Origin of the sequence: Aeromonas sp. 19NY04SH05-1 (assembly GCF_040581895.1) — a bacterium.
GTDB lineage: Bacteria > Pseudomonadota > Gammaproteobacteria > Enterobacterales > Aeromonadaceae > Aeromonas > Aeromonas enteropelogenes.
In genome coordinates, this window is record NZ_CP095328.1 from 404,225 (window position 1) to 492,500 (window position 88,276).

At 60.0% G+C, this 88,276-nt stretch carries 80 protein-coding genes and 4 tRNA genes (2 of these 84 cut by a window edge); 50 read left to right on the forward strand and 34 right to left on the reverse strand.

Annotated features, from left to right (window positions below; all coding sequences use genetic code 11):
- The 20 genes from MRK42_RS01910 to tldD form a co-directional block, all read left to right on the forward strand.
- Positions 1-117, forward strand: the 3' portion of a protein-coding gene (locus MRK42_RS01910; protein WP_354688832.1) for an AAA family ATPase. Its footprint begins 774 nt before the window's first position; the window shows 117 of its 891 coding nt (coding positions 775-891); its start codon lies off the left edge, out of view; its stop codon occupies positions 115-117.
- A complete protein-coding gene (locus MRK42_RS01915) occupies positions 114-1,214 on the forward strand; it encodes a tetratricopeptide repeat protein (RefSeq protein ID WP_354688833.1) in 1,101 nt (366 codons plus the stop codon). Before MRK42_RS01910 ends, MRK42_RS01915 begins: the two co-directional genes overlap by 4 nt.
- 33 nt (positions 1,215-1,247) lie before the next feature.
- On the forward strand, positions 1,248-2,957 hold the full coding sequence (mshE, locus tag MRK42_RS01920) for an MSHA fimbrial ATPase MshE (RefSeq protein ID WP_354688834.1): 1,710 nt from the start codon (positions 1,248-1,250) through the stop codon (positions 2,955-2,957).
- A gap of 3 nt (positions 2,958-2,960) precedes the next feature.
- Positions 2,961-4,181, forward strand: coding sequence for a type II secretion system F family protein (locus tag MRK42_RS01925; protein ID WP_354688835.1), 1,221 nt, complete (start codon positions 2,961-2,963; stop codon positions 4,179-4,181).
- A 102-nt stretch (positions 4,182-4,283) separates the two neighbouring features.
- Entirely contained in the window at positions 4,284-4,748 is a 465-nt protein-coding gene (locus MRK42_RS01930; protein WP_354688836.1) for a hypothetical protein, read from the forward strand.
- A gap of 79 nt (positions 4,749-4,827) precedes the next feature.
- Positions 4,828-5,493 (forward strand): MSHA fimbrial major subunit MshB, encoded by a 666-nt coding sequence (gene mshB / locus MRK42_RS01935; protein ID WP_354688837.1) that lies wholly within the window; start codon positions 4,828-4,830, stop codon positions 5,491-5,493.
- 14 nt (positions 5,494-5,507) lie between these two features.
- Entirely contained in the window at positions 5,508-5,945 is a 438-nt protein-coding gene (locus MRK42_RS01940) for a prepilin-type N-terminal cleavage/methylation domain-containing protein (RefSeq protein WP_026455900.1), read from the forward strand.
- A 56-nt stretch (positions 5,946-6,001) separates the two neighbouring features.
- Entirely contained in the window at positions 6,002-6,499 is a 498-nt protein-coding gene (locus MRK42_RS01945) for a type II secretion system protein (protein WP_354688838.1), read from the forward strand.
- A complete protein-coding gene (locus MRK42_RS01950; protein ID WP_026455902.1) occupies positions 6,486-7,046 on the forward strand; it encodes a prepilin-type N-terminal cleavage/methylation domain-containing protein in 561 nt (186 codons plus the stop codon). Before MRK42_RS01945 ends, MRK42_RS01950 begins: the two co-directional genes overlap by 14 nt.
- Positions 7,047-7,114: 68 nt before the next feature.
- Positions 7,115-7,930 (forward strand): type II secretion system protein, encoded by an 816-nt coding sequence (locus MRK42_RS01955; RefSeq protein ID WP_354688839.1) that lies wholly within the window; start codon positions 7,115-7,117, stop codon positions 7,928-7,930.
- Entirely contained in the window at positions 7,920-8,393 is a 474-nt protein-coding gene (locus MRK42_RS01960) for an MSHA biogenesis protein MshP (protein WP_042070295.1), read from the forward strand. Before MRK42_RS01955 ends, MRK42_RS01960 begins: the two co-directional genes overlap by 11 nt.
- A complete protein-coding gene (locus MRK42_RS01965) occupies positions 8,390-12,043 on the forward strand; it encodes a DUF6701 domain-containing protein (RefSeq protein WP_342017997.1) in 3,654 nt (1,217 codons plus the stop codon). The genes MRK42_RS01960 and MRK42_RS01965 overlap by 4 nt, the downstream gene beginning before the upstream one ends.
- 204 nt (positions 12,044-12,247) lie before the next feature.
- Positions 12,248-13,288, forward strand: a complete 1,041-nt coding sequence (locus MRK42_RS01970) for a rod shape-determining protein (RefSeq protein ID WP_005340051.1) — start codon at positions 12,248-12,250, stop codon at positions 13,286-13,288.
- Positions 13,289-13,330: 42 nt separating this feature from the next.
- Positions 13,331-14,224 carry a rod shape-determining protein MreC gene (gene mreC / locus MRK42_RS01975; RefSeq protein WP_061476914.1) on the forward strand — a complete coding sequence of 298 codons (894 nt, stop codon included), beginning with the start codon at positions 13,331-13,333 and terminating at the stop codon, positions 14,222-14,224.
- Entirely contained in the window at positions 14,224-14,709 is a 486-nt protein-coding gene (gene mreD, locus MRK42_RS01980) for a rod shape-determining protein MreD (protein ID WP_026458460.1), read from the forward strand. Before mreC ends, mreD begins: the two co-directional genes overlap by 1 nt.
- Before the next feature lie 2 nt (positions 14,710-14,711).
- The gene (locus MRK42_RS01985; protein ID WP_042029032.1) at positions 14,712-15,299 is read left to right on the forward strand and encodes a Maf family protein; all 588 of its coding nucleotides are present in this window, start codon (positions 14,712-14,714) and stop codon (positions 15,297-15,299) included.
- 93 nt (positions 15,300-15,392) lie between these two features.
- Entirely contained in the window at positions 15,393-16,862 is a 1,470-nt protein-coding gene (gene rng, locus MRK42_RS01990; protein WP_042029033.1) for a ribonuclease G, read from the forward strand.
- A complete protein-coding gene (locus tag MRK42_RS01995; RefSeq protein WP_354688840.1) occupies positions 16,863-20,759 on the forward strand; it encodes a YhdP family protein in 3,897 nt (1,298 codons plus the stop codon). It abuts the gene before it with no gap.
- A 28-nt stretch (positions 20,760-20,787) separates the two neighbouring features.
- Positions 20,788-21,609, forward strand: coding sequence for a carbon-nitrogen hydrolase family protein (locus MRK42_RS02000; protein WP_354688841.1), 822 nt, complete (start codon positions 20,788-20,790; stop codon positions 21,607-21,609).
- Positions 21,610-21,955: 346 nt separating this feature from the next.
- Positions 21,956-23,404 (forward strand): metalloprotease TldD, encoded by a 1,449-nt coding sequence (tldD, locus tag MRK42_RS02005; protein WP_354688842.1) that lies wholly within the window; start codon positions 21,956-21,958, stop codon positions 23,402-23,404.
- Between the two features lie 144 nt (positions 23,405-23,548).
- Here tldD and MRK42_RS02010 read toward each other — a convergent pair whose 3' ends face one another.
- The 3 genes from MRK42_RS02010 to MRK42_RS02020 form a co-directional block, all read right to left on the reverse strand.
- Positions 23,549-23,752, reverse strand: a complete 204-nt coding sequence (locus MRK42_RS02010; protein WP_026457710.1) for a hypothetical protein — start codon at positions 23,750-23,752, stop codon at positions 23,549-23,551.
- A gap of 162 nt (positions 23,753-23,914) precedes the next feature.
- Positions 23,915-24,631 (reverse strand): MarC family NAAT transporter, encoded by a 717-nt coding sequence (locus MRK42_RS02015; RefSeq protein ID WP_354688843.1) that lies wholly within the window; start codon positions 24,629-24,631, stop codon positions 23,915-23,917.
- Between the two features lie 143 nt (positions 24,632-24,774).
- Complete coding sequence (locus tag MRK42_RS02020; RefSeq protein ID WP_354688844.1) at positions 24,775-26,091, reverse strand: MFS transporter; 1,317 nt, start codon at positions 26,089-26,091, stop codon at positions 24,775-24,777.
- A 166-nt stretch (positions 26,092-26,257) separates the two neighbouring features.
- Here MRK42_RS02020 and MRK42_RS02025 point away from each other — a divergent pair, with 166 nt between their 5' ends.
- Together MRK42_RS02025 and aphA are read left to right on the forward strand one after the other, a co-directional pair.
- Positions 26,258-26,932 (forward strand): ATP-binding protein, encoded by a 675-nt coding sequence (locus MRK42_RS02025; RefSeq protein WP_354688845.1) that lies wholly within the window; start codon positions 26,258-26,260, stop codon positions 26,930-26,932.
- Positions 26,933-27,035: 103 nt separating this feature from the next.
- Positions 27,036-27,755 (forward strand): acid phosphatase AphA, encoded by a 720-nt coding sequence (gene aphA, locus MRK42_RS02030; protein WP_354688846.1) that lies wholly within the window; start codon positions 27,036-27,038, stop codon positions 27,753-27,755.
- Positions 27,756-27,836: 81 nt separating this feature from the next.
- Here the strand turns inward: aphA and MRK42_RS02035 are convergent, their stop codons facing one another.
- On the reverse strand, positions 27,837-28,103 hold the full coding sequence (locus MRK42_RS02035) for a hypothetical protein (protein WP_061476904.1): 267 nt from the start codon (positions 28,101-28,103) through the stop codon (positions 27,837-27,839).
- A gap of 169 nt (positions 28,104-28,272) precedes the next feature.
- On the opposite strand from MRK42_RS02035, the gene MRK42_RS02040 reads away from it, so the two are divergent.
- The gene (locus MRK42_RS02040) at positions 28,273-29,094 is read left to right on the forward strand and encodes an HDOD domain-containing protein (protein WP_354688847.1); all 822 of its coding nucleotides are present in this window, start codon (positions 28,273-28,275) and stop codon (positions 29,092-29,094) included.
- A 126-nt stretch (positions 29,095-29,220) separates the two neighbouring features.
- On the forward strand, positions 29,221-29,742 hold the full coding sequence (locus tag MRK42_RS02045) for a GNAT family N-acetyltransferase (protein WP_354688848.1): 522 nt from the start codon (positions 29,221-29,223) through the stop codon (positions 29,740-29,742).
- A 117-nt stretch (positions 29,743-29,859) separates the two neighbouring features.
- On the opposite strand, the gene MRK42_RS02050 is transcribed toward MRK42_RS02045, so the two are convergent.
- Positions 29,860-30,036, reverse strand: a complete 177-nt coding sequence (locus tag MRK42_RS02050; protein ID WP_354688849.1) for a hypothetical protein — start codon at positions 30,034-30,036, stop codon at positions 29,860-29,862.
- Between the two features lie 556 nt (positions 30,037-30,592).
- Here MRK42_RS02050 and MRK42_RS02055 point away from each other — a divergent pair.
- The 3 genes from MRK42_RS02055 (at position 30,593) to mdtD (ending at position 34,614) form a co-directional block, all read left to right on the forward strand.
- Entirely contained in the window at positions 30,593-31,987 is a 1,395-nt protein-coding gene (locus MRK42_RS02055) for a D-arabinono-1,4-lactone oxidase (RefSeq protein ID WP_223379778.1), read from the forward strand.
- 43 nt (positions 31,988-32,030) lie between these two features.
- Entirely contained in the window at positions 32,031-33,158 is a 1,128-nt protein-coding gene (locus tag MRK42_RS02060; RefSeq protein WP_354688850.1) for a GTP-binding protein, read from the forward strand.
- Between the two features lie 61 nt (positions 33,159-33,219).
- Complete coding sequence (mdtD, locus tag MRK42_RS02065) at positions 33,220-34,614, forward strand: multidrug transporter subunit MdtD (protein WP_354688851.1); 1,395 nt, start codon at positions 33,220-33,222, stop codon at positions 34,612-34,614.
- Here mdtD and MRK42_RS02070 read toward each other — a convergent pair.
- The 4 genes from MRK42_RS02070 to folB form a co-directional block, all read right to left on the reverse strand.
- Positions 34,599-36,434 carry a methyl-accepting chemotaxis protein gene (locus tag MRK42_RS02070; protein WP_354688852.1) on the reverse strand — a complete coding sequence of 612 codons (1,836 nt, stop codon included), beginning with the start codon at positions 36,432-36,434 and terminating at the stop codon, positions 34,599-34,601. The two genes, mdtD and MRK42_RS02070, sit on opposite strands and share 16 nt — an antisense overlap.
- A gap of 305 nt (positions 36,435-36,739) precedes the next feature.
- Positions 36,740-37,228 (reverse strand): YbaK/EbsC family protein, encoded by a 489-nt coding sequence (locus MRK42_RS02075; RefSeq protein WP_224210888.1) that lies wholly within the window; start codon positions 37,226-37,228, stop codon positions 36,740-36,742.
- Between the two features lie 108 nt (positions 37,229-37,336).
- Positions 37,337-37,843 carry a 2-amino-4-hydroxy-6-hydroxymethyldihydropteridine diphosphokinase gene (gene folK, locus MRK42_RS02080; protein WP_354688853.1) on the reverse strand — a complete coding sequence of 169 codons (507 nt, stop codon included), beginning with the start codon at positions 37,841-37,843 and terminating at the stop codon, positions 37,337-37,339.
- On the reverse strand, positions 37,843-38,214 hold the full coding sequence (gene folB / locus MRK42_RS02085; protein WP_042029053.1) for a dihydroneopterin aldolase: 372 nt from the start codon (positions 38,212-38,214) through the stop codon (positions 37,843-37,845). The genes folK and folB overlap by 1 nt, the downstream gene beginning before the upstream one ends.
- A gap of 158 nt (positions 38,215-38,372) precedes the next feature.
- On the opposite strand from folB, the gene plsY reads away from it, so the two are divergent.
- The 7 genes from plsY (at position 38,373) to MRK42_RS02120 (ending at position 41,622) form a co-directional block, all read left to right on the forward strand.
- Complete coding sequence (gene plsY, locus MRK42_RS02090) at positions 38,373-39,035, forward strand: glycerol-3-phosphate 1-O-acyltransferase PlsY (protein ID WP_026455833.1); 663 nt, start codon at positions 38,373-38,375, stop codon at positions 39,033-39,035.
- Between the two features lie 47 nt (positions 39,036-39,082).
- Positions 39,083-39,158, forward strand: a tRNA-Phe gene (locus tag MRK42_RS02095).
- 52 nt (positions 39,159-39,210) lie between these two features.
- Positions 39,211-39,286, forward strand: a tRNA-Thr gene (locus tag MRK42_RS02100).
- Positions 39,287-39,289: 3 nt separating this feature from the next.
- Positions 39,290-39,365 (forward strand) — tRNA-Phe (locus MRK42_RS02105).
- An 8-nt stretch (positions 39,366-39,373) separates the two neighbouring features.
- Positions 39,374-39,449, forward strand: a tRNA-Asn gene (locus tag MRK42_RS02110).
- Between the two features lie 396 nt (positions 39,450-39,845).
- Entirely contained in the window at positions 39,846-40,883 is a 1,038-nt protein-coding gene (locus tag MRK42_RS02115; RefSeq protein WP_026455834.1) for a sensor domain-containing diguanylate cyclase, read from the forward strand.
- 160 nt (positions 40,884-41,043) lie between these two features.
- Positions 41,044-41,622: a hypothetical protein gene (locus MRK42_RS02120; protein ID WP_042029055.1), complete on the forward strand. Its 579-nt coding sequence runs from the start codon at positions 41,044-41,046 to the stop codon at positions 41,620-41,622.
- 224 nt (positions 41,623-41,846) lie between these two features.
- On the opposite strand, the gene MRK42_RS02125 is transcribed toward MRK42_RS02120, so the two are convergent.
- Positions 41,847-42,164: a hypothetical protein gene (locus tag MRK42_RS02125; protein ID WP_354689039.1), complete on the reverse strand. Its 318-nt coding sequence runs from the start codon at positions 42,162-42,164 to the stop codon at positions 41,847-41,849.
- Positions 42,165-42,261: 97 nt separating this feature from the next.
- Between MRK42_RS02125 and MRK42_RS02130 the strand changes: the two genes are divergently transcribed.
- The 3 genes from MRK42_RS02130 (at position 42,262) to MRK42_RS02140 (ending at position 46,173) form a co-directional block, all read left to right on the forward strand.
- The gene (locus tag MRK42_RS02130; protein WP_354688854.1) at positions 42,262-43,179 is read left to right on the forward strand and encodes an IS5 family transposase; all 918 of its coding nucleotides are present in this window, start codon (positions 42,262-42,264) and stop codon (positions 43,177-43,179) included.
- Between the two features lie 381 nt (positions 43,180-43,560).
- The gene (locus tag MRK42_RS02135) at positions 43,561-44,448 is read left to right on the forward strand and encodes a sensor domain-containing diguanylate cyclase (RefSeq protein ID WP_026455836.1); all 888 of its coding nucleotides are present in this window, start codon (positions 43,561-43,563) and stop codon (positions 44,446-44,448) included.
- 669 nt (positions 44,449-45,117) lie between these two features.
- On the forward strand, positions 45,118-46,173 hold the full coding sequence (locus MRK42_RS02140; protein ID WP_354688855.1) for an HAAAP family serine/threonine permease: 1,056 nt from the start codon (positions 45,118-45,120) through the stop codon (positions 46,171-46,173).
- Positions 46,174-46,237: 64 nt separating this feature from the next.
- Here MRK42_RS02140 and MRK42_RS02145 read toward each other — a convergent pair whose 3' ends face one another.
- Positions 46,238-46,876 carry an exopolysaccharide biosynthesis protein gene (locus MRK42_RS02145; protein ID WP_026455838.1) on the reverse strand — a complete coding sequence of 213 codons (639 nt, stop codon included), beginning with the start codon at positions 46,874-46,876 and terminating at the stop codon, positions 46,238-46,240.
- 138 nt (positions 46,877-47,014) lie between these two features.
- Entirely contained in the window at positions 47,015-47,320 is a 306-nt protein-coding gene (locus tag MRK42_RS02150) for a monooxygenase (RefSeq protein WP_026455839.1), read from the reverse strand.
- A gap of 119 nt (positions 47,321-47,439) precedes the next feature.
- On the opposite strand from MRK42_RS02150, the gene MRK42_RS02155 reads away from it, so the two are divergent.
- On the forward strand, positions 47,440-47,772 hold the full coding sequence (locus MRK42_RS02155; RefSeq protein ID WP_354688856.1) for a helix-turn-helix domain-containing protein: 333 nt from the start codon (positions 47,440-47,442) through the stop codon (positions 47,770-47,772).
- Positions 47,773-48,402: 630 nt separating this feature from the next.
- Positions 48,403-49,818, forward strand: coding sequence for an ammonium transporter (gene amt, locus MRK42_RS02160; protein WP_124239484.1), 1,416 nt, complete (start codon positions 48,403-48,405; stop codon positions 49,816-49,818).
- Between the two features lie 77 nt (positions 49,819-49,895).
- Here the strand turns inward: amt and MRK42_RS02165 are convergent, their stop codons facing one another.
- The 9 genes from MRK42_RS02165 to MRK42_RS02205 all read right to left on the reverse strand — a co-directional run bounded on the left by MRK42_RS02165 (position 49,896) and on the right by MRK42_RS02205 (position 58,010).
- A complete protein-coding gene (locus tag MRK42_RS02165) occupies positions 49,896-50,363 on the reverse strand; it encodes a glycine zipper 2TM domain-containing protein (protein WP_026455841.1) in 468 nt (155 codons plus the stop codon).
- Positions 50,364-50,461: 98 nt separating this feature from the next.
- Entirely contained in the window at positions 50,462-50,959 is a 498-nt protein-coding gene (locus MRK42_RS02170) for an N-acetyltransferase (RefSeq protein ID WP_042029059.1), read from the reverse strand.
- A gap of 101 nt (positions 50,960-51,060) precedes the next feature.
- Entirely contained in the window at positions 51,061-51,465 is a 405-nt protein-coding gene (locus MRK42_RS02175; protein ID WP_201982851.1) for a nitrous oxide-stimulated promoter family protein, read from the reverse strand.
- A gap of 88 nt (positions 51,466-51,553) precedes the next feature.
- Positions 51,554-53,356, reverse strand: coding sequence for an aminopeptidase P family protein (locus tag MRK42_RS02180; protein ID WP_354688857.1), 1,803 nt, complete (start codon positions 53,354-53,356; stop codon positions 51,554-51,556).
- Between the two features lie 32 nt (positions 53,357-53,388).
- Positions 53,389-54,054 carry a GntR family transcriptional regulator gene (locus MRK42_RS02185; RefSeq protein ID WP_354688858.1) on the reverse strand — a complete coding sequence of 222 codons (666 nt, stop codon included), beginning with the start codon at positions 54,052-54,054 and terminating at the stop codon, positions 53,389-53,391.
- Positions 54,055-54,244: 190 nt separating this feature from the next.
- A complete protein-coding gene (pckA, locus tag MRK42_RS02190; protein WP_354688859.1) occupies positions 54,245-55,870 on the reverse strand; it encodes a phosphoenolpyruvate carboxykinase (ATP) in 1,626 nt (541 codons plus the stop codon).
- Between the two features lie 148 nt (positions 55,871-56,018).
- Positions 56,019-56,903: an Hsp33 family molecular chaperone HslO gene (hslO, locus tag MRK42_RS02195; protein WP_042029062.1), complete on the reverse strand. Its 885-nt coding sequence runs from the start codon at positions 56,901-56,903 to the stop codon at positions 56,019-56,021.
- Between the two features lie 86 nt (positions 56,904-56,989).
- On the reverse strand, positions 56,990-57,388 hold the full coding sequence (gene hslR, locus MRK42_RS02200; RefSeq protein WP_026455848.1) for a ribosome-associated heat shock protein Hsp15: 399 nt from the start codon (positions 57,386-57,388) through the stop codon (positions 56,990-56,992).
- A 244-nt stretch (positions 57,389-57,632) separates the two neighbouring features.
- Positions 57,633-58,010 carry a hypothetical protein gene (locus MRK42_RS02205; protein ID WP_042029063.1) on the reverse strand — a complete coding sequence of 126 codons (378 nt, stop codon included), beginning with the start codon at positions 58,008-58,010 and terminating at the stop codon, positions 57,633-57,635.
- Positions 58,011-58,203: 193 nt separating this feature from the next.
- On the opposite strand from MRK42_RS02205, the gene MRK42_RS02210 reads away from it, so the two are divergent.
- Both MRK42_RS02210 and ydiK read left to right on the forward strand, forming a co-directional pair.
- Positions 58,204-59,601, forward strand: coding sequence for a phosphatase PAP2 family protein (locus MRK42_RS02210; protein WP_354688860.1), 1,398 nt, complete (start codon positions 58,204-58,206; stop codon positions 59,599-59,601).
- Positions 59,598-60,689, forward strand: coding sequence for an AI-2E family transporter YdiK (gene ydiK, locus MRK42_RS02215; RefSeq protein ID WP_268856277.1), 1,092 nt, complete (start codon positions 59,598-59,600; stop codon positions 60,687-60,689). The genes MRK42_RS02210 and ydiK overlap by 4 nt, the downstream gene beginning before the upstream one ends.
- Before the next feature lie 382 nt (positions 60,690-61,071).
- On the opposite strand, the gene MRK42_RS02220 is transcribed toward ydiK, so the two are convergent.
- On the reverse strand, positions 61,072-61,815 hold the full coding sequence (locus MRK42_RS02220; RefSeq protein WP_354688861.1) for a hypothetical protein: 744 nt from the start codon (positions 61,813-61,815) through the stop codon (positions 61,072-61,074).
- Positions 61,816-62,422: 607 nt separating this feature from the next.
- Here MRK42_RS02220 and dhaR point away from each other — a divergent pair.
- Complete coding sequence (gene dhaR / locus MRK42_RS02225; protein WP_354688862.1) at positions 62,423-64,318, forward strand: dihydroxyacetone kinase operon transcriptional regulator DhaR; 1,896 nt, start codon at positions 62,423-62,425, stop codon at positions 64,316-64,318.
- Positions 64,319-64,405: 87 nt separating this feature from the next.
- Here dhaR and MRK42_RS02230 read toward each other — a convergent pair whose 3' ends face one another.
- From MRK42_RS02230 to MRK42_RS02260, 7 genes are all read right to left on the reverse strand, one after another.
- Positions 64,406-65,488: a glycerol dehydrogenase gene (locus tag MRK42_RS02230; protein WP_354688863.1), complete on the reverse strand. Its 1,083-nt coding sequence runs from the start codon at positions 65,486-65,488 to the stop codon at positions 64,406-64,408.
- Positions 65,489-65,624: 136 nt separating this feature from the next.
- Positions 65,625-66,341 (reverse strand): dihydroxyacetone kinase phosphoryl donor subunit DhaM, encoded by a 717-nt coding sequence (gene dhaM, locus MRK42_RS02235; protein WP_354688864.1) that lies wholly within the window; start codon positions 66,339-66,341, stop codon positions 65,625-65,627.
- 2 nt (positions 66,342-66,343) lie between these two features.
- Positions 66,344-66,979 (reverse strand): dihydroxyacetone kinase subunit DhaL, encoded by a 636-nt coding sequence (dhaL, locus tag MRK42_RS02240; RefSeq protein WP_354688865.1) that lies wholly within the window; start codon positions 66,977-66,979, stop codon positions 66,344-66,346.
- 9 nt (positions 66,980-66,988) lie between these two features.
- Positions 66,989-68,059: a dihydroxyacetone kinase subunit DhaK gene (gene dhaK / locus MRK42_RS02245; RefSeq protein ID WP_224210910.1), complete on the reverse strand. Its 1,071-nt coding sequence runs from the start codon at positions 68,057-68,059 to the stop codon at positions 66,989-66,991.
- 230 nt (positions 68,060-68,289) lie between these two features.
- Positions 68,290-69,648: an NCS2 family permease gene (locus MRK42_RS02250; protein WP_026458174.1), complete on the reverse strand. Its 1,359-nt coding sequence runs from the start codon at positions 69,646-69,648 to the stop codon at positions 68,290-68,292.
- A 301-nt stretch (positions 69,649-69,949) separates the two neighbouring features.
- Positions 69,950-70,162 carry a cold-shock protein gene (locus tag MRK42_RS02255; protein ID WP_026458175.1) on the reverse strand — a complete coding sequence of 71 codons (213 nt, stop codon included), beginning with the start codon at positions 70,160-70,162 and terminating at the stop codon, positions 69,950-69,952.
- A gap of 459 nt (positions 70,163-70,621) precedes the next feature.
- Positions 70,622-71,524 (reverse strand): cation diffusion facilitator family transporter, encoded by a 903-nt coding sequence (locus tag MRK42_RS02260; RefSeq protein WP_354688866.1) that lies wholly within the window; start codon positions 71,522-71,524, stop codon positions 70,622-70,624.
- Positions 71,525-71,948: 424 nt separating this feature from the next.
- Here MRK42_RS02260 and MRK42_RS02265 point away from each other — a divergent pair, with 424 nt between their 5' ends.
- Positions 71,949-72,071 (forward strand): hypothetical protein, encoded by a 123-nt coding sequence (locus tag MRK42_RS02265; protein ID WP_005306071.1) that lies wholly within the window; start codon positions 71,949-71,951, stop codon positions 72,069-72,071.
- A gap of 74 nt (positions 72,072-72,145) precedes the next feature.
- Here the strand turns inward: MRK42_RS02265 and MRK42_RS02270 are convergent, their stop codons facing one another.
- Positions 72,146-72,889: a transporter substrate-binding domain-containing protein gene (locus MRK42_RS02270; RefSeq protein WP_042029081.1), complete on the reverse strand. Its 744-nt coding sequence runs from the start codon at positions 72,887-72,889 to the stop codon at positions 72,146-72,148.
- 125 nt (positions 72,890-73,014) lie between these two features.
- Positions 73,015-73,578 (reverse strand): single-stranded DNA-binding protein, encoded by a 564-nt coding sequence (locus MRK42_RS02275; protein WP_354688867.1) that lies wholly within the window; start codon positions 73,576-73,578, stop codon positions 73,015-73,017.
- Positions 73,579-73,959: 381 nt separating this feature from the next.
- On the opposite strand from MRK42_RS02275, the gene uvrA reads away from it, so the two are divergent.
- From uvrA to MRK42_RS02300, 5 genes are all read left to right on the forward strand, one after another.
- Positions 73,960-76,785 (forward strand): excinuclease ABC subunit UvrA, encoded by a 2,826-nt coding sequence (uvrA, locus tag MRK42_RS02280; protein ID WP_354688868.1) that lies wholly within the window; start codon positions 73,960-73,962, stop codon positions 76,783-76,785.
- A gap of 117 nt (positions 76,786-76,902) precedes the next feature.
- Complete coding sequence (locus MRK42_RS02285; protein WP_354688869.1) at positions 76,903-78,609, forward strand: diguanylate cyclase; 1,707 nt, start codon at positions 76,903-76,905, stop codon at positions 78,607-78,609.
- A gap of 434 nt (positions 78,610-79,043) precedes the next feature.
- A complete protein-coding gene (ompW, locus tag MRK42_RS02290; protein WP_354688870.1) occupies positions 79,044-79,658 on the forward strand; it encodes an outer membrane protein OmpW in 615 nt (204 codons plus the stop codon).
- 220 nt (positions 79,659-79,878) lie between these two features.
- Complete coding sequence (locus MRK42_RS02295; RefSeq protein ID WP_216993153.1) at positions 79,879-81,858, forward strand: methyl-accepting chemotaxis protein; 1,980 nt, start codon at positions 79,879-79,881, stop codon at positions 81,856-81,858.
- 8 nt (positions 81,859-81,866) lie between these two features.
- Positions 81,867-83,246 (forward strand): ABC transporter substrate-binding protein, encoded by a 1,380-nt coding sequence (locus MRK42_RS02300; protein WP_354688871.1) that lies wholly within the window; start codon positions 81,867-81,869, stop codon positions 83,244-83,246.
- A gap of 76 nt (positions 83,247-83,322) precedes the next feature.
- Here the strand turns inward: MRK42_RS02300 and MRK42_RS02305 are convergent, their stop codons facing one another.
- Positions 83,323-84,120, reverse strand: a complete 798-nt coding sequence (locus MRK42_RS02305) for a GNAT family N-acetyltransferase (protein WP_225633462.1) — start codon at positions 84,118-84,120, stop codon at positions 83,323-83,325.
- A 324-nt stretch (positions 84,121-84,444) separates the two neighbouring features.
- On the opposite strand from MRK42_RS02305, the gene metF reads away from it, so the two are divergent.
- Positions 84,445-85,341, forward strand: a complete 897-nt coding sequence (gene metF, locus MRK42_RS02310; protein WP_026456938.1) for a methylenetetrahydrofolate reductase — start codon at positions 84,445-84,447, stop codon at positions 85,339-85,341.
- Between the two features lie 162 nt (positions 85,342-85,503).
- Here metF and MRK42_RS02315 read toward each other — a convergent pair whose 3' ends face one another.
- On the reverse strand, positions 85,504-86,670 hold the full coding sequence (locus MRK42_RS02315; RefSeq protein ID WP_354688872.1) for a benzoate/H(+) symporter BenE family transporter: 1,167 nt from the start codon (positions 86,668-86,670) through the stop codon (positions 85,504-85,506).
- Positions 86,671-86,778: 108 nt separating this feature from the next.
- Here MRK42_RS02315 and MRK42_RS02320 point away from each other — a divergent pair, with 108 nt between their 5' ends.
- Positions 86,779-87,348 carry an XRE family transcriptional regulator gene (locus MRK42_RS02320; protein ID WP_354688873.1) on the forward strand — a complete coding sequence of 190 codons (570 nt, stop codon included), beginning with the start codon at positions 86,779-86,781 and terminating at the stop codon, positions 87,346-87,348.
- Between the two features lie 16 nt (positions 87,349-87,364).
- On the opposite strand, the gene MRK42_RS02325 is transcribed toward MRK42_RS02320, so the two are convergent.
- Positions 87,365-88,276: the 3' portion of an NnrS family protein gene (locus MRK42_RS02325; protein ID WP_354688874.1), read on the reverse strand. It continues 285 nt past the right edge of the window; only the last 912 of its 1,197 coding nucleotides appear in the window; the start codon falls outside the window, past its right edge; its stop codon occupies positions 87,365-87,367.

Sequence of the window (88,276 nt, forward strand, 5' to 3'; positions counted from 1 at the left end):
CGTCTGGTTCGCCTCGCTATCCGCGATACCGATGATGCGCGCAAGGGCGCCCCGGGTCGCTGGTGGCCCCTGTTACTGCTGCTGGGGTGCGCCCTGGCTTATGGAGTCTGGCAATGAGCGTGATCAACCAGATGCTCAAGGATCTGGAACAGCGCCAGCAAGGATCCGCAGGAGCCGCCGTCTATGTCGCACCGGCCCGCAAACAGGGCTGGTGGATGCTGCTGTTGACCCTGCTGTGTGGCCTGGCCCTCGGGATCCTCGGTTGGCGCACCTGGATCTACTGGCAGCAGACCCGGGCTATGAGTGTGGTCAGTGAACCCGTGGCGGCCGATGTGGTGGCCCGGGTGGCACTGCCGCAAATGCCCGCCGGGCCAGCGTTCGTCGAGCCGCAACCTGCCGAGGTGGCGGCGACGCTGCCGTTGCCGCGTTCGGCCGCCGATGAGAATAGGGATGAAGAGCCGTATACCTTGTCTGGGCCCGCGTTTGATGAGGCTGATGAGGCCGGGGAAGGCGATGAGCCCATGCCCAGCGATGAGGAGTTGCAGCCGGATCTGCATGCCGAGCTGGCCGCGGAGCAGCAGGCGCTCGTCGAGCCACCGCGCAAACCGGGCGTGCTGAAGATCGAAACCGTCGAGCTCTCCCCGCAGGAGCTGGCGGTGCTGGCCGAGCGCAAGGCGACCGTCGCCATGGCCAAGGGCAACTTGAGGGATGCACAGGACAATTACTATCAGGTGCTGGAACACGATCCCCACAACCAGGGGGCGCGGGAGCAGCTGGCGGGTCTCCTCTATGGCGAGGGTCGGCTGGCCGAAGCCCGCCAGTTGCTGGAGGAGGGACTCAGGCTTGAGCCCCAGCAGGCGGATTTTCGGCTCCTGCTGGCCCGCCTTGCCATCAGCGAGGGACAAAGGCAGCAGGCGCTTGGCTGGCTCGCCGGTTATCAGCCGGAGCTGGCCGCCAATCTCGATTATTACGCCACCTGGGCCGGGCTGACCCAGGAGCTGGGACGCAACGCCGAGGCGGCAGATCTCTATGTGAAGCTGCTGCGCCAGCAGCCGGATCAGGGGCGCTGGTGGCTCGGACTTGGCGTGGCCGAGGATGGTCAGGGCCACAGCCAGCGGGCGCTGGACGCCTATCGCAACGCCCTGCTCCATGGCAATCTGGGTGAGGCTTCCACCAGCTGGTTGGAACAGCGCGTCGCCCAGCTCGCCCCCTGACGGGCGACAGGGTCAATCAACTTCGGAGTTTCAATGGCACAACCCAGACTGAAAATGCGCCTCGGCGACCTGCTGGTTCAGGAGCAGATCATCTCGGATGATCAGTTGCAGCTCGCCCTGCAGCAGCAGCGTCAGACCGGCCGCAAGTTGGGCACCACCCTGATCGATCTCGGCTTCATCAGCGAGGTGCAGCTGCTGCAGTTTCTCGCTCGTCAGCTGGATGTGCCCTTCTTCGATCTCAACAACCTCACCATAGACGCGGCGGCGGTGGCCCTGCTGCCGGAGGTGCAGGCTCGCCGCTATCGGGCGCTGGCGGTCAATCTCAGGGATGACAGGGTGACAGTGGCCATGTCGGATCCGGCGGATCTGAGCGCCATGGATGCCATCGCCGCCCTGCTCCGCCCCCGCGAGATGGTGCTGGCGGTGGCGCGGGAAGGTCAGCTGCTGGAGTATTTCGACCGCCTCTATCGCCGTACCCGCGAGATCGAGAGCTTCGCCGAGCAGTTGCAGGAGGAGTACCAGGACACCGGCTTCGAGCTGGGTGCCAGCAACCTGGGGGCGGCCGACGAGGGGGAGGCGACGGTAGCCAAGCTGCTGCGCTCCCTGTTCGAGGACGCGGTGCAGGTGGGGGCATCGGATATCCATATCGAGCCGGACGAGAAGGTGCTGCGCATCCGCCAGCGGATCGACGGCATCCTCCACGAAAACATCCTCAACGAAGTGCGCATCGCCCAGGCGCTGGTGCTGCGCCTCAAGCTGGTGGCCGGGCTCGACATCTCCGAGAAGCGCCTGCCCCAGGATGGCCGCTTCAACATGAAGGTGCGCGGCCGCGACGTGGACGTGCGGATCTCCACCATGCCGGTACAGTACGGTGAGTCCGTGGTGATGCGTTTGCTGGATCAATCCTCCGGCATCCTGTCGCTGACCGAGACCGGCATGCCAGCGGAGATCCTGACCCGTTTTCGCCGCCAGCTCAAACGGCCTCACGGCATGATCCTGGTAACAGGCCCGACCGGGAGCGGCAAGACCACCACCCTCTACGGCGCCCTCTCCGAGCTCAATCAGGCGAGCCAGAAGATCATCACGGTGGAAGACCCGGTGGAGTATCGCCTGCCGAGGATCAGTCAGGTGCAGGTCAATCCCAAGATAGGGCTTACCTTCTCCCATGTGCTGCGCTCCACCCTGCGTCAGGATCCGGACATCCTGCTGGTGGGGGAGATGCGGGACAACGAGACGGTGGAGATAGGCCTGCGCGGCGCCATCACGGGTCACCTGGTGCTGACCACTTTGCACACCAACGATGCGGTCACCAGCGCCCTGCGCCTCATCGACATGGGAGCGCCCGGCTATCTGGTGGCGAGCGCGCTGCGGGCCGTGGTGGCCCAGCGCCTGGTGCGGCGGGTGTGCGAACACTGCGTCGAGGAGAAGGCGCCGGACGAGGGGCAGGCCACCTGGCTCACCGTGCTCTCCGGCGAAGCGCCTGGCCAGCATCTCTATCACAAGGGGCGTGGCTGCCAGAGCTGCAACTTCACCGGCTATTCCGGCCGGATCGGGGTCTACGAGCTGCTGGAGCTGGATCAGCCCATGATGGATGCCCTGCGCCGCAACGATGCGGAAGGATTCGCCAAAGCTGCCCGCGAACACGAACACTATCGGCCGCTGGCCCTGACGGCGCTCGATTATGCCCGCAAGGGGATCACCTCGGTGGATGAGGTGCTGAGGCTGGCCGAGGATCTGGGGTAAGCGATGGCCAACTTTGCCTACAAGGGACGCGACAGCCAGGGCAATGCCACCAGCGGCGTGGTGGAGGCCGCCAACGAGATGGCGGCTGCCGAGCAGCTGATGCGCCGTGGGGTGATGCCCACCGAGCTGAAAGCCAGCAAGGCCAAATCGGCGTCCATCGACTGGTCACTGTTGCTGGAGGGGGGTGTGCGGCTCGAGGAGCTGGTGATCTTCAGTCGTCAGATGTATGCCCTGACCCGGGCGGGGATCCCGATCCTGCGCGCCATCGCCGGGCTGGAGGAGAGCACCCATAGCAAGCCCCTCAAGCGGGCACTCCACGCGCTGGGGGAGGATCTGGGCAACGGCCGGCCGCTGTCGAGCTCGATGCAGGCCCATCCCAAGGTATTTAGCAGCCTGTTTGTCGCCATCATCCACGTGGGGGAGAACACGGGTCAGCTGGAGGAGGCCTTCCTGCAGCTGGCCACCTATTTCGAACTGGAGCTGGAGACCCGCAAGCGGATCAAGACCGCCATGCGCTACCCCAGCTTCGTGCTGATCGCCATCGCCATCGCCATGGTGATCCTCAATGTCATGGTGATCCCGGTGTTTGCCGGCATGTTCGCCAAGTTCGGGGTGGAGCTGCCGCTGGCGACCCGGATCCTGCTCGCCACCTCCCACTTCTTCGTCCACTACTGGTGGCTGCTGCTCGCCATCCTCTGTGCCATGGTATTCGGCTGGCGGCGCTGGACCGCCAGTGAGCAGGGCAAGCTGACCTGGCACAGATGGCAGCTGAAACTGCCCATCGTCGGCACCATCATAGAGCGCTCCCTGCTGGCCCGCTTCGCCCGCAGCTTTTCCATGATGCTCAAGGCCGGGGTGCCGCTGAACACGGCGCTGACCCTAGTGGCCGACGCGGTGGACAACGCTTACATGGCGGGCCGGATCCGTGATATGCGGGCCGGCATTGAGCGGGGCGAAAGCCTGCTGCGCACCGCCGGTGGCAGCGGCCTGTTCACCCCGCTGGTGATGCAGATGATCGCTGTGGGGGAGGAGACAGGTCAGGTGGATGATCTGTTGCACGAGGCAGCCGAGTATTACGAGCGGGAGGTGGATTACGACCTCAAGAGCCTCACTGCCCGCATCGAACCCATCCTGATCGGGATAGTGGCGGTCATGGTGCTGATCCTGGCGCTCGGTATCTTTACGCCCATGTGGGACATGATGCGTGCCGTTCGAGGTCAATAGGTCGCGTCTTTACGGTCATATGGTGGGACATGATGCGGGCTGTTTGCGGTAAGTGATGAGCAACCGATAACGGACAGGTCGGTTGGGGGAGTGCGGGACAAGATGAGCAGGCAGTCACAACAGGATGAACGCTGGTTGAGCGGCTATCGGCTGGGGATCACCCTGATCCTGCTGATGATCATCGTCGCCACCCTGGTGCAGAGCTATCAGGACAACCGGGAGGAGGCGCAGCGAGTCACCCTCACCCTGCTCGGGGAGCAGTTTGCCGAGCGGGTACAGCGCTTGCACGGTCTCTGGCTCGACGAGCGGCGACCGTCACTGCTCCATGCCGGTGATCTCGCGTGGCAGTTCGATGAGCGGGGTTGGCCGCTTGCGGTGATGCCGCCGCAATCTCCCTCCGGCAACTGCCGTCAGCTTTGGTTGACACTTGTCGGGGAGGCGGAGAGCGGCATGCCGCCTCTGCAGTTTCTGGCCCGTCCGGATGGTAGCGGATGCGAAATTGGTTGGGACGGTTATTGGCTGATGTATCAATTTTCTGACGGGCGTGTGACGAAGCGCTCTGAATGAGGCCTGATAAATGGGTCAACTACATGATTTTTTTGAACTCACATGAAATAATAACGCCCATTTCGGAGGGAGTATGGCAATGAAATCAAGGGCATCAACAATCCCGCACAGAGGGATGGTGAAGCTGGCTGCCGGCTTCTCCCTGATCGAACTGGTGATCGTCATCGTGATCCTGGGGATCCTGGCGGTGACGGCGTTGCCACGCTTTCTCGACGTGACCGACGAGGCCAAGAAGGCGAGCGTGGAAGGGGTTTCTGGCGGCTTTGCCACCGGCGTGTCGCTGGTGCGGGCCCAGTGGGAGGCCGAGGGGCGTGCCAAGCAGGACGGGCTCAATACCGTGCTCTATGACGGTTCCCGCTTCTACCTGACCACGCCGACCGAGACCCAGATCAGCAATGGCGAGCTCTCGCCAGGCTATCCCATGGATACGTCCGCCGAAGGGGGCATCGATGTGGATCCGGCCAACTTGAGCGCCCAGCGCTGCCTCAAGATTTGGGAGGGGCTGCTGCAAAACCCGCCCAAGGCTACCACCAGCTTCAGCGAGGTGCGTGGTAGTGGCAATGACCTGAAATATTATGTCAGCGTGACCAATAACGGCCTGGATTCGGTCTGTCGTTACTATCTGGTCAACAGCCTGAGCAAGGGCAGCGATGGCAAGTATCAGGATCCGCAGGGCAGCACGGATGCCTTTATGAGTTTCAGTTACCGTCCGGCCTCCGGCCAGGTGACCACCAACATCAATTAACAGAGGAAAATGAAATGAAAAAACAGGCGGGTTTTACCCTGATCGAGCTGGTCATCGTGATCATCATTCTGGGCATTCTGGCGGTGACTGCTGCACCCAAGTTCCTGAATCTGCAGGATGATGCGCGTCTGGCCGCGGCCAATGGCGTGAAGGCATCCCTGCAGAGTTCCTCCCAACTGGTATACAGCAAGGCAGCCATTCAGGGCATCGAGAGCACTTCCGGTGCCGTTTCTGTCGCAGGTACCACCATTAACACCAAGTTTGGCTATCCGGTGACTGCTGATGCCGGCAAGACAGTCGCACTGGACGGTTGGAGCGAAGTGTCTGGCTCTGCTGGTACTTTCAAACCGAGCAACGAGCCCAACAGCAAATGTGCCGTGACTTACAGTAATGCCATCACGGCAGTGGGTGGTGTCCCCTCCATCGCCATCAGTACTGACTGCGGTCAGTAATGACCAGGAAGGCGAGGCTTCGGCCTCGCTTTCTCTTTTACCTGATGAGAAGACCCATGGCTGCAACCAAGGGCTTTACCCTGATTGAACTGGTCGTGGTGATCCTGCTGCTCGGGATTCTGGCCGCCTTTGCCGTGCCCAAATGGCTGGGCAAAGGCGGCGTTGAAACCCAAAGCCTGCGCGATGAACTGCTGACCCGCCTGCGGCTGGTACAGACAGTCAATATGCATGAACCCGCCAACCGTTGTACCCAGCTGGTGGTCGACGCTTCCCGATTCGCCCATATCACCCAGTCCATGGCCGGCACTACTTGCCCTGCGCCTGGCTCTATTGCTGGCTGGAGCGACAATTTGCGTACGCGAGGCCGCCCTGTCATCCCCTCAGCCGGCATGACGATCTCCTTGAATAACAACAACAGTTTCGTGTTGCGTTTCGATCGGATGGGGCGCCCGCTGGGGGTTTGCAGCAATGGGTGCATAGTGCAGGTCAGTGATGGGCGGGAAGCCGGTCGTATCCAGATTGAATCCGAGGGGGATATCCATGAGATCCCCTGAGCGCGGCTTTACCCTGATTGAGCTGATCGTCGGCATAGTGCTGCTGGCGGTGGCGCTGACCGGCATACTCGGGTTGCTTATCAACCAGGCCCCCAGGGCGGTGGATCCGGTGCAGCAGGTGCGTGCCGCCCAACTGGCCCAGCGCCTTGCCGGCGAGATCCTGCAAAAGTCATTCGATGAGCAGTCGGATCACAACGGTGGCCGCTACCGTTGTGGCGAGACGGTCACCGGTGTCACCATCCCGGCCTGCTCGACCAGCTATGGCCCGGACGGCGAGCCGGCGCCCTACGCCTACAACGATGTGGATGACTTCGATACGGCAGGCAACTGGGTCGATGCCAATCGCTTCACTCAGACCTCGGCGGGTGTCAGTGGCGACGAGTACCCCAACTATCAGGTAAAGATCGCAGTGAGCGGCGTCGATTTCAGCGATGGCAGCTTTCAAAGCTGCACCGAACCCTGCTCGGTGGGCAAGCGTATCGAGCTGCAAGTACGGCTGCCCGATCGCAGCGTACTCGACTTCTCCCTCTATCGGGGGAACTACTGATGGGCAACCCGATATTCACGAGACACTCCGCAACCGGGTCGTGCAGACTTGGCGCCCCCCGGCAGTCCGTGAGCGGGTTTACCTTGGTCGAGCTGGTGATGGTGATCCTGCTGCTTGGCATCATGGCGACCTTCAGCAGCCAGTTTATCGGTATCGGCAGCCAGATCTACGGCGAGGCCAGCAGTCGTGAGCAGCTGATGAGCGATGCCCGCTTTGCCATGGAGCGACTCAATCGCGAGGTGCGCGATGCCGTGCCCGGTTCGCTGCGCATTGAAACGGCGACAGGCGACTGGGTGGATAGCGGCTCCTGCCTGCGTTTTTGGCCCATCAGTGCCACCAGTCGTTATCTCACCCTGAACCGTGCCGTCTCCGGCAGTGCCGGCACCCTGGAACTCTTGATGCAGACCCCGGCTTCGGCGGCCAATCCGTTGCAGGATGATGGCGGTGCCGTGGCGGCAAACCGTGATCTGCTGGTCGTGTTTCCCATCCCCCGCAGCGATGGTGACTCCCTCACACAGGGATGCGTCTATGGCAACTGCGTAGCCAGGGTGAACGCAGTACAGGCACCGGTGACCGGCGTACAAGCGGTTCATTATGCCGCTTCCGAGCTGCTGGATGGCCTCTCCCCCGCCAACCGGGTCTACTTCGCGCGCCAGCAGGTGCGTTATTGCGTGGAGGGAAGCCGGTTGTTTCGCAGCAGCGGGCCGATTGGCGAGGAGCTCTCTTCACCGAGTCTGATGGCGGAGTGGATCCGTGTCGGCAGCTTCTATCGGGAGCCTGCCGCCTTCAATGCCTCGGGGGAGTTTGGGGTCAGGTTCGTGTTCGAGCGCAAGGGGGAGTCGGTTACCTTCAACCACAAGATAGGGGTAAGCAATGTGCCCTGATGTGAGAAGGCCGACCCGCGCAAGAGGCAGCGCCCTGATGATCGCCCTGTTTGTCATCGTGGTGATGGCCCTGCTGGCAGCGGCGCTCGGTCGCATGCTGACGGACAGCAGCGAGAAAAATACCGTGGAGGTGCGCAGCGTGCGTGCCTTGCTGGCGGCCCAGAGCGGGCTGGAGATGGCCTTGTCTCAATTATTCCCCAAGCTCCCAGCCGCACCAGCCCCGGCCAACCTCTGCGATCTGGTCAATGTGCCCCCTACCTTTGGCACCGATCAGGGCCTGGCCAGCTGTCAGGTGCGGGTCGAGTGTGTGCAACGACCCATCACCTATCAGGGAGAGACAGTAAACGGCTACCGTCTGCTCAGCACGGGGACCTGCGGCCAGGATGATCTGGCCAGTGCCAACCCGGATTTTGCCGTCAGTCGGACGGTCACCATTGAAGCCTATGGCGGAGCCACACCATGATGTCCCTTGTTCGCTACCTTTGCCTGCTGGTTTGTCTGTTGTGTTCTCAGGTGTTGTGGGCAGATGTATGGTTGCCGGGCTCATTCTATGTCGGCGACAACCGCAACGATGCGCTGCGCCCTACGACGATGGTTGGCAATTACGGTGGCGGGTTTTTCCCCGTTGCCCCCATCCACTTCTCTCTCTCCGAGTCACAGGCGATTTCGGAGATCCGGGTGGAGGGGCAGTCTGGACTGCACGGTGGCGTCAATATTGTTATCTGGAATGCATACGGTTCCGTGGTGGTTGATGCACAAGCTTCCCTGATGACTCCGGACCGGGTCACCGGGCTGATCAATCTGCCTGCTGGTGAATACCGGATGGCTGTGTGGGGTGGCTGTTATTCCAATGGATATTACTTGGGGCGATTTTGGAACAATTGCCAGGATTGGGATGATTTTCGTTTTAGCGGTATTCGTCTGGTCTCCAGTGGCAGCAGCAATGCGGTGCATTTCATCGAACGCACCCATATTGGTGACAACGTGGATGCCAATCGTTGGTATCCGCCAGCCCCATCAGGTACTTATGTAAAATTAGGGTTTACCCTGCCAGAGAAATCCCGCCTCGATAACCTGACGCTTTATAACTTGCGTGATTGGTCTATAGCCAATGGCAGCCGCATGTTTATCCGCACTCAGGGTTCTGTGGACACCCCGCTGGTGTTTTATTTCAGCGGCAATGGTGATGTGAATTGGGATATCAATTACGAACTGTCTGCCGGTAACTATGAACTCTGGATTGAGACGTTGAGCAGAGCGGATCGTGATGATATCTCATGGGACGATATTATCCTGCGCTATACCCCCATTCCTGCCGTGACTGATTTTGCTGCATTGTGCCAGCAGGCATTTCCCTATCCGGTGCAGGGGCGAAACGTTAATCACTATCTTGATCTGGGGGGCTCTCATAATGGACCTCCCAATGGATTTATTTGGGGAACAAAAAACGGCTCTTTGGGGTATTACAACAGCGGCATGATAAAAGGTTCCTATCTGCAAGCCTGTGATCGTGACCAGTGTTTGCCAGCAGGAAACACTTCATCGCTCTCGTTGCCCGCATCCCGTTTTCCGCTTCCTGGCGGGTCTAATCTGCGTATTCCCTATGACACTCATTACCAACTGACAGCGGCCAATGGCAACCGTTTTGGCCTTATTGAAACGTCCTATATGGCATCGCTGGATATCCGGCAGGCCGGTCTTTACATCAAAAACTTGCGGCTGGATGGAGGGCGAGGAGGCAAGCCCTACACGGTTCGTCTGGCGGCCGGGGATTACTGGATTGAAGAGCTGTGGATGGATTCCGACACTTCCATCGTGCTGGATGGGCCGGTCAGATTGTTTGTCAAATCTCTGGTCATGGATTCGGCAAACCTGATCAACAGTCCCGGGGTAAACCGGCGCGGGGATATCAACCAGCTATTGCTGGTCAGTTATGGCCAGGTGGTGATGGATAACCTGGATACCATCAGCGGTCTGCTTTATCAGATAGAGGGGAGCTCCCTGTATATGGGATCCAACTCCTATTGGCATGGGCGAGTCAGCTCAGCCAGCGTCGTTATGGGTTACCACTCCGTCATAGACAGCAGCGGTTATGAGTGTGAATCCATCCAGCAGGGGCCGGATCACTACGAGCTTTACTACCCTTCGCAGTCATTGACCTGCGAAGGGGCATCGATCCAGCTGTTGGCTTGCCAGGATAATAATTGCAGCCAGCGTTACGTGGATGGCGCCGAGGTGACACTTGCACCTGCCAGTGGCTGGAGTAGCAATCCTGTGACTGTTGGCTCGTCTGGCCAGGCGGCGCTGACTCTCTCCCGCCTGACCAGCGGGAATGTCACCTTGGGACTGACGAGCAGCGCCCCGAGCGCACCATTGCGCTGCTATCGGGACGGAGTGCTTGATAACAGTTGTTCCATGAGTTTTACCGATGCGGCCCTGCGTTTTGATTTCTCTACCTTTTATGCGGGTGACACGGCCAGCACGACGATCCGGGCTATCCGTTCCAACGATGCCGGAGCAACCCGGGTCTGCGTCCCCCTGCTGACGGGTAACCAGACCCTTCAGTTTGGCCACGCCAAGCTGGTGTCCGAGCCGACCAGCAGTTCAGTCCCGTCGATCAATGACAGTGCGTTGACGCCAACTGGCAGCGTAAGCGTGCTGTTCGATGGCAACGGGGTGGGCCAGCTGGCACTGAAGTATCCGGATGCCGGCGTGTTGCGGCTGGATGCTACTTTCCAGAAGAGCGATACCACCGGTTCCCTGACCCTGACCGGCAGCGATACGGTGGCCGTGTTGCCAAGTGCCATTCTCTTGCGCGGTCAGGATCAACCGGCCTGTAGTGGTTCGGATGATGCCAGCTATATGGGGAATTGTGGCGTATATCGCAAGGCGGGGGAAACCTACACACTACTGGCTCAGGCGATCAATCGACAGGGCGTGACCACGGCCGGCTTCGGGGCGACAAACTTGCCTTTGCAGTGGGCGACCTTGGCTCCGAGCTCAGGGGTCAGTGGCACACCGTCACCGACATCTCTATCTGTCGCTAACGGTATGAGTCTTACCGCTGCGCAATGGGATGAGGTGGGGGTGCTCAAAGCGGGTGTCAGCAATTTTATCCCCTATCCCGGTTATCAGACCGAGTCACCACAACTGGAGGTGCCTCTGCGCTGGAGCAGTCCCATTGGGCGCTTTGTGCCCTGGGATTTTAATCTGGTTCGCGGGGATATCATCCCGGCCTGTGGCCAGTTCAGCTATATGGGTCAGCCTTTTGGTGTCCAGCTGGAGATCATGGCGCGCAATCGGGCCGGGGGGCAGACTCAAAACTACAAGGACGCCTTTGCCAAGGGCAGCGCTTATCTGACCACGGCCAATGACAGGGATGGTCACTCCCTTTCGACCCGGCTACAGAGTTTGTCGGCCCTTCCCTGGGAAAACGGGTTGGCCAAGCTGGATGAAGTGAGCGCGTTTTTACGCCTATCGGAGACACAGCCGGATGGGCCTTACCAATCCTTGTTATTCGGTCTTTATATGAAGGATAACGATGGTGGCCATACCCTGATTGCCGATCCGGATTTCAACGAGGTGGTGCAGGGGGTGTGCAGCGGCGGCCAGTGCAATGCCAGATTGATCGATTCTGCCGCCATGACCGCCTATTTTGGTCGCGTGAGTGCGGGTACGGAAGCTGGGCTTGCATCGGCCCCCCTCGCCATTGTCCAGCAGATGCAATATTACCAAGCCGGTAACTGGCGGTTGAACACGCAGGATCAATGTACCGCGCTCTCGCTGGCCAATGGGGGATTCAGCTTCCCTGGCGCGGGCCAGCACTTCGATGACGCCAGCCGGGATCTCGATTTGGGTGATAACCGCAAGATCAGGCTGGGGCTGGGGCGCTCGGCCCCAGGTGGCGTATCTGCCATCGCCAGCGATGGCGAGCTTCTGTTCCACTTCGCCCCGCCCGGGATAGCGGTGCGCATTCCCTACCGGATCGATCTGGCCAGGCAACCTGCGGCACCCCTCTGGCTGAGCGATCCCGATTCCCTGCAGGGGGAGGCTATTTTTGGCTCGGCGCGGGGCAATGACCGGATTATTTATCGACGCGAAGTTTTGAACTGACAGAATCCGACAGGGGAACAGGTGAGTACCTTTCCCCTGATTTTCGGTTTATGAGCGTTTATAAGCCCGGGACAGTGAGTGACGACTCGCATTTTTGTCGTGCGTGATTGATTGGCGACAGTTTGAGCGCTTGCCCATTGGGGTGGGCATTGGTAAAGTTAGCCGATTTTCTGCACCTCCCAATTCTTAGGATTTCCCGTAGCCATGTTCAAAAAGCTCAGAGGCGTTTTTTCCAACGATCTGTCGATCGACCTGGGAACTGCCAACACCCTGATCTATGTAAAAGATCAAGGGATCGTCCTTAACGAACCCTCAGTTGTCGCCATTCGCCAAGAGCGCGGGAACGCCAAATCGGTCGCTGCCGTTGGCCATGCCGCCAAGCAGATGCTGGGCCGTACCCCGGGCAATATTTCCGCGATTCGCCCGATGAAAGACGGTGTGATCGCCGATTTCTACGTGACCGAGAAGATGTTGCAACACTTCATCAAGCAGGTTCACGACAACAACTATTTCCGCCCCAGCCCGCGCGTGCTGGTGTGTGTACCGTGCGGCTCCACCCAGGTGGAACGTCGCGCCATCAAGGAATCCGCACTGGGCGCCGGCGCCCGTGAGGTTTACCTGATCGACGAACCCATGGCTGCCGCCATCGGTGCCGGCCTGCCGGTCTCCGAAGCGACCGGTTCCATGGTGGTGGATATCGGTGGTGGTACCACCGAAGTGGCCATCATCTCCCTGAACGGTGTGGTCTACTCCCAGTCCGTGCGCATCGGTGGCGACAAGTTCGACGAAGCCATCATCAGCTATGTCCGTCGCAACTACGGCAGCCTGATCGGTGAAGCCACCGCCGAGCGTATCAAGCACGAGATCGGCTCCGCCTATCCGGGTGAAGAGGTGCGCGAGATCGAAGTCCGTGGCCGCAACCTGGCCGAAGGGGTACCGCGCAGCTTCACCCTGAACTCCAACGAGATCCTGGAAGCGCTGCAAGAGCCGCTCTCCGGCATCGTCGCGGCGGTCATGGTGGCGCTGGAGCAGTCTCCGCCCGAGCTGGCCTCCGACATCTCCGAGCGCGGCATGGTGCTGACCGGTGGTGGTGCCCTGCTTAAAGACATCGACCGTCTGCTGATGGAAGAGACCGGCATCCCAGTGGTCGTCGCCGAAGATCCCCTCACCTGTGTGGCCCGTGGTGGCGGCAAGGCGCTGGAGCTGATCGATATGCACGGTGGCGATCTGTTCCACTACGAATAAGACCCAAAGCCGGCCAGCGTGCCGGCTCTTTTTTGACGACCCATGAAACCCATTTTTGGTAGAGGCCCTTCGCTTCAGTTACGGTTGTTTCTCGCCGTCATCATCTCCATCGCAGCCATCGTCGCGGACTCCCGCTTCGGTGTGTTTACCCATGTCCGCGTCTACCTGAGTTCACTCGTCAGTCCGTTGCAATACATGGCCAATGCCCCCGGTACCCTGCTCGACACCATGTCGACCCAGGTGCAGACCCGGGCCGATCTCATCGAGCAGACCAAGCAACAGGAGCAGCAGCTGTTCACCCTGCGCTCGCGCCTGCTGAAGATGGATCATCTGGAACATGAGAACCAGCGCCTGCGCGAGCTGCTCGGTTCCCCGGTGCACAAGGATTCCCGCAAGATGGTGGCCGAGCTGCTGTCGGTGGATTCCGATCCCTTCAGCCACCAGGTGCTGATCAACAAGGGGGCGCTGGATGGCGTCTACAACGGCCAGGCGGTGATCAACGATCAGGGGGTCATCGGCCAGGTGCTGCACGTGGGCTCCACAACCAGCCGGGTGCTGCTCATCACCGACTCCAGCCACGGCATTCCGGTGCGGGTGCTGCGCAACGATCTGCGCGCCATCGCCTCCGGCAGTGGTGAGCTGGACAAGCTGGAGCTGCGCAACCTGCCGCGCAATACCGACGTGCAGGTCGGCGATCTGCTGGTCACCTCCGGCCTTGGCGGACGCTTCCCGGAAGGCTACCCGGTGGCCACAGTAACCCGCTCCGACTATGTGGAGGGCAAGCCCTTCGCCCAGGTCGAGGCCAAGCCGCTGGTGGAGCTGGATCGCCTGCGCTACCTGCTGTTGCTGTGGACTGACAAGAAACCTGACGTACGAGATGATGAGGAAGGCGAACGGGCCGCACCGGCAGCGTCCGCCGCAGGAGCCACCCGCTGATGTTACAACCCGCCAGCGGCAGGGTCTGGATCTGGATTTCCATCCTGCTGGCCTTGAGCCTGTCGATCCTGCCGCTTCCTTTCGAATTTGATCCTTTCCGCCCCGACTGGTTAGCCATGGTGCTGATCTACTGGGCGCTGGCGCTGCCGCACCGAACCAACGTCGGCACCGCCTGGGTGGCCGGCCTGCTGCTGGACGTGCTGCTGGGCAGCACGCTCGGGGTGCGGGCCATGGCGATGGCCATCACCACCTATCTGGCGGCCTTCCAGTTCCAGAAGATCCGTAACTTCTCTCTGTGGCAACAGGCGCTGATCATCGGCGGCCTGTCACTGGTGGGCAAGGTGACGGTATTCTGGGCAGAACACCTGTTCAGCCGGGCCAGCCTCAACTTCGCCTATTTTTGGTCGACGTTGACGACGATGCTAATATGGCCCTGGGTGTTTCTGGTGCTGCGCAAGGTGCGGCGCCGCTTCAATATCAGGTAAATATGAACAAGAACAACGAACCGCAACTCTATCTCGCCTCGGGCTCGCCCCGCCGTCATGAACTGCTGACCCAGCTGGGCTACCGCTTTGAGGTACTCAGGCTGGACGTGCCGGAACAGCGCGAGGAGGGGGAAAAGGCGCAGGATTACGTCTGCCGCCTCGCCCGTGACAAGGCGATGGCCGGGCTGGCGTGTGCGCCGACGGCGTTGCCGGTGCTGGGAGCCGACACCATAGTGGTGCTGGGCGACCGGGTGCTGGAGAAGCCCTCCGATCTGCTGGATGCCAAAGACATGCTGGAGGCGCTCTCCGGCAAGGTGCACCAGGTGATGACAGCGGTGGCGCTGGCCACTCCGGAGCGCTGCGACGTGCGGCTGGTCACCACCAACGTGGCCTTTCGCAAGCTGGATGAGGCCGAGATCGAGGCCTATTGGCAAACCGGTGAGCCCTGTGACAAGGCCGGGGCTTACGGCATTCAGGGGATTGCGGGCAAGTTCGTCAGCCGCATCGAGGGGAGCTACAGCGCCGTGGTCGGCCTGCCCCTGCTGGAGACGGATCTGCTGATCAAACACCATCTGGAACAGCTCAAATAATTTCCCGTCAGCTGGGCTCTGCTGCGTCTTCCTTGCGCGAGTTGTGCCGGATTGGCTTCATAGAATTCAAAACTGGAACAGGCAAGGTTACTTATGTCGGTAGAACTACTGGTTAACGTTACCCCCTCCGAAACCCGGGTCGCTCTGGTCGAAAACGGCCAGCTGCAGGAAGTGCACGTCGAACGTCAGGCCAAACGCGGCATCGTCGGCAATATCTATAAAGGCAAGATCAGCCGGGTGCTGCCCGGCATGCAGGCGGCCTTCGTCGATATCGGCATGGACAAGGCGGCCTTCCTGCACGCCTCCGACATAGTCCCGCACACCGAGTGCGTGGCGGTGAAGGAGAAGGAGCAGTTCCAGGTCGGCAATATCGCCGAGCTGGTGCGCCAGGGGCAGGACATCATGGTGCAGGTGGTCAAAGACCCGCTGGGCACCAAGGGGGCGCGCCTCACCACCGACATCACCCTGCCTTCCCGCTATCTGGTGTTCATGCCGGGCAGCGCTCACGTGGGGGTTTCCCAGCGCATCGAGTCCGAAGCGGAACGGGAGCGCCTCAAGCGTACCGTGGCTGGCTATGTGGACGAGCTGGGTGGTTACATCATCCGTACCGCCGCCGAAGGGGTGGGGGAGCAGGAGCTGGAGCAGGATGCCGCCTTCCTGAAACGCCTGTGGCGCAAGATCCTCGAGCGCAAGCAGAAGTATCCCCCCTGCAAGATCCTCTATGAGGACCCCAGCCTCGCTTTTCGGGTGGTGCGCGACTTCGTCGGTACCGAGCTCGACAAGATCCGGGTCGATTCGCGCCAGAGCTTCGAGCAGCTCAAGCGCTTCACCGAGGAGTACGTGCCCGAGCTCGCCGGCAAGCTGGAATACTACCCCGGCGAGTCTCCCATCTTCGATCTCTACGACGTGGAGAACGAGATCCAGCGCGCTCTGGAGCGCAAGGTGGAGCTCAAATCCGGCGGCTACCTCATCATCGACCAGACCGAGGCGATGACCACGGTGGACATCAACACCGGTGCCTTCGTCGGCCATCGCAACCTGGAAGAGACCATCTTCAACACCAACGTCGAGGCGACGGCGGCCATCGCCCGTCACCTGCGGCTGCGCAATCTCGGCGGCATCATCATCATCGACTTCATCGACATGCAGTCGGAAGATCATCGTCGCCGGGTGCTGCACAGCCTGGAGCAGGCGCTGGCCAAGGACAGAGCCAAGACCAACGTCAACGGCTTCTCCCAGCTCGGCCTGGTGGAGATGACCCGCAAGCGCACCCGCGAGAGCCTGGAGCACGTGCTCTGCTCCGAGTGTCCCGAGTGCAAGGGGCGCGGCCGGGTCAAAACGGTGGAGTCGGTCTGCTTCGAGATCCTGCGGGAGATCATCCGGGTCAACCGCGCCTACGATGCGGATCAGTTCACCGTCTATGCTGCCCCGGCGGTGGCCGACTATCTTCACGGCGAAGAGTCCCACAGCCTCGCGGAGCTGGAAGTCTTCATCGGCAAGCAGGTACGGGTGGTGAGCGAACCTCTCTGTGGTCAGGAGCAGTTTGACGTGGTGATGATGTAATTGGTCTATCGCTGGCTGAGTCGGGGCTGGCTGGCCCTGGGGATCCTGTTCGTACTGCTGGCCATGGTGGTCACGCTGGTACGGGTTGGGGGTCCTTTGCTCAATCAGCACCGTCAGGCACTGCTCGATACCCTGCTGGCCGACAGCCAGCTGAAGGTAAGTGTGGGAGAGGTAGGGCTGGATTGGACCCGTGCTGGCCCTGCCCTCGAACTGCAGCAACTCTCCATCGCCCCGGACTCGGGGCGTTTTGCCGTCAAACTGGGGAAGGTCTGGGCACATCTCGACTTCTGGCGCTCCCTCAACGAACTCAAGCCGGTCTTCGGCGAGTTGATCCTGGGAGATGGGGAGATCACCCTCGATTTCAGCCAGCCGGCCGATAAGACCCCATCCAGCCACGATCCCCAGCAGCGGGCGCTGTTGCGCTTCCTGCTGACCCAGCTCTCCACCTTCGATGTGCTCAATACCCGCCTCAACGTCACCACCGCTCTCGGCGAGCTGCGGGCGCTGGATATCGCCCAGCTGCGCTGGCAGAACCGGGGCAAGCGTCATCAGGGGGTCGGCAAGGCCTATCTCATCAACGGGGTCGGCGAGAGCACCCTCGATCTTATCCTGGATGTGGATGCTTCGAGTACCCGGCTCGATACCCTCAAGGGCCGGCTTTATCTGGGGGCCAGCCAGCTCGACATCACCCCCCTGCTGGCGCGGATCCATGCCGGTGAGCCCAAGATTGCGGGCCAGCTCGACTTCCAGCTCTGGAGCGAGTTTGCCGACGGCCAGCTGGGGGATAGCCTGCTGGCCTTTGGCAACAACTACCTGATCTGGAAGGATCCCAAGAAGCGCAAACTGCATCGCCTCGCCCTCGACGGCGGCAAGATCCAGCTGCGCCGGGATGGCGAGGATTGGCAACTGGCCAGCCACAACGTGACCTTCAAGCTCGATGACAAGTCCTGGCTGCGCAGCCGGTTGCAGCTCGAACGGGTCGGTTCGCGGATCCGCGGCTATGTGCCGCAAATCGATCTCGATCAGGTTACCAACCTGAGCCAGCTGGTCTCAGGCCTCTATCCCGAGCTGGCCGAGACCCTCAAACGCACCAGCCCGAGCGGCAAGATCCAGGATCTCGTCCTGCAGGCAAAGGCCGACTGGCAGGGGCTGTCGCTGAGCGGAAACTTCTCACACATCAAGGTCAATGCCTGGCAGGATGTGCCCGGGGTGCAGGACCTCAACGGCGAATTCTGGCTCACCCCGAGCGGCGGCAGCGCCAGGCTGACTCTCGGCAAGGACAAGCTGGATCCGGCCCGTCACTTCAAGGAAGTGATCCCCATCGACAGCTTCTCGGCCCGCCTCGACTGGTGGCGCGAGTCGCAGGGCTGGGTGCTCTATGGCCAGGACATAGCGCTGGACAACCCGGACCTGCGCCTCGCCAGCCGTTTTCGGCTCGATCTGTTCGAGCACCCCTTCCTCGCCCTGACCGGTCGCATCGACGTCAAGAATGCGGGCAACGCCGATCGCTACTTCCCGCTGCAGGCGATGGACAAGGAGCTGGTGGACTACCTGAGCGGTGCCATTAAAGGGGGCAAGGCGAAGGGGGCCGATCTGCTCTGGTACGGCGAGTTCCGGGATTTTCCCTACAGCAAGGGCGAGGGGATCTTCCAGGTGGCGGTGCCGCTGGAGAAGGCCACCTACGAGTTCTTCCCCGGTTGGCAACCGCTCACCGACCTGCAGATAGATCTCCTGTTCCAGAACGCCAGCCTGGACATGCGCAGCCGCTCCACCCGCCTCGGCAAGGCGAGTTCCGACTCGGTCCATGCCTGGATCCCGGATCTCTATCCGGGGGCCCATCTCTATGTGGATGCCAGGGTGGCGGGCGAGGGCAAGGCCATCAGCGACTACCTGCAGGACTCCCCGTTGGGGGGGACCGTGGGGCAGGCGCTGCGGGAGGTCGAGGTGCGCGGCCCCTTGAAGGGGACAGTCAAGCTGGATATCCCCCTCGATGGCGAGAGCGAGGTGAAGGCGAGCGGCGATGCCACCTTCAACAACAACAAGGTACGGGTTGCCAGCCTGGATCTGCCGCTGGAGCAGGTGCAGGGCAAGCTTGAGTATGACAACGAACAGACCCGTTTCAGCAATCTCAAGGCGACCCTGTGGAACCAGCCGCTGACCCTCAACTATCAGGGCCGTCAGCACCCGGATCGCTATCAGGTCGACCTCGGCTTCAAGGGGGAGTGGGACAGCCGTCGCCAGCCCCCCGCCATCGCCTCGTACGGCATCCTCGCCGGCCGCAGCAACTGGAGTGGAAAGCTCGATCTGGCCCTGCCCGATGACAAGCCATTCAGCTTCCATCTGGCGCTCGACTCCAACCTGCAGGGGATGGGGCTGGACTTGCCCAAACCGCTGACCAAGGCAGCTCCGGAGCGGTTGCCGCTCAAGGTGACCGCGCGGGGCCGCGACGGCAGTGCCGACATTCGCGCCGTGCTGGGAGCCGATGTGGATATGCAGACCCGGCTGGTGTACGGCGAGGGGGAACCTCATCTCAGCCGGGTGCGGGTCGATGTGGGGCAGCCCGGTGCCAGGATATTGCGGGATGTGCCCATGTTGCTGGCCATTAACCAGCAGGAGGCCGATGTGGGAGGCTGGCTGGCCCGCCTCAAGCAGTGGCTGCCAGCCCAGGGCAAGGGCGGCAACGCAGTGGTCGGTCCCTCTTTCCTGCCGCAGGATTGGTGGGTGGATGGCCAGCTGGCCCGCGCCAATATCGGCAGCGCCACTCTCAAGGCGACCCGTTTCACCGTGGGGCCGGTCAAGCAGGCCACCGAGGTGATGATCGACAGCCCCGACGTGATGGGGGTGATCCGCCTGCCAGTCGTCCCCAATCAGCCGGTCGATGCCAAGTTTGCCCGCATCTATTGGTCGGGCAAGAGTTCGGATCTGCGCCCCGAGCCCGATGCGAAGCAGGACAAGGCCATCATGGACGCCATCCCCTGGCTCACCTTCAGCTGCGTGGACTGCCGTTTCGGCGAGTTGCCGCTGGGCGAGGTCAAGGGGGAGCTGCTGCCCGGTGCCGACAGGCTGACCCTCAAAGGGCTGGACATGCGACTGGCGGGCAGCCAGCTGACCGGCAGCGTCGATTGGCGCAACAATGGCGGGCGGATGCAGACCCGGGCCCGTGGCAAGCTGACCAGCAACAACAGTGAGTTGCTGGTCAAGCGCCTTGGCTATACCTCCCCCATCAGCGACGCGCCGGGCTCACTATCGTTTGATGTGAACTGGCAGGATGCTCCCTATCGTCTGAGCCTGCCCACCCTGGCGGGCAGCGCCAACTACCAGCTGGAGGGTGGCACACTGCGGGAGGTCAGCGACAAGGGGGCACGGCTACTCTCATTACTGAGTCTGGACTCCCTGATCCGCAAGCTGCGCCTCGATTTTCGCGATGTGTTCGACAAGGGCTTCTACTTCGAATCCATGTCGGCCTCGGTCAACATCAAACAGGGGCAGGTGAGCAACGACGACTTTTACATGAAGGGCGCCGCAGGCAACCTGCGTGGGGAAGGGGTGGCCGATCTGGTGCGCTGGCGGCTCGACTACGAGCTGAGCTTCTCCCCCAATCTGGGGGGCACCCTGCCGGTGGTGGCGGCCTTCTCCCTCACCCCGGTGACCGGCCTCTATGTGTTGGCTCTCTCCAAGTTGCTGGAGCCCGTGGTGGATGTGGTGACCCGGATCGATTTCTGGATCTCGGGTCCGCTCGATGCTCCCAAACTGGTCGAGGCGGGGCGTGACAGGGCCAGGATCAAGCTCAACCAGCAGCAGAAAGAGGCGGTGGAAGAGGTCGCGCCCACCCTGCCTGCCAACGAGGTCAGCCCCTTCCTGCTGACCCCCAAACACAGCGGGCCGGATCAGCGTTGATGGTGCCCCCAATCTCAAGGAGTGAGTCATGTGGTTAGCCGCAATACAGCTGGTGTCTGGCCGTCACTGGCAGGATAACCGGGCGCAGATTGCCGCCGAGCTGGCGGCATTGCCGGCCGAACGGCCGCTGCTGGTGCTGTTGCCGGAGAATTTTGCCCTGTTTGGCGAGCGCCAGGGCTATCTGGACGGGGCCGAGACGATCGGCCCCGATCTGAGTGGAGCAGCGCCGATCCAGCAACAGCTTGCCGCGTGGGCCCGCGAACACGGCATCTGGCTGGTAGCCGGGGCCATGCCGACCAGGATCCCGGGATCGGATCACATCCACACCAGCTCGCTGGTGTTTGATCCGGCTGGCGTGCTCAAGGGGCATTACCACAAGATCCACCTGTTCGACGTGGACGTGGCCGACAATCAGGGGCGTTATCGGGAGTCGGAGACCTTCAGCCCGGGGGATGCGCCCGTTACGGTGGACTCCCCCTTTGGTCCCCTCGGCCTCTCCATCTGTTATGATTTGCGCTTTCCCGAGCTCTATCGCCAGCTGGCCCGTGCCGGTGCCCGGGTGCTGCTGGTGCCCGCCGCCTTCACCGCCGTGACCGGTGAGGCGCACTGGGAGCCGCTGCTACGGGCCCGTGCCATTGAAAACCAGTGTTATGTGGTGGCCGCCAACCAGGGGGGCACCCATGAGACGGGACGCCAGACCTGGGGTCACAGCATGGTGATCGACCCCTGGGGTCGGGTGCTGGCCTGCCAGAGCGCGGGGCGCGCCACCGTGCTGGCGAAGATGGATGGCGGGCTTGTCGATGAATTGAAACGCACCATGCCCGTGATGGAGCACGCCCGTTTGCTCTGATGCTGTGGTAAAGAACTGAAACGCAGCGGTTTGCCGGTGCTGCAACACACCCGTTTGCTCTGATGGTGTGGTGAAGAACTGAAACGCAGCCGTTTGCCAGTGCTGTAACACGCCCGTTTGCTCTGATGGTGTGGTGAAGAATTGAAACGCAGCCGTTTGCCGGTGCTGCAACACGTCAGGTTGCTGTGAACATGCGCAGGTTCGATCCGCCCTGTGGCGGGGGGAGCGGACGCTCGCAAACCCGATGGTGTCTTTGACGTCCGATTACGCTTCGCCAATCGACCCTCTGGTCGATTCGCACGAATTAACTGTTACGACATCTCGCATCGAGATTGGAGAGAAAGATTTGAGTCTATTGAGCCAGGTTAGTGCCTCCCTGTTGGCCCCGAACGATCTCGACGAAGGACGCCTGCAACAGCTGCTCGGCAGCCTGATGAGCCATCAGGTGGAGTTCGGCGACCTCTATTTCCAGCGCAGCTGGCATGAGTCCTGGATGCTGGAAGATGGCATCGTGAAAGATGGCAGCTACAACATCGATCAGGGGGTCGGGGTGCGCGCCGTCTGCGGCGAGAAGACCGGCTTCGCCTACTCCGACGAACTGAGCCTGCTGGCGCTGCAGCAGTCGGTGACTGCCGCCCGCGGTATTGCTGCCGCCGGCGCCCGGGGCAAGGTGAAGGCGTGGGCCAGAACCGAGGCCAACCTGCTCTATCCGGCGCTGGATCCCCTGCAGACCCTCGACAAGCAGCAGAAGATCGCCCTGCTGGAGCAGATGGACAAGTTCGCCCGCAGCCTGGATCCCGCCATCAATCAGGTGATGGCCTCCATCAGCGGGGTCTACGAAGAGGTGCTGGTGGCCGCCACCGACGGCACCCTGGCCGCCGACGTGCGCCCACTGGTGCGCCTCTCGGTGACCGTCATCGCCGAGAAGGGTGAGCGTCGCGAGCGTGGCAGTGCCGGCGGCGGTGGCCGCTTCGGTTACGATTATTTCCTCGAACTGGATGGGCTGGAGAGCCGCGCCTTCGGTTATGTGCGGGAAGCCGTGCGCCAGGCGCTGGTGAATCTGGAGGCCATCGATGCGCCGGCCGGTACTATGCCGGTGGTGTTGGGCTCCGGCTGGCCGGGTGTGCTGCTGCACGAAGCGGTGGGTCATGGCCTGGAGGGGGACTTCAACCGCAAGGGGTCGTCCGCCTTCGCCGGGCGCATCGGCGAGCAGGTCGCCTCCAAACACTGCACCATAGTCGATGACGGTACCCTGCCGGGTCGGCGCGGCTCCGTCTCCATCGACGACGAGGGGACACCGGGCGGCTACAACGTGCTGATCGAGAACGGCATTCTCAAGGGCTATCTGCAGGACAAGCAGAACGCCCGTCTGATGGGGGTGCCGCTGACCGGCAACGGCCGCCGCGAATCCTACGCGGCCTTGCCGATGCCGCGCATGACCAACACCTACATGCTGGCGGGTCAGTACGACCCGGCCGAGATCATCGCCTCGGTGAAGAAGGGGATCTATGCCCCCAACTTCGGCGGCGGTCAGGTGGACATCACCTCCGGCAAGTTCGTCTTCTCCGCCTCCGAGGCCTACCTCATCGAGGATGGCAAGATCACTGCGCCCATCAAGGGGGCGACCCTGATCGGCAACGGCCCCGAGGCCATGAGCCAGGTCTCCATGGTAGGCCGCGATCTGGCGATCGATCGCGGGGTGGGGGTCTGTGGCAAGGAGGGGCAGAGCGTGCCGGTCGGGGTGGGTCAGCCCACCCTCAAGCTGGATCAGCTCACCGTGGGCGGCACGTCGTAAGTCGGCTTGGCCAGCTCACAGCGTCAATCGATGCGGTGAGCGCAAACTCAAACCCCGGCCTTGTGCCGGGGTTTTTGCTGGCAGGTTGGCGGCGGGCAACAAAAAGCCCCGGTCAGCTGACCGGGGCGGATCCAATCATTGGCATCAATTGACCGAGATGGCGCGGGCGTCGATGAAGTAGCGGGCATTGCCCTGCTTGTCGATCTGGATCTTGGCGACCAGGTGCTCCTGATCCTTGTACTCCCAGCGCTGCTCGATCTTGGCAAGGGAAGGGCTAGTGATCCCAACCACATTCAGGTACTCGTGAAACAGGCTATGGCTCCCTATTTCGGTCAGCATCTTGTCCATCAGCATACTCTCCTGAAATTGAATGGGTATTCACCAACAAACCTACCAGCGTCCTTCTGAATAGAGTCTGTATGAAAAACAGACTAACTCATTTATGTGTCAATAACATGATCAGGGACAAGATCAATGCAGATCGTCAGCCTGTTTTGACAACGCTTTCACTCAGTGCTGGCGGGCACCCGGCAGTTGCTCGAGATTGACGGGTTCAGGTGCGGGAGCCGTGATCGCCTGGGTAGCCGGCGCTTCATGGAATACCGGGTCCTGAGCTACCTCCTTGATTCCATTGATACAAAATTGCATACCCATGCATACCAGCAGAAAACCCATGATCCGGGTCATGGCGTCGATGCCGGTGGCGCCCAGGATCTTGCAGACAGGATCCGCCAGCTTCAGCACGCCCCAGCTGAGCAGGCTCATCAGGGCGAAGGCGGTGACCATGGCGGCATAGATGGTCATGCGGTTGTAGTCATCGGGCAGTTCCGCGATCTGGGCGGCGCCACTGATCACCAGCGCCATGGTTCCTGGCCCGCACATGCTGGGCATGGTGAGCGGCACGAAGGCGATGCTCTGGTTGATATCCACCCCGTCGGCCTGGCTCGGTGCCGGGAACAACATGCGAAAACCGATGAAGCCGATGATGAGACCTCCCGCCAGTCGCAGACCCGGGATGGAGATCCCGAACAGATCCAGGATGGAAGAGCCGATGAAGAAGGTGATGCAGAGGGTGCAGAACAGGTAGATGGCGGCCAGATTGATCTGGCGGCGGACATGTTCTCGCGACATTCCCTTGCTCAGCCCCAGCAACAGGGTGGCCGTGGTGGGCGGATTGACCATGGGCAGCAACGCCAGCAAGGCGAGCAGAACGACCTGAAAGTACATGTATTGCCTCGGATGAACAGGGGTAGATGGATGAAGCCGGCACCAGGCCGATTTCGAAAGGGTGGTTATATTATGCCCTGCAAACTGAACCCAGGCCGTACAAAAAGCCCCGACCTGGGTCGGGGCTGAACTGAGAGTGGGTATCAGGCCGTCTGGGGCAGTGTCTGGCGCTGGCTACGCTGCTGGACCCAGAGCCAGAGGCCGATGACAAAGCCGAGGGCCGACAGGCTCATCACATAGTGGGAGGGGGCCAGCACGTCGCTCTTCATCCACAGGGTGACCAGCATGGGGGTCAGGCCGCCGAAGATGGCGTAGGCCACGTTGTAGGAGAAGGAGAGGCCGGAGAAGCGGACCACTGCCGGGAAGGCGTTGACCATCACATAGGGGACGGCGCCGACGATGCCGACCGCAAATCCCGCCAGCATGTAGAGGGGCACCAGCTGGGCCGTGCCCGCCACCAGACCGTGGTAGAAGGCATAAGTGGAACCCGCCAGCAGCAGGGAGCCCAGCATGAAGGTCAGACCGCTGCCTAGGCTGTCGATGAGGCGACCATAGGCGATGCAACCCAGGGTGAGCGCGACTATGGCCAGGGAGTTGGCGGTCAGCGCCTCGGCGGGGGTGATGCCATACACCTTCTGCAGGTAGGTGGGGGTCATCAGGATCACCACCACGATCCCGGCGGAGAGCAGCCAGGTCAGCAGCATGGAGACGACGACGCTGCCCTTGTGCTCGCGCAGCACCGTCTTGAGCGGCAGCTCCTCGGCCAGGGACTTGTTGGCCTGCATCTCTGCAAAGACCGGGGTCTCGTGCAGCCAGCGGCGCAGGTACATGGCGACGATGCCGAATACCCCGCCGAGCACAAAGGCCAGACGCCAGCCCCACTCGCTCACATCGCTCGGGCTCATGCTGCGGTTGATGGCGGTGGCCACCAGGGAGCCGAGCAGGATGCCGGCCGTCAGTCCGGCGGTCAGGGTGCCGCAGGCGAGGCCAATCCGGCGGGCGGGCACGTGTTCAGCCACGAATACCCAGGCCCCTGGCACTTCACCACCGATAGCGGCCCCTTGCAGGATCCGCAGCAACAGCAGCAGCAGCGGGGCGGCGATGCCGAGGGCGGCATAGGTGGGCAGCAGGCCGATCAGCAGGGTTGGCAGCGCCATCATGATGATGCTCAGGGTGAACATGCGCTTGCGGCCGATGAGATCGCCGAAGTGGGCCATGATGATGCCCCCCAGCGGGCGGGCCAGATAGCCGGCGGCGAAGATGCCGAAGGTCTGGAACTGGCGCAACCATTCGGGGATATCGGCCGGGAAGAAGAGTTCGCCGATGACCACGGCGAAGAAGACGAAGATGATGAAGTCGTAAAATTCCAGCGCGCCGCCCAGCGCCGCCAGGCTCAGGGTCTTGTAATCCTGTCGGTTGAGGGGGCGACTGTGATCGTAGTGTTGTGTGGCTGTCGTCATATCCTTATGTTTCCCATCGCTTTTTTTAGTTATTGTTCCCCATCCTTGCCGGGGACACGCTCCTCTTCGAGGGTATGCTGTTGCATCCCGGTATGTAAATCGCGCAATTCGCAACACTGTCTTGCATCTTTTTGGGGCATAGTGACGCCCGTCAGGGAGAAGAATCATGGAAAAGAAACGGGTATTGCTCTCCTGGAGCAGCGGCAAGGATTGCGCCTGGGCGCTGCATCGCCTGCGCCAGGATCCGGCCATCGAGGTGGTGGGGCTGTTCACCACCCTCAATCAGGCCTTTGAGCGGGTGGCGATGCACGGTGTGCGCAAGCAACTGCTGTTGCAGCAGGCCAAGTGCGTGGGGCTGCCCATCATCTGCATCGATCTGCCCTGGCCCTGCAGCAACGAGGATTATGCCCGCATCATGGAAGGCTTCATCGCCGATGTGCTGGCGCAGGGGATCCGTCACATGGCGTTTGGCGATCTCTTCCTCGAGGATGTGCGGGCCTATCGCGAGCGGCAGCTGGCGGGAACCGGCATAGAGCCGCTGTTTCCGCTGTGGGGCAGCAAGACGCCCGAGCTGGCGCGGGAGATGATGGCGGCAGGCATGAAGGCGAGGATCAGTGCGCTGGATCCGAAGAAGCTGGATGTCGGTCTGGGTGGCCATGATTTCGATCCGGCCCTGCTCGCCGCCTTGCCCGAGGGAGTGGACCCATGCGGCGAAAACGGCGAGTTTCACACCCTGGCCTACGACGGGCCCATGTTCCGGCGCCCGCTGGCAATCCGGGTGGGGGAAACCGTGGAGCGGGACGGTTTCATCTTCACCGACCTGTTGCCAGTCACCGATTGATTGTTGGGCGTCAAACGCTCCCTTTTGTAGGGTAACTCACAGTTTGGACAAGGGGATGGGGGCACCATGAGCCCCCTCTTTTGTTTGAAGAAGAAGACGTGCGATGAAATTTGTTTCCCGCCCCGTGCTGCTCGCCTCCCTGCTGGCAGCTGTCCTTTCTCTCCCGGCCATTGCCGACGTTACCGCCACACCCCAACCGGCCCCTGCCGGCGTGACCACCGCCTCGCTGGCCGAGCAGGCGCCCGTTCACTGGGTGTCGCTGGCCCAGATTGCCGCCAGTCTGGACGGTCTGCCGCCGATGGCGGTGGGCTTTGACATCGATGACACCCTGCTCTTCTCGAGCCCCGGCTTCTATCGCGGCAAGCAGGAGTTCTCCCCGAAAGACGAGAGTTATCTCAAGAACCCCGCCTTCTGGGAGAAGATGAACAATGGCTGGGATGCGTTCAGCGTGCCAAAACAGGTGGGCAAGGCGCTGATCGCCATGCACCTCAAGCGGGGCGACAGCATCTACTTCGTCACCGGGCGCTCGGCCACCCGCACCGAGACGGTGACCCAAACCCTGCAGCAGACCATGGGGATCCCGGCCGATCGGCTCAATCCGGTGATCTTTGCCGGTGACCAGCCTGGGCAGAACACCAAGGTGCAGTGGCTCAAAGATAAAAAGATGAAGGTTTTCTACGGCGATGCCGACGGGGACATCAAGGCGGCGCAGGCGGCGGGCATTCGCGGCATCCGCCTGCTGCGGGCGGCCAACTCCACTTACCGGCCACTACCGCTGGCGGGGGCGCTGGGGGAAGAGGTGATCATCAACTCCCAGTATTGATCGGTCAAAAGCTGATTCATGAAAGAAGGGCGGGGCCATCGGCACCCGCCCTTCTGTTTTTTTACCGTACGGAGACCTGATTCAGTCGGCCCAGGGCATCTCGGGCAGGCTGTCGAGAAACTCGCCATAACGGGTCAGGTTGAAGGGGCCCTGTTCGGCTTCCATCGCCATCAGCTCGGCGCCGAGGGCGCAGGCGATGTATTGCAGCGCCTCTTCTCGCGGGGTGCCCGTCATCACCAGCCGCATCAGGGTCGCCTTCACCTGGGGCGGCTGGCCATCGGCGAGCTGGTTGTCCACCATCTCCAGCAGGGCGGCTTCGTCGAAAAATTCCTGAGAGTCGTCGTTCATGGGATATCCGCAACAGTGAATGTGGCGGCCAGTATAGCCCGAATGCTTTCTAACACCTTGAGTCATCGGCAAATAAAGAATCCGTTATAGCGCTGGCTTGTTACCCATAATTAGTAGGCGTTTGCCCCGCAAACAGGTTTGCACACATACCAGATGGATGGATAAGCCTATGCCTACGATAGATGCCCTGCTGGCACAGCCACACAACCTGCCCCAGATCCCCGAAGTGATGCGCGAACTGATCCAGACCTTCAACGAGAGGGAGCCGGATCTGAGCAAGATCAGCAAGCAGATCGCCAAGGATCCGGTCATTTCGGCCAAGTTGCTGCGCCTGGCCAACTCAGCAAAATTCGGCGGCAGTCGCCAGGTTGCCACTGTCAACGAAGCCACGGTCCGGCTTGGGTTGGCCATGGTGCGCAACATGGTACTGGCCTGCAGCCTGACCGAGTCGGTCAAGGCGGTGCCCGGCCTCGACCTCAGGCACTTCTGGGGTTGCGTCTTCAACGTGGCCGAACTGGCGCGCCGTTTGGCGGTGCGAAAAGGAATGAAAGGAGAGGAGGTCTTCACCTGCGCCCTGTTGCATGATCTCGGGCGGCTCATCATGCATGTGGGGCTGCCGGAAAATACCGTGCTGCACATCAAGGATCTGGAGCTGCACAAGGGGCGGGCCAAGGCTGAGGAGCTGGTGGTCGGCTTCAACTATGCCCAGGTGGGAGCGGCCATGGCCAAGTTGTGGAAGTTTCCCGACACCATCTGCAGCGCGGTGGAGTACCACTACAACCCCATGCTGGCCAAGGAGTTTTCTACCGAGGCAGGGCTTATTCACCTGGCCATAGTGCTGGCGGCCCAGTCGGATGTGGGGGAGGCGGCGCCCCCAGAGTGGCCTGACAAGGTGGCCGACAAGCTGGGGCTGCCCTGGGCTGACTGCGCGGCCGAATTCACCGCACTGCGCGAGCAGGGCAATGGCTACGCCGGATTGCTGGCAGCCTGACGCTACGGGGTTGCAAAGGGGGCCGAAAACGGCCCCTTTTTCATGCCGACAGCCACGCGGGCTTGCCAGTACGGGATGAGGGGAGCACTCTTTGCTCTCTATCTCCTTGTTTTGAGAGCCGTTGTCATGATCTTCACACCCCGTCTGACCCTGCGTGAGATGCATCTCGCCGATGCCCCCTTTATCCTCGAATTGCTCAACGATGCCGATTTTTATCGCTTCATCGGCGATCGGGGAGTTCGTACCCTGGAGCAGGCGCAGGAATATATCCAGCAGGGGCCCGCGGTCAGCTATGCCCGTCACGGTCACGGCCTCTATCTGGTGGAACGCAGGGAGGATGGCGCCAGGCTCGGCATGTGCGGCCTTATCAGACGCGACAGCCTGCCCTGCGAGGATATCGGCTATGCCTTTTTGCCTGCTTATCGCGGGCAGGGCTATGCCATCGAAGCCGCACATGCCGCCTTGCAGGATGGCCGCGAGCGGCTCGGGATCGAGCGGGTCATCGCCATCGTCACCCCGGGCAACGAGCGTTCCATTGGCCTGCTGGCCAAGCTGGGGCTGGTGCGCAGCCGTCTGGTGAAGCTCGCAGAAGATGCCGACGAGTGCCTGCTACTGGAGGCGGTGGACGTCGAGCCGTGCCGGATCTGAGAGCGGTTTTCTGAGCGGAGAGGCTGATTATTCGGTTGTAAGGGAGATGGCTGTCGCAAAGAGGCCGCCGTGAGTTGCGGCCTGTCTGCATCGGGCGCTGCCGTGTGGCAGGCAGGATCAGTGGAGGTCTTCGATGGAGAACTCGCCAGCGATGCCATCACAGGAGATGGCGAAACCGCCGCTCAAGCGGGTGCTGAACTGGATCAGAAACCCATCGTCATCGTGCTCTTGCACGGGCAGGTTGATGGGTTTGCTACGACGCAGGGGCTTGTGTGTTTTTACTGCTTTCATCATGGTATTTCTCTATATAAATTAAATGTTTGCTCCTTGTGTTGGCAAATGACAGGTCAATGGGCGCGGTCAGCCCGGATGGCTGACAGGCGCGCAGGAATACCCAGCCCGTCTCACGGGCGTCTGCACTTTCAAGGAATATGCCAAGGAATATGCGGATGCATGGTTCACATGGGTGGGCAGATCGGGTCTGCGCCGTGAGAGCCGGGCAACGCAGGCGGACAGCCTGACGGTTCTCGAGGCGAGTAAATCAGAAGAAGGTTATGCGGGTACTGACAGGATTCATCGTGAGGTGAAGCATTGCAGGGTAAACATAAACAGGGCTGATTAACTAGCCGGCGCGCATTCTGGCCGTGAAATGAATAAAAAGCAAACAATTATTTTGTTGTGGCGTAAATAAGTGCCCGCACTTCTTCCTCATCGAATGACGAAAGGTGCTTGAATGGCCGCCACGACGCATTTCCCCTCCTGATCGCAAGGGCTTGTTTTTCATGCCTTGGCGCGGACTTTTCGGTAGAATCGTCGCTCATTTTGACGTCAGATAGAGATGAGGCGCGGTATGACGGTTCAGTTCCAGGCATTTCACAGCATCAAGGCGATCGACAATCGGGAGGTGCTGTTCAACTGGTCCAGAACCAATCCGCTCGGGGCACTGGAGCAGGTGTGGCGCCCGAAACATCGCGACGAGCTGCAGGCGCTGCTGCGCGAATTTCCGGAGCGCAAGCTGCGGCTCATCGGCTCCGGTCTCTCCTTCGAACCCATCCACAGTGTCTATGCCGAGGGCAATCAGGCGCTGCTGGTGGACCTGCACCACCTGCGCGGCCAGCTGGCACAGACCGCCGATACGGTGACCTACCAGGCAGGCACACCGCTCGACACCGTCTACGCCGAACTGATTGCCATGGAGCGGATGCTGCCCGCCTCCCCCGGCGTCATCGGCATACAGACCCTGGGCGGTGCGCTCAGCACCGGCACCCATGGCCAGGGGCTGCACCAGTCAGCCCTGTGTGACGCGGTGGAGGCGCTGACCGTGATGCTGGCCAGTGGCGACATCATCCGGGTGGATCGCACCGACCCGCGCTTCGGCGCCTTCGTGATGGGGATGGGGATGCTCGGCATCCTGCTCGACGTCACCCTGCGCACCGTGCCGAACCGCATCATGCGCTGCACCAAGTTCACCACCGACTACTCCTTCCTGCTGGAGCACAACGAGCGGCTGAACCGCGAACACGGTTTCGTGAAGAGCTGGTGGTTCGCCTGGACCGGCGAGAGCCACATCTGGCTGGTGGATCCCGCCAGTGAGGAGGAGGTGGCCCGCTACCGGGCCGCGGGCAGCGAGCCGCTGCTGCTGGATGGCGACATCGACGCCCGCATGAATGCCACCATCGACGCTACCCTGCAGAAGATGGCGAAGGACACCAAGGACGAGGCGCTAGCGGGGGAGCACTTCGAGACGGTACGTCGCTTCAAGGATGCCTCGGACCTGGTGGGCAACGTCTACCAGATCCTCTGCAAGGGGATCCCGGCCCCCCAGATCAACTGTGAGGTGGCGGTGCCGCTGCATCGCATGCGGGAGGCGCTGGAGACGTTGCAGAAGTGGCAAGAGGCCAATCCTGGCGTGCTGCACTATCCCTTTATCCTGCGCTGCACCGGCCCCTCCGAGGCCTGGCTCAGCGCTGCCTATGGCCAGTCGGTGTGCTGGATTGGTTTCCTGGTCTATCTGGCGGCGGACGGCACCTTCGTCAACGGCTCCATGGAGCAGATGCGCGAGTTGCAGCAACTGCTGGTGCCCCTCGGCGGCATCCCGCATTTTGGCAAGCACCTGGCGATGGATCTCTATGACTTCCCGGCTTTGCTGCCGCGTTGGCACGACTTCCTGGCCCTCAAGGGCGAGCTCGACCCCCATGGCCGCTTCGAAAACCGCTGGCTTGCGGATCTGTTTGCCAACAAGTGAGGGTGGTTAGCCCTCTCATCACGCCAGGTTTTAAGGATTTGACATGACCGATATGCAAGATACCCGCATCCCTGTGACCCTGCTGACCGGCTTTCTCGGCAGCGGCAAGACCACGCTGCTCAACCACTGGGTGAAGCAGCCCGAGCTCGGCGAGTGTGCCGTGCTGATCAACGAATTCGGCTCGGTGGGGCTGGATCATCATCTGGTACAGCAGGTGGATGAACAGGTGGTGCTGCTCGATTCCGGCTGCATCTGCTGCTCGGTGCAGGGCTCCCTGGTAGAAGCGCTGCAGGGGCTCTTTATGAAGGCCATCCAGCGCAAGATTAAACCCTTCAAGCGACTCATCATCGAGACCACAGGGCTGGCGGATCCGGCCCCCGTGCTGTTTACCCTGCGCGAGGAGGGCTTTATCGCCCAGCGCTATCGTTTCGACGGCACAGTCACAGTCGTCGATGCAGGTCATATCGAGCAGCAGCTTATCCAACAGTATGAAGCGGTGAAGCAGGTAGCGCTGGCGGATCTGCTGGTGGTGAGCAAGGGCGACCTGGTGGATGAGGAGACCCTGGCACGGATCGAGAGCCAGCTGGCGGCCCTCAATCCGGCGGCGCCCATCGAGCGGGTGATCAACGGCGAGCTGTCACCGATCGTGCTGGAAAAATTGGGTGTCTACAACGAGACGGCGGGGCGCGACGTGCGTCAGCTGCTGGCCTGGCTGCGCACCGAGTCCCCCAAACAGGGGCTGGCCTCGCCGATGCAACCCAAGATGAAGTCATTCGCCGCCAAGGTGGGGACGGCTGCGCCGACCCATTTCGAGCATGGCAACATAGAGAGTTTTTCCCTGCGTATCGGCGAGCCGCTCAAGCCCTCCCGCCTGCTGGCGGCCATCGACGCGGTGCAGGCGCAGTACGGCGATGCCCTGCTAAGGCTCAAGGGGATCTTGCAGCTGGAAGGGGAGAGCCAGCCGGTGGTGATCCACGGGGTGCACGGTCAGCTCTATCCGCTGCAGGCACTGGGGGACTGGCCGGAGGGCAAGGCCCAGTCGCGGCTGGTGTTCATCGTGAAGAGCCAGGACAAGGCGGGGATAGAGCGGTTGTTTCTGGATACCCTCAAGGCACCCGAACCCAGTCTGGAAGAGCAGCTCAGAGCCATGCTCGGCCAGCCGGATGCCTGATAGTCTGATGTGACCCGCTTTCGTGCGGGTCTTTTTTTGTCTGAAGAGGAGGTGGCTGCTCATGCCCGATAGCACACACATGGTTACCCCGGCCCAGCGCAAGTGGCTGCCTCTGCTGACGGCGGTCGGTTTCTTCATGCAGACGCTGGATGGCACCATTCTCAACACTGCCCTGCCCAGCATGGCCGAGGCGCTGGGGGAGAGCCCGCTGCAGATGCAGTCCGTGGTCATCGCCTACATGCTGACGGTGGCGCTGCTCATCCCCGCCTCCGGCTGGCTGGCGGACAGGTTCGGCACCCGTCGCATCTATCTGGCGGCCATCCTGTTGTTTACCCTGGGATCTTTGGCTTGTGCTGCCGCCAATACCCTGCCCATGCTGGTGGCGGCCAGGGTGTTGCAGGGGATAGGTGGGGCCCTGCTGATGCCGGTGGGGAGGCTGGCGGTACTGCGGGTCTACAGCAAGCACGAACTGCTGCGGGTGATGTCGTTCGTCACCATTCCGGGGCTGCTTGGCCCCTTGATGGGGCCGGCGCTCGGGGGCTGGCTGGTAGAGGTGGCGAGCTGGCACTGGGTGTTTCTCATCAACCTGCCGGTGGGGGTACTCGGTTTTCTAGCCAGTTGGCACTTCATGCCCGATCTGCGCCAGGAGACGGCGAAATTCGACTGGCAGGGGTTCGTGATGTTCAGCATCGGCATGGTGCTGGTGTCGGTAGGTTTGCAGGGATTGGGGGAGCACAGCATCTCCACCGGTTGGGCGCTGTTTGCCCTCATCTTCGGGTTGGCGGCCATGGCGAGCTACTGGCTCTACGCAGCCAATGCGCAGGAGCCGCTGTTCAGCCTGGCGCTGTTCAAGACCAACACCTTCGCCATCGGCATCTGGGGCAACCTGTTTGCCCGCCTCGGCAGTGGTGCCATGCCGTTTCTCACGCCACTGTTCTTGCAACTGGGACTGGGATTCTCGCCGAGCAAGGCGGGGATGACCATGATCCCCACCGTGCTGGGGGCCATGCTGACCAAGACGCTGGTGAACAAGCTCATTCCGCGCATCGGCTATCGCCGCATTCTGATCGGCAATACCCTGGCGCTGGGGGCCATGATCGCCAGCTTCTACTTCATCGACAACCAGCTGCCTTACGAGGTGCTGCTGGGCTGGCTGGCCCTCTTTGGCGCGCTCAACTCCTTGCAGTTTTCCGCCATGAATACCCTGACCCTGCAGGATCTAGGCCCGACCTATGCCAGCAGCGGCAACGGCCTGCTGTCGGTGGTGATGCAGCTCTCCATGAGCCTGGGGGTAGCCATCGCCGCCAGCCTGCTTGGACTCTTCTCCGGCGGGGCTGACGCCGCCGGCGGGCAGTGGCTGGCGGGCTTTCACCTCACCTATCTCTGTGTCGGGCTGCTCTCCATGCTGGCGGCGCTCATCTTCGCCCAGCTGGAGCGGCCTCAGACCCGGAATTGATCGATGGCGCTGGCCAGCTCGCTGGCCTGTTGCTCCACCTGCAGGGTAGCGGACAGGGACTCTTCGGCCTGGCCACGCACCTGGTTGGCGATGTCGCGGATCATCACGGCGTTGCGGTTGATCTCGGCGGCTACCGAGCTCTGCTCCTCCACGGCGGTAGCGATCTGGGTATTCATGTCGAGTACAGCCTCCATCCGCTCCGTGATGAGATTGAGTTGCTCTCCGGCCAGCTGGGCCGCCGAGACGCTTTGCTCGCCATTGTCGCGGCACTCACCGATCTGCGCCACCATGCTGGCGGTGCGTGACTGCAGGCTGCCTATGATGGTGGCGATCTCCGTGGTGCTCTGCTGGGTGCGCATCGCCAGGCTGCGAACCTCGTCAGCCACGACGGCGAAACCACGCCCCTGATCCCCGGCCCGGGCCGCCTCGATGGCGGCGTTGAGGGCCAGCAGGTTGGTCTGTTCGGCGATGGCCCGGATCACGTCCAGTACGCTGCTGATGGTCTGGCTCTCCTGCGACAGGGCTTCGCCCTCATGGCCGGTTTCATCCAGCCGCTCCGAGAGTTGGCGTATGGTCTGGCCGGTCTGTTGCACACTGTCACGGCCTTGTTCGGCGGCGCTGTGGGTGTCGCGGGCGCTGGCGGCAGCGGTTTCTGTGTTGTCCGCAATATTAGCGATGGTGGATTCCATCTCGGTGGCGGCACTGGCCACCAGATCGCTCTCCTCAAGCTGTTTTGACAAGGCCTGCTGGGTCAGCTCTGCCTGTTGGCTCAGCAGCCGGGTCTGGGACTCCAGGTGCCCGACCGAGCCTTTCACCCGTTCGATAAGGGCGTGAAAGTGATCCAGCATGGTATCGAAGTCACGGCCCATGGCGACCAGTTCGTCCTTGCCAGTCAATCTGGCACGCAGGGTGAGATCGTTGTTGCTGGTGACCCGACGCATCACGTCGGCCAGCTTGTCGAGGCCGCTCATGATGCTGCGACCGATGGCAAGGTTGAGCAGCAGGGCGGTGATGATGCCAACGGCACACAACATGATCATCATCCAGGTCTGGCGATCATGCTGGGCATTGACGTAAGTGGTCAGCTCCTTGAGCAGGGTGGCGCTTGCCGAGGCCATCTTCTGCTCTTTCTGGATCAGGCTTGCGCGCAGGCCATCCTTGCCGGTCAGACCCAGTTGCTGTTCAGCGCTAACCAGCTCCTTGAAGTACTGGCGGTAGCGCTGGAGCAGCTCGGCCTGTTCCGGATTGGCGGCCAGCGCCTCGGCCAGCGGCGTTGCGTTGGCTTCCAGCTGATCCAGGTAGCGTGCATCCCGGCGCAGCATGAAGTCCTTCTCGTTGCGGCGCAGCTGCAACAAGATGACTTCAAGGCGAGGATCGTCACGCTCCTTGAGGGCCGACTCAAGCGCATGGGTAGCAGCTCTGAGCTTGCCGTAGAGGCCTGCTTCCGGCGTGAGGCCGATCCGTTCCTGCTCGCTCTGCAGTCGTTTGAATTCAGCCTGGTAGTCATCGAGTGCACCACCGAGCACGGTCAGGTGCGCATCCATCTCCGCAGGCAGGTAGCCTTGGAGCAGCTGGATGGTCTCCCGGATCCGCTGGCTCTGGGCGGCGAACTCGGTGACAAGGGAGGGATCCTTGCGCAGCAGGTATAGCTTCTCGTCGAGCGCCAGCTGGGTGCGTTCGGAGTCAAGCTGCTGGGTCAGTCGCTGTGCCATGGCAAGCTGCTCGTTTCGCTCCGAGAAGTAGGATAGGCCTCCGACCAGCAGCAGCTGGATCAGGGTGATGAGGAAGGCGGACCAAAGTAACTTCTGTTTGACGCTCATTACTGCCTCACAGCAACAGGGGAAGTACCCGTCATTATCGTTCAGTCGAGCAAAAACTTTAATATTATGTTTATTGTCAATAAGTTGCTGCGTCGTCTGTCACCTGACAGTTTGTGAGGAGGACAGACAATCTCGTTCGGGATCAGGCAGTTGTTTTGTTGGTGGCTAGCCGCCCACAAAGTGAGGAAGTACTTCCTTATGGCAGAGGGGAGACAGTCCTCATGGTGATGGTTGTCGTGAAGGTGGCATAAGGCCGCATCCCGGAGCGGTGACACGGCTCTTGGGCCCATAGGAGTGGGACGGATTCAGGTCGTTGCCACGGGCAGATAGCTGACCTGGCAGGGCAGCTGTGCCAGCACCTGGGGCAGGTGGGCGGTTTCCAGCAGAAAGGTGTGTTCCGGGTGACCCGGGGTCCAGGTAAAGGCGTGATGGGCGAGCAGCTGCGGATCTATCAGCAGCGGGATGTCGGCGCGCGGCAGAAAGGGGCAGACGGCTCCCGGCAGGCAGCCGATCTGTGCCTGCATCTCCTCGGCCGTGCAAATGGAGGGTTTGGCTCCCAGGGTGGCCTTGACGGCCTTGTTGTCCAGCCGCCCGTCCCTGTGGGTCAGCAACAGGGCGAAACGGCCATCCTTGAACTTGAGAAACAGGGTCTTGCTGAACTCCGCCTGCCAGCCAAGGCGTGCCTTGACCTGCTCGTCGGTGGCGTAATCGAGGATGGGCTCGTGTTGATAACGCTGATGGGGCAGATCGGCGAGCAGCTGGCAGTTGAAGTGATGGATGGTATCGAGTGGCATCTATTCCTCCTTATTCATGGGAATTATCCTGCCAGCACTACAGGGCAAGGGCCAATCATGCTTTCTAATCTGCCATAAGCGACAAGGGCACCGAGGTGCCCTTGTCGATCAGTGCTGCAATGCCGCTGCTTCCCAGTGAAAGGGAATGGGGCAGAGCTGCTGGGAGGCCTTGTCATAGGCGTGCCACAGCTCGTTCATGGTGCGGCCATCGAGCGGATGGCGCAGGGCCGGTGCCAGCTCGGCCAGTGGCCACAACACGAAGGCGTTGGTGAGGATCTCGCCGCGGGGCAAGGTGATCGGTGTGTCGCAAACCAGATCTCCATAGAGCAGCAGGTCAAGATCCAGGGTGCGGGGTGCGAACTTCTTGGCATCCGGTTCGCGGCCGTGGGCAAACTCCATGGCGCGCAGGCGCTGGCAGACGGTCGCCAGTGGAAGATCGGTCTGCGCCGCCACCACCAGGTTGTAGAAGGGGCGACCATTGAAGCCCACCGCCTCGCTCTCGAATACCCGTGACACCAGCAGCTCGCCAAACTCGCCGTACAGGGCATCAAGACCGGCGCGGATATGGCGCTCCCGCTCTATGTTCGAGCCCAGGCTGATATAGAGGGTGGTCATCAGTTGGCGCTCGCTACCGGTGTGCGATGGCGCAGGATCTCGACGCCGACGCCTTCGGCATTGGGTACGGCACCTGGCTTGGTGAGAGTCACTTTGACCCACTGTACCCGCTCATCGGCAAGCACCAGGGTGGCGACCTGCTCAGCCATAGTTTCGACCAGTTCGACTACCTTGCCGCTGACATGTTCACAGATCCGGTTGGAGAGGTCGGCATAATCCAGTGCCAGCTTGATATCGTCGGTTGCGGCGGCGGGGCGGTTGTCGAACCCCATCTCAAGGTCAAACCGGAGTTTCTGGCGAATGCCCTTCTCCCACTCATATACACCTATGGTGGTCAAAACCTCGAGTCCGCGAATAAACACCTTGTCCATGACTGTACTTCTTCTTTACTCTTGATGGGCTGTGATGACAGCGCAGGGATGCTGGCCGGGCGACATGCTTGCCGAGGCTGTCTGGTTGGGCAAAGGGTCCAAGCCAGCGTATGTGGCCCGCATCATACCCCATTCATATCGTGGTAAAAACGACCAAGATGACGGCCCTGACGATTTTGATGATTATTCTGGCCTACCTGGGTGGTTCACTATCCAGTGCTGTGCTGGTCTCCCGCTTCACCGGTCTGCCTGATCCGCGGGATCATGGCTCCCACAATCCGGGGGCGACCAATGTGCTGCGCCTCGGTGGCCGGATGGCGGCTCTGGTGGTCTTGCTGCTCGATGTGATCAAGGGAATGGCCCCCGTCTATCTCGCCTGGTTTCTGCAAATCAAACCCGTCTACCTCGGCTTTATCGGCGTGGCGGCCTGTCTTGGCCACATGTATCCCCTCTTCTTCCATTTCCGGGGAGGCAAGGGGGTAGCGACGGCGCTGGGCACCATGCTGCCCATCGGTTATGGCATGGGGGGCGCTGTGATAGGTACCTGGCTGCTGGTACTGCTGGTGAGTGGCTACTCCTCTTTGGCTTCCATCATTACCGTACTGTTGACGCCGCTCTTTACTTACCTGCTCAAACCCGAATATACCTTGCCGGTTTCGCTGCTCTCCTGCCTCATCCTGATCCGCCATCACGAGAACATTGCCCGTTTGCTCAAGGGAGAAGAACCCAGGGTGTGGGGGCGCAAGCGCAGGGCCAGTGAGGGGGAAGTGGAGGAAATGGGGCGCGTTGAGCAAAAAAGAGACGAACGAGACAAAAAGTGAAATTTCCCGTTGACCACCAGCCTTAAAATCCGTTTAATAGCGCCCACGCCCAGATAGCTCAGTCGGTAGAGCAGGGGATTGAAAATCCCCGTGTCGGCGGTTCGATTCCGTCTCTGGGCACCAAATTTTGGTGTCATGAAATAAAAATTTGTTCATGCGCAATGGTTTGAAGTGTGCCGGCTTAGCTCAGTAGGTAGAGCAACTGACTTGTAATCAGTAGGTCACCAGTTCGATTCCGGTAGCCGGCACCATTTGCCCAGATAGCTCAGTCGGTAGAGCAGGGGATTGAAAATCCCCGTGTCGGCGGTTCGATTCCGTCTCTGGGCACCACTTACAATTCCTCCTTAGTTCAGTCGGTAGAACGGCGGACTGTTAATCCGTATGTCACTGGTTCAAGTCCAGTAGGAGGAGCCAACACAAAAGCCCAGCTGAAAAGCTGGGCTTTTTTTTATCCATTTCGTCATGGTGACGAACAGGCTCGCCTGTTGCCGTCGTCGACCGTCACCATCTGTCGCCGGGCGTTGACTGTTTGTTGCGTCAAGCCATCTCATCCGCAAACAGGGTTCCACCTTGATCCATTATGGAGATACGGGGCCTGGATGGCCGGAGAATATCGCTTCCTCATTATTAATCTGCAGATGACGGGCTATAGTAAATAATAAAGTTAATTACTTTATAATCGACATTTACAATGCGGTTTATCTGTTCTATATTTATTTGAATGGTTGTTTTGTTATGCAGTTGAAGTTCATTTTATAGCTGATAGAACAATTAAATGCAGTCTATTTGATGAGATATATGGGGAATGTTATGCATAATGAACGTTATCTTGATACAGCCGAACTGGATAAATTAAATTCCGGCGGTGATATAACCATGCCAGTATCATTTATCCTTGATATATCTCGTTCCAAATCACTGCAAGATGTATTGAATGTGGTGGCAAACTGGATTCACCATTTATTTAAAGCCGAACGAGTCAGTATTACAATTAAAGAAAATGAACATTTCCTGAAGCTTTATTCCATTTCCGGTAATCGGGCCATTCCTCTTGATTTTCTTATGCCCATTAAAGATACATTTGTCGGTGGTGTATTTTCATCGGGTCGTTTGGCCATCTGTGATGATTTGAGCATGTCTGACAAGCTGGACTGCCAGATGTTGTATCACAAGGGGATGGGCTGTTGCATGGATGCCCCCATGCTGCAAGGTGACAACTGTATCGGCACCCTGAATGTGGCGCATCAGGATAAATTTTTTTACTCAACGAGAGACGCTGTCATTTTGCAGTGTCTGGCCCATTGGCTCGCCCTCAATATCCAGCTCTATCTGCAAGTCGATGAAATGAAAGTGTTGGCTTCTACCGATTATCTTACCGGCATATACAACCGCAGGGCATTCATGGCAGAAGGGCAGAGCCGGGTCGCCCATTCGTTATTGACAGGGGTTCCCTGTACCGTGGCGATTCTTGATATCGACAATTTCAAGGAGTTGAATGATCGCTATGGTCATGAGGCGGGAGACCTCGTGCTCAGGCAGTTGGCTGCTGCCGTTTGCACCGTCGTCCGGGAGCATGATGTATTTGCTCGCATTGGCGGGGAAGAGTTTGCATTGATTATTGCCGGGGGCTCCCATGATGACAGCGATGATATTTTTGAAAAAATAAGAGCCTTGATTGAAGAGTTGCTTATCGAATATGGCGAATACACCATTCAAGTCACGACCAGCATAGGGGCGTCAGTCTCTACCCCTGCGGATGTCGAGATCGGACATCTTCTGCGAAGAGCGGACATGGCGCTCTATCAAGCCAAGAGTGCCGGCAAGAATAGGGTAATCTTCGAGTTGTAACTGACTTCTGTACTGGCCTGCGAAGGCGGACGGATCGCTGGGGCAGCCCCTGTCGCCCGCAATGCTGCGGGCATCGATCTTCCACGAAAATTTACCTAGCATGGAAACTTTGGCGAGCCAAACATGCCGCCGCTACTTTACTGTCGAGAGAATCCACAAGATGAAAATGCGTCCCCTGTTGTTGCTGAGTGTCCTGCTGCTGGGCGGGTGTAGCGTCAATCCCTATCGTTGGCCCGGCAGTGAGCCCCAGACGCCTGCGCCGAGCGAGCCAGTCACCCAGCCTCCCGTGACTCAACCCGAGGTGAAACCACCGGTACAAAAACCGGTGGCACCGACCGCGCTGGCCGTGGCCATGGCGGATGCCTTCGTCCAGGCCCCCGAGGTGCGGGAGCTGGCCAATGGCAACCCTGTGCTGCTGCTCACGCCACCCCAGAATGGAACGGGGGAATCTCTCGACACACGCCCCATGGCGGCGGCCATGATCAAGCGGATCCAGTCCAAAAGCGAGTTTCGCTTCGTCGACCCGGGCCAGGTCGCAGCCATCACCAGCCAGCTTGAATATCAGCAAGGGGGAGTCAATCCTGCCTCTTTGGTGCGCCTGGGGCGCCAGACCGGGGCGGGTTACATGCTCTACGGGGATCTGGTGCAACAGGGGGGACGTTATCGGCTTGCCATGAGCCTGATGGATCTGCGCAGTGGCGAACTGCTCTGGAATGCGAGCCGCTTCGCCAGCCGATAGTTTGGACTTTGTCGGGGTCACCATGGCACCAGGCCAGAGGTGACCCTTGCGGGCCGGTAGGGGGATGACCCCCCCCTTCAGTAGATACCGGCTGTTGCGTTCCTTTACCCTTTACCCTGCCCATACGTTATGGCCAGCGAGACCGATAGTGATTGCTCGCTTGCCATCATCAACAATTCCTCACATCAGAGCCGCCATGGCAGTCGGTGGCACGCCACCTTGTCTCAGAGCATCGGGAAGTAGCAGGCGGTGATATCGACGGGCTGATCCGGGCAACCCGGTTGATAAAACTGCCAACCGGCGTCCGAGAAGGCGCGCAGCTCGCTCTCGACAAATGCCAGCGCCAGGCTCAGGGCCTGCAGGGCATCGATACCATGGATAAGGGTCTTGTCGCGCAGACCGGCAAGCTTCACCTTGCAGCGATGGTCACCGTTGGCGGATCTGGGGTCAGGTCTGGGCCTGTGGATGGCGATCTTCAGGCGAAGTTGCTCACCCTCTGGGTTGACGACATCGAACCTGGCGGTGACTAGGGTCTTCTTCATCCGGATATTGGCGTTGTTGCCCAAATCGATGCAGCTTGAATGGAACTAACTGAGGACTTGGTGATCTGATCACCACCATCCTCTTCAAATCTGCATCATGGGCACGTCGCTTCACCCCATCACCAACTGGCCTAAATACAACAAGTCTTTGATTAATCGTGGTTCACTCACCTTCTGGGTTGATGCCGATGCCATGAGCAACTGGTTTCACCACGACCATCATGGGCGGCGGGGCCGCAGCCAGCTTTACACTGACCAGACCATCTGTACCTTCCTGATGCTCAAGGGGATTTTCAGCCTCACTCTGCGGGCCACCCAGGGACTACTCGACTCCCTGTTCGAGTTGATGAACGTACCGCTTTGTGCCCCCGATTACAGCTGTGTCTGCAAGCGGGCCCGCACGGTGACAGTGGCCTATCGGCAGCCCTCAAAGGGACGCATTACCGACTTGGTTATCGACTCAACCGGTCTGAAGGTGTTTGGTGAAGGCGAGTGGAAGGTCAGAAAACACGGCGCCGAGAAACGGCGAGTCTGGCGCAAGTTGCATCTGGCGGTAGACCCGGTGACCCACGATATCGTGGCGGCGGAAGTCTCGCTGGAAAATGTCCATGATGCCGAGGTGTTGCCCACCTTGCTCAACCCTCTGCGGCGTAAGCTGGGACATGTTTATGCGGATGGAGCTTATGACAGCAAAGCCAGCCATCAGCTTATCTCGCGCAAAGGGGCGACAGCCTGTATCCCGCCTCGCAAGAGCGCGGGGTTATGGAAAAATGGACACCCAAGAAATGACGCTGTGCTGGTGATGCGCAAGGAAGGGCTGGCACACTGGAAGAAGATATCGGGGTATCACCGTCGCTCACTGGCAGAGACGGCGATGTATCGGTTCAAGCAGTTGCTGACGGGGAAAATCAGTCTGCGTAACTACAACGGCCAAGTGGGAGAAGTCATGGCGTATGTCAGCGCCATAAACAAGCTGAATACCCTGGGCCTACCTGTCAGAAAACCTCGAGTGTAGCGGTTACCCAGGGCTGGGGAAGTCATGACTTGCTGGCTGATTTGGGCAACAACGCCCCGGATATTCCTTTTCCGTTGGTGGGTTCAAGCTTGAGGAGCCCTGGCCGGGGACCAGAAGGCGCTCTGGGGTATCAGCCTAATGGAACCTGGAGACTCAAACAATCTGCTGTCAGCTCATGGCAGATGCCAAAATGAATCAGAGCCTCTCATGCTGGTGTTGCTGAATACCGGCAAAGAGCTCGGTTGATTACCAGGTTGAACATTATTTGCGCATCAAGGTTCATCACTGATTGAATTTGATGTTCGCTCCGGGTCTGGCACGGTACGATATTTTGACAGTCAGCCAGCCTTTCGCTGCCTGAGGCTCGCAGGAGGAGACGGAATGGAGCTTTCGGTCAAGCAACTCTATGAAGTGATGGCCCAACTGCCGGATCCTCTCTTTATCCTGAGCGAAGATGGCTACTACATCGAATACCTGGGCGGGATGGAGGAGCAGTCCTATCAGGACGGTAACCCCCTGACGGGAAAGAGACTGTTCGACGTACTGCCTGCGGTGATGGCGCAATGGGTGATGGAACAGGTGATGCTGGCGCTGGATAGTGGCCAGATCCAGGTGGTGGAATATGATCTTGCGGCCACTGAGGTGGCGGGGATCGATGCAGCCGTCGGGCCGCAAGGGATGCAGCGATTCGAGGGCAAGATTGCCCCCTTGCCCTCTCTGTATGAGGGGAAGCGAGCGGTCGTCTGGGTAACCCGCAATATTACCTGCCAGCACGAGCTGCAACAGCGACTGAAATTGCAAAGCGAAACCGATCAGCTCACCGGTCTCTACAACCGGCGATTCTTCTTCGATCACTGGGCCCGGTTGCAGCAGGGGGAGGGTCATGGCCTCATCATGCTGGACATCGACCACTTCAAGCAGGTCAACGATCGTTTCGGCCATCAGGAAGGGGATCGGACCCTGCAACGCTTCTGCGAGTGTGTGGCGACCCAGTTGCGCAGCGAGGATCTCTTTGTTCGTAGCGGCGGCGAGGAGTTTCTGGTGCTGCTGCCGCGTCTGGACGAACTGACGTTATTGCGCATTGCGGAGCGGATCCGTGCAGCAGTGGCAGCCCTGGCCGCCGACCCCGTTACGCTGACCGTCAGTCTGGGTACGACGCTGGTGCGACCGGGTGAGGATATCAATCTGGCGTTGGCGCGCGCCGACGAGTGGCTCTATCGTGCCAAGCGAGCAGGGCGCAACCGGGTGGCTCACTGCCCATCGCGCTGACGGCCGGCCATCAGTGATTAATAATATCGTCCACCTTCGCTATTATTTCATTGAGGTGGAATTAATCTCATTTTATTTATTGAAGGTTTTTTACGCCATCATGTTAATATTAATAGGTCGGCTAGTTCTCATTAATCTTGTTGAGAAAAAAGCCGTGGTTTTACCATTATGTTATCAGGACGCTGTCGCACAGCCCTGACAAGACTGGAATGATACATTTTATTGTTTTTTTGAAACATCTCGGTTTAAACGGTCATGAATTATTAACCTTGACCTTGATGATGATTTCAATGATGGTAAAACGGCATTTTCGTATTGCCCCGGCGTGCATTATTGAATGTCGGTGGATTTATTATGGTACGAAGCATTCGATATTCTATTGAATATCGCTTGCCAGTTATTTCTGGCCAATAAAAATAATGATGACAGAACAATAAGGTATGTATCGCAATGAGTCTTGCTATTGCAGAAAAGAGTAATACTGTTTCAAAGTTGAAATGGGAGAAAAGTGATTCGGTATGGACCATGGGTCTATATGCCACAGCTGTGGGTGCCGGCACTTTATTTCTCCCGATTACCGTAGGCAGTAACTCCCCGGTTATCTTGCTGTTTATTTTATTACTGGCGTTTCCACTTTCTTATTATTCTCACCGGGCGCTGAGCCGGTTTGTGCTCTCCAGTTCCCATCGGGAGGGAGACATCACCCATGTGGTGGTGGAGCACTTTGGCGCCAGAGCCGGCCAGTTGCTGATGCTGGTCTACCTGATGGCCTTCTACCCCATCATTCTGGTCTACAGCATCTCCATCACCAATGCGATCCAGAGTTTCCTGGTGAACCAGCTGGGGAGTGCAGCTCTCCCTCGTGGCTGGCTGGTGCTCGGAGTCATGCTGGGTCTGCACCTGATCCTGCTGGCGGGCAAGCATATAGTGGTATCGGCCATCAGCGTGCTGGCCCTGCCCATGGTGGCGTTTCTGCTTGGCCTCTCCTTCTATCTGCTGCCCCAGTGGAGCCTCTCCTATTTTACCGAGAGCCAGGCGGTGGATTGGCATGATCCCTCCTTCTGGAAATCCCTCTGGCTTATCGTGCCTGTGATGGTGTTCTCCTTCAGCCACGCTCCCATCATCTCCTCATTCAGCGCCGCCCAGAAGAAGCGGGATCATCAGCATGCGGACCAGCTCAGCAGACGCATCATCAAGTGCAGCAGCCTGCTGATCTGCGGCAGCGTGATGTTTTTTGTCGTGAGCTGCGTGATGAGCCTGAGCCAGGCCGAGATGGCGCTGGCTCGTACCGACAATATCTCCGTGTTGTCGGCGCTGGCGAACAAGTTCTCCAACCCGTTGATAGCCTATGTGGGGCCGCTTATCGCCATCCTGGCCATGTCGAAATCCTTCCTCGGCACCTCCATGGGGGTGAGCGAAGGAACGGTGAGCATGGTGAGTGGCGCCTGCCAGGGGCTCGGGCTCTCCCTCAAGGAGTCGACCATTACCCGGGTTTCCTCCCTGATCCTGTTCATCGTGACCGGGGTCATCACTTACCTCAATCCCAACGTGCTCGACATCATAGAGCGCATCAGCGGGCCGCTCATCGCCGTGATACTGTTTCTGCTGCCTGCCTGTTCCATCTATCGCTTGCCCGCGCTCAAGCGCTATCGCGGGGCGAGCACCCTGTTTGTGCTGGTGATGGGGCTGCTTGCCATCTCGGCCCTTATCTACGATCTGTTCTGACGAACCGGATCCGGCACAATGCAAAAAGGGCGGCCTATGGCCGCCCTTTTCATATTTCTGGCTGTCAGCCAAACAGGGTCGAGATGTTCTGTCCCGCCATCAGCAGACCGATGGCCAGGGCGCTGAACCAGACCAGGGTCGCCGTGACCAGCAAATAACCGCCAGCGACGAACAGGCCATCGCGCTGCAGCATGCCGGTGCTTAGCAGTAAAATGGCCCAGGCCGGCATGGCGTTGGTGAAGGGGATGGCACCCAGAGGCAGCATCAGCAGCAGGGCCGCCAGCATGATCAGCAGGCCATTGCAGCGGTTGATGGTGGTGCTGCCCGTCAGCAACAGCAGGCGCGGGCGGATGAAGCGATCGATGCGGGCCAGCAGATCCGCCCCCTTGTGCAGGGTCGGCTTGAGCTGATCCGCAGCGAAGCGGCGTTCCATCAGAAAAGCAGGCAACCAGGGCACCCGGTTGAGAGTGATGCCGATGCCGATAAACAGGATCAGCAGACCAAACGGAGTGCTGACGCCCGGAATGGAGACCGGCAGCAGAAAGGGCACGGTGAGCAGCACGCAAAACAGCAGCATGCCCTGTTCTCCCACCAGGGTCAGCATCTGGCGCAGGCTGATGTGGCTCTCGTCGATGGCGTGTGCCGTGGATCGCAGGGTATCCGAGAGCGTGCTTTGTGGATCTTTGAGTTGCGCAGCAACCATGCCTGATGTCCTTCTGATGAGTGCTGAGGGTCACCATGACCCGATTGCGCGTCAGAATACGGGGGCAAGGTTAATAGCGGATGAATAGGGGGAGCAGATAGCGAAGCGCCGCCCCGATCGGGCGGCGGGGCGAGCGGATCACTTGATGCCGAATGTGATGCGGCTGAGGGGCTCGTTGACGTCGAACAGCTTGTATTGCACGTCGCTGGCGCCCATGGCAAGCACTCGCTGTTCGTGCATCTGCACGTATTGCCGTGCGCTCGCCTCATCCTCGAACAGATAGATGCCACCCGCTTCGCCGGTGCGCGGGTTCTCCGTCCATATCTTGGAGATAAACCCGGGCTCGCGGGTGATGGATTCGGCCAGCGGCACGGCGGCCTCGGTCAGTGCCGGCCCCATCTGCTCGGCGGGAAAGGTGAAATGGATTTGCAGCAAACTGGGCATGACGGCTTCTCCTGTTGAATGATACGACTCGTCGCATCATAGGAAGCCGGCATTTTGGCTGCAAGAAGGCACATTTTCGTGGCATAGTTACCCTGAAGTAACCATTAGCGAGGTACACCTTGAACCCGCCCCTCTGTCCTGCCTACGAGGTGTTGCGACTGCTGAACGGAAAATGGAAACCGGCCATCCTGTTTCATCTGCAAAGCCAGACCCTGCGTTTTGGCGATCTGCGTCGCCGTTTGCCCGCTGTCAGCCAGAAGGTGCTCACCGCCCAGCTCAAGGAGCTGGAGAGTGACGGTATCATCAGCCGGACCCTCTATCCCAGCGTGCCTCCCCGCGTGGAGTATGCCCTGACACAATTGGGCACGGCTCTGCTGCCCCTGTTGCAACAGATGCATGACTTTGCTCTTGCCAACGCCGGGTTGCTGGCACAGCAGGAGGATGAGACTTAGGTCGCTTGGTGCCAGCCATGTCTCTAATGTCTCTTATCCGCAGATGATCAGGGGAGGGATGCCCTTCGCCAAGGGATGAGCCTGACCCTATGCCCGGTGTCAGTGAGCTCTCGCTGCACTCTTTCCTTCCGCCAGTTCCCGAATGCTTGCGCTCATATCCAGCCAGATCTGTCCTGTTCGTGGGTCACGCCCGTTTTCCTGCCATATCGCAGCCAGATCATTCCTGGTGATGACGGTTCTTCCCGATGTTGGCTCGCGCGTGGTCAAGAGGCGCCCCTGATTTGGCTGCGCCGTTCTGGTGCGCCCGCCATGACCTGCCCTGTCACGGGGCGGTCGAGGGCTGGATGGCACATCTCGTGCGCCAACTTGGTGCGTCAAGTGCTTGGTTATAAGTTAATCACTTGATTTTACTGAATTTTAATTTTTGGCTCACTTTATGCTTTTTATCTGTCAGGTGGTGTCTGCGGCCATCGGAGACAGCAGTCATGATGGCGCTCCTGTGCAGACCCCTCCCCGTGCCGGGCACGGGCGTGATTTTGGCAAGCCGTGAACAGTGCTGCGGCCGCCACGGATTCAATCAAGGAAACGGAGCCGGTCATGGACCGGCACGACAGGGAAGGAGAGTACTCTATGGTCAAAAAATGGATGATGGCGGGTTTGCCAATACTGTCTGCCTTGCTGGTTACCCCAAGTTGGGCCGAAGAGGTCGCTCAGGTGCAGGCTGCGGCCACTATCACCATCAACAAGGGGGACAATACCTGGATGCTGCTGTCGGCAGCGCTGGTGATCCTGATGTCGATCCCCGGTCTGGCGCTCTTCTACGGCGGCCTGGTTCGCGCCAAGAACATGCTGAGCGTATTGATGCAGGTATTCACTCTGTTTGCCCTCATCTGCGTGCTGTGGGTGATATACGGTTATTCGCTGGCCTTCACCGAAGGAGGCAGCTTCTACGGCTCCTTCAGCAAGGTGCTGCTCGCGGGGGTAACGCCTGATTCGATCGCCGCCACTTTCAGCAAGGGGGTCGGCATCAGCGAATTTATCTACGTGGTGTTCCAGGGGGCATTTGCCGCCATCACCTGCGGCCTGATCGTGGGAGCCTTTGCCGAGCGCATCAAGTTTTCCGCCGTGCTGCTGTTCTCGGTGATCTGGTTCACCTTCGCCTATATCCCGCTGGCCCACATGGTGTGGTACTGGGCGGGCCCCGATGCCTACACGGACGCCGCCGCGGCTGATGCCGCCAACGCCACCGCGGGTTATCTGTTCCAGCATGGAGCCCTCGACTTTGCCGGCGGCACAGTGGTGCACATCAACGCCGCCGTGGCCGGTCTGGTTGGTGCCTATCTGGTGGGTAAACGCCTGGGTTACGGTCGCGATCCCATGACTCCCCACAGCCTCACCATGACCATGATCGGGGCCTCCCTGCTCTGGTTTGGCTGGTTCGGTTTTAACGCGGGGTCGGCTCTGGAGGCCAACGGCACGGCGGCGCTGGCCTTCGTGAACACCTGGGTGGCCCCGGCGGGTGCGGCCCTCTCCTGGACTCTGGCCGAGTGGGTGATGAAGGGACGCCCCTCCCTGCTGGGCGCCGCTTCCGGTGCCGTCTCCGGTCTGGTGGTGATCACGCCGGCGGCCGGTTTCGTCGGGGTCGGTGGCGGTCTGGTGATGGGCCTTATCAGCGGCGTAGCCGGCCTGTGGGGGGTGCACGGTCTCAAGCGCTGGCTGGGTGCTGACGACAGCCTGGACGTATTCGGGGTGCACGGGGTGTGCGGTATTCTCGGCGCCTTGCTGACCGGTGTCTTTGCCAGCCCGGATCTGGGCGGTACCGGGGTGTGGGACTATGTTTCCAACCAGGTGGCCGATGGCTACTCCATCCTGGCCCAGGTGAAGGTTCAGGCCATCGGGGTGGGGGTCACCATCCTCTGGTCCGGTGTCGTGGCTGCGGTGGCCTACAAGGTGATCGACATGGTGATCGGATTGCGGGTGAAGGACGATGCCGAGCGGGAGGGGCTGGATGTCACCACCCACGGCGAGAAGGCCTACAGCATGTGATCCTGGTCGTGCCAGAGCACAAAAAAACCGCCGGGAGACCGGCGGTTTTTCATTGTTACCGAGAGAGGACGAGCTGCTTAGTTGACCACGGCGACGTTGATGGTGCCGTTGCCTTGGGTCATGCGAACCCGGGCGCCCGGGACGAAGGTCGGGCTGGCTTTCTGGACCACCACGATGGATTCCCCGGTCTCTTTCTTGATCTCGAGCTCGACACCATCAACTTGGTTGAACTTGTCTCCGGCGGCCTTGCCTGCGGCTGCACCGGCGATGGCGCCCCCGGCTGCAGCCAGGTCACGGCCGGTACCGCCGCCAATGGTGCTGCCCAGCAGGCCGCCGACCACGGCGCCACCTATGGTGCCGAGCAGGGCGTTCTCTTCGGCCTGGATCTTGACCGGGCGGGTCGAGATGATGGTGCCGTAGCTGACGGTTTGTACCTGTTTGGCGCGATCCTTGGTGTAGACATCGCCGGAGTAAACATCGCTATTGGCGCAGCCAGTGATGGTGGTGGCGGCAAGCATGGCAATGATGGTCATACGTTTAAACATGGTGGTTCTCCTGCACTGCACGCAATTTGAACAATCTGGTTGGTGAGTCGCACTCTACTCCAACCCGGTTGCACATGAAATTGGCAAAATGTAACCAATTATGTGTCCTGAGGGTGGCTTTGTCCTTGAATCCAGCCTGTACCAGAGAGTTTTTTCGCCAGCACCAGGCGATCTTCTCCCGGGCCGAAGTAGCCTGCGACTTCCTCCATCAGCTGGTAGCCGAGGCGGTAGTAGAGACGCTGAGCCGGGTTGGCGGGATCGACGGTGAGGCGCAGCTCGTCGACGTTCAGGGCGCGCTGGTTCACCTCCATCTGGCGCATCATCCGCTCGGCCAGGCCGAATCCGCGAGCCTCTGGCAGCACCGCCAGCGACAGCACCCAGCCTTGTGCGCGATCCTGGCCAAATCCCCCCAGCACATAGCCCACCAGATGCCCTTCATGCTCAGCTACCAGCAACAGCTGCGGCCATAGATCCATGGCCTGGCGGAAGAAAAAGGCCGGATAGAGATCCTCGCCAAAGACCTTAGCATCGATCTGCCAGATCCCGTGCATGTCGGCATGGGTGGCGGTGCGCAAAACGGGCGGGGTGTGGTGCATCAGGACTCCATGGTTGCAGCAATTCGCCGTTGAGCGGGAGGTCAACGGCAACAAAGGAGCCATAGGGTACTGGCCATCCCTTGCCCGATGCAAGGGGGCATTCAGGGCGGCAGCGGGCGACTGTGGGGCAGTTTGGGGGCCTTGCGCAAGCGGTCGAGCAGGTGGCGCAGGGTTAGCCAGGGGTGATGCCACAACATGCGCGGGCCGCTCCATTTCATGACCCGGAGGATCTGCTTGCGCATCGCGGAGGCGTAACAGTGGATGCTGCAGTTGGCACAGGTCGGTTTGTGATCGTGGCCATAGCGACAGCGATTGAGCCTTTGGTAGGCAAAATCCCTGAGCTGGTGGCAGCGTTGGCAATGGGGATCCTGGTGATGATGCTGGCAGTAGAGGCGGATCATGGCGCTGACCGTCTTTTGCTCGCGCATCAGTCTGGGGTGGTCACTCGTCTCGCTGTGGGTAGCAGCGTGTGAGCCCCCGGCTGGGCTGGCATGATGACTTTTCATGAGCGCCATTTTCCTGACCCGCCCGCCGAGGGTGTTGATACAGGTCAAAAGGGGGGGCAAAAAAACAGGGCCCGTGGGCCCTGTGTCATCAGATGAGGCTGGTTGCCTGCTCAAGCCAGGCGAGATCGTCCCCGTCGAGCAGCGGGCTCAGGCGGCGGAACACCTCGGCATGGTATTCGTTGATCCAGCGGAACTCGTCCTGGCTCAGCAGGCTGCGATCGATGAGGCGGATATCGAACGGCACATAGGTCAGGCGCTCGAAGCCCAGCATCGGCAGCTCGCCGACCTGCTCCTGCTCGGTCACCACCACCAGATTCTCACAGCGGATGCCAAAGGCATCTTCCCGGTAGTAACCCGGTTCGTTGGAGAGCACCATGCCCGGTTGCAGGGGGACCATGCTCCCTTTCGGAGAGATACGCTGCGGACCTTCGTGCACGCTGAGGAAGTGGCCGACCCCGTGACCGGTACCATGGTCATAGTTGTAGCCGGCCTGCCACAGCGGCATGCGGGCCAGCACATCGAGCTGGATGCCGGCGGTGCCGCGCGGGAAGCGGGCCTGATCCAGGGCGATGTGGCCCTGCAGCACCCGGGTGAACATGGCTTTCTGTTCGTCGGTCACCTCGCCCACCTTGATGGTGCGGGTGATATCGGTGGTGCCGTCCAGATACTGACCGCCGGAGTCCACCAGATAGAGGCTGTCCTGACCGAAGGGGCGCGGCGTGCCGTTGCCATGGTGGTAGTGGCACATGGCGGCGTTGGGGCCCAGCGCCGAGATGGTATCGAAGCTCGGCTCGATATAGTGATCCTGCTCGCGGCGGAAGGCTTCCAGCTGGTCGGCCAGGATGCCTTCGTCCATGCCCTCGAAGGAGCCTGCGGCGATCTGCCGATCCAGCCAGGCGAGGAAGCGGGTCACGGCCACGCCGTCGCGCAGGTGGGCGGCGCGCATGCCGGCCAGCTCCACCTCGTTCTTGCAGGCTTTCGGCAGCATGGTGGGGTCCTGACCGGCGACCAGGATGGCGCCCGCCTCTTCCATCACCAGCTGGGTCCAGGCGTTGGCGCTGTCCGGGTCGGCCAGCACCTTCTGCTGATCCTCTCCGATGCGTACCAGCACATCACCCAGCTTGTCGATGGGGTAGACGGAGACGTCCTGACCCACGTGCTGGCTGAAGGCGAAGCAGTCAATCTTGTCGGTATCGACGAAGAAATCCACAGTGGTGTTGGCGTACAGCACCGCAAAACCCAGTACCACCGGCAGGCGCTCGATGTCGCGGCCACGCAGGTTGAGCAACCAGTTGATGGGCTCGGCCTGGGTCAGCAGCACCGCATCCAGACCGCGCTTGCGCAGATCCGCCGCCAGCAGCTCACGCTTGGACTGGCTGGATTGGCCGGCCAGCTCCTCGCTGTAGAGAATGACCGGGCTCTTGGTCGGCGCGGGGCGATCGGTCCAGTGCAGGTCGATGGGGTTTTGCTCGACGCGCACCAGCTCGATGCCGCGCTCGGCCAGCAGCGCCTTGGCTTGCTTGTACCAGGTCAGGCTGTGCAGACGGGCGTCGAAACCGACCCGGGCGCCGGACGGCAGCTGTTCGGCCAGCCACTGTACGTGGGGGTTGTCATTCAGGTGAAGAAACTCGAACAGCTCGGCAGGGGTCTGCATGCGGGCCTGCACCGTATAGCGGCCATCGACAAACAGGGCGGCGCGCTGGGCCATGATGATGGCGACGCCGGCGGAACCGTTGAAACCCGTGATCCAGTCCAGTCGCTCGGCGTAGGCGGGGATGTACTCACCCAGGTGCTCATCATCGTGGGGGATGATAAAGGCGTCCAGCTCCTGCATGGCCAGCTCGGCCCTGACTTGGGCGACGCGGGTTTCAATCAACTCGAAATTATTCATATCGTTATGCCAGATGGTTGCTATATGAGTGTTCAGTTGTTGTGGCTGCTGTCCAGGATCCGCTTGATCGACTGGCCTGCGGCCTCGATATGCTGCTTGAGCAGCACCACCGCCTCGTGCTTGCGCCGGGCGCGGCACAGCTCCAGCAGCTGGGCGTGTTCACGCTCCGCCTTGTCCACGCCATCGCTGGCAAACAGCAGCTCGAAGCGGACATAACGGTCACAGCTCAGGTTGATCTGGGCGATGAGATCCAGTGCCTGGAGGCGGCCGGCAGCCTGATAGAGGGTGGCGTGGAAGCTGTGGTTCAACTCGGCCCAGTGTTCGATCTGGGTGCCTGACTCCAGGGCGTGATCGAACTGGGCGAGGATCGCCTCCGCTTGCGCGAAGGTGGCTTCAGTCATCTTGTCGACGGCATGAAACAGGGTATCGGCTTCCAGCAACGCTCGCAAATAAAACAGTTCCTCGATGGCCGAGGCGTCCAGCATGGTGACCACGGCGCCGCGATGGGCTTCGAACTTCACCAGCCCCTGGGCCTCCAGCTGCATCAGGGCTTCCCGCACCGGGATGCGGCTCACCGCCAGCTCCTTGGCGATGGCATCCTGGCGCAAGGGGGCGCCGGCGGGAATTTCCCCACGGAGGATCCGGCCACGGAGGTTTTCCATCACCATCTGGGTTCGGGTCTTGTAGGGTGGGGTCATGGCAGGGTCACGATAGCGCGTTACGAAATTGTATATTGTATAAAGTTTGGCTGAATCTACCCCGTTGGGGCGAGCAAGGCAAGGTTTACGGGCGTCCAGCCCAATGCCAGCAGCGTTCGGAGCCTGTGTAAAAAACAAAAATGCCGGTCAGCAAGGCTGACCGGCATGATTCACTCGTCGCGAGGAGTTATTACAGCTGCGGACCTGCCGCCACCAGGCGCTTGCCCTCGTCGTTGTCGGTGAAGCGCTCGAAGTTCTTGATAAAGCGCTGGGCCAGATCCTGCGCCTTGGCATCCCACTCGGCCTTGTCGGCGTAAGTGTCGCGCGGGTCGAGGATCGCCGGGTTCACGTCGTGCAGCTCGGTCGGCACTTCCAGGTTGAAGATCGGCAGTACCTTGGTCGGCGCCTTCTCGATGGAGCCATCCAGGATGGCGTCGATGATGGCGCGGGTGTCCTTGATGGAGATGCGCTTGCCGGTGCCGTTCCAGCCGGTGTTGACCAGGTAGGCCTCGGCGCCCGCCGCTTCCATCCGCTTCACCAGCTCCTGGCCGTACTTGGTCGGGTGCAGGGAGAGGAAGGCCGCGCCAAAGCAGGAGGAGAAGGTCGGAGTCGGCTCGGTGATGCCGCGCTCGGTACCGGCCAGCTTGGCGGTGAAGCCTGACAGGAAGTGGTACTTGGTCTGCTCCTTGGTCAGCTTGGCGACCGGCGGCAGCACACCGAAGGCGTCGGCGGTCAGGAAGATCACCTTGGTGGCATGACCCGCCTTGGAGACCGGCTTGACGATGTTTTCGATGTGGTAGATGGGGTAGGAGACACGGGTGTTCTCGGTACGGGAGCCATCGTCGAAGTCGATGGTGCCGTCGGCAGCCACGGTCACGTTCTCCAGCAGCGCATCGCGGCGGATGGCGTGGTAGATGTCCGGCTCGGCCTCTTCGGAGAGCTTGATGGTCTTGGCGTAGCAGCCCCCTTCGAAGTTGAACACGCCGTGGTCGTCCCAGCCGTGCTCGTCGTCACCGATCAGCTGGCGCTTGGGATCGGTGGAGAGGGTGGTCTTGCCGGTGCCGGAGAGGCCGAAGAAGATGGCCACGTCGCCGTTCTGACCCACGTTGGCGGAGCAGTGCATGGAGGCGATGCCGCGCAGGGGCAGGAAGTAGTTCATCATGGAGAACATGCCCTTCTTCATCTCGCCACCGTACCAGGTGCCGCCGATGAGCTGCATCTTCTCGGTCATGTTGAAGGCGACGAAGTTCTCGGAGTTGAGGCCCTGTTCTTTCCAGTTCGGGTTGGTGCACTTGGCACCGTTCATCACCACGAAGTCCGGCTTGAAGGTCTTGAGTTCTTCTTCGCTCGGGCGGATGAACATGTTCTTCACGAAGTGCGCCTGCCAGGCCACCTCGGTGATGATGCGTACGGCCAGGCGGGTGTCCGGGTTGGCGCCGCAGAAGCCGTCGACCACGAACAGGCGCTTGCCGGAGAGCTGCTTGGTTACCAGGGATTTCAGATGTGACCACACTTCCGGGGTGATGGCCTTGTTATCGTTCTTGCCTTGGTCAGACCACCACACAGTATCCTGGGTAGTTGCGTCTTTGACGATATATTTATCTTTCGGGGAGCGGCCGGTGAAGATACCGGTGTTGACGTTGACGGCGCCCAGCTCGGTCACTACGCCGCGCTCGAATCCTTCCAGGTCGGGGCGAGTCTCTTCCTCGAACAGCTGCTCGTAAGAGGGGTTGCGTACAATTTCCTGGCTGTTTTTGATGCCGTACTGGTCCAGACCTAATTGTTGGGCCAGGGTGGGTTCTGCCACGATTGTCATTGTATTCTCCTGGGGTCAGAGGTTGTAGGGTTCTATCTGGCGTCCATCCTATCACTTAGGTGGTAGAGTTTAGCGATCGCCATCAAACTTTATAAAATAGGGTATTTTTTTGTTATTAAAGTTAAAGGCGGGTTTTGCCCGCCTTTAATTAGTGTAACTTGTTTGCATCATTGCCGGGAGCCCTGCTGAACAGGGTTTCGACGTCGATCCCATTAAATTGGTACTGGGCGCCGCAGTAATCACAGTGCATGTCGATCTTGCCGAGCTCCTGCACCATATCCATCACCTCTTCCTTCTCGATCTGCAGCAGGGCCCCTTCGCAACGCTCGCGGGAGCAGGTGCAGCGGAACTCGACCGCCTGCGGATCGAATACCCGCACCTTGTCCTGGTGGTAGAGGCGGTAGAGGATCTCTTCCGCTTCCAGACCGAACAGCTCTTCATCCTTGATGGTGCTGGTGAGCTGGGTCAGGTGGTCAAAGTCATTGCTGTGATCCTCGCTCTGGGCGGGCAGCTCCTGCAGCATGATGCCGGCCGCGCGCGGGGCACCTTCATGGTAACCGGTGCGGATCCACAGCTTGGTCGCCAGCTGTTCGGATTGGGCGAAGTAGTGCTCCAGGCAACCGGCCAGGGTGTCGGCGTCCAGCGCAATGATGCCCTGATAGCGCTCGCCCTGCTCCGGGGTGATGGTGATGACCAGCTGGCCGTTGCCGATCAGGCTCTGCAGCTTGTCGTCGTTCGGCAGCTCGCCCTCGTAGCGGGCCACGCCACGCAACTGCTGGTTGTTGTCGCCGTTGATGACGGCCAGACGGACCGGGCCATCCCCCTGCAGCTGCACCGTGATGGAGCCTTCGAACTTGAGGGTGGCGGTCAGCAGGCTGGTGGCCACCAGCAGTTCACCCAGCAGCTTTTGTACCTGCACCGGGTAGTTCTGGGCTTCCACCACATGGCGATAGGTGTGATCCAGCTGGACCAGCTCGCCACGTACTTCGTACTCTTCAAACAGATAGCGATACAGCAGATCTTGGTTGCTCATCATGTATTCCTGGGTTGTTCGGTGAGGTAAATCGGTCGGGTTGGCTCCTGCCTCGCGGTGGCCAGCCCGTCGTTAAATGGGTCGGGTCAGTATTGCTTGACCTTGAGCAACTGGCGCCGCTCCTGTTTGTCGGGGCGACGCTCCGGGCTCGGGGCAAACTGGCTGTTGAAACGGCGGGCTTCGCTGTTCTCGGCCCGTTTCTTCAGGCTGTCAGCCGTCTCTTCATAGAGTTGCTGGGCCAGCGGTGCCGACTTGCGCTGCTCGCTGAGGGCCAGCACCCGCACTTCCCGTTCATCCTGGCCCTGCCAGAAGCGGATTAGTGCCCCTACTTCCACATGTTTGCCCGGTTTGCTGCGCTGGCCATTGTAGTGCACCTTGCCCCCGTCAATCTGATCCCGCGCCAGCGAGCGGGTCTTGTAGAAGCGGGCCGCCCACAACCACTTGTCGAGACGAACCTCGAGGGTGCTTTCTGCATGTTTGGACATGAACGGGCTCCATAACGGGGAAAAGAGGCTGTCGATTATACCAGAGGCGATGGCCGGGATAGAAACCGGGCGACAGGGGAGCCGGCATCGGTGGGCATCCGTGTCACCATCATGTTGGCAGCCTGCTGATTGGAAAGGAGAAATATTGCCAGACTGGATAAACGTCAGGGCTTGGCGCAACACGGTGTCGAAGGCATAAAAATGCCGCCTGGTGGGGCGGCATCGAGGGGCGGCGGGGCCGGGATCAGAAACGATCCTGTTGCTCCGGCTTGTTGCCCTGCTCTTTTTCGCTGTGTTCGATGGCGGTACGGATGAGATCCACCCCGGCGCGGATGATCAGCACCCCCATGTTGACCAGCTTGACGCAGACCCACATGAAAGCGATCAGCAGGATCAGCTTGAGCACTGTCTGGAACGCCTCCAGGAAGTTCTGTTCCAGATTGGCGGTCAGGCCGCTGGCGCTGCTCATCAGCCAGGTGTAAACCTCGCGCACGAAGGGGATGCGGCTCGGCATCTCCAGTACGTCGAGGGCGGCGGGCAGGGCCTGGAAGATGACGATGCTGCCAAACAGGATCAGGATGACACCGAGGGAGATGCCAAGGAAAAAGCCGAACTGTCTCATTAAGGGCTCCAGCATTTGCTGTGTGACATTGAGGTTAGCCCTCAATAGTAGGGAGTCACTCCTCTGACCGCAATCGTGGCGGCGCAGGAGTGGGGGGCAAGCCCGGGCTGGCAAGGGGCGACCGGTGCGATAGCATTGCCCGTTTGACGGATTTCTGGGAGGCTTGTCACCCAGCTTGTCTGAGTGACGGATCATGTTGAAAATCCTGTTGTTACTGTTGATTGCCCTGGGGGCCGGCCTGCCGGTTCAGGGGGCCGAATTGCCGCCGCAAACGGCGCCAAGTGCTGCCGTTTGTGCGATTCGGCACCAGGGTGACGTCTTGCTGGTGCAGGATCGCATCTCTTCCCGCTATAGCCTCAGTGGCGGTTATATCGACGAAGGGGAAACACCGGCCCGGGCGGCGCTGCGAGAGCTTTATGAAGAGACCGGACTCTCGGGCGAGGTGATTAAATCGCTGGGGCGCTGGCAGCGGGCGGAGATCTTCGCCTGCCGCACCCTGGCGCCGATAGTGGCGCAGCAAGGCTCGGGATTTGTCTCCCTCCTGCGGGCCCCCAATCTGGGTGGAGAGATCCTCAACGCCCGTCTGATTGCCATCGATAAGCTGCCCGCCGCAGAGCGCCGCTTTCCGGATCAGCTCGACTGGTTGCAGGGGCGGCTGGACGAGGTGCCCGAGAGCGAGGTGAGCTGGCAAGCGGACTTCGTGGCGCAGGGAAGTAGCTTGCACCGGGCCGAGATCCCCCTGATGGTGCGGTTGCAGCAGTGGCTGGGGCCTGATGTATGGTGGCTCTCGGTCAGCAACCTGTTTGGTTCAGGAGGCTTTCAGCTGGCCCTGATACCTTTGCTGCTGCCTCTGCTGGGCTGGCCACGGTTGCGCCAACTGCTGTTTGTCATGCTCTGGCTCGGTCTACTGGTGCAGGTGGGCAAGGAGAGCATTGGCTGGCCACGTCCCTTCCATTTGTTGCCGGAGCTTGCGGCCAGCAGTGCCCAGGGATTCGGCATGCCGAGCGGCCACACCGCCTCGGCCATGGTGTTCTGGGGGGCGCTGCTCGGCTGGTTGTGGCCGGCGCACCGCTGGCGTGCCACCCTGCTGGCGTTGGTACTCGCTCTTGCTACCGGGTTGGCGCGAGTCTGGCTCGGTGTGCACTTTATCTCGGACGTGGCAGTCGGGCTGCTGCTTGGCGCCCTGGTGCTGGCGATGCGAAGCGCCTGGCGCTATGACGCCCGAGCCACTGGCTGGCTGGTGCTGATCACGTTTGCTTTGGTCAGCGCTGGTTGGGCCCAGTCGACTCATTTGGCCGGGATTGGCGTGGTTGCCCTCGGGCTTTGGCTGGGGGGAACCGCTTCGCTGGCGCGAGGTGGCCATCCTCCCGTGCTGATCGGTGTCGTCACGCTGGCAGGTGGCGCGCTTTTGGGAACCGGCCTGTGGGCCCTGCCGCTGCTTACCAGCAGTTCGCTGGGGATCCTGCTCGGCCAGCTGTCGCTCTTTTTCGGACTGGGGCTCTGGTTGAGCGCCGGTCTCTGGTGGATACTGTCTCTCCTGAATACTGACTCTCTACCCCGGGGAATGGGCCCCGATAAGGGAACGCTATGAATATGAAAAAAGTGGATCTGGCCAAGATAACCCTGGGGGTGCTGTTTATCAGCATCCTCATCATCTCCTGTTTCATGGTGCTGCGCCCCTTTCTGCCCGCGCTGGTGTGGGCCACCATGATCACCATCGCGACCTGGCCGCTGATGCTGATGGTGCAGCGCCTGCTGTGGGGCAAGCGCACGCTGGCGGCGCTGACCATGACGCTGGGATTGTTGCTGATGTTCGTCATTCCGTTGTTTATGACCCTGGCGAACGTGGCGGAGAAGGCGCCCATGCTGATCGAGCTGGGCACCAGTATCAGCCACTCGCCGCCACCCGAGTTGCTCTGGCTGCAACAGATCCCGCTGGTGGGCGCCAAACTCTATGACTTCTGGCAGCAGATCCTGGCCAGCGGTGGTCAGGTGCTGTTTGCCAAGCTGGCCCCCTATTTTGGCCAGACCGCTCGCTGGCTCGCCTCCCAGGCTGGCAATCTGGGCCTGTTGTTTGTCCACTTCCTGCTGACCGTGGGGATCTGCGGTGTGCTCTATCACTCGGGGGAAATGGTCGCGACCGGCATCCGCCGCTTTGCCCATCGTCTGGCGGGGGAGCGCGGCGACAATGCCACCGTGCTCGCCTCCCAGGCGATCCGCGCCGTGGCCATGGGGGTGGTGGTGACCGCCATCGTACAATCCTCGGTGGCAGGGCTGGGTCTGTGGATCGCCGGCATTCCCTACACCATGGTGCTGGTGGTGGTGATGTTCATCCTGATCGTTGCCCAGATCGGCCCCTTCCCCGTACTCTTGGCCTGTATCGGCTATCTCTACTGGAGCGGTGATACCACCTGGGGCACCTTCCTGCTGGTGTGGTCGCTGATCGCCGGGACCATGGACAACTTCCTGCGCCCCTTCCTTATCAAGCGCGGTGCCGACCTGCCCCTCATCCTCATTCTGGTGGGGGTTATCGGCGGCTTGCTGACCATGGGGATCATCGGTCTCTTTATCGGCCCCGTGGTGTTGGCGGTGGGTTACACCCTGCTGGATGCCTGGATCAAGGAAGGAGATCACCTGCCAGAGGCGACCGCCGTCGCTGCACAGCCCAAGGCCGAGTGAAGGTTCAACATAAATAGCTGATGCATAGAGCCGCCCAATGGGCGGCTATTTTGTTTATTACCGTCCCATGCAGGTTCGATTAGCGAAGCGTAATCGGATGATCGAGATGCCGTTGCCCCGGTGTTTCCGTGAATCAGCGGCATCTGACCGAGAGTAAATGTGGGTAGCCGTTATAGCGGGAGAATCGATTTTCGCGAACGTCCGATTACGCCTGACGGCTAATCGAACCTACGGGCTTAAATGTTTTGTTATGCGTTAGATGCCAATATGGACACGTAGTTTTCAGCTGCCCAATACGCTAGCTTTTGACACATCCTCAATTTGTCGTGCGATACCAGATGATCATTATGCGCCAATTCATTTCGTATATCAGCAAGATATATCATTTCATTTTTTCAAATTCATTATTTAAAGCTGACAGCAAATAGTATATTTTAGCTCTTTGGCTCCCCCGACTTAATAGCTTGAAGCTAACCATTTCCTTTACAACTGAACTACTAGTTTCACAGTATTGAGTTGATGCTAGGTCATCAGCTACAATCTCCACTACCTTATAAAAAGACATAAAGCTATAATTTTCAGAAATATCCTTCAGCTTCAGCCCTTCTTGTAAATACTTGCGTATATTTACAATCTTCTTTGCTTTCTTGGAATTTAATGACTTTGCTGTTTCATATTTCTTTAAAAACACCTCAAATTCCCTTTTAGGGACGGCCTGATAGCTCGTTTGAATATATAAAGAGCACGCGCCACCGATACTTGGTAACCAAGAGCCTTCGTATTCCTCCCATGCTTCATAGGAAAGACCAATATCAAAATCAAACTCTAGCCAAGTAAAAATTTCATTTAGTATGTTTTCTATGTCGAAATTTCCGCCCCCTTGATGCTGAGAGGAACCAACAATAACTTCACATACAAATGCAGGGTCATGCCTCATACTAAGGTCACGTGGGATTCCCTGATGAGAATAAGGTGTTAATTTCACCTCATATGTTTCGAATTGAAAATTTAGTTCTTGTTCGATCGAGTGGTTTGAATATACAACGGTTCGACTTTTGTAGCGTGTAGGTTCGATTCCTAGATTTCGATATTCTAGCCACTTATGTGCATTTTCTTTCGTAACCATATTGCGCCTATTATTAAAATGAGAGAAAGGCATAAAAGTGATTGTGTGGACGGCGATAGTAATTCATTAATAGAACTTTCCATATAACTTAGGTTCGCCCTGCTCACAGCTGAAAGATTCATTTTAAATGACAGCATTGCCGACCTGCCTCTGGTGCTGAACGTATTCGTTCAAAGTTTCCCTTTGGCTCTGCTTTTCGCTACTGAGCAAAAATACACTTCTGGGGAGGCAATGGGAAGTACCATCCCGTCTCAGCCTCTTGAATAACTCGGGAATGTGATCGAGGTGACACGACATATGGCATCTCTGGTCAAGATGCAGAGCCGAGGCGAATCATGGGGCTCGTGGTTAACAAAAATGGGCATGGTGATATAACCCGTGGTGTCGCAACGCCCCGGGTTATCGGTCGGTAGGGGAGGGTCAGGCGGGCTGGTGGAGGGTGATGCAGTGAATGCCGCCGCCACCGGCGGCAGCCTTGTCGCCCAACTCGGGGGCAAACCCGACCGGGATAAGGACGGGGTTACCACCCTCTGCGGCAGGTCACTGAATCGGGGGCGCTGGCGTGGTTAAATGGTCGGCTAACATCTTGCCGGATATTGCTGTGACCATGCCATCTGACCTTCAGCCACTGCAGCCCTGGCCTGACTATCTGCAGGCCTCCTGGCTGCGCTGTGCCCACCAGACCAGCGCGACACTCTGGCACCCGCCTCACTGCGCCAGGGGGCAGACTTTGCAAAGCCTGCGTCAGCGCAAGCGGGAGCTGCTCACCACCGGCGAGATGGCCCTCGAAGATCTCTACGAATTTATGGAAGAACGCCCCTGCGCCCTGCTGCTCACCGACGAGAGCGGCTGCCTGCTGGCCCGCACCGGCCACGGCGAGACCCTGAAGGCGCTCGATGCGCTGGGTTTTGGCCCCGGCGCCTTCTTCTGCGAGGGGCGCATCGGCACCAATGCCATCAATCTGGCAGCGCTGGAGGGGATGCCGCTCTGCGTCAGCGGCTCTCAGCATTTCAACCACACCCTGCACCCGTGGCACTGCTGCGCCAGCCCGGTTTACAACAGCAATGGCCGCCAGGTCGCCATCGTTGCCCTGATCTGCAAGGTGGAGGCGGCGACGGCGGGGGATCTGGCGCTCACCGTCAGTGCCGGCCGCGAACTGGCCCATCTGCTGCAGGCGGAGCGCCTGATGCAGGAGTCCCAGCACCATCTGAGCGAGCTTTACGCCCTGCTCGATGGCATGGATGACGGCGTGCTGGCCTGGGATCCCCAGGGCCGGCTGCGTTACCTCAACGCCCTGGCGGCCAGGCGGCTGCGGCTCGACCCGGATCTCTGCCTCGGCCAGCCGCTGGAGCAGCACCTGCTGCTGCCCCAGCGACTGCAACTCGCCATCAAGGGGCAGACGCCGCTCAGCCACGTGGAGGTGACGTTGGAGCGCACGAGCACAGGGGAGTTCATCAATGCGCTGGTGAGTCTCAAGCCGTTGCCCGGGCCGGATGGGGTCAGCTTTATCGTCCTGCTCCATCCTGTCGACAGGCTGCGCGCCATCCATCAGTTGCGCCAGACGGTGCCCGAGCTGTCGGCGCTGGTGGGGGAGTCGAGCGCCATGCGCAAACTGCTGCGCTACGCCCGTCAGGCGGCTCAGGGGCAGGGGCCAGTCCTGCTGCGCGGCGAGGAGGAGGTGGGCAAGGCCCAGCTGGCCGAGGCCATCCATTTCGGCAGCGATCGGGCCGCCGGCCCTCTTGTCACCCTCAATTGTCAGGCACTGCCGAGCGAGCGGATGGCGCTGGAGCTGATGGGCTCCGACGAAGCGGGGCAGGAGCGGGCCGGCAAGTTCGAGCTGGCCCACGGCGGCACGCTGGTGCTGGAACAGATCGAGTTTCTGCCTGCCCCCATGCAGGCGGCCCTGCTGCAGTTGCTCAAGACAGGTCGCATCCAGCGTTTCGACTCGGCTCGCGTGTTGCCGCTCAAAGTGCGGATCATCGCCACCAGCAGCGCCCCGCTGGAGCAGAAGGTGCAGGAGGGGAGTTTCGGCCGTCAGCTGCTCTATGCCCTGCAGGCGTGCGAGCTTTGGTTGCCGAGCCTGCGGGAGCGCACGGCGGATCTGCCCGGGCTTATCAGCCAGCAGCTGGCGGCGCAGGGGCGTGAGCCGGTGCGCCACTTCAGCCCGGCGGCCCTCGACTGTCTGCTGGCCTATTCCTGGCCCGGCAATCTGGGGGAGCTGCGCAGCGCCATCGAGCATGCCCTGCTTCACTCCAGCCAGGCGCAGATCCCGCCGGAGGCGCTGCCGGCCGCCATTCGTCATGGCTATCGGCTGGTTGAAGACGAGGTGGTGGGGCAGCCGCTGCTTACCCTGGCCGAGCTGGAGCGCCAGGCCATCCTGCGCACCGCTCACGCCTGCAAGGGGCAGGTCAGTCTGATGGCCAGGCAGCTTGGCATAGGCCGCACTACCCTCTGGCGGCGGCTAAAAACCCTCGGTATCGATCCCGCCGACTACCACGGGTAACGGCTGTGCATCGGTCTGTGCCACCGGAAAGGCGCAAAACAACAAGGCCCCGCAATGGCGGGGCCTCTTCATATGGCCAGCGTGTCGTTACAGCCCCAGTTGGTGGGCGGTGACGATGGCCGCCAGCACATCTTCCGCAGTGACCTTGAACGGCATGTTGTGGATGGTCTCGCCCTCGGCGGTGGAGGCCTTGGCCACGTCCATCAGGCGTGCCATATCCAGCTCCTTGACTCCCATCATATGCAGGTTGGTCGGCAGGCCCACCGAGAGGCAGAAACCCAGCACTGTCTCGATCTCCGCCATGGGGGCATTCTCCAGCACCAGTTGCACCAGAGTACCAAACGCCACCTTCTCGCCGTGGTAGAGGTGATGGCACTCATCAAGCTGGGTCAAACCGTTGTGGATGGCGTGGGCGGCGGCGAGACCACTGCTCTCGAAGCCGATGCCGCTGAGATAAGTGTTGGCCTCGATGATGTTCTCCACCGCTCTGGTGCAGAGCCCCTGTTCCACCGCCAGCTTGGCCTTGTAACCATCGGCCAGCAGGGTCTGGTAGCAGAGCTCGGCGATGGCCTGGGCCGCCAGGGTGGAGGCGCCACCGGCCATGGTCTGGCAGCCGGAGACCTTGTTGGCGCGCGCCTCGAAGTAGGTGGAGAGCGCATCCCCCATGCCGGAGACCAACAGCCGCACCGGCGCGCGGGAGACCACGCCGGTATCCATGATGACCATGTCGGGGTTGGTCGGGATCATCAGGTATTCGCTGAACTGCCCCTGTGGGGTGTAGATGACCGCCAGTGCGCTGGTGGGGGCATCGGTGGAGGCGATGGTCGGCACTATGACCACTGGCAGTTTCTGGTAGAAGGCGACGGCCTTGGCGGTATCGAGCGTCTTGCCGCCGCCGATGCCGATGATGACGTCAAAGGGCGTCTGGCTGCAGCGGGCCAGCAGCCGGTCGATCTCGGGGCGTGAGCACTCGCCGTTGAAGCAGTCGAACTCGGGCTGGATCCCGGCCCCGTGGCAACTGGTGGAGACCGTGTCACCCACCAGTCTGGTGACGAAGGCATCGGCCAGAATGAGCGGCTTGCTGCCGAGCGCCTTGACGTAGTTGCCGAGATTGGCGAGGGCCCCGTTGCCTTGTACATATTTGCTGGGGCTGATGATGATGCGATCCATTTTCTATCCCTCTTTCTGTGAGAATCGGGGCGAAGTGTCCGGGGATAGCCCCGGAGCACCTCGTCTTGAAAAGGCGCCAAATGTGCGGCGAATCGGGCCGATACGGCGCCTGAAACAGCAGACCGGTGAGCGGCGGTCAGTCGCCGAAACGCTCATCGGCAAGCTGCCGGAAGCAGGCCAGTGCGGCCTCGGCATCCTCTCCGCGGGCCAGCAGGGTCAGGCGATCCCCCTGGCGTACGTCGAGCATGGCGAGCCGGGTCAGGCTGCGGGGATTGGCTTCTTTCTCTCCCTTTTGCAGTTTCAACTCGGCGGTGAAGGGCTTGAGGCTGGCCACCAGACGGGCTGCAGGGCGCACGTGCAGACCGTGGGCATTCTCTACCACCACTTCGCAGTGCAGCCAGCCCTGCTCGGCGGCCGGGGTTGGGTCGGCAGTATCTTGGGGCGCGCTGGTCGGCAGCATGGCCTGTTTCGGGCCCAGGGCCCCCAGCGCCTCGGTGGCCACCTCGTCCAGGCTGAGGCCGGAGCCGGCTGCCACCACGGCGGCCAGGGTGCCCTCGACCAGCGGGGCAGGGCAGAGTCGCACCCGGGCGCCCAGCTCGGGAGGCAGCAGCTCGAGGGCGGTCTCGGCGCTCAAGAGAGCGCTGCCAAGATCCATCAGCACCAGCACGCCACTGCCGTCATCCGCTTCTTCGATCGCACTCATCACGGCGATGGCATCGGTGCCGATGGGGTGGTCGGGGTCATTGACCCCGGCCGCCAGCCGCAACCGGGCCGGGCTGCCCAGCTGACCGGCCAGTTCCTGCAGACCGGCCGCCAGGGTGGCGCTGTGAGAGACAACTACGATTCCTATCATGTTTACAACCTCGCTCTGTCACGCAGGGCGGTCAACAGCAACAGGGTCGAGGTGGCCCCGGGATCCTGATGGCCTATGCTGCGCTCGCCGAGATAACTGGCGCGCCCCTTGCGGGCCTGCATCTGTATGGTGGACTCGGTGCCGGCAGTGGCGGCTGCCACCGCCTTGTCCAGCGCCTCGGGCAGCGGCAGAGCCTGCTGCTCGGCTTGTTGCAGTGCAGCCAGGGCGGGCCACCAGGCGTCGCACATGGTCTTGTCGCCCGGCTCGGCGCGACCGCGGGAGACGATCCCCTCCACCCCGTCGCTCAACATCTTGCAAAGCTGGTTCAGGTTCAGGTTCAGGCTCTGGCAGGCATCGCTGCTGGCCGCGGCACGGATGAAGAAGGTGCCGTAGAGGGGGCCGCTGGCGCCCCCCACGGAGGAGAGCAGGGTCATGCCGGTGGTTTTCAGCACCTGGCCGATGTCCTTGTCCGCCACTGCTGGCAGCTTTTCGGCCACCTTGGCAAAGCCGCGCTGCATGTTGAGGCCGTGATCCCCATCGCCGATGTCGGTATCAAGCGCGGTCAGGTAGTCGCGCTGATCGGTGAAGATGTGCTCGCAGTCGAGCAGCCAGTTGACGATTTGATGCTTGCTTAACATGGACATTCCTTAGCAGCCGCGACGCAGGGCGGGGGTGTTAACGGGGGCATCCCACAGGGTCATCAGCTCATCATCCACCTTGAGCAGGGTGATGGAGATGCCGGTCATGTCGAGAGAGGTGCAGTAGGGACCGATGAGGTTGCGCACCAGATGAATGCCCGCCTCTTCACACAGGGCGGCGAGCCGGCCATAGACGCCGTAGAGCTCGGAGATGGGGGTTCCCCCCAGGCTGTTGACCAGCGCGATGACCCGGTCGCCCTTGTTGAGCGGCTCGATAAAGGTGTGCTCCTCCTGCCAGCTGCCACTGGCGCGATCCCAGTGACGCAGGGTACGGCCATAGGGGCGGTTGTCGGTCAGCTCCTTGAACATGTCGTCCACCAGAGCGTTGAGGTCGGTGAAGGGGCGGCGCTCGATGCCCGGCTCGCCATGGATGCCGACCCCGAACTCCACCTCGTTGTCCGCCAGGGTGAAGGAGGGCTTGCCGGCGGCCGGCACTGTGCAGGCGTGCATGGCCACCCCAATGGTGCGGCTCTGATTGTTGATGCGGCGGGCCAGTGCCTCGCTGCGCGCCAGGTCATAGCCCGCCTCGGCGGCGGCACCTACCAGTTTTTCACACAGCACTGTGGTGGCGACGCCGCGACGGCCTGCGGTGTAGAGACTGTCTTTGACCGCCACGTCGTCATCGATGAGGGCGAAGCCCACCTTGACCCCGTCACCGTGCAGCAGCTCAACCGCGGTCTCGAAGTTGAGCACGTCGCCGGTGTAGTTCTTCACCAGAAACAGCACGCCAGCACCGCCGTCGACCGCCTGCCCACACTCATACATCTGATCCGGCGTGGGCGAGGTGAAGATCTCGCCGGGGCAGGCACCATCTAGCATGCCCTTGCCCACCAGACCGCCGTGCATCGGCTCGTGGCCGCTGCCACCGCCGGAGACCAGCGCCACCTTGCCCTGTACGGGGGCATCGGCGCGGGTGATGTAGTGGGGTTCGATACGGACCTTGAGCTCGGGATGGGCGGCAGCCATCCCCATCAGTTGTTCACGGACCACGGCATCGACGGCATTGATCAGTTTCTTCATGGCTCACTCCTTGGCTTGCCACCGCATGGTGGGCAAATGGTTGGTGGAGCCAGTCTAGCGAGAGAAAGCGGGAGAAAAATGACGGCCGTTACGGTTCGGATCTGAAACAGCCTGAGGGCGCTTGTCGTTTCAAACTGAAACGCCGACGGTTGGAATGAAGGGGAAATGTTAGCCGGGTCACAACCACGAAAAAGGGCCCCCGCAGGAGCCCTTTTCGATAACCGGAGGTATTAGATGGCCCAGCCACCGGCGTAGAAGATCACCAGCGCCACGGCGATGATGACGGTGCCGATGTTGAGCTTTTTCCACTCGGCGGCAAACAGGCGGCCGATCACCAGCGCCACGAAGCCCAGCATGATGCCGGTGACTATGTTGCAGGTCAGCACGATAAAGACGGCGCACAGCATGCCGGAGAGAGCATCGACCGAATCGCTGAAGTCCAGCTTGGTGACGTTGCCCAGCATCAGCAGACCCACGTACATCAGGGCCGGTGCGGTGGCGTAAGCCGGCACCAGATAGCTCAGCGGAGAGAGGAAGATCATCAGCAGGAACAGCACGCCAACCAGGGTGGCGGTCAGGCCGGTCTTGCCACCGGCGGCGGTGCCTGCGGCCGATTCAATGTAGACGGCGGCCGGTGCACCACCGACGGCGCCTGCCACCATGCTGCTGACGGAGTCGGCAGTCAGTGCCTTGCCGCCACTGATGATGTGGCCGCGCTCGTTGATAAGGCCGGCCTGGCCAGCTACGGCACGGATGGTGCCGGTGGCGTCAAATACGGCTGTCATCACCAGTGCCAGCACGGTGGGGATGACCACCGGGTTGAGGGCGCCCAGCAGATCCATGCTGCCTACCAGAGAGCCTTTCTCGCCGGTCAGGCTCGGCATGGCGAAGAAGCCCTGCCAGGTCACTTTCGGGTCGAATATGAGGCCGAGGATGGAGATGGCGATGATCACCATCAGGATGCCGCCCGGCACCTTGCGGCGCTCCAGGCCGAAGATGGCGGCCAGACCCAGCACCGTCATGATGACGGGGAAGGCGGTCACTTCACCGAGCTGGACCGGCAGACCGGCCCCTTCGTTCTTGATCACCATGCCGACGCCGTTGGTGGCGATCAGCAGCAGGAACAGGCCGATCCCGATGCCGGTACCGTGGGCGATGCCGGAGGGAAGGTTGTCCAGGATCCACTGACGCACGCCGGTGACGCTGATCAGAGTGAACAGCACCCCCATCAGGAAGATGGCGCCCAGCGCCACCGGAATGCTCAGCCCTTGCCCCAGCACCAGGCTGAAGGCAGTAAAGGCGGTGAGGGAGATGGCGCAACCGATGGCCATGGGCAGCTTGGCCCACAGACCCATCAGCAGGGAGCCGAAGGCGGCGATCAAGCAGGTAGCCACGAAGACGGGACCCTGCTCGAAGCCGGCGGCACCCAGCATGTTCGGCACCACTATGATGCTGTAGACCATGGCCAGGAAGGTGGTCAGCCCCGCGACCAGCTCCTGACGCACGCTACTGCCGCGCGCAGAAATGGAAAAATAAGAGTCCAGAAAGCCGCCGTTCCCTGATTGGGCGGCCATATCTTGCTTTGCCATAACTAATCCTGAAAGTGTGAAGGAAATCGTTTGCGTTGGTGGCGCGCAAAATAGCAAGAAATTGCAGCAAATGCAGCGGATAACCCGAAATTTTCGTCAAGATCTCCACATAAGGAGCCATTCGGGATTTTTTTCGGGCCAAAGCGACTCGAGCAGGAGAGGCATGTGTGATGCCGGTTGTCTGGTGAGAGGTTAAAGGAGTGACATATGGATAACAAAAAACCCGCCAAGGCGGGTTTTTTCAATGCTTGCAGTGTACTCAGCCAATGGCATGAGTCATCGCCAGACGGTTTGACCTGAATTACAGGGCAACGACGTTGGCAGCTGCCGGGCCTTTCTGGCCTTGTTCGATGGTGAACTCTACGCGCTGACCTTCTTCCAGGGTTTTGAAACCGTTGGACTGGATGGCGGAGAAGTGAACGAACACGTCCTTGCTGCCGTCAACCGGGGAGATGAAACCAAAACCTTTCTCGGCGTTGAAGAACTTAACGGTACCAGTCACTTTGTTAGACATAATAATTTCTCTTTAAATAGTGTTTGAAATGCCATTACGGCAGTCGGTGATTATTCGTCAGCAATACGTATGGGGAGCACTAAAGAAGGAGAATTATTTGACAGGAATTATAAAGATAACGCCTATTGTAATCACTGCTTTACTAAAATGTCTGCCTAACATAAACAGGTCTGAACTGCCGAACCATCGTGAAGGATTAAAACACTCTCCCATTTCTAAAGCAAACTTTATCTTGAAATCGCACATATGTAACAGCAAGTTTTCCTTGGTCGCGTCACAAAGATGATATTTTTCAATCGCATAGAGACAATTGATAATGTTCTTGCATTTTCGAGAAATGCCATCACATCTCATTTTTCCTGTCAAAGGGAGTGGCGGATCATTTGCGCAGAAATGAAGTGGAAGGGCGAACAGGCGGGAGCAAGGCAGTAAGAAACCCAGCTCCGCCTGATAGGACCATCAGCAGGGGGTTGCCGCGAGAGCCCCGCTCTGTTCATCAGGTTCGACGTGGATCAATACGATGGCGTGCGGCAGCTGCTGCATGATGGCCTCCTCTATCCGGTCACAGATGGTGTGGGCTTCGCCGATGCTCATGGTGGTCGGCAGGGTGAGGTGAAAATCGATATGGCGACGACGACCCGCTCGGCGGCTGCGCAGATCGTGAAAATCGGCACCCGGTGGGCAGCAGTCGGTGATGATGCGGCTGGTCATCGCCAATTCCTCGGGACTCATGCTGCGATCGATCAGGGGGTGAAAGGCTTCCATCAGCATGGCGATGGCTTCCTTGACGATAAACAGCGCGACACCGATGGCCACCAGGGGATCCAGGATGGCAAGAGAGTAGCCAAACAGGCTGGCCAGCCAGATACCGCCAAGCCCGGCAGCCACGCCGGCCGAGGTGAGCACGTCGGCCTTGAGATGAAGGGCATCGGCAGCCAGGGCGACGGACTCCTCTTCTCTGGCCACCTTGTAGAGGTATGCCGAAACGACACTGTTGACCAGAGCCGAGAGCACCATCACCAGCACACCCCAGCCGATGCTCTCTATGGGGGAGGGGTTGAGCAGCTTGCCGATGGCTTCAACCATGATCCAGCCTGCGGCCAGCAGGATCAGCAGTGCTTCAATGACGCCGGAGACATTTTCAATCTTGTCGTGACCATAGGGGTGGTGCTCGTCGGGGGGCAGATCCGATTTCTTCACCGCAAACAGGGCGATCAGGGCGGCGACCAGATCCATGGCCGAGTGAATGGCTTCCGAGATGATGCTGACCGACCCGCTGATGAGACCGGCCACCAGCTTCATGATGATCAGGCTGATATTGGAACAGACGGAGACCAGGGCTGCGCGAGATTTTCGGGACATGATTCGGGTTCCTGACTCAATAACGGCATTTGCAAAGTGGTGCATTATATATTTCAGCCACCAAATAATCCGTGCCACTTTGTAATATTATGTTTCCGGTGATAGTGAGAATGCTTATTAAAATATTGTTCTTTGCAGTCACATATATTTCATCTGGAAAATGCATATAAATTATTTGGCGGTGTCATATCAAAATGACGATCGTTAATCGCGTTTTTTTATTGCCAGAACAGATCGATCGGAAAATTGTCGCAGCGGCATGTTTGCGCGGAAACCGGGCTGGATCCCGGGGCATGGCGGGGGTATGCTGGCTCTGGTGATGGCCTTGCGCCATCGCACCAAGCGTACTGATGTTGATGATTCGGATGACATGCTGGCGCCCTCACGGGACCAACTGTCTGGGTAACATTTTTGGAGTTTGATGATGAGTAACAAAGAACATCACAACGGCAAAGATGCCAAGAAAAAACCGCAGATGTCACTGAAGGAAAAACGCGAAGCCAAGCGGCAAAAAGCCGAGCTGAAAAATGGCAGCGCAATGAAGTAACGCTCCTCTTGCTGTTGTTCCTCCGGAGCCAGTACAAAGCCAGCCTGTGATGGGCTGGCTTTTATGTTTGTGCGTCAGGGTGTGGCGCCGTATGTCTCGAATACTTTCAGATAGCGACCATCCTGCTTCATGGCTGCGAGCTGGCGGTCAAACAATTCCCGTGTGTCGGGTGAGCGAAACGCAAAGTGATAGATGGTGGGAGGGAACAGATCCGCCTGGTTGATCTGGGCCCGTTGATAGCGTTCGCCAGAATGAGGATGGGTGATCAGCTGGTCCAGATAGTAGTAGAACACCCGCTCTTCCAGCACGATGGCATCGACTCTGCCACGCAGCAGCTGGTGTACCTGGCCTTGCTGCTTGGCAACCTCTTCATAGCGGGGGTTCTGGCTGACCATGGTGGCAAAGTCTTCTCCCAGGATGACTTTTGCGCGCTGAAAAGAGGTGACTCTCAGGTGTCGCAGCTCATCCAGGGTGGTGACGGGGTGGTCGTACAGGGTAAAGACCCGGTTATGAAAGGTGATGACAGGCTGGGTCAGGAAGCGGCTATCCATCATGCCTGGTTTGACGTTGATGATGGCATCCAGTTTGCCGGACTTGAACATGCGAAAGGTGCGCTCCAGCGGCAGAAATTCGAACTGAAGCTGGTATCGGGTGCCGGTAAAGGCTTGCGTCAGCAGATCCAGTTCTATGCCACGCTTTTCCCCTTCGATGACATAGGGAGGAATGGCAAAACTGACTCCGACCCTGAGAGGTTTTGCCAGCAGGCATCCGGGGGCAAGGGCGATCAGCAACAGCAGGACATGGATAATCAGCTTCATCGCACCTCGTACGAACGATCCTGTCGATACATCAATCTGGTAGGAGTGCCTTAAACTGGCAAAATTCTGCTTACTGGCAGCTCAAAAAAAGCCCTGGCTAGGCAGGGCTTTTGCATTGCTTCATTTTAGAACGGAATATCGTCGTCGAAATCCATCGGCGGCTCGTTATAGACCGGCGGAGCTGACTGGGGCTGCTGAGCCGGACGGCCGTAACCACCCTGCTGCATGTTCTGCTGCGGAGCGGGACGCTGCTGGTTCATCGGCTGCTGCATGGCCTGCTGCGGCTGGCCCCAGCCACCCTGGTTCTGGCCACCCATACCCTGACCGGCGCCTTGCGGACGGCCACCCAGCATCTGCATCACGCCGCTGAAGCTGTCGACCAGCACTTCGGTGGTGTAGCGTTCCTGGCCGCTCTGATCCTGCCATTTGCGGGTTTGCAGCTTGCCTTCCACATAGACCTGGGAACCCTTTTTCAGGTATTCGCCGGCGACTTCGGCCAGCTTGCCCATGAAGACGACACGGTGCCATTCGGTGCGCTCTTTCTGCTCGCCGGTTTGCTTGTCGCGCCAGGTTTCAGAGGTGGCCAGGGTAATGTTGGTCACAGCACCGCCACTCGGCATGTAGCGTACTTCCGGGTCTTGCCCGAGGTTACCGATCAGAATGACTTTATTGATGCCTCGACTGGCCATAATCTCTCTTCCACCTTTATATTCCGGCCAGGCAGCAAGCCTGGGCCAACCAAATGAGTTCCGCGATTTTTATCTGTGCCATGCTGTTATCGCATTGAACAACATGGTTTTCTATAACCCTTGTAGCAGTCAGGCTGATGATCGCTGATTACCTGGCACAGGTTTAGCGCACAATAGTAACAGCTGATGCGCCCCTGCGCATCCTCCTGCGAGCGTACTCGCAGGTCAGGCGACGGGTGAAGGGTCTCTGTTGACAACCCGCTCCGGCGTGGCCGCTTATCGTCAAAAAGGATAACCGCGATAGATAATGCCTGTCTATTCATCCAGTAGTCTCTGTGCCATACTGGCTCGCTCTGGTCTGTGTATCGAGCGTGCAACAAGATGGAAAAGATCGTGGTCCGGGGTGCCCGCACCCACAACCTCAAGAACATCAACCTGACCCTGCCCCGCGACAAGCTGATCGTGGTCACCGGCCTCTCCGGCTCGGGCAAATCCTCCCTGGCGTTCGATACCCTCTATGCCGAGGGGCAGCGCCGCTATGTGGAGTCGCTCTCCGCTTATGCCCGCCAGTTCCTCTCCCTGATGGAGAAGCCGGACGTGGACCACATCGAGGGGCTCTCACCGGCCATCTCCATCGAACAGAAGTCCACCTCCCACAACCCGCGCTCCACGGTCGGCACCATCACTGAGATTTACGACTACCTGCGTCTGCTGTTTGCCCGGGTCGGCGAGCCGCGCTGCCCGACCCACGGCATCCCGCTCACCGCCCAGACCATCAGCCAGATGGTGGATCAGGTGCTAGCCCAGCCGGAAGGCGCCAAGCTAATGCTGCTGGCCCCCGTGGTGCGCAACCGCAAGGGGGAGCACGTCAAGCTGCTGGAGAACCTGGCGGCCCAGGGTTATATCCGCGCCCGCATCGACGGGGAGGTGTGTGATCTCTCGGATCCCCCGGCCCTGGAGTTGCAGAAGAAGCACACCATCGAGGTGGTGGTGGACCGCTTCAAGGTGCGTGACGATCTGCAGCAGCGCCTCGCCGAGTCGTTCGAGACGGCCCTGACTCTCTCCGGCGGCATTGTGCTGGTGGCGCCCATGGACGGTGAGGAGGGGGAGACCCTGACCTTCTCGGCCAACTTCGCCTGCCCCGAGTGCGGCCACTCGGTCTCGGAGCTGGAGCCGCGCATCTTCTCCTTCAATAACCCGGCCGGCGCCTGCCCCACCTGCGACGGTCTCGGGGTGCAGCAGTACTTCGATCCGGACAAGGTGATCCACGATCCGGGCCAGAGCCTGGCCGGTGGTGCCATCCGCGGTTGGGACAAGCGCAGCTTCTACTACTTCCAGATGCTCAAATCCCTGGCCGAGCACTACGACTTCGATCTGGAGGCGCCCTGGGAGGATCTGCCGCCCAAGGTGCAGGAGGTGATCCTGCGTGGCTCCGGGCGCGGCGACGTGGAGTTCCGCTACATGAACGACCGCGGCGACGTGGTGGTGCGCAAGCACCCGTTCGAGGGGATCCTGCACAACATGGAGCGCCGCTACCGGGAGACCGAGTCCAACGCGGTACGCGAAGAGCTCTCCAAATACATCGCCAACAAGCCCTGCGCCAGCTGCGGCGGTAGCCGGCTGCGGGAAGAGGCGCGCCACGTCTTCATCGAGAACCGCAACCTGCCGGCCATTGCCGACGACTCCATCGGCGACGCCCTCACCTTCTTCGCCGGCCTGACCCTGACCGGCCAGCGTGCCCAGATCGCCGAGAAGATCTTGAAAGAGATCGTCGAGCGGCTCGGCTTCCTGGTGAACGTCGGCCTCAACTATCTGAGCCTGTCGCGCAGCGCCGAGACCCTCTCCGGCGGCGAGGCCCAGCGGATCCGGCTGGCCAGCCAGATCGGGGCCGGTCTGGTGGGGGTCATGTATGTGCTGGATGAGCCTTCCATCGGCCTGCACCAGCGCGACAACGAGCGGCTGCTCAAGACCCTGACCCACCTGCGCGATCTCGGCAACACGGTGATCGTGGTGGAGCACGACGAGGACGCCATTCGCCTCGCCGACCACGTGCTCGATATCGGCCCGGGGGCCGGGGTGCACGGCGGCGCCATCGTCGCCCAAGGGACACCGGCGGAGATCATTGCGAACCCCGAGTCATTGACCGGTGACTACCTCTCCGGTCGCAAGCAGATCGCTATTCCGGCAGAGCGCACGCCGCTCACCGGCAAGTGGCTGAAACTCAAGGGGGCGAGCGGCAACAACCTGCGTAACGTCAACCTGGATCTGCCGATCGGGGTGATGACCTGCGTTACCGGCGTCTCCGGCTCCGGCAAGTCGACCCTGATCAACGACACCCTGTTTCGCATCGCCCACCGTGAACTGAACAAGGCGACCGAGTCGACCCCTGCGCCCTACCGCAGCATCGAGGGGCTGGAGCTCCTGGACAAGGTGGTGGACATCGACCAGAGCCCCATCGGCCGTACCCCGCGCTCTAACCCGGCCACCTACACCGGCCTGTTCACCCCGATCCGCGAGCTGCTCTCCGGCACCCAGGAGGCGCGCTCGCGCGGCTACCAGCCGGGCCGCTTCTCCTTCAACGTGAAAGGGGGCCGCTGCGAGGCGTGCCAGGGGGACGGGGTCATCAAGGTGGAGATGCACTTCCTGCCGGACGTCTACGTGCCGTGCGATGTCTGCAAGGGCAAGCGCTACAACCGCGAGACCCTGGAGGTGAAGTACAAGGGCAAGAACATCCACGAGATCCTCGAGATGACGGTGGAGGACGCCCGCGCCTTCTTCGATCCGGTGCCGGCAGTGGCGCGCAAGCTGCAGACCCTGATGGACGTGGGCCTCTCCTACATCCGGCTCGGCCAGTCGGCCACCACGCTGTCGGGGGGTGAGGCGCAGCGGGTCAAGCTGGCGCGGGAGCTCTCCAAGCGCGACACCGGCCAGACCCTCTATATCCTGGACGAGCCCACCACCGGCCTGCACTTCCACGACATCCAGCAGCTGCTCAAGGTGCTGCACCAGCTGCGGGATCGCGGCAACACCATCGTCATCATCGAGCACAACCTGGACGTCATCAAAACCGCCGACTGGATTGTCGATCTGGGCCCGGAGGGGGGCTCGGGGGGCGGCCGCATCCTGGTCACCGGTACGCCGGAGGCGATCTGCGCCAACAAGGAATCCCACACGGCACGTTTTTTAGGGCCGATGCTGGCGAAATAAACTGCGTAATGAGAGAGGGGCCATCGGCTCCTCTCTGCTATCAAATCCACTAGATTGAAAGAGGCATTTCAATGCCGACAGGCTACTGAACTGCCATTGGCAACTACATGGTGACGTATGACCAGATCTCCCCGCTCCCTCGATCATCTGCTGGCATATTCCATGATCCCCATCTGGGTTGGGGCCATCTTGATGTTGCTGGTGTTGATCGCGCTGACGCAAGTACCGGCCGCCACCCGTATCGAAGAGCAGCGGGTGAAAGAGCATCTGGTGCGCGTGCTCAAGGCGATTCAACTCGATATCAGAGCGGTGGATGCCTTTACCCGGGATTGGGGGATCTGGGATGACAGTTACTACTTCATCACCCATCACAACCGTGACTATATCGAGGCCAATCTGCTCAGCGACATGCCGATGCGGGATTTCGGTCTCAACCTGATCAGCTACATGGACCTTCAGGGGAACGAGATCTGGACCCACACCCAGTTGCCGGAAAATAACGACTCCGGTACCACGGCGACCGAGTTGCCCAATTTCCTCGATGATCTGAAACGTCAGCTGCGTCAGGACTCCCTGGCGCAAGGCACGGTCAATCTGCACGGGATCCGGAATTCCCTGTGGGGGCCCCTCATCTTCTCCTGGCAGCCTATCCACCTCAGCGATGGCAGCGGTACGCCCAACGGTTTTCTGCTGGCATTGCGCTGGCTGGATCGTCCCTACATCGAGCAGATTTCCGAACGTACCGCACTGCCGATCATGATTGTCCCCGCTCGCCAGGGTGAGGGGGAGACGGGTTTTCAGCCACTGCAGGCGCAGATGACCTATCGCCTCATCGATCTTGGCCTGCAACGGGTTCGTGGTGAGGGGCGTCTGCTCAACAATGCTGGCCAGCCGGTGGTGACCCTGGTGCTGGAAGAGGAGCGGAAGGTGCTGCAAGCTACCCTGGAGGGGGCCTTGCTGACGTTTGCCGGCATGCTGGTCGTGAGTGCGCTGTGCATGCTGCTCGCCATGCACAGGTTGAAGAGCATAGTGCTGACCCCTCTGCATCAGCTGATGACGGCGTTGCAGCGTTTTGGCGACAAGCCGGATGTGGCGCAGATCCCCCATATCGACAGCAGTACCGAGTTGGCGACTCTCAGCAGCAAGATGCGTGAAATGGCCGGCAAGGTGAGTCAGCAACACGATGAGTTGTTGGCCAGATCCAACCTTATGGAGATGGCGGCCTTTACGGATCCTCTGACCCGTTGTTTCAACCGCCGTTACCTGGAGGGGTGGTTACAGGATCACAGGGCTGAACCCTGTACGCTGTTGCTGCTGGATCTCGATCACTTCAAGCGGATCAACGACAAATTTGGTCACGACGTCGGGGATCTGGTGCTGCAACAGTTGGCTGAGCTGCTCAGAAAGCTGGTGACAACCGATGTCGGGCCGATCGTCCGGCTGGGGGGAGAAGAGTTTCTGCTGTTGTTGCAAGTCGAAGACGAATGCGAGATTGCGCTGTGGGTGGAACGGCTCAGGCTGCGCGTCGCCAGTCACCGTTTCGGCAGGGAAGAGACACCGCTCTGGCTGACGGTTTCCTTGGGATATTGCCGTTATCCGTTACACCCTTCGATGGTCGACAGCTTCTGGAGCCATAGCTTCAAGTTGGCGGATATGGCTCTCTATCGTGCCAAGCAGGAAGGGCGCAACCAGTGGCAGGGTTACACGGGAACCTTGCCACCAGATGCGATCGCGCTGACTCCCGAGCAGATTGTCGATGGCGATCATCTGCAGCTGAACAGGCTGGCGTTCCGGGATCAGCCCTGTCGCACCAGTACCAGATAAGCCATGGCGACGATAAAACCGATCAGGATAAAGAGAAAGGATCCTATCCCCCACACGGCGGCGAGAAATGCCCCCACCTTTTGCCATCTCGACTCATTCTTCATAAATAAATAATTACTTTCCAGTAACTTGCGTGCCACAAAAATACGCTCGTCAGGCCTTGCACACAACTGTTAATTGTTTATTCCGCAAAATGGATAAGATGCCTCAATTCGGCATATTTAGTCGCAATTAGACGGGCGAAATAAAGTCGTGTGAGTGATGGCTGGTGTGTCGCAAATAGTGTGACGGCAACGAAAATTTGCCAATAAAGATGCCATGCCAATCAATCTATTTCTGCTTAACATTTGTCCCAAATCAATAACCATGCACTTACAAGCTTTTATAGTCAGCACGCTTACAGCATCGAATGACAACAAAAAAAGGACTTAGTGATGAAAAAGATTCTTCCTCTGATGATTGCAGCAGCCCTGATCTCTCCCTTCGCCATGGCACACCAGGCTGGCGATATTCTGGTGCGTGGTGGTGTCGCGGTAGTTTCTCCTCAAGAGAGCAGCGATGACGTATTGGGCAAAGGTGAATTTGACATCAAGAATGACACGCAGCTGGGACTGACTCTGAGCTACATGATCACTGACAACTGGGGCGTCGAGTTGCTGGCTGCTACTCCTTTCTCCCACAAGGTCAGCACTCCTGGCCTGGGTGAGATAGCCAAGGTTAAACATCTCCCTCCGACACTGATGGGCCAATATTACTTTGGCGATGCCCAGAGCAAAGTTCGTCCATACATCGGGGTTGGTGTGAACTACACCACCTTCTTTGATGAGAAAGGAGTAGGGGCTCTTGATGGCGCCAATATCAACCTTGACGATTCCTGGGGCCTGGCTGGTCAAGTCGGCATTGATATGGCGATTACCGACCGCTGGTTTGTAAACGGTTCGGCCTGGATTATGGATCTTGATACTGATGTCAATGTTGAAGGTGTCGGCACCTTCAAGACCAATATCGATCCCATGGTCTTTATGGTCGGCGTCGGCTACCGCTTCTAATAACCGGATTCTGATGGCGTAATGCCGCAGATATATAGCTAAGCACGTCTCCTTTCAGCCCGGCTCGGTCCGGGCTTTTTTATGTCTGCCATTAATTACAAAATGATTAATTAGCCTCGGCAGATCAATAAAATAGCTCCTCTCCTCCCTCTATAATGCGCCGTTTCTGCCGATAGTGACTATGTTCACTTTACCTTTCCCCACGAGCGAGGATGTCTCCATGGGTTTATCTATTGTGCAGCGGATCATCGCCGGATTTGTGTTGATGCTGCTGTTGCTGATCCTGCTTGGTGTGATCAGCACCTTTAAAATCAAGGGTATCAATGACGGTCTCTCCGCCGTCTCCGATCGGGCGACCCCCCTGGTGGTGGCGGTGGCCAATCTCAAGGGGGCATTGCAAGAGAGCAATCGCTGGGTGCTGGTTTATCGCACCAGTGAAGATGCCGCCCAACTGCCGCAGTTCGCCAACCAGTTCAAGGAGCAGCAAGCCCGTTTCACCCAGCTGAGCCAGGAGATGGGCAAGTTTACCGAAGTGGCGGAGGCGCGTGCTCGCTTCCGGCAGGTAGAGAGTGCGACCGGCCAGTTTTATAGCCTGGCGGAACAGGTACTGGCCCAGCATGGCAAGTGGGTCGATGCCTTGGCGCAGCGGCACAAATTGCAGCTGGAGTTTATCCGGCTCGAGGACACCTATCAGTGGGCCGCCGATCTGCTGTTGCAGCAGAGTGCCAGCAAGCGCTCCATGCGCAACAAAGCCGAGCTCATCACCTCGGGTATCGCACGGGATCTGAAGAATATTCGCCGGGCCGATGCCAAGACGGATCTCAATGAGCTGGAAAAGGTGCTCAGCAAGGACATCGAGATGGCCCGCAAGCGCTTGGAACGCGTGCTGGTGCCGGATGATGTGAAGCAGCGTTTCGTGACCAATCTGGATCGGATGCAGGAGCTGGCACTGGGCCCGCAAGGTTTGCTGGCCACCATGCGTCAGGCACAACAACTGGAGCTGGCGCTGGTCAGTCTGAACCAGCAACTGGATGCCAGCCTGGCCAGCAGCCTGAGCCTGCTGGACGAAATGGGCCAGTCGGCCGGTTCCATTGCCAGCGAGAGCCGCGTCAATGCCGATGCCGCCGTCAGCAGCGCCAGTTTCTGGATCCTGATCGTGGCCACCGTCTCGGCGGCTGCGGCGCTGCTCATCGGTTACACCACGGCACGCAGTATTCAGCGTCCGTTGCAGATGATCAACCGGGAGCTGGAGTACATGGCGGCCGGGGACATGACCCGCCGCATCAATTACCGCAGCAGTTGCGAGTTTGGCAGCCTTTCCCGCTCCATCGACACGCTGGCGGGCAAGACCGGAGAGTTGCTTTCCCAGATCAATGCGGGTTCCCGTCATCTGGTGGAGGAGGCGAGCCGCGCCGCCGAAATCAGCGAACGGGCCATGTCCCGGGTACAGGATCAGAAGAGCCAGACCGATCAGGTGGCGGCTGCCATCACCGAGCTGGAGGTGAGTGCCACTGAGGTGGCCCGTTCCACCGATGGTACCAAACATGAGGTGGATCTGGCCGATGAGGAGGCCAGAAGCGGCCGCCAGAAAGTAGCGACCACCCGTCGCATCACAGAACAGCTGGCCAGCGCCATGGAAGAGGCGGTCGGAATCACCTACAAGCTGGGGGAATTCAGCAACAACATCGGCAGCATTCTCGACGTGATCCGCAGCATCGCCGAGCAGACCAACCTGCTGGCGTTGAACGCGGCCATTGAGGCGGCCCGGGCTGGCGATGCCGGTCGCGGTTTTGCCGTGGTGGCCGACGAGGTACGGGCACTGGCTAACCGGACCCAGACCTCGACCGAGGAGATCCAGAGCATGATCGAAAACTTGCAGAGCTCCAGCAAGCATGTGGTGGAAGTGATGGGGCGCAGCCAGGAGCAGACCCATAGCTGCGTTGAGCAGACCCGCGAGATGGATGCGGCACTGCAATCCATCGCCGATCGGATGAGCGCCATCAAATCGATGGCGGATCAGGTAGCCAATGCCGCCCAGGAGCAGATCTCCGTCAGCCAGGGGGTGGCTCGCCATATCGCCGGCATTGCCGATGTGGCCTACGAGACGGAACGGGAGGCCCGGGAGTCAGCCAGCAGCAGTGAAGTGCTGGCGGATCTGGTCGCCAAGCAGCAACAACTTATCGCACATTTCAAGGTCTAGGAGGGCTTATGGCTAACAAGTGGATTGGAGCCCTGAGTCTCCTGTTGTGTGGCCAGCTGATGGCCAGCGAGCTGGTGATCGAGAGCTGGCGTGCCGATGACAAGGCGCTGTGGGAGCAGAAGATCATCCCGGCGTTCGAAGCGACGCATCCGGGGATTAAGGTGACGTTTCATCCGGTGCAAAATGTCAACTATATGCCTGCCTTGTTGGAGAACCTGAAGGCCGGCAAGGCGGGGGATCTCATCACTTGCCGCCCGTTTGATGACTCTCTCGCGCTGTTCAAGGCCGGTCATCTGGCCGAGCTGACCGAGATGGCGGGGATGGAGAACTTCCCGAGCTTCGCCCAGTCGCCCTGGCAGACCGACTCCGGTGCCCAGACGTTTTGCGTCCCCATGGCGTCCGTTATTCACGGCTTTTTCTACAACAAGAAGATCTTCAGTGAATTGGGGCTGACCCTGCCGCAGACCCGCGACGAGTTCTTCGCCGCGCTCGACAAGGTGAAGGCCGATGGCCGTTATGTGCCGCTGGCCATGAGCGGCGGCGAGAGCTGGGTCTCCTCGGAACTGGGTTTCCAGAACATTGGTCCCAACTACTGGAAAGGGGAAGACGGGCGCCTGGCGCTGATCGGCGGAAACGAGCGGTTCGACAACCCGCATTATGTGAAGGTGTTCGAGGAGCTGGCTCGCTGGCGCCCCTATCTGGGTGAAGGGGGTGAGAGTCGGGATTATGCTGCCACCAACGAGCTGTTCACCTCGGGCAAGGCCGCCTTTTATGTGGCCGGTTCCTGGGAGATAGCCCCCTTCACCGGCAAGGTCGATTTCGGCGTCATGCGCCCGCCGGTCGCCAAGCAGGGGGCTGGCTGTTTCTTCACCGATCACACCGACATCGGCATGGGGATGAACCCGGCGAGCAAAAACAAGGAGGCCGCCATGGCATTCCTGCAGTGGCTGACTACGCCCCAGTTTGCCGAGCTCTACACCAACGCGTTGCCGGGCTTTTTCTCCCTCTCCAACCACTTCTTCGAGGTCACCAATCCGGCGGCCAGAGAGATGATGGAGTGGCGGGATCAGTGTGATTCCACCATACGGGTGGCTACCCAGATCCTCTCTCGCGGCACACCCAAGCTGGGGGATGAGCTGGCCGAGGTGAGTCAGGCGGTATTGCTGGGCAAAATGGAGCCCAAAGCGGCGGCCGAACGACTGGAACAAGGGCTCAAAGGTTGGTATGCCCCCCATCAGGGCAGCAAGGCCACAGGGCAGGAGTGCCAGTGTGATACCGGCGTGACTCAGACAAGTGCCGTTACTGCGACGCAAACAGCGCCGCAACCTGCCGCGCAGGATGCCGTCGAGCAGGCGCTTTCCAGCGAGTTGGAAACACCGCAACAGTAGAGCATGACCAGTAGATTCTGATTGTGCAGAAAACGGGAGGCATCAGCCTCCCGTTTTTATTGGCGAGTCTGGCGGTTCAGGTATCGGAGGGCCAGCGGCAGAGGCTGCCGATACGGGCCACGGGAGTGAATCCGAGTGAGCGATAAATCCGCTGGGCGTGGTAGTGCTCATCGGCCACTATGATCAGCCGCTCTACCCGCTTCAGCCCTTGTCGTGCCACATGGCTGAGCAACCGGCGGCATAGCCCTCTGTTGCGCCACGCCCTGTGGGTGCGTACCAGCTGGAAACGCCCCATGGTATCGGTAAAGAAGAGGCCACAGCTGGCGATCAACTGGCCCTCCTGCCAGATCCCCCACCAATCGCCGAGTCCATCGGCGATCATGGCTTGGTAAAGCCGTTGTCGTGAGTGCAGATAGGCGAGATAGCTGGCCTCGTCATGACTCATGTCTCGCTCATGGAGTTCGAAGTCGAGCCATGTCTGCCAGTCGCTTGCCCGGAATGCACGAAGTTCCTGACCCGGATGAGAAAGCATCACTGGTTGCCAGCTCTGCTCGTCGAGAGCCAGCACCACACACTCCAGATACTGATAACCCGTCGTCACGAATCCTGCGATCCGGCTGTTTTGCCCTTCCGCCAGCGGCCATTGGAAAGTGCGGTGACGGATCCTGGGATCCTGGCCGATCAGTTGATCGAAGGTGGCTTCGAGCCAGCCCTTGTCCCTGTCACTGGGAGGGGTGGGGAGCAGCAGATAATTGCCGAAGTAGTAGTCGGGGGCATCCGGAGTACGCACGGCCCAGAACTCGTCATGCCGGGTGACTTCGCCCTGATAGCGGTCGAACAGCAGATCCGTGGCAAAGCCGGGGTGGGTGTCCATGGTGATACTCCTGCAAAGATTCAATCTGTTATCGGCAAGAGTGGGGGGAAGAAAAGGGGCCGGAGAAATCTCCGGCCAAACAATCACACGCAGATTCAGAACGTCCAGGACGATCCGGCTTCATCATAACTCGACCTTGGTGATTTTGGGATGGGGTCAGGGGGTTACTTACCGTTAATTTTGTAAATATGGGACGGCCCGAGTGGAAGAGTGACAAATCAGAGTTGACTTTGGGACGCTTTGCTCATAAAAATAGAGACGTTTAGACGTCCAAACATCCGTTTTGACGTACACAGATGGATTGCAGGACAGGGAGAAGAGCAGATGGGATTTCACAGTGCACGTCAGGTTGAGGCGCTCAACCAGAGTCTGGCGGATTTGAATGGCGATATATCGGTCAGCTTCGAGTTTTTTCCGCCCAATAGCGAAGGAATGGAAAATACCTTGTGGCAATCCATCGAGCGCCTGAAAGTGCTGGAACCCAAGTTCGTCTCCGTGACCTATGGCGCCAACTCCGGCACTCGGGATCGCACCCACAAAGTGATCAAGGACATCAAGGAGCGCACCGGCCTCATCGCGGCGCCGCATCTGACCTGTATCGATGCCAGCCGTGATGAGTTGCGTTCCATCGCTCGTGATTACTGGAATAGCGGCATCCGCCACATAGTGGCGCTGCGTGGTGACCTGCCTCAGGGGGTCGACAAGCCGGACATGTATGCCACCGACCTGGTTGCCCTGCTCAAATCCGAGGCCGATTTCGATATCTCGGTAGCGGCTTATCCGGAAGGGCACCCAGAAGCGAGAAGTGCGCAGTCGGATCTGCTCAACCTCAAGCGCAAGATAGATGCGGGGGCCAACCGTGCCATCACCCAGTTTTTCTTCGACGTGGAGACCTACCTGCGTTTTCGCGATCGCTGTGCTGCCATCGGCATCGACGCCGAAATCGTGCCGGGGATCCTGCCGGTCTCCAACTACCAGACGTTGGCCAAGTTTGCCGGGTTTACCAACGTGAAGATCCCGCGCTGGATGCACCAGCGTTTCGAGGGGCTGGAGCATGACCAGATGACCCGTAACATGGTCGGGGCCAGTATCGCCATCGACCAGGTCAGGGTGTTGAGTCAGGAAGGGGTGAAAGATTTCCACTTCTATACCCTGAACCGCTCCGAACTGACCTATGCCATCTGCCATACCCTGGGGGTCAGGCCGAAAGGACAAGCCTGATACAACAGATGCAAGATCAAAACAGCCAATGAGTCTCTCATTGGCTGTTTTTGTTATGGCGGTCGGCCACCATCCGGCAGGTGCTATGAAGTGATGATCTGGACTCCTGAGATCAACCTGGCTGGTTGGTGTTACCAGGTGTGTCCGTGTTCTTTGCCTGGTTTACTGCTTTACGCGACCCCGCGGCTGTGACTGGAGCAGGTGCAGGCCAAACCCGACGAGCAGTCCCCAACAGGCGGCGCCGACACCGAGCAGGCTGATGCCGGATGCCGTGATGATGAAAGTGAGCAGGGCCGCTTCTCGTGCCTCATCGTGTTGCAACGCCGTGTGCAGGCTGCTGCCTATAGTGCCAAGCAGCGCCAAGCCAGCCACGCAGGTGATGAGTGTCGCAGGGAAGGCGGTAAACAGAGCCGCGACCGTGGCGCCGAAGCAACCGGTCAGCAGATAGAAGCAGCCCGCCCAGACGACAGCCGGCCAGCGGCGGTTGGCATCCGGATCCACCTCTTTTCCCATGCAAATCGCGGCCGTGATGGCTGCCAGGTTGAAAGCGTAACCCCCGAAGGGGGCGAGCAGCAGGCCGGTCAGGCCAGTCCAGCTGATAAGAGAAGAGGTCGCTGGTTGATAGCCATGAGCCCGCAAGATAGTTATCCCGGGCATGTTCTGGGAGGTCATGGTGACGATAAACAGCGGCAGAGCGATGCCAAGCAGGGCATCGAGGGAGAAAGTCGGCGAGATCCAGACCGGAGTGGCCAGTTGCCAGTGCACGTCGCCAAGTTGCAGCTCTCCTCGCAAAGCACAGATCGCTATCCCGCTCATCAGTACCAGCACCATGGTGTAACGGGGCCAAAGATGGCGGCCCAGCAAAAAAGCCAGCAACAATGAGCCAAGCAGCAAGGGAGCCTGCGGAGCAACCTTGAACAGATCCAGACCGAATCTGAGCAATACCCCGGCCAGCATGGCGGCGGCCAGTGGGGCTGGAATATGGCGCATCAGCCGATCGAACCAGCCACTGATGCCGCACAGGGTGATCAACAGAGAGGAAATGATAAAGGCACCGATGGCCTCAGCCAGAGTAAAGTTGCCGAGACTGGTGATCAGCAGGGCTGCCCCCGGGGTGGACCAGGCTGTGAGCACGGGGATGCGGTAATAAAGAGAGAGACCGATACAGCTAATCCCCATGCCGATACCGAGCGTCCATAGCCAGGAGGAGACCTGAGCCGCATCCGCCCCGGCTGCCGTTGCCGCTTGAATGATCAGGATGACGGAGCTGGTATAGCCGACCATCACGGCAATAAAGCCTGCCACTATATGGGAAAGCGCGAAGGGCATGGGTGACTCCTGTCGGTTTGTGCGTTATAGCGTACAATATGTCGCCAACTATATCGTTGTGCGTTATAGCGCACAATCGAATTACGCAGGATCTATAGAGGGGTAACCATGCAAGAGATAAATCAGCATCTGGCCCATCGCCTGAGGGGGTTGCGCAGTGAGCTGGGTTGGAGCCTGGATGTAGCGGCGCGGGAGACCGGAGTCAGCAAGGCTATGCTGGGGCAGATCGAGCGGGGAGAGTCCAGCCCCACGGTGGCGACCCTGTGGAAGATTGCCACCGGTTTTCGGGTTTCCTTCTCCAGTTTTATCGAACCCGCTCCGGTTACTCAGGGAGAGGCGCTTTATCGTACTGCCGATGCCATCCGTCAGCAGCCGGCGGGGGAGGGAATGCAGGTTGCTCCTCTCTTTCCCTATGAGAGCCGGTTTGGTTTCGAGTTGCTTGAATTGACTCTGTTACCTGGCTATCAGCGTGAATCCGACCCCCATGAGCCAAGGGTGACCGAGCATGTCATCGTCATCAGTGGCGTGATGGAGGTGCTGGTGGAAGGGGAGTGGCGCTCGCTGACCCAGGGGGAGGCGGTTCGGTTTGCGGCCGACTCCCCCCACGGTTATCGCAATCTGGGGGTGGCTCCCGCAATCTTTCATAACCTGATCCACTATCCGGTGAATCGGTCATGAAAAATTTTCCGGGCGATTACCCCGGGCGGCCATCTGCTCTGGGGCTGGTCAGGATGGGGACATACACCCAGACAAACAAGCCATAAGCCAGGCTCCAGGCCAGGCCGCTCAAGTTCCAGCCATGCAGGGTGTAAGCAGGCCAAAGCAGCGGAACGAGCACCCGCAACAGCGCTGCCGCAATGATCAGGACAAAAGCACTGTGGATACGGCGTCCCACCTGCAAGGCGCGACCACTATGGCCGAGAGAAACCCGAGCGATCATGCCCAGGATCATGGTGCCCAGACAGCCTGCACTAAGCAGGTGGCTGGCCAAGGAAAGGCTAATGGACATCCCGGCAGCTTGAGCCGCGAGTGCGAGCAAGCCCAGAGGAATGAACAGATAGGCGAGATGCAACGACCAGAGCAGGGGATGACCCATGGTTGTAGGCAACCGCCAGCGCAGCTGGCGCCACAGGTGCAAGCTTGCCGCCACTATATATAGAGGCATCATATAAACGCTGGCCGTCCACTGGTTTGGAAAGAGTAGCCAGATCAACAGGAGCAACCACAAAGAGGCGAGCGCGCCACGTTCCAGCCACACCAGCGGAACCGCTTTATCCAAACCAGTGGCTCTGGCGGTAAAGAAGGGAATGACCCGTCCTCCCATCACGGCAATCAGGGTGGTGAACAACAATACCGTGGTGATCAACAAATGTTCTAGGGTGGCCCACTCGCCGTGCCATATCCAGCTTGTTCCGTTGAGCAGCGTCAATACCAGCAGTAATGGAACAAAGAAGAGGTTGCGCCATTGTCGGGCGATGATGATGGGCTTGGCGAGGAACCAGGCGCAAAGTGGCAGCCAAGCAAGATCCGCCACCATCAAAAAGGTATTTTCTTCTCCAAACCAGGGTAGTAGTAGCCGGGGCAACGCCCACAGACTCACAACCAG

Bases quoted from the DNA above. Each gene is read 5' to 3' on its own strand.
- MRK42_RS02315 (WP_354688872.1), bottom strand. From the start codon at position 86,670: ATGCCCTTCGCGCTTTCCCATATAGTGGCAGGCTTTATTGCCGTGATG.
- MRK42_RS02050 (WP_354688849.1), bottom strand. From the start codon at position 30,036: ATGATGAAAGCAGTAAAAACACACAAGCCCCTGCGTCGTAGCAAACCC.
- folK (WP_354688853.1), bottom strand. From the start codon at position 37,843: ATGACCACCCTCTATATCAGCCTGGGCTCGAACATAGAGCGGGAGCGC.
- MRK42_RS01915 (WP_354688833.1), top strand. From the start codon at position 114: ATGAGCGTGATCAACCAGATGCTCAAGGATCTGGAACAGCGCCAGCAA.
- uvrA (WP_354688868.1), top strand. From the start codon at position 73,960: ATGGAAAAGATCGTGGTCCGGGGTGCCCGCACCCACAACCTCAAGAAC.
- MRK42_RS02300 (WP_354688871.1), top strand. From the start codon at position 81,867: ATGGCTAACAAGTGGATTGGAGCCCTGAGTCTCCTGTTGTGTGGCCAG.
- hslO (WP_042029062.1), bottom strand. From the start codon at position 56,903: ATGAGCAACCAAGATCTGCTGTATCGCTATCTGTTTGAAGAGTACGAA.
- MRK42_RS02055 (WP_223379778.1), top strand. From the start codon at position 30,593: ATGACGGTTCAGTTCCAGGCATTTCACAGCATCAAGGCGATCGACAAT.
- mshE (WP_354688834.1), top strand. From the start codon at position 1,248: ATGGCACAACCCAGACTGAAAATGCGCCTCGGCGACCTGCTGGTTCAG.
- dhaL (WP_354688865.1), bottom strand. From the start codon at position 66,979: ATGTTAAGCAAGCATCAAATCGTCAACTGGCTGCTCGACTGCGAGCAC.
- MRK42_RS02255 (WP_026458175.1), bottom strand. From the start codon at position 70,162: ATGTCTAACAAAGTGACTGGTACCGTTAAGTTCTTCAACGCCGAGAAA.
- MRK42_RS02015 (WP_354688843.1), bottom strand. From the start codon at position 24,631: ATGTACTTTCAGGTCGTTCTGCTCGCCTTGCTGGCGTTGCTGCCCATG.
- mdtD (WP_354688851.1), top strand. From the start codon at position 33,220: ATGCCCGATAGCACACACATGGTTACCCCGGCCCAGCGCAAGTGGCTG.
- MRK42_RS02170 (WP_042029059.1), bottom strand. From the start codon at position 50,959: ATGCACCACACCCCGCCCGTTTTGCGCACCGCCACCCATGCCGACATG.
- MRK42_RS02045 (WP_354688848.1), top strand. From the start codon at position 29,221: ATGATCTTCACACCCCGTCTGACCCTGCGTGAGATGCATCTCGCCGAT.
- MRK42_RS02285 (WP_354688869.1), top strand. From the start codon at position 76,903: ATGACCAGATCTCCCCGCTCCCTCGATCATCTGCTGGCATATTCCATG.
- dhaK (WP_224210910.1), bottom strand. From the start codon at position 68,059: ATGAAGAAACTGATCAATGCCGTCGATGCCGTGGTCCGTGAACAACTG.
- MRK42_RS01965 (WP_342017997.1), top strand. From the start codon at position 8,390: ATGATGTCCCTTGTTCGCTACCTTTGCCTGCTGGTTTGTCTGTTGTGT.
- MRK42_RS01950 (WP_026455902.1), top strand. From the start codon at position 6,486: ATGAGATCCCCTGAGCGCGGCTTTACCCTGATTGAGCTGATCGTCGGC.
- MRK42_RS02260 (WP_354688866.1), bottom strand. From the start codon at position 71,524: ATGTCCCGAAAATCTCGCGCAGCCCTGGTCTCCGTCTGTTCCAATATC.
- MRK42_RS02060 (WP_354688850.1), top strand. From the start codon at position 32,031: ATGACCGATATGCAAGATACCCGCATCCCTGTGACCCTGCTGACCGGC.
- MRK42_RS02220 (WP_354688861.1), bottom strand. From the start codon at position 61,815: ATGGTTACGAAAGAAAATGCACATAAGTGGCTAGAATATCGAAATCTA.
- mshB (WP_354688837.1), top strand. From the start codon at position 4,828: ATGAAATCAAGGGCATCAACAATCCCGCACAGAGGGATGGTGAAGCTG.
- rng (WP_042029033.1), top strand. From the start codon at position 15,393: ATGTCGGTAGAACTACTGGTTAACGTTACCCCCTCCGAAACCCGGGTC.
- aphA (WP_354688846.1), top strand. From the start codon at position 27,036: ATGAAATTTGTTTCCCGCCCCGTGCTGCTCGCCTCCCTGCTGGCAGCT.
- MRK42_RS02270 (WP_042029081.1), bottom strand. From the start codon at position 72,889: ATGAAGCTGATTATCCATGTCCTGCTGTTGCTGATCGCCCTTGCCCCC.
- ydiK (WP_268856277.1), top strand. From the start codon at position 59,598: ATGAATATGAAAAAAGTGGATCTGGCCAAGATAACCCTGGGGGTGCTG.
- MRK42_RS01945 (WP_354688838.1), top strand. From the start codon at position 6,002: ATGGCTGCAACCAAGGGCTTTACCCTGATTGAACTGGTCGTGGTGATC.
- MRK42_RS02175 (WP_201982851.1), bottom strand. From the start codon at position 51,465: ATGAAAAGTCATCATGCCAGCCCAGCCGGGGGCTCACACGCTGCTACC.
- MRK42_RS02075 (WP_224210888.1), bottom strand. From the start codon at position 37,228: ATGCCACTCGATACCATCCATCACTTCAACTGCCAGCTGCTCGCCGAT.
- dhaR (WP_354688862.1), top strand. From the start codon at position 62,423: ATGCCATCTGACCTTCAGCCACTGCAGCCCTGGCCTGACTATCTGCAG.
- MRK42_RS02115 (WP_026455834.1), top strand. From the start codon at position 39,846: ATGCATAATGAACGTTATCTTGATACAGCCGAACTGGATAAATTAAAT.
- mreC (WP_061476914.1), top strand. From the start codon at position 13,331: ATGAAACCCATTTTTGGTAGAGGCCCTTCGCTTCAGTTACGGTTGTTT.
- MRK42_RS02135 (WP_026455836.1), top strand. From the start codon at position 43,561: ATGGAGCTTTCGGTCAAGCAACTCTATGAAGTGATGGCCCAACTGCCG.
- MRK42_RS02320 (WP_354688873.1), top strand. From the start codon at position 86,779: ATGCAAGAGATAAATCAGCATCTGGCCCATCGCCTGAGGGGGTTGCGC.
- MRK42_RS02130 (WP_354688854.1), top strand. From the start codon at position 42,262: ATGGGCACGTCGCTTCACCCCATCACCAACTGGCCTAAATACAACAAG.
- MRK42_RS02070 (WP_354688852.1), bottom strand. From the start codon at position 36,434: ATGAGCGTCAAACAGAAGTTACTTTGGTCCGCCTTCCTCATCACCCTG.
- MRK42_RS02035 (WP_061476904.1), bottom strand. From the start codon at position 28,103: ATGAACGACGACTCTCAGGAATTTTTCGACGAAGCCGCCCTGCTGGAG.
- MRK42_RS02205 (WP_042029063.1), bottom strand. From the start codon at position 58,010: ATGAGACAGTTCGGCTTTTTCCTTGGCATCTCCCTCGGTGTCATCCTG.
- MRK42_RS01930 (WP_354688836.1), top strand. From the start codon at position 4,284: ATGAGCAGGCAGTCACAACAGGATGAACGCTGGTTGAGCGGCTATCGG.
- MRK42_RS01985 (WP_042029032.1), top strand. From the start codon at position 14,712: ATGAACAAGAACAACGAACCGCAACTCTATCTCGCCTCGGGCTCGCCC.
- MRK42_RS02210 (WP_354688860.1), top strand. From the start codon at position 58,204: ATGTTGAAAATCCTGTTGTTACTGTTGATTGCCCTGGGGGCCGGCCTG.
- MRK42_RS01925 (WP_354688835.1), top strand. From the start codon at position 2,961: ATGGCCAACTTTGCCTACAAGGGACGCGACAGCCAGGGCAATGCCACC.
- MRK42_RS02145 (WP_026455838.1), bottom strand. From the start codon at position 46,876: ATGGTTGCTGCGCAACTCAAAGATCCACAAAGCACGCTCTCGGATACC.
- MRK42_RS02185 (WP_354688858.1), bottom strand. From the start codon at position 54,054: ATGACCCCACCCTACAAGACCCGAACCCAGATGGTGATGGAAAACCTC.
- MRK42_RS02275 (WP_354688867.1), bottom strand. From the start codon at position 73,578: ATGGCCAGTCGAGGCATCAATAAAGTCATTCTGATCGGTAACCTCGGG.
- MRK42_RS02020 (WP_354688844.1), bottom strand. From the start codon at position 26,091: ATGACGACAGCCACACAACACTACGATCACAGTCGCCCCCTCAACCGA.
- MRK42_RS02165 (WP_026455841.1), bottom strand. From the start codon at position 50,363: ATGTTTAAACGTATGACCATCATTGCCATGCTTGCCGCCACCACCATC.
- metF (WP_026456938.1), top strand. From the start codon at position 84,445: ATGGGATTTCACAGTGCACGTCAGGTTGAGGCGCTCAACCAGAGTCTG.
- pckA (WP_354688859.1), bottom strand. From the start codon at position 55,870: ATGACAATCGTGGCAGAACCCACCCTGGCCCAACAATTAGGTCTGGAC.
- MRK42_RS02265 (WP_005306071.1), top strand. From the start codon at position 71,949: ATGAGTAACAAAGAACATCACAACGGCAAAGATGCCAAGAAAAAACCG.
- folB (WP_042029053.1), bottom strand. From the start codon at position 38,214: ATGGACAAGGTGTTTATTCGCGGACTCGAGGTTTTGACCACCATAGGT.
- plsY (WP_026455833.1), top strand. From the start codon at position 38,373: ATGACGGCCCTGACGATTTTGATGATTATTCTGGCCTACCTGGGTGGT.
- MRK42_RS02180 (WP_354688857.1), bottom strand. From the start codon at position 53,356: ATGAATAATTTCGAGTTGATTGAAACCCGCGTCGCCCAAGTCAGGGCC.
- MRK42_RS01970 (WP_005340051.1), top strand. From the start codon at position 12,248: ATGTTCAAAAAGCTCAGAGGCGTTTTTTCCAACGATCTGTCGATCGAC.
- MRK42_RS02010 (WP_026457710.1), bottom strand. From the start codon at position 23,752: ATGGACAAGATGCTGACCGAAATAGGGAGCCATAGCCTGTTTCACGAG.
- MRK42_RS02025 (WP_354688845.1), top strand. From the start codon at position 26,258: ATGGAAAAGAAACGGGTATTGCTCTCCTGGAGCAGCGGCAAGGATTGC.
- MRK42_RS02120 (WP_042029055.1), top strand. From the start codon at position 41,044: ATGAAAATGCGTCCCCTGTTGTTGCTGAGTGTCCTGCTGCTGGGCGGG.
- MRK42_RS02150 (WP_026455839.1), bottom strand. From the start codon at position 47,320: ATGCCCAGTTTGCTGCAAATCCATTTCACCTTTCCCGCCGAGCAGATG.
- MRK42_RS02295 (WP_216993153.1), top strand. From the start codon at position 79,879: ATGGGTTTATCTATTGTGCAGCGGATCATCGCCGGATTTGTGTTGATG.
- hslR (WP_026455848.1), bottom strand. From the start codon at position 57,388: ATGTCCAAACATGCAGAAAGCACCCTCGAGGTTCGTCTCGACAAGTGG.
- amt (WP_124239484.1), top strand. From the start codon at position 48,403: ATGGTCAAAAAATGGATGATGGCGGGTTTGCCAATACTGTCTGCCTTG.
- MRK42_RS02125 (WP_354689039.1), bottom strand. From the start codon at position 42,164: ATGAAGAAGACCCTAGTCACCGCCAGGTTCGATGTCGTCAACCCAGAG.
- ompW (WP_354688870.1), top strand. From the start codon at position 79,044: ATGAAAAAGATTCTTCCTCTGATGATTGCAGCAGCCCTGATCTCTCCC.
- dhaM (WP_354688864.1), bottom strand. From the start codon at position 66,341: ATGATAGGAATCGTAGTTGTCTCTCACAGCGCCACCCTGGCGGCCGGT.
- MRK42_RS02305 (WP_225633462.1), bottom strand. From the start codon at position 84,120: ATGGACACCCACCCCGGCTTTGCCACGGATCTGCTGTTCGACCGCTAT.
- MRK42_RS02250 (WP_026458174.1), bottom strand. From the start codon at position 69,648: ATGGCAAAGCAAGATATGGCCGCCCAATCAGGGAACGGCGGCTTTCTG.
- mreD (WP_026458460.1), top strand. From the start codon at position 14,224: ATGTTACAACCCGCCAGCGGCAGGGTCTGGATCTGGATTTCCATCCTG.
- MRK42_RS02230 (WP_354688863.1), bottom strand. From the start codon at position 65,488: ATGGATCGCATCATCATCAGCCCCAGCAAATATGTACAAGGCAACGGG.
- MRK42_RS02000 (WP_354688841.1), top strand. From the start codon at position 20,788: ATGTGGTTAGCCGCAATACAGCTGGTGTCTGGCCGTCACTGGCAGGAT.
- MRK42_RS01960 (WP_042070295.1), top strand. From the start codon at position 7,920: ATGTGCCCTGATGTGAGAAGGCCGACCCGCGCAAGAGGCAGCGCCCTG.
- MRK42_RS01940 (WP_026455900.1), top strand. From the start codon at position 5,508: ATGAAAAAACAGGCGGGTTTTACCCTGATCGAGCTGGTCATCGTGATC.
- MRK42_RS02040 (WP_354688847.1), top strand. From the start codon at position 28,273: ATGCCTACGATAGATGCCCTGCTGGCACAGCCACACAACCTGCCCCAG.